The sequence below is a fragment of the Niallia taxi genome (assembly GCF_032818155.1).
In the GTDB taxonomy this organism is placed as follows: domain Bacteria; phylum Bacillota; class Bacilli; order Bacillales; family Cytobacillaceae; genus Niallia; species Niallia taxi_A.
Genome location: NZ_CP102589.1, coordinates 1,054,385 through 1,169,727 on the forward strand (window position 1 = coordinate 1,054,385; position 115,343 = coordinate 1,169,727).

102 protein-coding genes, 1 tRNA gene and 1 other RNA gene (2 of these 104 running past the window's edge) are annotated in these 115,343 nt (G+C 39.3%); 77 read left to right on the forward strand and 27 right to left on the reverse strand.

Features of this window, described 5'->3' with window-relative positions:
- The 10 genes from hisA to NQZ71_RS05175 all read left to right on the forward strand — a co-directional run.
- Window positions 1-320 carry the 3' end of a 1-(5-phosphoribosyl)-5-[(5-phosphoribosylamino)methylideneamino]imidazole-4-carboxamide isomerase gene (hisA, locus tag NQZ71_RS05130; protein WP_317011446.1) on the forward strand. It extends 412 nt beyond the left edge of the window, so the window shows 320 of its 732 coding nt (coding positions 413-732); its start codon lies off the left edge, out of view; the stop codon is at window positions 318-320.
- Window positions 320-1,078, forward strand: coding sequence for an imidazole glycerol phosphate synthase subunit HisF (gene hisF, locus NQZ71_RS05135; RefSeq protein WP_144453753.1), 759 nt, complete (start codon window positions 320-322; stop codon window positions 1,076-1,078). Before hisA ends, hisF begins: the two co-directional genes overlap by 1 nt.
- Window positions 1,075-1,710: a bifunctional phosphoribosyl-AMP cyclohydrolase/phosphoribosyl-ATP diphosphatase HisIE gene (gene hisIE, locus NQZ71_RS05140; RefSeq protein ID WP_275009096.1), complete on the forward strand. Its 636-nt coding sequence runs from the start codon at window positions 1,075-1,077 to the stop codon at window positions 1,708-1,710. The genes hisF and hisIE overlap by 4 nt, the downstream gene beginning before the upstream one ends.
- 238 nt (window positions 1,711-1,948) lie before the next feature.
- A complete protein-coding gene (locus NQZ71_RS05145) occupies window positions 1,949-3,454 on the forward strand; it encodes a tetratricopeptide repeat protein (protein ID WP_275009097.1) in 1,506 nt (501 codons plus the stop codon).
- Between the two features lie 200 nt (window positions 3,455-3,654).
- A complete protein-coding gene (trxB, locus tag NQZ71_RS05150) occupies window positions 3,655-4,605 on the forward strand; it encodes a thioredoxin-disulfide reductase (protein WP_127738148.1) in 951 nt (316 codons plus the stop codon).
- Between the two features lie 295 nt (window positions 4,606-4,900).
- Window positions 4,901-5,359, forward strand: coding sequence for an NUDIX hydrolase (locus NQZ71_RS05155; protein ID WP_127738147.1), 459 nt, complete (start codon window positions 4,901-4,903; stop codon window positions 5,357-5,359).
- Between the two features lie 15 nt (window positions 5,360-5,374).
- Window positions 5,375-6,271 (forward strand): RNase adapter RapZ, encoded by an 897-nt coding sequence (gene rapZ, locus NQZ71_RS05160; RefSeq protein WP_144453747.1) that lies wholly within the window; start codon window positions 5,375-5,377, stop codon window positions 6,269-6,271.
- Window positions 6,268-7,245, forward strand: coding sequence for a gluconeogenesis factor YvcK family protein (locus tag NQZ71_RS05165; protein WP_317011447.1), 978 nt, complete (start codon window positions 6,268-6,270; stop codon window positions 7,243-7,245). Before rapZ ends, NQZ71_RS05165 begins: the two co-directional genes overlap by 4 nt.
- A gap of 38 nt (window positions 7,246-7,283) precedes the next feature.
- The gene (gene whiA, locus NQZ71_RS05170; protein ID WP_144453743.1) at window positions 7,284-8,225 is read left to right on the forward strand and encodes a DNA-binding protein WhiA; all 942 of its coding nucleotides are present in this window, start codon (window positions 7,284-7,286) and stop codon (window positions 8,223-8,225) included.
- A 76-nt stretch (window positions 8,226-8,301) separates the two neighbouring features.
- On the forward strand, window positions 8,302-8,547 hold the full coding sequence (locus tag NQZ71_RS05175; protein WP_144453741.1) for an HPr family phosphocarrier protein: 246 nt from the start codon (window positions 8,302-8,304) through the stop codon (window positions 8,545-8,547).
- A gap of 36 nt (window positions 8,548-8,583) precedes the next feature.
- Here the strand turns inward: NQZ71_RS05175 and clpP are convergent, their stop codons facing one another.
- Window positions 8,584-9,189 carry an ATP-dependent Clp endopeptidase proteolytic subunit ClpP gene (clpP, locus tag NQZ71_RS05180; RefSeq protein WP_127738142.1) on the reverse strand — a complete coding sequence of 202 codons (606 nt, stop codon included), beginning with the start codon at window positions 9,187-9,189 and terminating at the stop codon, window positions 8,584-8,586.
- A gap of 305 nt (window positions 9,190-9,494) precedes the next feature.
- Between clpP and NQZ71_RS05185 the strand changes: the two genes are divergently transcribed.
- The 12 genes from NQZ71_RS05185 (at window position 9,495) to ssrA (ending at window position 21,865) form a co-directional block, all read left to right on the forward strand.
- Window positions 9,495-9,566, forward strand: a tRNA-Arg gene (locus NQZ71_RS05185).
- Window positions 9,567-10,053: 487 nt separating this feature from the next.
- Window positions 10,054-11,070, forward strand: a complete 1,017-nt coding sequence (locus tag NQZ71_RS05190; RefSeq protein WP_127738141.1) for a sugar-binding transcriptional regulator — start codon at window positions 10,054-10,056, stop codon at window positions 11,068-11,070.
- 52 nt (window positions 11,071-11,122) lie between these two features.
- On the forward strand, window positions 11,123-12,133 hold the full coding sequence (gene gap, locus NQZ71_RS05195; RefSeq protein ID WP_144453739.1) for a type I glyceraldehyde-3-phosphate dehydrogenase: 1,011 nt from the start codon (window positions 11,123-11,125) through the stop codon (window positions 12,131-12,133).
- Between the two features lie 130 nt (window positions 12,134-12,263).
- On the forward strand, window positions 12,264-13,448 hold the full coding sequence (locus NQZ71_RS05200; protein ID WP_144453737.1) for a phosphoglycerate kinase: 1,185 nt from the start codon (window positions 12,264-12,266) through the stop codon (window positions 13,446-13,448).
- A gap of 27 nt (window positions 13,449-13,475) precedes the next feature.
- Complete coding sequence (tpiA, locus tag NQZ71_RS05205) at window positions 13,476-14,234, forward strand: triose-phosphate isomerase (protein WP_275009183.1); 759 nt, start codon at window positions 13,476-13,478, stop codon at window positions 14,232-14,234.
- Window positions 14,231-15,763 (forward strand): 2,3-bisphosphoglycerate-independent phosphoglycerate mutase, encoded by a 1,533-nt coding sequence (gene gpmI, locus NQZ71_RS05210; protein WP_317011448.1) that lies wholly within the window; start codon window positions 14,231-14,233, stop codon window positions 15,761-15,763. The genes tpiA and gpmI overlap by 4 nt, the downstream gene beginning before the upstream one ends.
- A 27-nt stretch (window positions 15,764-15,790) precedes the next feature.
- Window positions 15,791-17,086, forward strand: coding sequence for a phosphopyruvate hydratase (eno, locus tag NQZ71_RS05215; RefSeq protein ID WP_144453734.1), 1,296 nt, complete (start codon window positions 15,791-15,793; stop codon window positions 17,084-17,086).
- A 145-nt stretch (window positions 17,087-17,231) separates the two neighbouring features.
- Window positions 17,232-17,468 carry a preprotein translocase subunit SecG gene (gene secG, locus NQZ71_RS05220; RefSeq protein ID WP_127738135.1) on the forward strand — a complete coding sequence of 79 codons (237 nt, stop codon included), beginning with the start codon at window positions 17,232-17,234 and terminating at the stop codon, window positions 17,466-17,468.
- A 188-nt stretch (window positions 17,469-17,656) separates the two neighbouring features.
- Window positions 17,657-18,400 carry an alpha/beta hydrolase gene (locus NQZ71_RS05225; RefSeq protein WP_144453732.1) on the forward strand — a complete coding sequence of 248 codons (744 nt, stop codon included), beginning with the start codon at window positions 17,657-17,659 and terminating at the stop codon, window positions 18,398-18,400.
- A gap of 60 nt (window positions 18,401-18,460) precedes the next feature.
- Window positions 18,461-20,770, forward strand: a complete 2,310-nt coding sequence (gene rnr / locus NQZ71_RS05230; RefSeq protein ID WP_375545231.1) for a ribonuclease R — start codon at window positions 18,461-18,463, stop codon at window positions 20,768-20,770.
- 112 nt (window positions 20,771-20,882) lie between these two features.
- Window positions 20,883-21,350, forward strand: coding sequence for an SsrA-binding protein SmpB (smpB, locus tag NQZ71_RS05235; protein ID WP_127738132.1), 468 nt, complete (start codon window positions 20,883-20,885; stop codon window positions 21,348-21,350).
- Between the two features lie 156 nt (window positions 21,351-21,506).
- Window positions 21,507-21,865, forward strand: a transfer-messenger RNA (tmRNA) gene (gene ssrA / locus NQZ71_RS05240).
- Window positions 21,866-21,955: 90 nt separating this feature from the next.
- Here ssrA and NQZ71_RS05245 read toward each other — a convergent pair.
- Entirely contained in the window at window positions 21,956-22,996 is a 1,041-nt protein-coding gene (locus NQZ71_RS05245; RefSeq protein ID WP_260054604.1) for a LacI family DNA-binding transcriptional regulator, read from the reverse strand.
- A gap of 351 nt (window positions 22,997-23,347) precedes the next feature.
- Between NQZ71_RS05245 and NQZ71_RS05250 the strand changes: the two genes are divergently transcribed.
- The 7 genes from NQZ71_RS05250 to NQZ71_RS05280 all read left to right on the forward strand — a co-directional run bounded on the left by NQZ71_RS05250 (window position 23,348) and on the right by NQZ71_RS05280 (window position 31,938).
- Window positions 23,348-24,784 carry an L-fucose/L-arabinose isomerase family protein gene (locus NQZ71_RS05250; RefSeq protein WP_275009184.1) on the forward strand — a complete coding sequence of 479 codons (1,437 nt, stop codon included), beginning with the start codon at window positions 23,348-23,350 and terminating at the stop codon, window positions 24,782-24,784.
- Between the two features lie 18 nt (window positions 24,785-24,802).
- The gene (locus NQZ71_RS05255; RefSeq protein WP_144453725.1) at window positions 24,803-25,633 is read left to right on the forward strand and encodes a transketolase; all 831 of its coding nucleotides are present in this window, start codon (window positions 24,803-24,805) and stop codon (window positions 25,631-25,633) included.
- On the forward strand, window positions 25,630-26,595 hold the full coding sequence (locus tag NQZ71_RS05260) for a transketolase family protein (protein WP_144453723.1): 966 nt from the start codon (window positions 25,630-25,632) through the stop codon (window positions 26,593-26,595). The genes NQZ71_RS05255 and NQZ71_RS05260 overlap by 4 nt, the downstream gene beginning before the upstream one ends.
- Before the next feature lie 12 nt (window positions 26,596-26,607).
- Window positions 26,608-28,089 carry a glycerol kinase GlpK gene (gene glpK, locus NQZ71_RS05265; RefSeq protein WP_317011449.1) on the forward strand — a complete coding sequence of 494 codons (1,482 nt, stop codon included), beginning with the start codon at window positions 26,608-26,610 and terminating at the stop codon, window positions 28,087-28,089.
- Window positions 28,090-28,247: 158 nt separating this feature from the next.
- Window positions 28,248-29,660: a PTS transporter subunit EIIC gene (locus NQZ71_RS05270; RefSeq protein WP_144453719.1), complete on the forward strand. Its 1,413-nt coding sequence runs from the start codon at window positions 28,248-28,250 to the stop codon at window positions 29,658-29,660.
- Window positions 29,661-29,734: 74 nt separating this feature from the next.
- Window positions 29,735-31,021, forward strand: coding sequence for a glycoside hydrolase family 140 protein (locus NQZ71_RS05275; protein WP_317011450.1), 1,287 nt, complete (start codon window positions 29,735-29,737; stop codon window positions 31,019-31,021).
- A 326-nt stretch (window positions 31,022-31,347) separates the two neighbouring features.
- Complete coding sequence (locus tag NQZ71_RS05280) at window positions 31,348-31,938, forward strand: lysozyme inhibitor LprI family protein (protein ID WP_144453715.1); 591 nt, start codon at window positions 31,348-31,350, stop codon at window positions 31,936-31,938.
- Window positions 31,939-31,992: 54 nt separating this feature from the next.
- Here the strand turns inward: NQZ71_RS05280 and NQZ71_RS05285 are convergent, their stop codons facing one another.
- The 4 genes from NQZ71_RS05285 to NQZ71_RS05300 all read right to left on the reverse strand — a co-directional run bounded on the left by NQZ71_RS05285 (window position 31,993) and on the right by NQZ71_RS05300 (window position 35,163).
- Window positions 31,993-32,211, reverse strand: a complete 219-nt coding sequence (locus NQZ71_RS05285; protein WP_144453713.1) for a hypothetical protein — start codon at window positions 32,209-32,211, stop codon at window positions 31,993-31,995.
- A gap of 191 nt (window positions 32,212-32,402) precedes the next feature.
- The gene (locus NQZ71_RS05290; protein WP_317011452.1) at window positions 32,403-33,479 is read right to left on the reverse strand and encodes a 7-cyano-7-deazaguanine synthase; all 1,077 of its coding nucleotides are present in this window, start codon (window positions 33,477-33,479) and stop codon (window positions 32,403-32,405) included.
- A 138-nt stretch (window positions 33,480-33,617) separates the two neighbouring features.
- Complete coding sequence (locus NQZ71_RS05295; RefSeq protein ID WP_144453709.1) at window positions 33,618-34,274, reverse strand: hypothetical protein; 657 nt, start codon at window positions 34,272-34,274, stop codon at window positions 33,618-33,620.
- A 148-nt stretch (window positions 34,275-34,422) separates the two neighbouring features.
- On the reverse strand, window positions 34,423-35,163 hold the full coding sequence (locus NQZ71_RS05300) for an SDR family oxidoreductase (RefSeq protein ID WP_317011728.1): 741 nt from the start codon (window positions 35,161-35,163) through the stop codon (window positions 34,423-34,425).
- A 135-nt stretch (window positions 35,164-35,298) separates the two neighbouring features.
- On the opposite strand from NQZ71_RS05300, the gene NQZ71_RS05305 reads away from it, so the two are divergent.
- From NQZ71_RS05305 to NQZ71_RS05320, 4 genes are all read left to right on the forward strand, one after another.
- A complete protein-coding gene (locus tag NQZ71_RS05305; RefSeq protein ID WP_317011453.1) occupies window positions 35,299-36,195 on the forward strand; it encodes an AraC family transcriptional regulator in 897 nt (298 codons plus the stop codon).
- 98 nt (window positions 36,196-36,293) lie between these two features.
- Window positions 36,294-37,277 carry a LacI family DNA-binding transcriptional regulator gene (locus tag NQZ71_RS05310; RefSeq protein WP_317011454.1) on the forward strand — a complete coding sequence of 328 codons (984 nt, stop codon included), beginning with the start codon at window positions 36,294-36,296 and terminating at the stop codon, window positions 37,275-37,277.
- A gap of 169 nt (window positions 37,278-37,446) precedes the next feature.
- Window positions 37,447-38,898 (forward strand): sucrose-specific PTS transporter subunit IIBC, encoded by a 1,452-nt coding sequence (locus NQZ71_RS05315; RefSeq protein WP_144454215.1) that lies wholly within the window; start codon window positions 37,447-37,449, stop codon window positions 38,896-38,898.
- A gap of 59 nt (window positions 38,899-38,957) precedes the next feature.
- Window positions 38,958-40,439: a glycoside hydrolase family 32 protein gene (locus tag NQZ71_RS05320; RefSeq protein ID WP_317011455.1), complete on the forward strand. Its 1,482-nt coding sequence runs from the start codon at window positions 38,958-38,960 to the stop codon at window positions 40,437-40,439.
- Between the two features lie 57 nt (window positions 40,440-40,496).
- Here NQZ71_RS05320 and NQZ71_RS05325 read toward each other — a convergent pair whose 3' ends face one another.
- Window positions 40,497-40,928: a GNAT family N-acetyltransferase gene (locus NQZ71_RS05325; RefSeq protein ID WP_317011456.1), complete on the reverse strand. Its 432-nt coding sequence runs from the start codon at window positions 40,926-40,928 to the stop codon at window positions 40,497-40,499.
- Window positions 40,929-41,050: 122 nt separating this feature from the next.
- Here NQZ71_RS05325 and NQZ71_RS05330 point away from each other — a divergent pair, with 122 nt between their 5' ends.
- Window positions 41,051-41,503: a MarR family winged helix-turn-helix transcriptional regulator gene (locus NQZ71_RS05330; protein ID WP_127738117.1), complete on the forward strand. Its 453-nt coding sequence runs from the start codon at window positions 41,051-41,053 to the stop codon at window positions 41,501-41,503.
- A gap of 193 nt (window positions 41,504-41,696) precedes the next feature.
- Here the strand turns inward: NQZ71_RS05330 and NQZ71_RS05335 are convergent, their stop codons facing one another.
- The 3 genes from NQZ71_RS05335 to NQZ71_RS05345 form a co-directional block, all read right to left on the reverse strand.
- The gene (locus NQZ71_RS05335; protein WP_144453698.1) at window positions 41,697-42,011 is read right to left on the reverse strand and encodes a hypothetical protein; all 315 of its coding nucleotides are present in this window, start codon (window positions 42,009-42,011) and stop codon (window positions 41,697-41,699) included.
- Between the two features lie 63 nt (window positions 42,012-42,074).
- Complete coding sequence (locus tag NQZ71_RS05340) at window positions 42,075-42,419, reverse strand: hypothetical protein (protein ID WP_144453697.1); 345 nt, start codon at window positions 42,417-42,419, stop codon at window positions 42,075-42,077.
- 131 nt (window positions 42,420-42,550) lie between these two features.
- Window positions 42,551-43,105: a helix-turn-helix domain-containing protein gene (locus NQZ71_RS05345; RefSeq protein ID WP_317011457.1), complete on the reverse strand. Its 555-nt coding sequence runs from the start codon at window positions 43,103-43,105 to the stop codon at window positions 42,551-42,553.
- 113 nt (window positions 43,106-43,218) lie between these two features.
- On the opposite strand from NQZ71_RS05345, the gene NQZ71_RS05350 reads away from it, so the two are divergent.
- Entirely contained in the window at window positions 43,219-43,800 is a 582-nt protein-coding gene (locus NQZ71_RS05350) for a LysE family transporter (protein WP_144453693.1), read from the forward strand.
- Between the two features lie 312 nt (window positions 43,801-44,112).
- On the opposite strand, the gene NQZ71_RS05355 is transcribed toward NQZ71_RS05350, so the two are convergent.
- The 3 genes from NQZ71_RS05355 to NQZ71_RS05365 form a co-directional block, all read right to left on the reverse strand.
- Window positions 44,113-45,090, reverse strand: a complete 978-nt coding sequence (locus NQZ71_RS05355; protein ID WP_260054592.1) for an NAD(P)-dependent alcohol dehydrogenase — start codon at window positions 45,088-45,090, stop codon at window positions 44,113-44,115.
- Window positions 45,091-45,209: 119 nt separating this feature from the next.
- A complete protein-coding gene (locus NQZ71_RS05360; protein WP_317011458.1) occupies window positions 45,210-45,938 on the reverse strand; it encodes an MOSC domain-containing protein in 729 nt (242 codons plus the stop codon).
- Between the two features lie 47 nt (window positions 45,939-45,985).
- Window positions 45,986-46,486, reverse strand: coding sequence for a GNAT family N-acetyltransferase (locus tag NQZ71_RS05365; RefSeq protein ID WP_394374124.1), 501 nt, complete (start codon window positions 46,484-46,486; stop codon window positions 45,986-45,988).
- A gap of 232 nt (window positions 46,487-46,718) precedes the next feature.
- Between NQZ71_RS05365 and NQZ71_RS05370 the strand changes: the two genes are divergently transcribed.
- From NQZ71_RS05370 to NQZ71_RS05405, 8 genes are all read left to right on the forward strand, one after another.
- On the forward strand, window positions 46,719-52,778 hold the full coding sequence (locus tag NQZ71_RS05370) for a tandem-95 repeat protein (protein ID WP_317011459.1): 6,060 nt from the start codon (window positions 46,719-46,721) through the stop codon (window positions 52,776-52,778).
- 100 nt (window positions 52,779-52,878) lie between these two features.
- On the forward strand, window positions 52,879-54,669 hold the full coding sequence (locus tag NQZ71_RS05375; RefSeq protein WP_317011460.1) for a cohesin domain-containing protein: 1,791 nt from the start codon (window positions 52,879-52,881) through the stop codon (window positions 54,667-54,669).
- A 54-nt stretch (window positions 54,670-54,723) separates the two neighbouring features.
- The gene (locus tag NQZ71_RS05380; RefSeq protein WP_260054589.1) at window positions 54,724-55,284 is read left to right on the forward strand and encodes a sortase; all 561 of its coding nucleotides are present in this window, start codon (window positions 54,724-54,726) and stop codon (window positions 55,282-55,284) included.
- Window positions 55,285-55,441: 157 nt separating this feature from the next.
- Window positions 55,442-56,761, forward strand: a complete 1,320-nt coding sequence (locus tag NQZ71_RS05385; protein ID WP_317011461.1) for a methyl-accepting chemotaxis protein — start codon at window positions 55,442-55,444, stop codon at window positions 56,759-56,761.
- A 372-nt stretch (window positions 56,762-57,133) separates the two neighbouring features.
- Window positions 57,134-58,636, forward strand: a complete 1,503-nt coding sequence (gene zwf / locus NQZ71_RS05390; RefSeq protein ID WP_144453680.1) for a glucose-6-phosphate dehydrogenase — start codon at window positions 57,134-57,136, stop codon at window positions 58,634-58,636.
- 132 nt (window positions 58,637-58,768) lie between these two features.
- Window positions 58,769-59,662: a phosphogluconate dehydrogenase (NAD(+)-dependent, decarboxylating) gene (gnd, locus tag NQZ71_RS05395; protein ID WP_144453678.1), complete on the forward strand. Its 894-nt coding sequence runs from the start codon at window positions 58,769-58,771 to the stop codon at window positions 59,660-59,662.
- 142 nt (window positions 59,663-59,804) lie between these two features.
- A complete protein-coding gene (locus NQZ71_RS05400) occupies window positions 59,805-60,791 on the forward strand; it encodes an LLM class flavin-dependent oxidoreductase (protein WP_144453676.1) in 987 nt (328 codons plus the stop codon).
- A 201-nt stretch (window positions 60,792-60,992) separates the two neighbouring features.
- Window positions 60,993-61,589: a nitroreductase family protein gene (locus NQZ71_RS05405; RefSeq protein WP_260054587.1), complete on the forward strand. Its 597-nt coding sequence runs from the start codon at window positions 60,993-60,995 to the stop codon at window positions 61,587-61,589.
- Between the two features lie 117 nt (window positions 61,590-61,706).
- On the opposite strand, the gene NQZ71_RS05410 is transcribed toward NQZ71_RS05405, so the two are convergent.
- Entirely contained in the window at window positions 61,707-62,828 is a 1,122-nt protein-coding gene (locus NQZ71_RS05410) for a histidine kinase N-terminal domain-containing protein (protein WP_144453672.1), read from the reverse strand.
- Between the two features lie 352 nt (window positions 62,829-63,180).
- On the opposite strand from NQZ71_RS05410, the gene licT reads away from it, so the two are divergent.
- Window positions 63,181-64,029, forward strand: a complete 849-nt coding sequence (gene licT, locus NQZ71_RS05415) for a BglG family transcription antiterminator LicT (RefSeq protein ID WP_144453671.1) — start codon at window positions 63,181-63,183, stop codon at window positions 64,027-64,029.
- A 40-nt stretch (window positions 64,030-64,069) separates the two neighbouring features.
- Here licT and NQZ71_RS05420 read toward each other — a convergent pair whose 3' ends face one another.
- Window positions 64,070-65,560, reverse strand: a complete 1,491-nt coding sequence (locus NQZ71_RS05420; RefSeq protein WP_260054586.1) for an MDR family MFS transporter — start codon at window positions 65,558-65,560, stop codon at window positions 64,070-64,072.
- A 128-nt stretch (window positions 65,561-65,688) separates the two neighbouring features.
- Between NQZ71_RS05420 and NQZ71_RS05425 the strand changes: the two genes are divergently transcribed.
- The 7 genes from NQZ71_RS05425 to NQZ71_RS05455 all read left to right on the forward strand — a co-directional run bounded on the left by NQZ71_RS05425 (window position 65,689) and on the right by NQZ71_RS05455 (window position 72,261).
- A complete protein-coding gene (locus tag NQZ71_RS05425) occupies window positions 65,689-66,333 on the forward strand; it encodes a TetR/AcrR family transcriptional regulator C-terminal domain-containing protein (protein WP_144453667.1) in 645 nt (214 codons plus the stop codon).
- 187 nt (window positions 66,334-66,520) lie between these two features.
- Window positions 66,521-66,832, forward strand: coding sequence for a PTS sugar transporter subunit IIB (locus tag NQZ71_RS05430; protein ID WP_127738098.1), 312 nt, complete (start codon window positions 66,521-66,523; stop codon window positions 66,830-66,832).
- Entirely contained in the window at window positions 66,832-67,164 is a 333-nt protein-coding gene (locus NQZ71_RS05435; protein WP_317011462.1) for a PTS sugar transporter subunit IIA, read from the forward strand. Before NQZ71_RS05430 ends, NQZ71_RS05435 begins: the two co-directional genes overlap by 1 nt.
- A gap of 32 nt (window positions 67,165-67,196) precedes the next feature.
- The gene (celB, locus tag NQZ71_RS05440; RefSeq protein ID WP_144453664.1) at window positions 67,197-68,492 is read left to right on the forward strand and encodes a PTS cellobiose transporter subunit IIC; all 1,296 of its coding nucleotides are present in this window, start codon (window positions 67,197-67,199) and stop codon (window positions 68,490-68,492) included.
- A gap of 140 nt (window positions 68,493-68,632) precedes the next feature.
- Window positions 68,633-70,036: a glycoside hydrolase family 1 protein gene (locus tag NQZ71_RS05445; protein ID WP_317011463.1), complete on the forward strand. Its 1,404-nt coding sequence runs from the start codon at window positions 68,633-68,635 to the stop codon at window positions 70,034-70,036.
- A 164-nt stretch (window positions 70,037-70,200) separates the two neighbouring features.
- Entirely contained in the window at window positions 70,201-71,166 is a 966-nt protein-coding gene (locus NQZ71_RS05450) for an acetylxylan esterase (protein ID WP_317011464.1), read from the forward strand.
- 87 nt (window positions 71,167-71,253) lie between these two features.
- Window positions 71,254-72,261: a LacI family DNA-binding transcriptional regulator gene (locus tag NQZ71_RS05455; protein ID WP_260054584.1), complete on the forward strand. Its 1,008-nt coding sequence runs from the start codon at window positions 71,254-71,256 to the stop codon at window positions 72,259-72,261.
- A gap of 37 nt (window positions 72,262-72,298) precedes the next feature.
- Here NQZ71_RS05455 and NQZ71_RS05460 read toward each other — a convergent pair whose 3' ends face one another.
- On the reverse strand, window positions 72,299-73,225 hold the full coding sequence (locus NQZ71_RS05460; protein WP_144453658.1) for an ROK family protein: 927 nt from the start codon (window positions 73,223-73,225) through the stop codon (window positions 72,299-72,301).
- A 35-nt stretch (window positions 73,226-73,260) separates the two neighbouring features.
- On the reverse strand, window positions 73,261-75,489 hold the full coding sequence (locus tag NQZ71_RS05465) for an alpha-galactosidase (RefSeq protein WP_317011465.1): 2,229 nt from the start codon (window positions 75,487-75,489) through the stop codon (window positions 73,261-73,263).
- 437 nt (window positions 75,490-75,926) lie between these two features.
- Here NQZ71_RS05465 and NQZ71_RS05470 point away from each other — a divergent pair, with 437 nt between their 5' ends.
- From NQZ71_RS05470 to NQZ71_RS05515, 10 genes are all read left to right on the forward strand, one after another.
- Window positions 75,927-76,868: a carbohydrate ABC transporter permease gene (locus tag NQZ71_RS05470; protein WP_260054583.1), complete on the forward strand. Its 942-nt coding sequence runs from the start codon at window positions 75,927-75,929 to the stop codon at window positions 76,866-76,868.
- 18 nt (window positions 76,869-76,886) lie between these two features.
- Window positions 76,887-77,774 (forward strand): carbohydrate ABC transporter permease, encoded by an 888-nt coding sequence (locus tag NQZ71_RS05475; protein WP_144453654.1) that lies wholly within the window; start codon window positions 76,887-76,889, stop codon window positions 77,772-77,774.
- Between the two features lie 80 nt (window positions 77,775-77,854).
- Window positions 77,855-79,129 carry an ABC transporter substrate-binding protein gene (locus tag NQZ71_RS05480; RefSeq protein WP_144453652.1) on the forward strand — a complete coding sequence of 425 codons (1,275 nt, stop codon included), beginning with the start codon at window positions 77,855-77,857 and terminating at the stop codon, window positions 79,127-79,129.
- 100 nt (window positions 79,130-79,229) lie between these two features.
- Window positions 79,230-79,856, forward strand: coding sequence for a hypothetical protein (locus NQZ71_RS05485; RefSeq protein ID WP_260054582.1), 627 nt, complete (start codon window positions 79,230-79,232; stop codon window positions 79,854-79,856).
- A gap of 192 nt (window positions 79,857-80,048) precedes the next feature.
- Complete coding sequence (locus NQZ71_RS05490; RefSeq protein ID WP_317011466.1) at window positions 80,049-81,800, forward strand: ABC transporter ATP-binding protein; 1,752 nt, start codon at window positions 80,049-80,051, stop codon at window positions 81,798-81,800.
- Window positions 81,800-83,581 (forward strand): ABC transporter ATP-binding protein, encoded by a 1,782-nt coding sequence (locus NQZ71_RS05495; protein WP_260054581.1) that lies wholly within the window; start codon window positions 81,800-81,802, stop codon window positions 83,579-83,581. Before NQZ71_RS05490 ends, NQZ71_RS05495 begins: the two co-directional genes overlap by 1 nt.
- Before the next feature lie 192 nt (window positions 83,582-83,773).
- The gene (locus NQZ71_RS05500) at window positions 83,774-84,748 is read left to right on the forward strand and encodes an aldo/keto reductase family protein (RefSeq protein ID WP_317011467.1); all 975 of its coding nucleotides are present in this window, start codon (window positions 83,774-83,776) and stop codon (window positions 84,746-84,748) included.
- Window positions 84,749-84,792: 44 nt separating this feature from the next.
- Complete coding sequence (locus NQZ71_RS05505; protein ID WP_317011468.1) at window positions 84,793-86,184, forward strand: glycoside hydrolase family 1 protein; 1,392 nt, start codon at window positions 84,793-84,795, stop codon at window positions 86,182-86,184.
- 286 nt (window positions 86,185-86,470) lie between these two features.
- Window positions 86,471-87,184 (forward strand): GntR family transcriptional regulator, encoded by a 714-nt coding sequence (locus NQZ71_RS05510; protein ID WP_144453642.1) that lies wholly within the window; start codon window positions 86,471-86,473, stop codon window positions 87,182-87,184.
- Window positions 87,185-87,306: 122 nt separating this feature from the next.
- On the forward strand, window positions 87,307-88,083 hold the full coding sequence (locus NQZ71_RS05515; protein WP_317011470.1) for a MerR family transcriptional regulator: 777 nt from the start codon (window positions 87,307-87,309) through the stop codon (window positions 88,081-88,083).
- 50 nt (window positions 88,084-88,133) lie between these two features.
- On the opposite strand, the gene NQZ71_RS05520 is transcribed toward NQZ71_RS05515, so the two are convergent.
- Entirely contained in the window at window positions 88,134-88,787 is a 654-nt protein-coding gene (locus NQZ71_RS05520) for a GntR family transcriptional regulator (RefSeq protein WP_144453638.1), read from the reverse strand.
- A gap of 158 nt (window positions 88,788-88,945) precedes the next feature.
- Between NQZ71_RS05520 and NQZ71_RS05525 the strand changes: the two genes are divergently transcribed.
- The 4 genes from NQZ71_RS05525 to NQZ71_RS05540 all read left to right on the forward strand — a co-directional run bounded on the left by NQZ71_RS05525 (window position 88,946) and on the right by NQZ71_RS05540 (window position 92,238).
- The gene (locus NQZ71_RS05525; RefSeq protein ID WP_144454211.1) at window positions 88,946-89,254 is read left to right on the forward strand and encodes a metal-sensitive transcriptional regulator; all 309 of its coding nucleotides are present in this window, start codon (window positions 88,946-88,948) and stop codon (window positions 89,252-89,254) included.
- A 12-nt stretch (window positions 89,255-89,266) separates the two neighbouring features.
- The gene (copZ, locus tag NQZ71_RS05530; RefSeq protein ID WP_127738079.1) at window positions 89,267-89,473 is read left to right on the forward strand and encodes a copper chaperone CopZ; all 207 of its coding nucleotides are present in this window, start codon (window positions 89,267-89,269) and stop codon (window positions 89,471-89,473) included.
- 104 nt (window positions 89,474-89,577) lie between these two features.
- Window positions 89,578-92,019: a heavy metal translocating P-type ATPase gene (locus NQZ71_RS05535; RefSeq protein ID WP_317011471.1), complete on the forward strand. Its 2,442-nt coding sequence runs from the start codon at window positions 89,578-89,580 to the stop codon at window positions 92,017-92,019.
- Window positions 92,020-92,106: 87 nt separating this feature from the next.
- Window positions 92,107-92,238, forward strand: coding sequence for a hypothetical protein (locus NQZ71_RS05540; RefSeq protein ID WP_263642186.1), 132 nt, complete (start codon window positions 92,107-92,109; stop codon window positions 92,236-92,238).
- A 49-nt stretch (window positions 92,239-92,287) separates the two neighbouring features.
- Here NQZ71_RS05540 and NQZ71_RS05545 read toward each other — a convergent pair whose 3' ends face one another.
- Window positions 92,288-93,142: an aldo/keto reductase gene (locus tag NQZ71_RS05545; RefSeq protein ID WP_144453634.1), complete on the reverse strand. Its 855-nt coding sequence runs from the start codon at window positions 93,140-93,142 to the stop codon at window positions 92,288-92,290.
- A 230-nt stretch (window positions 93,143-93,372) separates the two neighbouring features.
- Complete coding sequence (katA, locus tag NQZ71_RS05550; RefSeq protein ID WP_144453633.1) at window positions 93,373-94,827, reverse strand: catalase KatA; 1,455 nt, start codon at window positions 94,825-94,827, stop codon at window positions 93,373-93,375.
- Window positions 94,828-95,266: 439 nt separating this feature from the next.
- Here katA and NQZ71_RS05555 point away from each other — a divergent pair, with 439 nt between their 5' ends.
- The 4 genes from NQZ71_RS05555 to NQZ71_RS05570 all read left to right on the forward strand — a co-directional run bounded on the left by NQZ71_RS05555 (window position 95,267) and on the right by NQZ71_RS05570 (window position 99,150).
- Window positions 95,267-95,767: a shikimate kinase gene (locus tag NQZ71_RS05555; protein ID WP_144454210.1), complete on the forward strand. Its 501-nt coding sequence runs from the start codon at window positions 95,267-95,269 to the stop codon at window positions 95,765-95,767.
- A 37-nt stretch (window positions 95,768-95,804) separates the two neighbouring features.
- Complete coding sequence (aroD, locus tag NQZ71_RS05560) at window positions 95,805-96,569, forward strand: type I 3-dehydroquinate dehydratase (protein ID WP_317011472.1); 765 nt, start codon at window positions 95,805-95,807, stop codon at window positions 96,567-96,569.
- 62 nt (window positions 96,570-96,631) lie between these two features.
- On the forward strand, window positions 96,632-98,026 hold the full coding sequence (locus tag NQZ71_RS05565) for an aldehyde dehydrogenase (RefSeq protein ID WP_144453629.1): 1,395 nt from the start codon (window positions 96,632-96,634) through the stop codon (window positions 98,024-98,026).
- A gap of 50 nt (window positions 98,027-98,076) precedes the next feature.
- Window positions 98,077-99,150: a nitric oxide synthase oxygenase gene (locus NQZ71_RS05570; protein WP_317011473.1), complete on the forward strand. Its 1,074-nt coding sequence runs from the start codon at window positions 98,077-98,079 to the stop codon at window positions 99,148-99,150.
- Between the two features lie 9 nt (window positions 99,151-99,159).
- Here the strand turns inward: NQZ71_RS05570 and NQZ71_RS05575 are convergent, their stop codons facing one another.
- Entirely contained in the window at window positions 99,160-99,723 is a 564-nt protein-coding gene (locus NQZ71_RS05575; protein ID WP_275009226.1) for a hypothetical protein, read from the reverse strand.
- Window positions 99,724-99,925: 202 nt separating this feature from the next.
- Between NQZ71_RS05575 and cdaS the strand changes: the two genes are divergently transcribed.
- A complete protein-coding gene (gene cdaS / locus NQZ71_RS05580) occupies window positions 99,926-100,549 on the forward strand; it encodes a sporulation-specific diadenylate cyclase CdaS (protein ID WP_275009227.1) in 624 nt (207 codons plus the stop codon).
- Window positions 100,550-100,606: 57 nt separating this feature from the next.
- On the opposite strand, the gene NQZ71_RS05585 is transcribed toward cdaS, so the two are convergent.
- On the reverse strand, window positions 100,607-101,146 hold the full coding sequence (locus NQZ71_RS05585; protein ID WP_144453623.1) for a hypothetical protein: 540 nt from the start codon (window positions 101,144-101,146) through the stop codon (window positions 100,607-100,609).
- A gap of 168 nt (window positions 101,147-101,314) precedes the next feature.
- Here NQZ71_RS05585 and NQZ71_RS05590 point away from each other — a divergent pair, with 168 nt between their 5' ends.
- On the forward strand, window positions 101,315-102,082 hold the full coding sequence (locus NQZ71_RS05590) for an alpha/beta hydrolase (protein ID WP_317011474.1): 768 nt from the start codon (window positions 101,315-101,317) through the stop codon (window positions 102,080-102,082).
- A 34-nt stretch (window positions 102,083-102,116) separates the two neighbouring features.
- Here NQZ71_RS05590 and pyk read toward each other — a convergent pair whose 3' ends face one another.
- Window positions 102,117-103,184, reverse strand: a complete 1,068-nt coding sequence (gene pyk / locus NQZ71_RS05595) for a pyruvate kinase (RefSeq protein WP_317011475.1) — start codon at window positions 103,182-103,184, stop codon at window positions 102,117-102,119.
- 213 nt (window positions 103,185-103,397) lie between these two features.
- Between pyk and NQZ71_RS05600 the strand changes: the two genes are divergently transcribed.
- The 3 genes from NQZ71_RS05600 (at window position 103,398) to NQZ71_RS05610 (ending at window position 109,969) form a co-directional block, all read left to right on the forward strand.
- A complete protein-coding gene (locus tag NQZ71_RS05600; protein ID WP_127738067.1) occupies window positions 103,398-103,634 on the forward strand; it encodes a hypothetical protein in 237 nt (78 codons plus the stop codon).
- A gap of 343 nt (window positions 103,635-103,977) precedes the next feature.
- Window positions 103,978-109,380: a 5'-nucleotidase C-terminal domain-containing protein gene (locus NQZ71_RS05605; protein WP_317011477.1), complete on the forward strand. Its 5,403-nt coding sequence runs from the start codon at window positions 103,978-103,980 to the stop codon at window positions 109,378-109,380.
- A 7-nt stretch (window positions 109,381-109,387) separates the two neighbouring features.
- Window positions 109,388-109,969 carry a class D sortase gene (locus NQZ71_RS05610; RefSeq protein WP_144453616.1) on the forward strand — a complete coding sequence of 194 codons (582 nt, stop codon included), beginning with the start codon at window positions 109,388-109,390 and terminating at the stop codon, window positions 109,967-109,969.
- Between the two features lie 38 nt (window positions 109,970-110,007).
- Here the strand turns inward: NQZ71_RS05610 and NQZ71_RS05615 are convergent, their stop codons facing one another.
- From NQZ71_RS05615 to hxlA, 3 genes are all read right to left on the reverse strand, one after another.
- On the reverse strand, window positions 110,008-110,724 hold the full coding sequence (locus tag NQZ71_RS05615; protein WP_127738064.1) for a 3-ketoacyl-ACP reductase: 717 nt from the start codon (window positions 110,722-110,724) through the stop codon (window positions 110,008-110,010).
- A 128-nt stretch (window positions 110,725-110,852) separates the two neighbouring features.
- The gene (gene hxlB, locus NQZ71_RS05620) at window positions 110,853-111,410 is read right to left on the reverse strand and encodes a 6-phospho-3-hexuloisomerase (RefSeq protein WP_144453612.1); all 558 of its coding nucleotides are present in this window, start codon (window positions 111,408-111,410) and stop codon (window positions 110,853-110,855) included.
- A gap of 5 nt (window positions 111,411-111,415) precedes the next feature.
- Complete coding sequence (gene hxlA, locus NQZ71_RS05625; protein ID WP_127738062.1) at window positions 111,416-112,048, reverse strand: 3-hexulose-6-phosphate synthase; 633 nt, start codon at window positions 112,046-112,048, stop codon at window positions 111,416-111,418.
- A gap of 178 nt (window positions 112,049-112,226) precedes the next feature.
- Here hxlA and NQZ71_RS05630 point away from each other — a divergent pair, with 178 nt between their 5' ends.
- Complete coding sequence (locus NQZ71_RS05630; protein WP_144453610.1) at window positions 112,227-112,595, forward strand: winged helix-turn-helix transcriptional regulator; 369 nt, start codon at window positions 112,227-112,229, stop codon at window positions 112,593-112,595.
- Between the two features lie 41 nt (window positions 112,596-112,636).
- Here the strand turns inward: NQZ71_RS05630 and NQZ71_RS05635 are convergent, their stop codons facing one another.
- A complete protein-coding gene (locus NQZ71_RS05635; RefSeq protein WP_127738060.1) occupies window positions 112,637-113,032 on the reverse strand; it encodes a hotdog fold thioesterase in 396 nt (131 codons plus the stop codon).
- 126 nt (window positions 113,033-113,158) lie between these two features.
- On the opposite strand from NQZ71_RS05635, the gene NQZ71_RS05640 reads away from it, so the two are divergent.
- Window positions 113,159-113,656: a MarR family winged helix-turn-helix transcriptional regulator gene (locus NQZ71_RS05640; protein WP_317011478.1), complete on the forward strand. Its 498-nt coding sequence runs from the start codon at window positions 113,159-113,161 to the stop codon at window positions 113,654-113,656.
- Window positions 113,653-115,343 carry the 5' portion of an MMPL family transporter gene (locus tag NQZ71_RS05645; RefSeq protein ID WP_317011479.1) on the forward strand. It continues 1,438 nt past the right edge of the window, so 1,691 of the gene's 3,129 nt are visible here — the first part of the coding sequence; its start codon is at window positions 113,653-113,655; its stop codon lies beyond the right edge, outside the window. The genes NQZ71_RS05640 and NQZ71_RS05645 overlap by 4 nt, the downstream gene beginning before the upstream one ends.

Consider the following 115,343-nt stretch of genomic DNA (forward strand, 5'->3'; position numbering starts at 1 on the left):
CAACGCATGGCTGGATTGAGACATCTGCAACACAAGCAGTGGACCTAGGGAAAAGATTTGCTGATGCAGGTGCAGAAAACTTCATATTTACTGACATTGCGACAGATGGCATGCTTAGTGGTCCGAATGTGTCTGCGGTTAGAGAAATGGCTGCTGTAACGAAAAAGAATGTGATTGCCTCTGGCGGAGTCAGCAGTCTTGCAGACCTTGCTGCATTAAAACAGTACGCCGCTGATGGTGTTACTGGTGCAATAATCGGCAAGGCACTATATGAAGGACGTTTTACACTTCGAGAGGCATTAAATGAGGTGGGAAGATAATGTTGACGAAAAGAATCATTCCTTGCCTGGATGTTAAGGAAGGGCGGGTCGTTAAGGGTGTGCAGTTTGTCCAACTCCGAGATGCTGGCGATCCAGTCGAGCTTGCTCGTTTTTATGATGAGCAAGGCGCCGATGAGCTTGTTTTTCTTGATATTTCAGCATCCCATGAAGGGCGCAAAACAATGGTTGAAGTGGTGAAGGAAGTTGCTTCAGAGCTTGCCATTCCTTTCACTGTCGGCGGCGGAATTAATACATTGGAAGATATGAAAAGAATTCTCCGTGCTGGTGCTGATAAAGTATCCTTAAATACAGCAGCAGTCACAAATCCAAAATTAATCACCGAAGGAGCTAATTTTTTCGGGTCTCAATGTATTGTTGTTGCCATTGATGCCAAATTCGACCAAGAGCTTGGAACATGGAGAGTGTACACACACGGCGGCAGGACACCTGTCGACAAAGATGTTATCACATGGGCAAAAGAAGCAGTCGAGCTTGGTGCAGGTGAAATCCTGTTGACGAGCATGGATTCTGATGGAGAGAAAAAGGGATTTGACTTATCCTTAACAAAAGCAGTAAGTGAGGCTGTTACTGTTCCTGTCATTGCATCTGGCGGTGCTGGTAACGCAGAGGATTTCCTGGAGGTATTTGAAGAAGCAAATGCAGATGCAGCACTGGCTGCGAGCATTTTTCACTATAAAGAAACCTCTGTTAATGAAGTCAAAGGATATCTACATGAAAGAGGAGTGCTTGTAAGATGACATTAGATGAGCTTAAATTTGATGAAAAAGGACTAATCCCAGCAATCGTTCAAGATGCTGCTACAAAGGAAGTTCTTACATTGGCGTATATGAACGAGGAATCATTAGGAAAATCACTGGCTACTGGAGAAACATGGTTTTACAGCAGGTCAAGAAGTGAGCTGTGGCACAAAGGAGCAACAAGTGGAAACACACAGCAAATTGTTGAAATTAAATTTGACTGTGACAAGGATGCTCTTGTTGTCCTTGTATCACCGAATGGTCCTGCGTGTCATAATGGGACAGTTAGCTGTTTTGCTGAAAGTATTTATCAAAATAAAGATGCTGAGACTAAGGAACTTGCAAACTATCAAATTTTGAAAGACTTGGAAGCTGTCATTCAAGAAAGAGAGATCAATCGTCCTGAAGGTGCGTACACAACTTACCTGTTTGAAAAAGGGGTCGACAAAATCTTGAAGAAAGTCGGCGAGGAGGCAGCAGAAGTTATCATTGCAGCAAAGAATCGAGATACGGAAGAGCTGAAATGGGAAGCAGCCGATCTACTTTACCACCTTTTTGTATTGCTAAGGGAACAAGGACTTCCTTTTGCTGAAATACTTAAGGTTTTGGATAAACGCCATCAAGAAAAATAATGATACAGACTGTCTGACGGATTTTAGCGGCTTCGCTCTCCATTCCTGACGGCAGTTTTTTGTATGCTTTCATGAAATAAGGAAAATAAATTTGCAACAAAGAAAAACCATATTTTTTCAAAGCAGCGGGCATTTTCGTAAACTGCCTTCTCCGCATCCTTCGAAATATGGTATACTACATAAGTTGAAGCAATAGAAATTGCTCTGTATGAGTTTAAATAGATTGTTGGAGGATTACATGAATAAAGACTCAAATACTTTACAACCAATGGGTAAACTTATTACATTTAATCCTACAGGCGAATATTATTTTTCCAAAGGCATTAAGGCATATCATCAAAGAGATTATAATAAATCATTGAAATATTTGCAAAGAGCAATGCAGCTGGATCCCGGGGAACCGACGATACTTTGTCAACTTGCGATTGTCTATGCAGATATTGGAGAATATCAAAAATCCAATGAACTGCTTCATCTAATTATTGAAGAGCTAGATGAAGAAATGGTGGAATGTTATTATTTCCTTGCAAATAATTATGCGCATTTAGGATTTTTTAAAGATGCTTATTATCATGCTAAATTATATTTAAAGCTGGAACCAGAAGGTGAATTTCGGGAGGATACAGAGGATCTGCTTGAAGTGCTCACATTAGAATCAGACGACCTGGAAGAAGAGGAGCCTTATGAAGAGGAAGATCTGATTAACAGGCAAGAGCATGCTAGAGAGCTTCTTGAATCAGGTAATTTTAACAAAGCTGTTGAAATGCTGAAGAAAGTTATCTCTGATTATCCTGAGTACTGGTCTGCCTACAATAATTTGGCATTGGCTTACTTCTATCTTGGGGAAGTGAAAAAGGCGAACAGCATTCTTGAGGAAGTACTGGAGAAAAACGCTGGTAATCTTCATGCTCTTTGTAACAAGCTTGTTTTTGCTTATTATGAAGGAAGTATAGAAAGTATAACCGAGCAGACAGAAATCCTAAAAAAAATAAAGCCGATTTCTGTTGATCACCAATTTAAGCTTGGAACAACCTTTGCCCTTGTCGGAGAATATGAATCTGCTTATTTTCTTTTGCGAAAGCTACAAAAACAAGGATATACAGAGGATGCGACCTTCTACTATTGGCTGTCTGCCTCTGCCTATTTTGTTGGCAGGACAAAGTTTGCCAAGACTGTTTGGAAAAAAGTGCTTGAGCTGAATCCAGATAAAGAAGGACATGAACCATGGAAGGAAAAGGAAGATAAGGTCAATGGGTTTGAAGATCATATACCCTCCATCCTAAAGAGGTTTACTAGCAATCATCAAGAGGAGAGACTGTTTGCGGTATTTCTTACTTCTATTTCCAAAAACAAGGAAGCAATCCTGTCATCTTCACAAGTGATTGACACTCACAACTTCACTTCTTTGGAGAATCAATATCTCTCTTTTGTGAAGACAGGTGCAAGCATTAGCGATTCAACACTGTTAACGGCACATAGTACTGCCGAAATTATTTACAGTAAACATAATCCAATCGGAACGGTTGAGGCAGGGCTTTACTTAATGTGGTTTTCTGTTTTTATCCAGCTTCATAAAGCAGGAGTGAAAATGGGGAACAGCAGTGGATTAGCTGCGGCAATGGATTATGTGTGGAGCAAATACAGAAACGAAAAGACTTCACAAAAGGAAACGGCGAGTTTATACGGCCTTTCTACAGCAACACTGCAGAAATACATTAAAATCATCAATGAATATAATGAGTGATAATATAGGCTCCACCATTGAATGAGCAATGGTGGAAGTTTTTCTTTTATGAGCAAATATTTGGACTAAAACAGTGGGGTTTAATAGGATAGTATTAGATGGTAATACTACTTATAGTTAATTAGTGATTTGAACGCAGCGGTTTAGTAACACGAGCGTTTTTATAAATATAGAATGTTGAGAATAAAGGAGTGTTTGGTGTGGCAGAAGAGAAAATTTATGACGTGATTATTATTGGGGCAGGACCGGCAGGAATGACAGCAGCAGTGTATACATCCCGTGCTAACCTTTCTACGCTAATGATTGAAAGAGGGATTCCTGGTGGACAAATGGCGAATACAGAGGAAGTTGAGAATTTCCCTGGATTTGAAAGCATTTTAGGCCCAGATCTATCCAATAAAATGTTTAACCATGCAAAGAAATTCGGAGCAGAATATGCGTATGGAGACATTAAGGAAATTGTGGACGGCAATGAATTTAAGACAGTTAAAGCAGGCTCGAAGGAATACAAAACAAGATCAATTATTATTTCAACTGGTGCTGAGTACAAAAAAGTCGGTGTACCTGGTGAAAAAGAATTGGGCGGCCGTGGAGTTTCCTATTGTGCAGTTTGTGATGGCGCATTCTTTAAAGAAAAAAGACTGTTTGTTATCGGCGGAGGAGATTCAGCGGTAGAAGAGGGTGTGTACTTAACTCGTTTCGCTTCACAAGTAACAATTGTGCATCGCCGTGATGAACTAAGAGCCCAAAAAATCCTGCAAGACAGAGCGTTTGCAAACGATAAGGTTGATTTCATCTGGAATCATACAATAAAAGCCATTAATGAAAAGGACGGCAAGGTTGGAAGTGTGACGCTAGTTTCAACAGTTGATGATACAGAGCAAGTGTTAGATGCAGACGGCGTATTTATCTATATCGGTATGCTGCCACTATCAAAACCGTTTGAGAGCTTAGGAATTACAAACGAAAACGGTTATATTGAGACAAATGACCAAATGGAAACGAAAGTACCAGGCATCTTCGCAGCAGGAGACATCCGTGAGAAGACGCTTCGTCAAATCGTGACAGCTACAGGTGATGGCAGTATTGCAGCGCAAAGCGCTCAACACTATGTGGAAGAGCTTGTTGAATCATTGAAACAAAAAGCGTAATGAAAAAGCTTTCAAAGTGTTACTCGCTTTTAATTCTCCTGTAACAGTAGTGAAATATATTTCGGGTAACATAATAATAGAAATTGACCCCCTTTTAAGATATATATTTTGGTGCATAGGCGAATAGCCTATGCTTTTTTTTTGATAAAAATAAGGTAAGTCTTTTTGGGGAAATTTGTTGAATTTATTTGGAAAGGCATTTTATTGTGGGTGTTTCACAATAATAGTATAATATAAGGACTAAGCAATAGTTTCATTCTACATAGATTTAGACAAGAATGTTTGAGGTGATAAAGTGCAGCGTGTTACGAATTGCCTGTTGCTGAAGGATAATAAGGTGCTCCTGCTTCAAAAGCCAAGAAGAGGCTGGTGGGTGGCTCCAGGAGGAAAAATGGAGCCGGGAGAGTCTGTGAGAGACTCTTGCATTAGAGAATTCAGAGAAGAAACAGGTATATACTTGAGAAATCCAAATATTAAAGGCATTTTTACGTTCATCATTAAGGATGGCGACAAGATAACTTCAGAATGGATGATGTTTACCTTCTTCTCCACAAATGCGGATGGTGTCAATGTGGATGAGTCGGAAGAGGGAAAAATAGTCTGGCATGACATTGATAATGTCAAAAACTTGCCTATGGCAGAAGGCGATTATCACATCTTGGACTATATGATGCATGGTAATGGAATTATATATGGGACTTTCACATATACGCCTGATTTTGAACTAATTAGCTATCGGTTAGATCCAAGCTGAAAAATTTAAGGGGGAATGAGCATGGGTGCAAGTATGATGAACGAACCGCAAGTTGTCATTATTACAGGAATGTCTGGTGCAGGTAAAACAGTTGCCATTCAAAGCTTTGAAGACTTAGGGTTTTTCTGTGTAGACAACTTGCCGCCTACTCTTTTGCCGAAGTTTCTTGAACTAATGAAGGAATCGGAGAATAAGATGAATAAGGTTGCACTCGTGATGGATTTACGAGGCAGAGAGTTTTTTGAAAATCTATTCAGTGCATTGGATGATTTGGCCAATTCATGGGTAGTACCAAAAGTCCTTTTTCTGGATGCGGATGACAGTACTTTGGTCAGAAGGTATAAGGAAACAAGAAGATCACATCCACTTGCACCATCAGGTCTACCCCTTGAAGGCATTAAAATGGAGCGTGAACTGCTTGAGGAGCTTAAAGGCAGGGCACAAATCATTTACAATACGTCCAAAAGCTCGCCAAGAGACTTGCGTGAAAAAATATTAACGGAGTTTTCAGCTAACAAAGAGACGATTTTTACGGTGAATGTCATGAGTTTTGGTTTTAAGCACGGCATTCCCATTGATGCGGATTTAGTATTTGACGTTCGTTTCTTACCAAACCCTCATTACGTTGAGCATATGAGACCGAAGACAGGATTGGATGCTGATGTGTCCAGCTATGTATTAAAGTGGACAGAGACTGGCCAATTTCTTGAAAAAGTGATTGACCTCCTTACCTTTATGCTTCCGCAGTATAAAAGAGAAGGAAAGTCGCAGCTTGTTGTGGCGATCGGCTGCACAGGCGGCCAGCACCGTTCTGTTGCCTTGTCGGAATATATTGGACATCATTTCGAAGGTGACTATCATGTCGAAATAACTCATCGTGACATGGAGAGGAGAAAGGATCAACAAACATGAATGAAGTGGAGCATCCGAGAATTGTAATCATTGGCGGAGGAACGGGTCTGTCTGTGTTAGTAAGAGGATTAAAAAAATATCCTCTCGACATTACAGCAATTGTAACTGTTGCAGATGATGGTGGTAGTTCGGGCCGGCTGCGGAATGATCTAGATATTCCTGCGCCTGGTGATATCAGGAATGTGCTGGCAGCATTATCTGATGTTGAGCCGTTAGTGGAAGAAATGTTTCAGCATCGCTTTTCAAACAGCAAGGATCTTAATGGACATTCCTTAGGGAATTTAATTATAGCTGCAATGACATCAATAACAGGGAATTTCCCTTATGCTATTCAGGAAATGAGCAAGGTGCTTAATGTTCGCGGCAAGGTATTGCCTGCAACAAGCCATAGTGTTGTTCTTAATGCAATAATGGAGGATGGTTCAATCGTTACAGGAGAATCGCGCATTCCGGAAAGCGGCAAGAAAATAAAAGAAGTATTCCTAACACCAGAGAATGCTACGCCGCTGCCAGAAGCCATCCAGGCAATTCGTCAAGCAGACTTAATCGTAATTGGACCAGGAAGTCTGTATACGAGTATACTTCCAAATCTTGTCGTACCAGAAATAAGCAGGGAAATCATCACAGCTGCAGCTAAAAAGGTTTATATCTGTAATATTATGACGCAGGCTGGAGAAACACTTGATTTTTCTGCGAGTGATCATGTTAAGGCAATTTATGAACATATGCCTGAGCCTTTCTTGAATACTATATTGGTAAATAAAGAAAATATCCCCGGAAACGTTCTGGAACGGTATAATGAAGAGAAAGCAAAACCTGTCTTTTTTGACACAGAGAAATTAGAAAAGCTTGGACTGGAAGTCATACTTGGGGATATTATCAGCCTAGAAGAAAAGGTCATCCGCCATAATACGCTGGAAGTGGCTAAAATTCTTTATTCTATGCTTGACTCGAAAGTGGAATCAGAGCTTTAACAGGAAACAGGGTTTGCGTTTTAAATGGGGGTGAAGGTATGTCTTTCGCTTCAGAGACGAAAAAAGAACTGACGACGATTGAAGTTAAAGATTGCTGCGGCAGGGCAGAGCTGTCTGCCCTAATTCAGATGAATGGTACTTTATCCTTTTCTAATCAGAAACTGGTAGTAGACATTCAGACGGAAAATGCTGCGATAGCAAGAAGAATATATACACTCATCAAAAAGTATTATGACATACCTGTCGAGCTTTTAGTGAGAAAGAAGATGCGCCTCAAGAAAAACAATGTTTATATTGTAAGGCTGTCGGCAAAAGCGAAGGAGATTCTTGAAGATTTGAGTATTTTGACAGAGGGCTTTATGTTTACACATGAAATAGATGAAGGCCTTGTCAAAAAGAAATGCTGCAAGCGTTCCTATTTAAGAGGAGCGTTTCTTGCAGGCGGATCTGTCAACAACCCAGAAACATCCTCCTATCACTTGGAAATTACGTCGCTTTACAAAGAGCATATTGTTGCATTGAGCAATCTGATGAACACGTTCGATTTGAACAGTAAAGTGTTAGAAAGAAAAAAAGGATTTATCACGTACTTGAAGGAAGCCGAGAAAATAACAGAATTCCTCAATATTATTGGAGCTCACGGGGCATTGCTTCGATTTGAAGATATCCGGATTGTCAGAGATATGAGGAATTCCGTTAACAGACTTGTGAATTGTGAAACAGCAAACTTAAACAAAACGATTGGTGCTGCGCTGAGACAAGTCGAAAATATTCGCTTCATTGATAGAACAGTAGGGCTGCAGATACTCCCAGACAAGCTCAGGGAAATTGCAGAGCTCCGAGTTGCTTACCAGGATGTTACCTTGAAGGAACTTGGGGAAATGGTTTCCTCCGGGAATATTAGTAAATCCGGGATTAATCACAGACTGCGAAAAATAGATGAAATTGCTGATGCGCTTCGCAGAGGAGAACAAGTATAATAAACTATAGAAGGATAATATATCTTATCGGTTAAGACTATATTATCCTCCTTATATATTAGGAGGAGGGAATAAGATGGTAGAAAGGGATATTACAGTAACATTGAAATCAGGATTGCAGGCAAGACCGGCAGCGATATTTGTTCAAGAAGCAACAAATTATGTATCTGAAGTGTTTATTGAGAAGGAAGGGCGCAGAGTAAATGCGAAAAGTATCATGGGAATTATGGGCTTGGCGATTCACTCAGGGGCAGACATCAAGCTGATTATTGATGGAAGCGATGAATTGGAAGCGCTTAAAACACTGGAGAAATTATTATAAAAACACCTCGCGTTTGGGCGAGGTGTTTTTTTTCTATTACTTATCTTTTTTGTCTGTTAGTTCATTACGAGTGATGATATTGTCGATTAGACCATATTCCTTCGCTCTTTCAGCTGTCATGAAGTTATCGCGTTCAGTGTCTTTTGCGATAACGTCGATTGGTTGGCCAGTACGCTCTGCAAGGATACCATTCAGCTTATCACGCAAGAACAAGATACGTTTTGCAGCAATTTCAATTTCTGTAGCTTGACCTTGTGCACCACCAAGCGGCTGATGAATCATTACTTCAGCATTTGGAAGGGCATAACGTTTACCTTTTTCACCTGCTGCAAGCAAGAAAGCTCCCATGGAAGCTGCCATACCGATGCAGATTGTTTGTACATTTGGCTTAATGAACTGCATAGTATCATAAATAGCCATACCTGCTGTAATGCTTCCGCCAGGGCTGTTAATGTATAAGGAAACGTCCTTTTCAGGGTTCTCAGCATCAAGGAACAAAAGCTGTGAAACAATGGAGTTAGCAACATTATCGTCAATTGCACTGCCAAGCATAATGATGCGATCCTTCAATAGACGAGAATAAATGTCGTAAGCACGTTCTCCTCTGTTTGTCTGTTCAATAACTGTAGGGATTAAATTCATTGAAAAAATCCTCCTTTAAAATAAAGTTTGCTTCATAAGTATGTGTTTCTTCAGTAGTGAGTGAACTCATTACTGTATGTAATCCTAATGATACACGGATGGTCAATTAAGGTCAAACGTTTACGTTCAGATAAGGCAAAATATCCTTCGACAATGTCTACATCCTTTGTATCAACAACATTTTTGCACCTGTTTATTGAATAAGTTTTTATCCTTACCATAATACCCACTGTTACTTTTTTTAAACAATTATTCCTTGCATTACCATGAAACATATCATATAATCAAAACGTTCTTTAAAATTTGCCCTCGTGGTGTAATGGATAGCACGCAAGATTCCGGTTCTTGAAATAGGGGTTCGATTCCCTTCGAGGGCGCTATTAAAAAAGACAGTCGACAACTTTTGTCGACTGTCTTTTTTTGCTTTAAATACGAAGATGTTTATTTCTATATTAAAGGTTAAGTATTAGGCAAGCTGATTCGAAATCCAATTTCTGCTTTAGTGTTTTTTGCTGTCTCGCTAATCTTTCCGAAATCTTACTGATGGTAACGGAAATCTATATCCTTCTTTAATAGACAAAATGTTTTTTTATCGTCAAGCTAAGATAGGAATATCGTCCAATTGATGTTCCGCTTTTTTATATAGTATGAAAGCAATGAAAACGTGATTAAATTCACATATGGCAGTTCTTCAATTTTTCGTCAAATTTCTTGAAAAATGGACGTTTATAAGTTGAATTTGCTATGCGCTGGTGATAGAATGGGTTTTGTAGCAGGAATGATTTTTTTTGGAGAATGTGGGACATAATATGTCTATGCGGGACTTCAAATGACCACCACTGTAAGTGAAGGGGCACCAAATTAATGAATTCATTTATCGAGATTCAAAAAAGATTATTGCCTGATTTACTCGTAATTATGCAAAAAAGATACTACATTCTTCATCACATTAGCAACATGCAGCCTGTTGGCAGAAGAAGCCTTGCAGGAAGCCTGGGAATGACGGAACGAGTGCTCAGGAGCGAAGTGGAGCTCCTAAAGGATCAGAAGCTTATACATATCAGTACTATTGGCATGACACTCACTCCGATTGGCGAAGAAACTTTGGAAAGTCTTTCTAGTGTAATGAGGGAAGTAGCGGGTATTAACCAAATGGAGAAAGAATTAGAAAAGAAGCTGCAAATTAAAAGAGTAATAATTGTAGCGGGCGACAGTGACCATTCTCCATGGCTCAAAAAAGAACTGGGACTTGCAACAGCTAATTGTATGAAATCACTTTTAAAAGGCAATAATATCATCGCGGTTAATGGTGGAACCACTATGGCTGCAGTGGCAGAAATGCTTACGCCTAATATAGTGGACGGCGAATGGCTGTTTGTACCTGCACGTGGCGGCATTGGTGAAGATGTTAAAAACCAAGCAAACACAATTTGTTCCATGATGGCGGATCGTACAGCGAGCAAACATCGTGTCCTGTATGCACCAGATGAGGTGAGTAAGGAAATGTACAAAAGCATCGTTAAGGATGCCCGCATCAATGAAGTCTTGCAGCTGATTAAGTCTGCCAGCCTGCTTATTCATGGAATTGGTGATGCTATTACAATGGCAGAGCGCCGCAGTACAAGCGCAAGTGACCTAGAAAAAATCGTTCAGGCAGAAGCTGTCGGTGAAGCATTTGGCTATTATTTTAATGAAGATGGAGAGGTTGTCCACAAGGTTCAGACGATCGGCCTTAGACTTGAAAATCTTTCTACTGTTCCAAATGTAATCGCGGTTGCCGGAGGATCGTCAAAATCAAAGGCTATCTCAGCCTACTTAAAAAAAGCGCCACCTTCTACTATTCTGATAACAGATGAAGGTGCGGCAAAGAACTTGATATAACGGGAATTCCCTTTATATATAATTATCTCTACATTTAGAGGAGGAAATAATAATGACAGTAAAAGTTGGTATTAACGGATTTGGACGTATCGGACGTTTAGCATTCAGAAAAATCATGGAAAACCCAGAATTGGAAGTAGTGGCAATCAATGATTTAACTGATACTAAAATGCTGGCACATCTTTTAAAATATGATTCATCTCAAGGTACTTTCCAAGGTGAAATCGAAGTACACGAAGGTTACTTCCTAGTAAACGGTAAAAAAGTAGTAACTACTGCTGAAAGAAACCCAGCTGACCTTAAATGGGGCGAGCTTAATGTAGATACAGTTATCGAATCTACTGGTTTCTTCACAACTAAAGAAAGTGCTGAAGCTCATATCCAAGCTGGCGCTAAAAACGTTGTTATCTCTGCACCTGCAACTGGTGAAATGAAAACAATCGTTTACAACGTAAACCATGACATTCTTGATGGTACTGAAACAGTTATCTCTGGTGCTTCTTGTACTACAAACTGCCTAGCTCCAATGGCAAAAGCTCTTCAAGACAACTTCGGTATCGTTGAAGGTCTTATGACAACTATCCATGCTTACACTGGAGACCAAAATACACTTGACGCTCCACATCCAAAAGGTGATTTCCGCCGCGCTCGTGCTGCTGCAGAAAACATCATCCCTAACTCAACTGGTGCTGCTAAAGCTATCGGTCTAGTATTACCAGAACTTAACGGTAAATTGGATGGAGCTGCACAACGTGTACCTGTTAAAACTGGTTCATTAACTGAGCTTGTAACAGTTCTTGATAAAAAAGTAACAGTTGAAGAAGTTAACGCGGTTATGAAAGCAGCTGCTGACGAGTCTTACGGTTACACTGAAGACGAAATCGTTTCTTCTGACATCATCGGAATCAGCTACGGTTCATTATTCGATGCGACTCAAACTAAAGTAATTACAGTTGGAGACCAACAATTGGTTAAAACTGTTGCTTGGTATGACAACGAAATGTCTTACACTAACCAACTTGTAAGAACAGTTAAACACTTTGCACAATTAGCTACAAAATAATTTTTGTTAAGCTAAAGCCCTTAATCAAACAGCGGAAACAGCTTTGTTTCCGCTCTTTTAAAAATAGCTTGGAAATCTTAGTGGATACGGATTATAAGCTTAAAATAATGCAAGTGGAGGGTCTCATTTAATGAACAAGAAAACGATTCGCGATATCGATTTAAAAGGCAAAAAAGTATTTGTTCGTGTTGACTTCAACGTTCCAATGAAGGATCAACAAATCACGGATGAAACAAGAATTCAAGCAGCGCTACCAACTATTAATGAGTTAGTAGAAAAAGGTGCTATCGTAATTTTGGCAAGTCACTTAGGCCGTCCAAATGGTGAAGTGGTTGAAGAATTGCGTTTAACTCCAGTTGCTGCACGTCTTTCTGAGCTGCTTGGCAAAAACGTTGTGAAAACAGATGAGTCTTATGGTGAAGCTGTTAAAGCTGAAATCAGCAAGCTTTCTGAAGGCGATGTATTATTGCTTGAAAACGTTCGTTTCAATGCTGGCGAAGAGAAAAACGATTCAGAACTAGCAAAAGCTTATGCTGAACTAGCTGATGTATTCGTAAACGATGCATTTGGTGCAGCACACCGTGCGCATGCTTCAACTGAAGGAATTGCACACCATATCCCAGCTGTATCTGGTCTATTGATGGAAAAAGAGCTTGATGTATTAGGTAAAGCACTTTCTAATCCAGACCGTCCATTCACAGCTATCGTTGGTGGAGCAAAAGTAAAAGACAAAATCGGTGTTATCGAAAACCTTCTTGATAAAGTAGATAACTTGATCATCGGTGGCGGATTGGCTTATACATTCGTAAAAGCTCTTGGCCATGAAATCGGATTATCTCTTCTTGAAAAAGATAAAATCGAGCTTGCAAAATCCTACATGGATAAAGCAAAAGAAAAAGGTGTTAAATTCTACATGCCTGTAGATGTAACAATTGCAGATGACTTCTCTAACGATGCTAACACACAAACTGTTTCCATCGAAGAAATCCCTGCTGATTGGGAAGCATTGGATATCGGTCCAAAAACAAGAGAAATCTATGCAGATGTTATCAAAAACTCTAAATTGGTTATCTGGAATGGACCAATGGGCGTATTTGAATTAGATACATTCGCTAAAGGAACAAAAGCAGTAGCAACAGCTCTTGCTGAATCCCAAGATACATACTCTGTAATCGGTGGCGGAGATTCTGCAGCAGCAGTTGAGAAGTTTGACCTTGCAAGCAAAATGAGCCATATTTCAACAGGCGGCGGTGCTTCGTTGGAATTCATGGAAGGTAAAGAACTTCCAGGCGTAGTAGCTCTTAACGATAAATAATTAACGAAGCATGAAAGGATGTTAAACATGCGCAAACCTATTATCGCTGGAAACTGGAAAATGAACAAAACACTTCCAGAAGCAGTGGACTTTATCCAAGAAATTAAAGAATCAATTCCTTCTAGTGAACAGGTTGATGCTGTAGTTGTAGCTCCTGCTCTTTTCATCGGTCAATTAGTGGAATTGACTGACGGCACAGAAGTGAAAATCGGTGCACAAAACATGCACTTCGAAAAAAATGGTGCTTTCACTGGCGAAATCAGCCCTGTAGCATTAGAAAACATCGGTGCTAAGTATGTTGTCCTTGGACATTCAGAACGCCGTGAATTCTTCAATGAAACAGACGAAGGTGTTAACAAAAAAACGATCGCAGCATTTGAAAATAACTTAACTCCGATCGTTTGCTGTGGTGAGACGCTTGAGCAAAGAGAAAACGGCGAAACAAACGAATTCGTTGCTTCTCAAGTTTCAAAAGCTTTAGCTGGTCTTACAGATGACCAAGTAAAAGCAACAGTTGTAGCTTATGAGCCAATCTGGGCAATCGGAACAGGCAAATCTTCTACATCTGCAGATGCAAACGAAGTTTGCGCACATATCCGCAAAACTGTAAGCGAACAGTTTTCTCCAGAAGTGGCAGAAAGCATCCGCATTCAGTACGGCGGCAGTGTAAAACCAGAGAACATCAAAGAATATATGGCTCAGCCTGATATCGATGGTGCTCTTGTAGGTGGAGCTAGCTTAGAAGCACAAAGCTTCCTGCAATTATTGGAGGAAGGTAAGGCATGAGTAAATCTCCTGTAGCATTGATCATTTTGGATGGCTTTGCATTGAGAGACGAACGTATGGGAAATGCTGTTGCTCAAGCAAAAAAGCCAAACTTTGATAAATACTGGAACAAATACCCTCACACTACACTTGTTGCAAGTGGTGAAGCAGTTGGTCTTCCAGAAGGACAAATGGGTAACTCTGAAGTTGGTCATTTGAACATTGGAGCAGGACGAATTGTGTACCAAAGCTTAACAAGAGTAAATGTGGCAATCAGAGAAGGACAGTTCGCTAAGAACGAAACTTTCGTGAATGCTATCAAACATGTGAAGGAAAATGGCAAGAATCTTCATCTGTTCGGTCTTCTGTCAGATGGCGGTGTTCACAGCCATATTGAGCATATGTTTGCACTTCTTCGCCTTGCAAAAGAAGAAGGTGTGGAAAAAGTATATATCCACGGTATTCTTGACGGCCGAGACGTCGGTCAAAAGACTGCTGAAAAATACATTAAAGCAACACAAGAAAAAATTGAAGAATACGGTGTTGGTGAATTTGCAACAATCTCAGGCCGCTACTATTCTATGGATAGAGATAAGCGCTGGGATCGTGTGGAAAAATCATACCGTGCAATGGCTTATGGTGAAGGACCTAGCTACTCCAACCCATTAGATGTTGTGGATGATAACTACAGAAATGGTATCTTTGATGAATTCGTACTTCCGTCTGTTATTACAAAAGAAGACGGTAAGCCGGTTGCAACCATTCAAGACGAAGATGCAGTAATTTTCTATAACTTCCGTCCTGACCGTGCAATCCAAATCTCTAATGTATTCACTAATGAAGACTTCCGTTCATTCGATCGTGGAGAAAATCATCCGAAAGATTTATATTTCGTATGCTTGACTCATTTCAGTGAAACAGTAAAAGGGTATGTCGCATTCAAACCGACAAACTTGGATAACACAATAGGTGAAGTTATTTCTCAAAACGGAATGACTCAGCTCCGCATTGCGGAAACGGAAAAATATCCGCACGTAACGTTCTTCATGAGCGGTGGACGTGAAGCAGAATTTCCTGGTGAAAAGCGTATTTTGATCAACTCACCTAAAGTTGCAACATACGACCTGCAGCCAGAAATGAGCGCATATGAAGTGACAGATGCACTTCTTAAAGAGATTGAAGCAGATAATTTTGACGCTATCATCTTAAACTTTGCAAACCCTGATATGGTTGGGCACTCCGGAATGCTTGAACCAACAATCAAGGCTATCGAGACTGTTGATGAATGCTTAGGCAAAATCATCACATTGATCGAAGAAAAAGGCGGAAAAGCTATCATTACAGCAGACCATGGTAACTCAGATGAAGTGGTAACACTTGATGGGAAACCAATGACTGCACATACAACAAACCCTGTACCTGTCATTGTGACAGTACCTGGTGTCGAGCTTCAAGAAGGAAAGCTTGGAGATTTGGCTCCGACAATGCTAGAACTATTAGGACTTGAACAACCAGCAGAAATGACTGGTACATCTATCATTAAAAAATAATTGATCTATTAAAGGAGAGAATTTATTATGCCATACATTCAACATGTATATGCTCGCGAAGTATTAGACTCACGCGGTAACCCAACAGTAGAAGTAGAAGTATTAACAGAATCAGGTTTCTTCGGTCGTGCACTTGTTCCATCTGGTGCATCAACTGGTGAATACGAAGCAGTAGAATTGCGTGACGGCGACAAATCACGCTACCTTGGTAAAGGTGTTCTTAAAGCAGTAGAAAACGTAAACGAAGTTATCGCTGAAGCAATCATCGGTATGGACGTTACGGACCAAGCTGGAATCGACAGAACAATGATCGAGCTTGACGGAACTGAAAACAAAGGTAAATTGGGCGCTAACGCTATCCTTGGTGTATCTATGGCTGCAGCTCATGCTGCTTCTGAAGTTGTAGGTCTTCCATTGTACCGTTACCTTGGCGGATTCAACGCTAAGCAATTGCCAACTCCAATGATGAACATCATCAACGGTGGTTCTCATGCTGATAACAACGTGGACTTCCAAGAGTTCATGATCTTGCCAGTAGGAGCTCCAACATTCAAAGAAGCATTGCGTTATGGTGCTGAAGTGTTCCATGCACTTAAATCAGTTCTTTCTGCAAAAGGCTTAAACACTGCTGTAGGTGACGAAGGTGGATTCGCTCCAAACCTTGGTTCAAACCGTGAAGCTCTTGAAGTTATCATCGAAGCAATCAAAAAAGCTGGCTATGAGCCTGGTAAAGACATCTTGCTTGGAATGGACGTTGCTTCTTCTGAGTTCTACAACAAAGAAACTGGTAAATACGATCTTGCTGGAGAAGGCCGTACTGGCTTGACTTCTGAAGAGCTAGTAACTTTCTACGAAGAGCTAGTTAACGAATTCCCAATCATCTCTATTGAAGATGGTCTTGACGAAAACGACTGGGAAGGTCACAAATTGTTGACTGACCGCATCGGTTCTAAAGTACAATTAGTTGGTGACGATCTATTCGTTACAAACACTAAAAAATTGGCTGAAGGTATCGAAAAAGGAATTGCTAACTCAATCCTTATCAAAGTTAACCAAATCGGTACTTTGACTGAAACTTTCGAAGCTATCGAAATGGCAAAACGTGCAGGTTACACTGCAGTAGTATCTCACCGTTCTGGTGAAACAGAAGATGCAACAATCGCTGACATCGCTGTTGCTACAAACGCTGGCCAAATCAAAACTGGTTCACTTTCTCGTACAGACCGTATTGCTAAGTACAACCAACTTCTTCGCATCGAAGACGAGCTTGGCGACCTAGCTGTATACGATGGTCTTAAATCTTTCTACAACCTTAAAAAATAAGGTTTGAACATTAACACCTGACATTCATTTGTCAGGTGTTTTTTATTTGGATAAGTTATGTAAAACAATTGTAATGCTATTGTGGGACAACATAAAATATGGTACATTAAGAGTAATGTATGTTCGTTTTAATGGAGGTGTTTGTATGCTACACACAATTTTGTTAACATTATTGATCATTGTTGCCCTTGCTCTTATTGTAGTTGTGCTTTTGCAATCAGGGAAAAGTGCAGGTCTTTCCGGGGCCATTTCTGGTGGGGCAGAACAGCTTTTCGGTAAACAAAAAGCGCGTGGTTTAGATTTAATACTTCATAATACAACAATCGTGTTGGCTATCCTGTTTTTTGCCTTGACGATTGCAGTCAGCTATTTCGATATTTAATAGCTGTACGGTATAGATGAAAACCTGGCCGGAAGCGGTCAGGTTTTTTTTCTGTAATAGATGCTTTAATTCTTTTTACTGGATTCTTAGTCTTTTTTCTGCCTAAAATAGGGTGAGATTTGAAGAAATAAAGCAATACATAATTGATTTTGAAAAAATGGGAAAAGATAAAGCAAGGAGTGTTTTAAATGAAATTAGTGGAACAAAAGCCGTTGTTTTTTGAAGGAGACAATAAACGTGCTGTCTTACTATTGCATGGGTTTACAGGCAATACTTCAGATGTCAGACTGCTCGGACGCTACTTGAGTACAAAAGGATACAGCAGCTATATTCCGTTGTATAGAGGCCATGGGGTGCCTCCAGAGGACCTTGTTCAATTTGGACCTAAAGAGTGGTGGGAGGATGTTCAGGCAGGTTATCAATTTTTGAAGGATAAAGGCTATGAGGAAATAGCTGTCGGCGGACTTTCCCTCGGCGGGGTATTTTCCCTGAAATTAGGTTACACTGTACCAGTAAAGGGTATCGTAACGATGTGTGCGCCAATGTATATTAAAAGCGAAGACGTAATGTATGAGGGTGTTTTAGAATATGCCCGTAATTATAAAGCACGTGAAGGAAAATCAGAAGAGCTTATTGAAAAGGAAATGGCAGAGTTCGCTCCAATGAACACATTGAAGGAGCTGCAAGCATTAATTGCAAGTGTCCGCCAATCAGTAGACTTAATCTATTCTCCTGTATTTGTAATACAAGCAAGACATGACCATATGATTAATACAGATAGTGCTAATATAATTTATAATGAAGTTGAAAGTGACATGAAAGAAATAAAATGGTTTGAAAACTCTGGCCATGTCATTACACATGATAAAGAAAAGGACCAGGTTTTCGAGGACTTTTACCAGTTTATCGATCGTTTAGACTGGAGCCGTTAATTAAAGGAGGTTATTTGTTTGGATATAATTCACGAACATATAGAAAAGTTGCTGCATTATATGAAGGACGAGGCGTATAAGCCGCTGACAGTCCAAGAATTAGAGGAAGCATTTGGGATAGAGGATTCCTCTAACTTCAAAGACTTCGTCAAAGCATTAGTGCAGATGGAAGAAAAGGGATTGGTCGTTAGAACGAGAAGCAATCGTTACGGACTTCCTGAAAAAATGAATTTAGTAAAAGGGAAAATATCCGGTCATGCGAAGGGATTTGCCTTTGTAATCCCAGAGGAGCCTGGCTTAGATGATATTTTCATCCCGCCAAATGAAGTGAAAACAGCAATGAATGGTGATATCGTGCTTGCGCGTGTTACTTCAGAAAGCTCTGGGCAAAGACGAGAAGGTACGATTGTCCGTATCCTAGAAAGAGGGGTACAGCAAATTGTCGGTACATATTCCGAAAGCAAGCATTTTGGATTTGTTATTCCCGATGATAAAAAAATCGCCACAGATGTGTTCATTCCAAAAGGTAGCACTAAAGGTGCTGTAGAGGGGCATAAGGTGGTTGTAAACCTTACTGCATATCCTGAAGGCAGAAAAAATGCAGAAGGTGAAATTACAAAGATCCTAGGACATAAAAATGACCCAGGTGTAGATATACTATCTGTTATTCATAAGCATGGACTGCCGCTTGCTTTTCCTGATGAAGTTATGGAACAGGCTGATGGTGTTCCCGATGAGATTGATGAAAGTGAAATCAAAAACAGACGTGATTTAAGAGACCAGCAGATTGTCACAATCGACGGAGCAGATGCGAAGGACTTGGATGATGCTGTTACTGTTACAAGGCTTGAAAATGGCAATTATAAGCTTGGTGTCCATATTGCCGACGTTTCTTATTATGTGAAGGAAGAATCGCCAATTGATGTGGAAGCACAAGACAGGGGTACAAGCGTTTATTTAGTTGACCGAGTTATTCCGATGATTCCGCATCGACTATCAAACGGTATTTGCTCCTTGAACCCGAAAGTAAATCGGTTAACGCTGTCCTGTGAAATGGAAATCAGCTCTAGTGGTGAAGTAGTCAGCCATGAAATCTTCCAAAGTGTTATTAAAACAACGGAAAGAATGACATATGCTGATGTTAACTCTATCTTGAATGACAAGGATGAGGAGCTGCGGGAAAGATATGCAGAGCTTGTTCCTATGTTTGAGAGAATGGAGGAGCTTGCGCAAATTCTTCGTAATAAACGAATGGGCAGAGGAGCAATCGATTTTGATTTCAAAGAATCAAAGGTGATTGTCGAAGAAGACGGCAAGCCGAAGGATATCGTTCTGCGCGAACGCTCAGTGGCTGAACGCTTAATTGAAGAATTTATGCTTGTAGCTAATGAAACGGTTGCTGAGCATTTCCACTGGCTGCAAGTACCATTCATCTATCGTATTCACGAAGATCCGAAGGAAGAAAAGCTGCGCAGATTCTTTGAGTTTATTACAAACTTCGGTTATATCGTTAAAGGAACTGCAAATGAAGTTCATCCAAGAGCTCTTCAGGAAATCATTGAAGAGGTGCAAGGAACACCAGAGGAAATGGTCATATCAACTGTTATGCTTCGATCGATGCAGCAAGCGAAATATTATCCAGAAAGCCTTGGGCATTTTGGATTATCAACCGATTTCTATACGCATTTCACGTCGCCAATTAGACGTTATCCGGATTTAATTGTGCACAGACTTATTCGCACATATCTTGTGGAGGGTGATATTAGCGCACCTACTCAAGAAAAGTGGAACAGCAAGCTAACAAACATTGCCGAGCATTCCTCTAACATGGAAAGACGCTCTGTTGAGGCTGAACGTGAAACAGATGAGTTGAAAAAGGCAGAATACATGCTGGATAAAATCGGCGAGGAATATGATGGGATTATCAGCTCTGTCACTAACTTCGGAATGTTTGTCGAGCTGAACAACACAGTTGAGGGTCTTGTCCATGTCAGCTATATGACGGATGACTATTACCGCTATGATGAACGCCATTTTGCGATGATCGGTGAAAGAACAGGCAAGGTGTTCCGAATTGGTGATGAAATCACGGTGCGTGTTGTTAATGTTAACAAGGAAGAAAGAGCAATTGATTTCGAAATTGTTGGCATGAAGGGAACACGTCGCAGAGATCCGAACAAAGAAGGTAAAGTTTTCTCCACTGGCAGCACATCTCGCCCGGCGCGCAAAGGAAAATCTGGTGCAGGCAAAGATAGCAGAAAAGGCAGTGGCAATAGCAGCTCCAGCGGTGAAGGAAAACGCCAAGGGAAAAAAGAACGAAAGTTTTTTGAAAATGCCCCAAAGGCAAAAAGAAAGAAAAAAAGACGCTGATTGAAGGCTTAAGAAAGGGAAGCACTTATTGCTTCCCTTTGCCAAAGCTCATCAAAATTGTCCGAACGAAGATAATTTGGTACAATTAGCTTATAAAGGTAGGGGAATTCAAATGCCAAAAGGTGAAGGGAAAGTAGTCGCACAAAACAAAAAAGCGAATCATGATTATTTTATTGAGGAAACATATGAAGCAGGCATCGTGCTGCAAGGAACGGAGATTAAAGCAATTCGTGCCGGCAGGGTCAACTTGAAAGAATCATATGCTCGCGTTCATAACGGAGAAGTATTCTTGTATGGCATGCATATAAGCCCGTACGAGCAGGGGAACCGTTATAATCACGAACCGCTGAGAACACGAAAGCTGCTGCTTCACAAAAAGCAGATAAACCAGCTGATTGGTGACACAAAAGAAATCGGATATGCATTAGTTCCATTGAAGCTTTATATGAAAAACGGTTTTGCCAAGGTTTTAATCGGCCTCGGAAAGGGTAAGAAAAACTATGATAAGCGTGAAACATTAAAGCGCAAGGAAGCAAACCGCAGCATCGAACGTGCCTTAAGAGATAGGCAAAAAATGTAATCCAAGAACTTACAATTGAAATTTAGGATGTTTATGTTATAATAAATTATGTCGTTAAGACAAGCATAACTTAAAGCTCCTATTTTTGAGCTTCCTAACGTTAACGCTTTTGAGCGTGAATCCTGTGATGTAACAATTACAAGATTTTATCCTTATGGGGACGTTACGGATTCGACAGGGATAGTTCGAGCTTAGGTTGCGAGTCGAGGGGATCGGCCTCGTTAAAACGTCAAAGCCTATAACTGGCAAACAACAAAACAACTTCGCTTTAGCTGCTTAATAGCGCTTAGCGGTTCCTCCCTCCATTGCCCATGTGGTAGGGTAAGGGACTCACTTTAAGTGGGCTACGCCGGATTCCACCGTCTGAGGAAGAAGGAAGAGAACAACCAGACTAGCTCATCGGACGCCCGTCAGCAGGCAGAAGAATGAGCGAATCGCGAATATGTTGACTACACTCGTAGAAGCTTAAGTGCCGATGTTTCTGGACGTGGGTTCGACTCCCACCGTCTCCACCAAATACATATGTTTGGTGGTTTTTTACTACTTAGAGATATAAAAGCATCAATTCCAAAAAGGAATTGATGCTTTTTTTGTTTGCGGCAATTCTATTTATGCTGTTGCTGCCTTTTACAGCTAGATCTCCTCTTCACCAGTTCTGTATCTATAAATATCTTCATTTTATCTTCTTCTTGATAATCAATTTCTCTAATGAGTTTCTCCACTGCAAGAGAAGCAATTTTATCTTTTTTGACATGAATCGTTGTTAACTCTGGACTTACTATTTGAGACTCCATAATATTATCGAATCCAATTATAGATATATCTTCCGGTACTTGTAAATGAAGTTCGTTGAGTGCCTTAATCACACTGATTGCCATATAATCACACTCGCAAAAAATGGCGGTAGGTAGATTATCCTTTAGTTCCAGAATAGATTGTGTGAAATCGTGTTGAATGGAGAGGTCTGTCGGAGACATTTGGAAAGTATGTTCAGGCTTAATACGTAAGCCGTTTTCTTCCATGGCTTTTTGAAATCCTCTTCTTCGTGAATCGAAATTGTACATTCTAGAAATAGATTCTGCATACCCAATTTCGCTATGACCTAATTCAACTAGATGTTTCCCTGCTTGGTAGCCGCCAATCACATTATTCATAACGATGAAGTTGATATCTAATGTCTCAAAACAAGTATCCAAGACAACTAAATTCGGCTGTAAGTTAGCGACCGTCTTAATCTGCCCTTCTGTTAAGTTTGTTCCTAATAGCAAGATACCAGACGAGCTTTGTTGTTTTTCTAAATTCATTATTTCCTGTTCTAGTGAATCTATGTTTATGGAAGAAATAATTAAAGAGTATCCTTTTGATGAAAGAGATTGATCAATATTATTTATTAATTCCATAAAGAAAGACTGAGACTGGTATTGCTCAGTGATGATTCCAGTATGTGTACAAGCTATAAATCGGAATATTTTAGATGTAGAATTGGTTTTTGTTTTTGAAAAGGATTTAGGGTTATAGCCATTTTCCTCTGCAATCCGGATAATTTTTTGTCTAGTTTCTTGGCTGACACCAGGCTTTCCATTTAAAGCTAAAGAGACAGCTGATTTGGATACCTCTGCAATTTGGGCAATGTCATTTATCTTCATATGTATCCTCCGATCTATCTAAACTAAACTAGTTTTATAACTATTTATGTTTAGTTTAGATAAAAAGTTTAGTTGTGTCAAATTAGTTAACTAGTATAAAATAATGTGTATTCTATTAATATAATAAGGAACTCACATAAATATAACTAAATTAAACTAAAAATAAACGCTTACAAATAATAAATATTTTGATAAATTTATATAAACATATTGACTTCTTTTTAGTAACGGTGTTAATCTAATACCAAGAAATAACTTAGATTTAATCAAGAAAACAGTGGGTTAGTTGCGGTTTTGTGTTTAATGGTTGTTTAGTAAGTTTAGTAGTCAATGTTAATTTGGGGGAATAACATGGAAAAGTTTAAATTAGGTTTTGCTCCGACACGCAGATTTTTGTTTAGTAAAGAGGATGCTTACAAATATAAAGAGTTAATTAAGGAAAAAATGAAAAGCTTTCATTTAGGTATTGAAATCATTGATTTAGAAGGGATTAATGACGAGGGCTTACTATATAATCGTGCGGAAGAGCAAATGATTATTGATCGCTTTATTTCCGAAAAAGTAGATGCTGTCTTTTTTCCACATTGTAATTTCGGCACAGAGGATCTTGTCGCGAAAATCGCTAAAGCTGTAGGTAAACCAGTATTAATATGGGGACCACGAGATGAAGCTCCATTAGTAGATGGGACTCGGCTTAGAGATACTCAGTGTGGAATTTTTGCTACAGGTAAGGTGCTTCGCAGATTTAAAGTGCCATTTACCTACATAACAAACAGTTCTGTCGAATCAAGAGTGTTTGAAAGAGGCTTTAAAAATTTTATTGGTGCAGCAAATGTTGTAAAGCACTTTAAAAAGCTTAGAATCCTGCAAATCTCCACAAGACCGTCTGACTTCTGGTCTGTTATCTGTAATGAAGGCGAACTACTTGAGAAGTTTGGCATTCAAATATATCCAATTACGCTGGATCAAATTAAACAAAAAACATTAAAAATTGAGAAGGCTGGCAGTGAAGAACTAGATAAAGCAATTAAATACATCAAGGATACACTCGATTGGAGTGCGGTTAAAGAAGAGGATGTTCGTCGGATAGCGTCATTAAAGGTTGCGATGAAGCAGTTTGCAGAAGAAACAGGTAGTTCAGCAATTGCTATCCAATGCTGGTCTACATTGCAGGATATTATCGGAATCATGCCTTGTCTAGCGAACGCTATTTTAACAGATGAACAAATACCTGTCACTTGTGAAACAGATATCCACGGGGCAATTACATCCATCATGGTTCAAGCAGCAACATTTAATACATTACCAACATTCTTCGCAGATATTACGATTAGACATCCAGAGCACCCGAATGGAGAGCTATTATATCATTGTGGTAATTTCCCTGTTTCGTTAAGTGTGGAAGAGAAGCCCCAATTAAATAAGCACTTTTTATTTGAAGATCATGCACCTGGAACACATGAAGGGGAAATAAAAGGGGGAGAAATGACGATAGCTCGCTTTGATGGTGATAACGGAGAGTACTCCATTTTCTTAGGTAAGGCGAAAGGAATGGAAGGCCCATATACAAGAGGCTCTTATGTTTGGGTAGAGGTGAATGATTGGCCACTATGGGAAGAAACATTAGTAAAGGGTCCTTATATCCATCATTCTACGGGAATCCACGCGAATGTAATCCCAGTCATTTATGAGGCGTGTCAGTATATTCCAGGATTAACTCCAGACCCTGTTGATCCAACAGTAGAGGAAATTCGTGCATGGTTACGAGGCAGTGACATAAATGAATGACTTAATGGAGGGAAAACAATGTTAAATATTGTAGAACTGAAACGCAAAGCAACGGAAATAAGAATGTCTGTAATAGATATGGTGTACGAAGCAGGCACAGGACATACGGGTTCATCTCTATCTAATACAGATATTTTGACAGCGCTTTTTTATGGAGTAATGAAGGTTGACCCAACTAATCCGACATGGGAAGACCGTGACCGTTATATTCAAAGTAAAGGTCACGCTGTTGAATCATACTGGGCAGTTCTAGCTGATATGGGCTTCTTCCCAAAAGAAGAATTAAAGACATTTTCTAAATTTAATTCAAGATTAATAGGTCATCCAAATAATAAGGTTCCTGGTGTAGAAATGAATACGGGAGCGTTGGGCCATGGTTTATCCATCTCTGTTGGCATGGCATTAGCTGCTAAACTCGATAAAAAACCTTACCGGGTTTTCACTTTAATGGGAGATGGAGAATTAGCGGAAGGATCTGTGTGGGAAGCTGCAATGTCTGCTGCGCATTATCAGCTTGATAATCTAGTTGGAATTATTGATAGAAACAGATTGCAAATCACTGGAAGTACAGATGATGTGATGAGTAATGAACCTCTTGATAAGAAGTGGCAAAGCTTTGGCTGGGAAGTCGTTGAGGTGGATGGCAACGATGTAGCTGAGTTAGTAAGAGTATTTAAAGAAGCACCAATAGCAACTGGAAAGCCGACAATGATTCTAGCCAACACTATTAAGGGCAAGGGCATTTCACTGGCAGAAAATGTAGCAAGCTGGCATCACCATGTTCCGACTAAAGAGGAATATGACCTAGCAATGACGGAACTTTCTAAGCAATTGGAGGTATTAGCATGAACAATGTAGCGTTTGAGAAAAATACTGGCAATAAAATTGCGAACAGGACAGTTGTAAGTGATACATTGCTTGAGTTAGCTTCGGAAAACAAAGATATTCTAGTTTTAACAAGTGATTCTAGAGGGTCTGCATCAATGGTGCCGTTTGCGGATGCATTACCTGAACAACTAATAGAAGTCGGTATCGCCGAACAAAATTTAGTTGGTATTTCGGCGGGCTTGGCTGCCTATGGAAAAAAACCATTTGTTGCTTCTCCAGCTTGTTTTCTTAGCATGCGGAGCATTGAACAAATTAAAGTGGACATTGCCTATTCCAAAACGAATGTAAAATTAATTGGGATTAGTGGTGGTGTCAGCTATGGAGCCCTTGGCATGTCACATCATTCTGTTCAGGATTTAGCTGTAACTAGAGCGATTCCAGATTTACATGTAATGATGCCTGCTGATCGTCACGAAACAAAGAAAATGATTGAGGCATTAGTAGATTATGAAACGCCAGTTTATATGAGAATAGGCAGAAATCCAGTCGAAGATTCGTATTTAAATGCTGATTATGATTTCCAGATTGGAAAGGCAGTCATCATGCATGAAGGCGATGACTTAACGATTATTGCTACTGGGGAAACTGTACGTGTTGCCCTTGACACTGCCTATGCATTGAAAGCAGATGGTATTAGCTGTCGAGTAATTAATATGCACACAATAAAGCCATTAGATGAAGCTGCAATTATTCAAGCCGCTAAAGAAACAGGCCGTATTATTACGATTGAAGAGCATAGTATTTTTGGTGGCCTAGGTTCAGCTGTTTCAGAGGTTACATCACAATTCTGTCCAGTGCCAGTGAAAATTCTCGGAATTCCAGATGAACCAGCAATCGCAGGGAATACGAAGGAAGTTTTTCAACATTATGGATTAAGTGCTGAGAATGTAGCATGTATTGCCAAAGACATGCTTGGATGCTAGGGGGAGATTGCTATGCGTAATCATTATATCCTTGCGATAGATCAAAGTACTTCTGGAACAAAAGCACTGCTTATTAATCACCAAGGTCAGATTGTTGAAAAGCAAACAGCTGTTCATAAGCAAATTTATCCTCAATCGGGTTGGGTCGAGCATGACCCGGTTGAGATTTATGAAAATGTAAAGCAAGTAATCAATAAAATTGGCGCGGATAATCCGTCGATATCACAAAAAATGAATACCCTTACAATTACGAACCAACGGGAGACTATCGTTATTTGGGATAAACGAACAGGTGAGCCGGTATATAATGCAATTGTTTGGCAGTGTCGAAGAACGACTTCCATTTGTACTTCCTTGAAAGAAACGGGATATGAGGAGGTAGTTCATGCAAGTACTGGTCTTAAAATTGATCCGTACTTCTCCGCAACAAAGGCAAAATGGATTTTAGATAATGTCCCAGGAGTGAGAGAAAGAGCGGAAAAGGGAGACTTGTTACTCGGAACAATTGACAGCTGGTTAATATGGAAGCTGACAAATGGGAGGGTTCACGCAACAGATGTTACAAATGCCAGCAGGACCCTTTTGTTCAATATTTACACTTTAAGCTGGGATGAAGAGCTGCTGAAGATTTTTACTATCCCAAAGAACATGCTGCCTGAAGTTAAATATTCGGATGAAATCTTTGGAATCGTAGAGGATAGCGAGCTATTCATAAATAAGCTGCCAATATCAGGAGTAATCGGTGACTCGCAGGCAGCTTTATATGCCCAACAATGTTTTGATAAGAAAAGCGCTAAAGCAACCTTTGGTACAGGAACATCCGTAATGGTTTACACGAAGGAATGTGTGGAGGCGAAAGAAGGGTTAGTTACTTCTGTAGCTTGGGGCAGTAATGGTAAGGTGCATTATGCTATGGAAGGAATTATAAACACTACAGGCGATATTATCCGATGGATGAAGGATGATTTAACATTATTTGCAACCTTTGATGAGGCAGAACAGTTGGCATATATGCTTGATGATAATGAAGGGGTATATTTAGTGCCTGCATTTGTTGGCTTAGGCGCGCCATATTGGAAACCAGAAATTCGGGCTAGTATTACTGGGATGAGCAGAAGCACGAAAAAAGCTCATATTGTAAGAGCTGGCTTAGAAAGCATCGTTTATCAAGTAAAAGATGTTCTGCAGCTAATCGAAAAGGAAACGAATATTGCAGTAATAGAGTTACGAGTAGATGGTGGGGCAACAACGAATCAATTTTTAATGCAGTTTTTAGCCGATATTCTTGGTATTAAGGTTATGGTTTCGGCGATTTCTGAGTTATCGGCACTTGGTTCTGTTTATTTAGGTGGGCTTGGGTCGAGCTTTTGGACATCTGAAGAGATTTCAGCGTTACATACGGAGAAACATATGTTTGAACCGAAAATGAATAAAGAAGCAAGAGAGCAGTTTTACTTAGAATGGAAGAGAGCAGTTTACTCAGCGATAGGCTAATTTATTTTAGTTCTTGCAATCTTTGACAGCATATTATTGTATGCGCTTTAAATTCGGATAAGGAGGTGAGATTCTTCCGCAATCAATAGCGTGGGTAAGCGACCATGATAATTGTGCACTTATTCTAGTTGTAAGATATTTAGTGGGGGGGAAATAGGATGAGTTATGAAAAACTTGCCAAGAAAATCGTTCAAGAGGTGGGAGGCAAAGAGAATATTAATAGTGTCATCCACTGTGTAACACGCCTAAGGTTTAAGCTGAAGGATCAATCGATTGCAAATACGGAGGTATTAAAAGAACTAGAAGGAGTTATGACAGTTATAAAAAGTGGTGGTCAATACCAAGTAGTCATTGGAGAACATGTTAGCAGTGTCTTTGCTGAAGTAATAAAATTGATTGGGGGAGAAGCACCTCAAGCAGATGAAACTACAGAAGAATCAACGGAAAAGAATACGATATTCAGCAAGTTTGTATCCTTAATTTCTGGAATCTTTATGCCTGTTATGGGAGCAATGGCTGCTGCCGGGATACTAAAAGGCTTCTTAGTAGCATTAACAGTAGTTGGCTGGATAAATGAAGAAATGGGTGTATATAAGATTTTATATGCAGCATCTGATGCATTCTTCTACTTTATGCCAATTCTCTTAGGGTTTTCAGCAGGTAAAGTATTTAAAACAAATGCTTATATTACGGCTACAATCGGAGCGGCGCTTGTATATCCTACTATGATTGAAATTTATAGTGCAGGGGAGCAGTTAAGCTTTCTGCAGATTCCAGTTATCCTTATGAATTATACACAATCCGTTATCCCAATCATTCTAGCATCGTTTTTAACAGCTAAATTAGAGAAAGTTCTTTTGAAAATTATCCCTAAATCTTTACAATTGATTTTTGTTCCATTATTCATTACCGTTATAATTGTTCCGTTATCCTTTATTGTAATTGGTCCAATCTCTGTATATGCAAGTGAATTACTAGCTAAAGGTGCCATGTCTGTTTATTCATTAAGTCCGCTTATTGCAGGCTTGCTGCTAGCAGGTATTTGGCAAATTGCCGTCATGTTTGGTTTACACTGGGCATTTATTGCGATTTTCATTAATAATATTACAACATTAGGATATGATCCTATTAATGCATTACTATATTGTACTGTGTTTGCTCAAACGGGAGCAGCTTTAGCTGTTTCGTTGAGAACAAGAGAAACAAAAATGAAATCGTTATCAACGACAGCTACAATTTCAGGATTCCTCGGAATTACAGAGCCTGCCATATATGGTGTTAACTTACCACTGAAGAAGCCATTTATTTTTGCTTGTGTTGGCGGCGGTGTCGGCGGAGCGATTGCAGGATTCTTTAATGCGAAAATGTATGGAGGATTTGCATCAGGTGGTGTCTTTGGTATCCCAATGTTTATTAATCCAGATGGAATTAGCTGGGAGTTTTATGGATTTACCATTTCATTAGTTGCTGCATTGATTACTGCGTTTTTGTTAACATTTCTTTTCGGTCTATCTAATAAAGTGAGTTCAACAAAAACTACAACTACTGTAAAAGCGAGTACGAATGGTTAATTGAATATTTGAAAGGAAGAGAGAATAGCTGCTAGCACTATTTTCTCTTCCATATTAATCGGGAGGGAAAACAATTGATAGAGTTAAGAGTAGCGGAAAATAAACAATACCTTGAAACGGAAAAAGGTGAAAGGTTTTTTTACCTGGCAGATACTGTTTGGAGTGCTTTTACGAATGCTACGTTAGAGGAATGGAATGATTATCTTAACTATCGAAAAACACAAGGCTTTAATGTACTCCAAATTAATATCCTTCAACAATGGGATGCAAGTGACACAGATGTTAATATGAAGCCATTTGCATACAAGGAAGATGGCTCATTCGATTTTAATCAAAGAAATGATGCTTACTTTGAACGTGCAGAAAAAATGGTGGCAATGGCAGTGGAAAAAGGATTTGTACCGGCACTTGTCCTGCTGTGGTGTAACTATGTGCCTGAAACATGGGGTTCGGAGATCAGTAATATCAATAATATGCCTTTTGAATTGGTAGAGGATTATGTGAAATATGTTGACGGCAAATTTTCGAAATACAATCCCATTTATTTAGTAAGTGGCGATACGGATTTCCCAACAGAATTAGCAACTAGCTACTATTCACTTGCGTTAAATACAATCAAACAATTAAGCCCACAATGTTTAACAACATCACATATAAGAGGAAGATTAACCGAAATTCCTAATGAACTGCTGCACAGTGACAAGCTGGATTTCTATATGTTCCAATCTGGTCATAATATACAATTTCAAAATACGTCTTATACGCTTGCAGAAGAATTCAGTAATAAGCCTGTTAAACGGCCAGCTCTTAATTCAGAGCCATGTTATGAACAAATGGGCTATAGCAGAAATATATATGGCCGGTTTAGTAGATTTGATGTTAGAAAGGCTGCTTGGCAAAGTTTATTGTCAGGTGCAGAGGCAGGTGTTACCTATGGAGCTCATGGGATATGGAGCTGGCATAAGCAAGAAAAAAACTTTGGCCTAGTTGGAGAGGCGTTTGATAAGCCTTACGATTGGCGAGATGCGGTAAAGTTTGAAGGTGCTTGGGATTATGCTTTTGCCAAAAAGATCTTTCACTTATTTAATCTCAAAGACTTACAGCCATTAAAAATTGTCATGAAAAATACCGATGAGATTAGAGTAGCAAGCAGCAAGGATGCCAGTAGAATCGCCATTTACCTGCCTGTTAATACTACCTTAAAATTAGATACAACTCTCGAAGATTATGATTTTACGATCATTGATTTAGAGCATAGACGATTTGGAGAAGCAAGTGTAACCATTGAGGATAATATCACGACTATTGGCATGCATAGCTTTGATTCAGACGTTGTTATTATTGGGGAAAAAAGACGTTAAAGATTGGTCGATAATATGTTTGGCAAGATATTAAAACGAAAACAAAAAATCGAAAAGGAAGAGCTTTTTTTTCGCCCCTTGCAGGTCAAATGATAGAGTTAGAAAAAGTCCCTAATCTAGTATTCTCACAAAAACTAATGGGTGGATTATAATATTGCTAATAAACAAGCTGCCATAAATCACAGCTTGTTTATTGTCGTTTATATAGGAAAATCACTATTATTTTAGTTGCTGAACAATTGGATTGGTTGACAAATACTGTAATTATATTAATGTTATGGGGAAAAATAAAACATAATTTACTTTCGTAAAGGGAGGACTAGATTATGAAAATAAGGAAGCTAATGGTTCCAATTGCAGCTCTACTACTACTGGCTGCATGTAATAACTCAGCTACAGAATCAAGCACTTCAGCAAATAACGAACCAGAAAACAACAGTATTTCACAAAATGCGAATGAAGAGAATGCTACTACAGAGTCAGCAGAAGCAGCCAACACAAACAATACTAATACAACAGAAAGGGAAAAAGACTCAAGTGCTAATGATGACAAAGTGAGCCAGAAGGAAGAATATCTTACAAAACTAAATGCTAAGAAAAAAGAAATGGATGAACTAAGAAAAAATCCCGAGGATGATTCCACATATGCATTGAAAAAAGTGGAAGGAGAGAGATACAAGGCTTGGGATGATTTATTAAATGAGATTTATGGAGTCCTGCAGAAGCAGCTTTCCTCTGAAGAAATGGAGCAGCTAAAACAGGAGCAGCGCGAATGGATCGAAAACCGTGATAGTAAGGCAAAAGAGGCATCTCTTAAATATGAAGGCGGAACGATGGAGCAATTGGAATATGTAGCTGTGCTAGCAGATCTTACGGAAGAGAGATGCTTTGCATTGGTTGAGGGATATATGAAATAAAATGGAAAGTGCGAAATGAATAATTACCTTAAACGAAGAAAAAGGAAGGTTCGCTTACTGTACCTTCCTTTTTCTAATAAGTTTAGCTACTTTTTCACTAATAAACAAAAACGTGACACCAGATAAAAGGATGAACAAGGAACTTATTGTTCTTTTCTCAGATGTTTCTAAAATTACATTAATAAATAAAAGCAATGCCCAATATACAAAGGTAGAATAACATGCGATGTTTAAACTAGGTCTGTCGAAATTTTTGTCTTCTTTAAAAAACATATAACTTAACTCCTTAGGATAGAATCGACCTAAAAATTCAAAATCTAATATGGACATTATCAGCAGCATTGATTGATTAGCAAAAAGGGTAGTGCCTCTACCAATAGTGATTATTATTACGGCTTATTTGTTTCTTTAAAATGGTGAATATTTACTAAGAAAAACGTCAAACGCAATAATAAACTCATTAGCTATATGCTGCTCTTCCTCTGTGAATGGTTGATTTTTACCTGCTCATAGAGGGCTTGCATTAGGTCTAGTGTTTCTGTATAAATCTGTTGATCCTGTTCATTTATGATTTCGGCTATTTTTTGCCCGTAGTCATACTGATAAAATCCATCATATACTTCACATTCAGCAGCAGTTAATGCTATCTTTCTCTGAAGACAAGCTATACATATTCCACAAGGAGTATACATTGCCTTGTCTATCTTTCTTTTCATTCTTACACATTCATTTGTATTTTTTATTTGCTGTTTATATTCTTTTGGCAGTTCCTTAATGACTTCGGCACGGCTTTTTTGCAGCAATGGCGTCTCAATGCTCATATCGACTGATGCGCTTTTATAAAGGGCATTCATCATTTGATATGTTCTCGGATGGGCTGCTTTAAGTAAAAGAGATGGATTGTTAAGATAGTCCATGTTTATTTGTTTGCTTTGATAATAGAATACTTTTGAACCATCATTAAAATAGGACTTTGCAGCAGCAATCGCTATTACGAATAAAATAGCTGCAGGAGTGGTTTTTCTTTTAAAGAGTAGTTTTATAGGTGCATCAAGAATTTCGCTAGAATCAGCAACAGATTTCCGCAAAAACGCTGCTAATTTTTGTTGTTTCTGCTTTTCATTATCTTTGTTGATAATACGAATGTAATCAAACAAGGACTTGTCCTTATTTAATCCGGCAATTGATTCTATATCATCATAAAACAATGCCACGTCTTGGTTTGCAGGCAATGACAAAAAAACGTCGTCGTTATCTAGCGGATTGATTACTGTGAATTGAACAGGTACTGGTTTGTCAGTAATCCATTCAAAAAGCGCCTCTATTGCAGCCTTTTCCTGTTCCCAAAAAGATACATCAAAAACTGGAATTGATATGTCGAGGTCCTTTTTGTCTTTTTTTATATCAGACTCAAAGACAATAAGACTGCCCATTATAGTGATGAGGTCTATAAATTTACTGCTAGTATCGTTATAGTCAAAGTACATCCCATGAAGCACTTCTCTATGTAAATTAGTTAGAAGATCATTTTTTACATTCATACAAAAACTCCTGTTATCTTGTAGAAATGAAAATAGCAATTTACTAAATTATAGCACTTAATGGTTCTTTAGAGATAATTCTAATCCGGATAAGCATGACTTTTTCCATTAAAAAATCTAAAGAAATCATTTTTTGTATTATATTTCCCGCGAAGCACTTACCTTTGAAGTGAATTCACGAATTTGTTCTAGTCGGTCAAAGTTATCAGCAAAATTAGGGGCATTTACCCTCACTAAACCTTCGTTGAAATCCTTTTTAAAGTGGAATACACCGGATGGACGCATTGCGATAAGGTGGATTTGATTCCACTCAGGAAATCCAGCTTTGTGGTACAAGACGTCTGCTGTTTCGAGTGCGATAAACTCCTTGCACCACTTCTTTGTGTGCAGAATATGTTCCATAGCAGGACCATTGTTGTGAATCATAATATTTTTGAATTCTAAGAGATACTTCTGCTGTACATTAACGTATTCAACTATCTGAATGTTGCCGTTTTTTTCGTTGGAAGGGAAGAAGGAGCCAGGGGTCGGAAGCATTGTTTCTTGTCTCACTAACTGTGTTCTATAATCCTTAAAAGCTTGCTTGAAATGGTCGTAATGTTCTTCTTCCTCTGCTTTAAGAAGAATGAGTATATTCCACATTTGGTTTTTATTTACGGATGAAAAGGTTAGTTTCTTGCGATATATTCTATAAAAAGTGAACTTGTTATTATTTTGTTGGAAATAAGTAAGGAATTGACTGATAAACTGCTTATCCTCTTTTTTGTCTGTAATGTATGTTTCAGCGTAGTACATCTTAAGACGCTCCTTATTCACGTTGTTTTTAATAAACCTAACATAATTGATAATCATTTTCAATTAGAAAGGGGTGTTTTGGTCTCCATTAACTTTTCCGCTACAAAAAGAAAAGACAGGACCAAGTCCTATCCTTCCATGCCTACTATTAAACCATCCCGCCATTAACCCGAATCGTTTGTCCTGTAATCCAGCGAGACTCCTCACTCACTAAGAAGGCTAATGTATCGGCGATATCCTCTGTTTCGCCTAATCTTCCAAAGGCATTATTTCTTTTTAATCCTTCTAATTGTTCAGGACCTTTGCCTTCTAGAAATAATTCTGTTGTTGTCGGACCTGGAGCAAGGGTATTAATGGTGATATTCTTTTGGCCAAATTCCCTTGCTAGCTGTCTGCTGATTTGTTCAACTGCACCCTTAGTAGCGGCATAGAGGCTGTACCCAGGGAACATTACTCCTGCAACCGATGTGGAGAAATAGACAATGCGGCCGTTTGCTTCCATATGTTTGAAGGCTTGTTGACAGGCAAAATAGGTTCCTTTCACATTAATGGCAAAATGCTGGTCGAATTGTTCTTCTGTTACTGCGCTTATTGGAACGGTATGCATGATACCTGCATTATTTACAAGGATATCAACTTTACCGAAATGACTGATTGTCTGTTCGAATAACTTCTCTATTTCCTTTAATTTGCTTACATCTGCTTTGACAGCAATTGCGTGGCCGCCATTCTCAACAATATCTGCAACAACCTCGTCTGCAGCTTGAGGACTGTTGGCATAATTGACGACTACCTTTGCTCCTAATTCTGCCAGCCTTTTAGCACTTTGTGCGCCAATTCCTCTTGATGCGCCTGTAATAATGGCGACTTTATCCTGTAAGTTTGTCATCATTAATTCCTCCAAAACTATCTATTTTCTTCACATTATAAACAACCTAAAATCGAACAAGGTAGCAGATTCATCTGTTATTTTTGCCTATTTCTCCAAATAAACGTTAAAATGATAAAAAAGGCGGTGAATGACATGAAGGATAGGCAGCAGCAGCTTGTGAAATTAATTGAAAATCATACGAATACGGATGGAACTATTGAAACGGAGATTGATAAATTAAGTTTTATCCGGTCTTCATCCTTATCAGAGCCCCTCCATTCCTTGTTTGAACCATCTGTCTGTTTTATTGCTCAAGGCTCAAAAATCGTGATGGTTGGTGATGATATTTTTCATTATGACCCGAATCACTATCTTATCGCCTCTGTTCATTTGCCAATAACGGGAAAAATCATTAAAGCTACAGAGGACAAACCATATTTAGGTGTCAAGCTGCGCTTTACAACAGAAGAGATTCTCGATGTTATTAAGGTAAAGCAGGATCACTCCGCTCCTGCCCAAAGAGCCATTATGGTCAATGAAACAACGTCGAATATATTAGATGCCGTCATAAGACTGATTAGTTTACTTGATACACCAGAAGATATTCCTGCACTTGCACCGCTTTATAAAAGGGAAATTCTTTATCGAATTTGGCAAAATGAAGATGGTGAACAAATGAGGGAGTTCGCAGTGATGGGAAGTCAAGCGCAGGCAATCAAGGAGGTTATCCAAACAATTAATGAGGAGTTTGATCAGCCGCTGCGGATAGATGTACTCGCAAAAATGGCGAAGATGAGCGTTTCCTCCTTTCATCATTATTTTAAACAAGTAACGTCAATGAGCCCTTTGAAGTATCAAAAAAAGATAAGGTTGCAGGAGGCGAGAAAGCTATTAATGTCAGAGCCGGTTGAAGCAGCAGAGGCAGCATTCCAAGTCGGCTATGAAAGCCCTTCTCAATTCAGCAGGGAATACAGCAGAATGTTTGGTTATCCGCCCGTTAGTGATGTAAAAAGACTGAGAGATTCCTTAACGAACAGTGCAGAAAAATAAAAAGTGAGCATACTCTGATAAACAGCCCTAGTATCTTAACCGTGAGTGAGTTAGTAGGCTATAATATAGTTATAAATACATATATGAGGTTGGTAAAAATGATTCGGACCATTGCGGATATTGCTAAAATCGCTGGTGTCGCCAAAAGTACCGTTTCACGCTACCTAAACGGCGGCTCTGTTGGTGAGGCAACGAAAAAGAAGATTGAAAAGGCAATTCAAGATACTGGATATACGCCTAATCCATTTGCTCAAAGCTTAAAAGCAAAAAAGACGAATATTATCGGCACGATTGTTCCGAGATTAGATTCTTATGCTTCGTCACAGACGTTAATCGGAATTGATGAACAGTTGAAGGAATGGAATTATCAAATGCTGATATCCAATACAAGCCAGGATTTAGACAGAGAAATTGAGAGTATTTACAGCTTGGCAAAACAAAAGATGGCGGGCATTATTCTCCTTGCCACTGTGATTACAGACAGGCATCTGAAGGCCATTTCCGAAATTAATATTCCCGTCCTGCTGATTGGTCAGGAGCATGAAGAGATTCATAGTGTTATTCATGATGATTATCATGCTGGTTTGGCGATCGGACAATATGTGCTGGAGAAGGGACATCGGAAAATTGCCTTTCTTGGTGTTACAGAACAGGATATTGCTGTTGGTGTTAAACGGAAAACTGGTTTCCAAAAAGCATTGGAGGCAAGGGACGATATTGATGTCAGTTATTATGAGACAGAATTTAATATTCCTGCCGCTCAAGCCGCTGCGATGAATATTTTGGATGCCCGTGAGCATTCTATTATCGTTTGTGCCACAGACAATATTGCGATTGGTGTTTTAAAGTCAGCATACAAACAAGGGTTATCTATACCAAGAGATGTGTCAGTTACAGGATTTGGCGGTTATGATGTGACAGAAGCTATCCATCCCGGCATTACGACAGCGAAATTTCATTATAAGGAAGCAGGTAAAAAAGCAGCAATAAATATGGTTGAGCTAATTCAAGAGCGGCCAGTGGAAAAACTGACAACCATGAATTTTGAGATAATTAAACGAGAAAGCGTTGACACTGTCTAGCACGATGAATTATAATTCTAGTGAAACCGATTCCAATCTAAAAATTTGGTTTCATTAGAATCTATTTTTTTTTAACTTAAATTTGGAACCGGTTCCTTAAACGGTTTTTGTTTTTAAATATTTTTGGAACCGGTTCTACAACTTGATTTATAATAGGGAGGAACGAATGATGAACCATAAAAAAATCGCAGAAGAGATACTGACGGCAATTGGCGGTAAAGACAATGTATCTGCAGCAGCACACTGTGCAACACGGCTTCGATTAGTGCTGAATGATGAATCAGCAATCGATCAAGGAGCACTTGATAATATGGATGTGGTAAAAGGGACCTTTTCAACAGGAGGCCAATATCAAATTATTTTAGGCTCAGGAACTGTGAATGAGGTGTATAAGCATTTTGCCTCCATGACTGGCTTATCGGAAATGTCGACAAAGGATGTTAAAGAAGCAGGAGCAAAAAAGCTTAATCCAATTCAACAGTTTGTAAAAATGCTGTCAGATATCTTTGTGCCGATAATCCCTGCAATTGTTGCTGGCGGTTTATTAATGGGACTTAACAATGTTTTGACAGCACAGGATTTATTTATAGACGGAAAATCTTTAGTAGATGCGTATCCGAATATGGCAGATTTAGCTGCACTTATTAATACTTTTGCAAACGCTGCCTTTGTGTTTTTGCCAATCTTAATTGGTTTCTCCGCCACACAGCGGTTTGGGGGAAATCCATATCTTGGTGCAGCACTGGGAATGCTTATGGTTCACCCGGATTTACTGAATGGCTACAATTATGCAGATGCAATGCTGAAAAATGAAGTTCCTGTTTGGCACATATTTGGCTTGGACATTGAGAAGGTGGCCTATCAAGGAACTGTGCTGCCTGTGCTTGCTGCCTCGTTTATTTTGGCTAAGATTGAAACATTTCTCAGAAGAATCGTACCTTCCGCATTAGATAATTTGCTGACACCGCTCTTATCTATTTTTATAACTGGTTTATTGACATTTACTATAGTTGGCCCACTTACAAGGTCAGCAGGGAATCTATTAACAGATGGAATTGTTTGGATGTATGACACAACCGGAGTAATCGGCGGATTAATTTTCGGCCTTTTGTATGCACCAATTGTTATTACAGGAATGCATCACAGCTTTATCGCAGTGGAAACACAATTGCTTGCAGACATTGCCAAAACAGGAGGCTCCTTCTTATTTGCTATCGCAACAATGTCCAATATAGCGCAAGGTGCAGCAACACTTGCTGTATTGAAAATAACAAAGGATGCAAAGGTGAAAGGAACGGCGTCTGCAGCAGGTATTTCTGCATTGCTTGGCATTACAGAGCCAGCGATGTTCGGTGTTAATCTAAAACTGAGATATCCATTTATCGGGGCTATCGTAGGTTCTGCTGTTGGCTCTGGTTTTGTCACATTGTTTAAAGTAAAAGCTGTTGCATTAGGTGCTGCCGGATTGCCTGGGATCATTTCAATTCGTCCAGATACGATTGTGCCATATATTATCGGAATGGCAGTCGCATTTGCAGTTGCCTTCACTGTAACAATTGTATTAGCGAAAAGAGCAGCTAAAAAGGAAGCAAACATAAGAAAAGAAGGCATAGTGGCATAAAATATCGATAAATAAAGGGGAGAAGTTTTTCTCCTTTGTTTTTTAGGGAGTGAATCATCATGGAATGGAACAGAGAACAGAGGTATAGAAGATGGGAGGATGCATTGGAGGCAGAACAGATGCAGCTTGTAGCAATGGTTAATCAATGCTCATGGAGACAATCCTTTCATATTCAGCCTGTTACAGGGCTGCTTAATGATCCGAATGGCTTTGCCTATTATAATGGCGAATACCATTTGTTTTACCAATGGTTTCCCCTTGGTCCTGTCCATGGTTTAAAGAATTGGTATCATACAAAATCAAAGGATCTCATTCACTGGGAAAATGTCGGTGTGGCGATTGAGCCAACAAATGAATTTGACAGCCATGGTGTATACTCTGGCAGCGGAATGGAGCATGATGGACAATTATACTTTATGTATACGGGCAACAGCCGAAATGAGAGCTGGATAAGAACGCCTTATCAATGTCTTGCTGTCATGAATGAGAAGGGGCAAATCCAAAAGCACGAAAAACCAGTAATAGCTAATGTACCTGACGGCTATACAGATCATTACCGTGATCCTAAAGTTTGGAAGCATGGGTCTGACTTTTTCGCAGTTATTGGAGCACAGCGTTCAAATGAAACAGGAACAATTATACTCTATCGTTCTAGTGATTTGACAGAATGGAACTTGGAAGGCGAATTAGAGATAGGCTTTAAGGATTTCGGTTATATGTGGGAATGTCCAGATTATTTTGAAGTGGATGGACATGGCATACTTCTGTTTTGTCCACAAGGTATTAATTCAGAAGGAGACAGCTATCAAAATATTTATCAATCAGGCTATGTGCTTGGAGATAAGCTGAATATACAAGAAAGAACCCTTGTTCATACCGGTTTTCAAGAGATGGACAGAGGATTTGATTTTTATGCACCACAAACAATGGAGGCCCCTGATGGCAGAAGAATACTAATCGGATGGATGGGGCTGCCTGAAATAGAATACCCAACAGATAAGAATGGCTGGGCTCATTGCTTGACACTTCCCCGTGAATTGACTGTAAGGAATGGAAAGTTACGGCAATCACCGGTGCAGGAGCTGGAGAGACTTAGAGGGAACAAAGCAGAAGCTCATTTATTGATAGAGAACGAGACTAGGCAGGTGGAAAAATTTGCTGGAGAGGTCTATGAATTATCAGTAGAATTTTCAAACTTCACAGCAGAACAATTTGGTGTTGAGCTGCGAGCAGGGGATGAGAACAAAACCATCCTTAAATACGATACACTTGCAAAAAAGGTGATTTTAGACAGGAGTGAATCGGGAGAGCTTGCTGGGATACAGTATGGGACTGTTCGACAATACTCAATGGCGTCAGAAACCATTCATTTCCGGATATTTGTTGATGTTTCCTCTGTTGAAGTGTTTGTCAACGACGGAGAGGAAGTGTTCACAGCAAGAATTTTCCCAGATGCATACAGCCAAGCCATTCGATTTTTCGCACAAAATGGGAAGTCAGAAGTGAAGGCTGTTAAATATGAACTTAATTCTGATTGCTGATTTTTATAAGCTGCCCCGTAAATGTTAGACACCATTCTAACTTTTACGGGGTGGTTTTTATATACTTTTTGTCATCAGCACATGAGGTATGCCATCCTCCATAAATACATCAGAAGAAGTCTCATAGCCGAGCTTTTGGTAGAAGCCCTCTGCATGTGTTTGGCCATGCAACTTCACCTTTATGTCTTTTCGGTCTGCGGCAAGCTCTTCAAGCTTTGTAATAATAACCTTACCAAGACCGAATTTACGGTATTCCTGTGAAATACAAATTCTTTCTAGTTTGCCATAGCCCTCAACAGATCTCACTCGTCCAGTACCGACAGCCTCGCCGTTATAATAGACAAGGATATGATCACATTTGCCATCAAGCTTATCAAATTCATCGTACTCGTCTTCTAACGGAACACCCTGCTCCTCAACAAACACCTTCCGTCTTATATGTAACGCCTGCTCTAGTTCATCCAATGTTGTGATTTTTTTTGCTTCCACTTACTATTTCATTCCTTTCTGGATTTATAATGAGAAACAAGTCATAATTTAATTATCATTATAAACAGTTTATAGGAAAAGTTTATTGTTGTAAATACAACAATAATTGGAGGTTTATTTTAATGAAGGAAATTCTGCGCGAAGTAGGCATGATTGCTAGAGCACTTGACTCTATCAGCAATATCGAATTTAAAGAATATGATTTAACAAAGGGACAATATTTGTACCTTGTCAGAATATATGAGAATCCAGGAATCATTCAAGAAAAGCTCGCAGAAATGATTAAGGTCGACCGGACGACTGCAGCTAGAGCAATTAAAAAGCTTGAAATCAATGGTTTTATCGAAAAAAGGCAGGATGAAACAAATAAAAAAATCAAGAAGCTGTTTCCGACTGAAAAGGGAGAAAATGTTTATCCTTTATTAAAAAGGGAGAGCGACTACTCAGACAAATCTGCACTCGCCGGACTTACCGAACAGGAAACAGAGCTTCTTTATGATTTATTGAAAAAGGTTAGGGAGAATATTGAGGTGGATTGGGAGTATGTGAAAAAAGGGAAAAAACGAGAGTATTAACTAAACTTATATGATCAATGCCATCTTTGTGATTCCTTTTTTTACCGTAATTTTGCCATTCTTTCCATTGATGAATTTTATATGAAATATAAAAAAACCATCCCAAAATTAAGAGAATGCGTCAAAGATGAAAGCAAATAAAAAAGAATTAACGATTATATAAATAAGTTAATTCTTTTTTATTAACTATTCGTCATCGTTTTCTTGACTGAGGACCTGGCAGTCTTCCTACAGTCTGATTGCTGCTGTTTGTGTCTTTCATAAGTCTTTCTAAATTTCTGATTGCTTCATCAAATTCTGATCTTGTTATTTGTTTCGTTGCCAATAAGGAGCATAGCATGGCATAAGCAATCGGATTTGTATTAACTTCGACGTTAACATAAACGTCTACATCGGAGTTTCCGCTTTCCCCAATCTGTGCGGCGTTTGCATCAAGCTCTGTGTTACCGTTATTGCGAAACTCATAATTCGTGTTTTCTCTACCTCTTGGCTGGCGGTTCGGATACATGAATTTCCCCTCCTTTACTGCGAAAGAACGAGAATGGGCTTATCCATTCTCGTCTCACAATGATTAATCCTCGTCTTGATCTTGATTGTTATCTTGATCGTTATCCTGATCTTGATCAGAATCAGCATTCGCTTTTGAGCGAGAGCGAACTCGAGCCTTAGAATCAGATGTAACATCAATACAAAGATCAATTTTTGCATTTCCTGAACCGTCTACTTTTGCAACGTTCGTGTTCTTGTCGATGTTTTTTAAATCATTGTCATTGTCAACATCTGTGTTTGATTTTAGACGATTGTCACTTTCAAAATCGACATTTGCTTTAGAACGGCTGTCGCTGTCGCCAGAGCGAGATTTAGAAGTGTTACGCTGATCGTTGTCCCCATCACCTGGATGCCATACTTTACTCATTAGAAATCCTCCTTTCGTTATTCAATTACTATCTTATTCAAGAATAGAAAATTGACATGGTTGACTGTAGTAGGACAAGTATGGATTTTAGAAAAAATAAAAAAACACCTCCAATAAAGGAAGGTGTCTTGTTACTCAGGATAATAAATAGTCATGCTAAGCCTTGTAAGCCTTTCGCCGGGATTATGGTACGTATGCGGTTTGTCTGCTTTAAATTTTATCGAATCCCCAGCGTTTACTGCATAGTTTATGTCATTAACCTGCAAACAAAGCTCTCCGTCAAAAACAGTGATAAACTCAACTGTACCTTCCTGATGTGCTTCTGCACTTAAGAATCCGCCTTTTTCCATTTCTACTGTATAAATCTCAAAGCGCTTATCCTCTTCAAAAGGAAAATAAGGATAAACATTATATTTTCCGTTGTCCTCTGCTAAGGCTTTGATTTCGTTTCTTTTAACGATTTTCGCCTCTGGCTGCTGGTGTTGAATGAGTGAAGTGAAGGAGATTTTTAAGCCATTCGCTATTTTCCAAATCGTATTGAGAGTAGGACTCGAATCGCCTCTTTCTATTTGGCCAATCATCGTTTTGCTTACTCCAGTCAATTCTGCTGTTTTTTCTAAGCTTAACTTTTTCTTATCCCTTATCATTTTTAAGTTTTTTGCTAAGATAAGCTGAATTTCTTCCATAAAAAACACTCCTATCATATATACAATATAGCGACCATATTGTACAATAAGTTGTAAATCGTTATATTGTCCGTTATGGACATTATAGCATACATATGAAGGAGGAGAGCAGTATGCCGTTGTTATCGTTTTTGCTGTATGTGACTGTAACCAGTTTTACACCAGGTCCTAATAATATTATGGCAATGGCCTTTGCTAATAAATACGGGCTGAGAAAAACAGTTGGATTTTGCATTGGTGTTAGTGCTGGCTTTTTTATTATTATGCTTTTATGCAGCTACTTTAACTTAATTCTAAATAGCTTTATGCCCAAGATTGAGTTTGGAATGACAATCCTTGGTGCAGTTTATATGTTATATCTTGCCTATAAAATCGCCTTTAGCAAGGATGGGGGACAAGAGAAAGAAGAGGATAAGAATAATAGCTTTTTGGCAGGGATGCTTTTGCAATTTATTAATCCAAAGGGGATTTTGTACGGAATAACGGTTATTGCCACGTTTATTCTGCCATACCATGATTCACAGCTTAGTCTGTTATTATTTGCGATTTTTCTAGCTTTTATTGGGTTTTTGAGCACATTCAGCTGGAGTTTGTTTGGCAGTATTTTTCAGAAGTTTTTGTCCAAATATAAAAGCCAGTTTAATATTGTAATGGCATTGCTGCTCGTTTATAGTGCTATTTCCATCCTTATTTAAAGTAAAAGTGGGTGGGACATAACAAACACGAAAAATATTTTAGCTAACCTTGAGACAATGAAGCATGAAATTATAAAATAGAGTATGGCTTTAAAAATTAGTTTGTTTCATTGCGCGCTCGTCCTCGTGCTTTCCGCAAGTGAAGATGAGCCTCCTCATCTTCACTTGCGGGGTCTCAACTTTTCCTTTATTTCTAGCAGGAGTCAAGTGGTCTCCGCTCCATTGTTTTTAACAAAGAAACCAAGCTATTAATCAATTAAATAGTTCATTTTTCAATTAGACTTACATACTTATGTCCCAGCCTCTAATCATTCAGTCATCTGCCACTTTAATGATAACTTTGCCTTGTGCATGGCCTTCTTGCAAATAGCGATATGCTTCTGCTGCTTCACTTATAAGAAATTCCTTATCAATAAGAGGCTTGAGCTTATTCTGTTCAATAAGGTTCTTTAGGAAATGCAAATCAGACTGATTTGCTCTTTGCAGCATATTGCCAAATTTTTTACCGCTTGATAAAGACAGGAAAGGACCAAGCAGCATAGCATCACGCATTTGCTTTCCTTTTCCGCCAACCATAACATAACGTCCTTTTTCCGTTAATAACTGTTTATAGGCATGAATGGTTTGATAACCATTCACTGCCAGTATCAGATCATATTTTTGGGAGTTTTTTGTGATATCTTCTTCTACGTAGTCAATCGCATAATCAGCACCTAATGATTTTATTTTTTCAAGGTTTCTTGTACTGCACACACCAGTTACCTCTGCACCTAGTGCTTTGGCGATTTGAATCGCAAAGGTGCCTACACCGCCAGATGCTCCGTATATCAATACCTTTTGTCCAGGCAGTACTTTTCCATTATTTCGCAATGCCTGTAATGCAGTCGTGCCTGCCATTGGAACAGCTGCTGCTTCTGCAAAGGATAGTTTTTCCGGCTTTATGGCTAGAGCTTTTTCAGGTACAGCAGCATACTCAGCAAAACCACCCCAGCTACTTTGAGAAAGATCCCCAAACACCTCATCACCTGGTTTAAATTGGGTAACCCCGTTTCCGACGGCCTCCACAACACCTGCAATATCGCCACCTGGTATCTGATATTTTGGCTTAAACAATCCAAAGGCAAAGCGTGCTAGGAATGGTTTGCCACTAAGTAAGACAAGATTTCCATAGTTAAGGGATGCAGCATAAATTTTCACTAGCACTTGCCCTTCCTTAGGCAATGGCCTACTTATTTCGGAAAATGTCAGTGTTTCCGGTGTGCCGTATTTGTTAGAAACAATTGCCTTCATCCTTTCCCCTCCTTATAAAAGATAATAATGTCAATTAAGGATATGTATAAGAAAGAATTGTAAGACATAAAAACACTGCATCCAGTCAACAGGATGCAGTATTTTATAAAAATATAGCCTCAATCAAACAGATGAACCTCATCTCCTGAATGAATTTTTCCTGTTTTAATAACAGAGGCATAAACGCCAAAATTATTTTGTCTTTGTTTAAAAACAGTTTTTAATAAAGAAGGAGACCGTTCTGCATTGTCAGGGTCAACTGTAACAATCATGCATCTTTCACAATGCCTGTTCAACTGCAATTCTACCTCTGTTCCAATTTTTATACGCTTGCCAAACCAGCTTTCTTCTATAAAAGGAGTCTTGTCCTTTAAAGAAAGGATAAGGTTTGGACGGAAGCGACGATGGTCAACAGCGGCCTCGCCCCAAAGCTCTTTAAGCTTTTCAAGTGATGCGTCTGTCACGAGCTGGATATGCTCTTCTTCAATTGCTCCCAAAGGAACATTTTCTGGTGTATAGGATAGCAGGGAGATTTTTCTTTTCGATTTTTCCTCTAATTCCAAGGCTAAAGCTGCATCTCCCCAATTCATTACTTTTCCTTCAGGTGTTGTAATTTCAACGCTAGGATATTCAGACATTGCTTCTTCTCCTGCGAACCTTGCCGAATAACGAACCATCTCTGGGAATTGAGTGATCGTCAAATATTTACCTTTTCTTGTGTCATCTGCAAAAGCATGGCTTCTGTCACCATACAGACCATATTCCATAACATTTGTTTCTGCTACGCTTTCTCCGCGAAAAGATTTTACTGGGTGACGAACAATTTCTTCAATATGACCTATTAGCATGAACGAAAACCTCCATTTTATAGTATCTTGAAGCACTGTCTAGCTCATTATTCTCCGAGTGGATTTGCTGGTCCTGGCAGGTGTAATTGATAAAATGCTAAATCTAACCATCTACCGAATTTATAGCCGGCTTTTTCAATAGTACCAGAATGGACAAAGCCAAATTTCTTATGTAGGGCAATGCTTTTCTCATTAGAAGCATCTATACCCCCAATCAGTGTAGCATACTCTCTTTCTGAAGCAATGGCGATAAGCTCCTTCAATAGTATTGCCGCAATACCCTTTCTGCGGTAATTACCGTCGACATAGATAGAATGTTCAATAGAATATTTATAGGCGGGCCAAGCACGGAAGGGGCCGAAAGTAGCAAAACCGACTGCTTTATTATCTAGTTCATAGACGATTACCGGGTATCCGTCCTTTAGCTTCTGTTCGTACCATAGCTTTCTGTTCTCTAATGTATCTGGCTTATATGTATATACAGCGGTAGTGTTAAGAATTGCATCATTATAAATAGACAGGATATGGGCGAGATCCCTTTCCTCCATAGGTCTTATCACTGTTTTTTGTCCTCCTTCAATTTGCTAGATATTATTCTTTTTCATCTACTATAACAAATATTTTAAATCCTTAAAAATTTATATTTACTGAATGATGGTCAATTAAGTATGATGAGTATATAGAACTAGTGACGAAAGAACTAACCTTGTTGTTAGAGCCCTTCTTTTGGGACTGTGGTCTATGAAGATAGGTAACTCATAAACAACTGGGGGAAAATATGTGAAAAAGAAAAAATATCCTTTTATTCCTTTAAGTAAAAAAGGGATTGTTTCTATTTTTAGTGCTGCATTGTTATTTTCAGCACCATTAGCAGGGCCTTCTATCACGATGGCTGAAGGAAATGGGACAAATAAAGTTATTTTTGATGAGAATCTTGAATGGATGAAGTCAAAAACTGCAATGACTGGAAAAACATTGACGATAGATTTCAGCGAGCAGTTAGCAGCAATGGGAGCAGATGTGTTGCTGGAAGCAGCATCAGATAAACAATCTGTACAAGCTGCTTTTAACAAGAAGGTCTTGACGCTCACAATAAAGGATTTCGGTGAAACGACAATAAGCGTTACCGCTAAAAACAGTAAGCAGACTGTAACTAACACCTTTACCGTTAATATCACGAAAAAAGGCGATATTAATGGTGATGGCACAATTACACCTGCAGACTCTCTTTATATCTATCAAGTTATCAGCGGCAAGGTTAAGATTTCAACTGAACAGCAGAAGTTACTTGATATAAATGGCGACGGAAAAATTACTAATTTGGATGCGACTCTTTTAATGAGCAGTTATGTTGGCAAAAACGTTCCTGCGACTATTGAAGATAATTCCTTCGTCCAATTAACGGAAATTAATGACTCACCTGTAGGAGCAGATGATACATATACACTAAATGAAGATGAGCAGCTTAAGGTAAATACAGCATTGGGCGTGCTGGCAAATGATATTGATCCAGAAAACAAGGAATTAACGGCAACAGTGATAACCAATCCTGAAAATGGAAAATTGACATTTAATGAGGATGGGTCGTTTCAATATGTGCCAAGTGCAAATTTTGTCGGAATAGATCAATTCTCGTATAAAGCAAGTGATGGAAGCAGCACAACAGCAGCGAAAACAGTCACAATTAATGTATTGCCTGTAAATGATGCGCCTGTATCAAAGGATGGTGTGTTAAATACACAAGAGGATACTGTTGGTATTGGGACACTGTTAGGGGAAGATGTTGATGGTGATACATTGACATATACGATTGTTGAAAATGGTAAAAAAGGCAAAGTGACGATTCTTGACCAGAAAACAGGAGTTTTCTCTTATAAGCCAAATGCAAATGAAAATGGAGAAGACTTCTTCACTTATAAAGTAAGTGATGGCAAGTTAACCTCTACTGCTAAGGTGTCTGTGTTTATTAAGGCAGTGAATGATGCTCCAATAGCAAAAAATGACGCTTATTCTACTAAGGAAGATGAAACATTAACAGTTGGTAAGGAAAAGAGTGTATTGCTGAATGATGAGGATGTGGATAAGGATTCTCTGAAAGCTGTCCTTGTAAAAGGAACTGCTCACGGCACACTTGATTTCAAAGCAGATGGAACATTTACGTACATTCCAGCTAAAGATTTTAATGGAAGTGATTCTTTTGTATATAAAGCTACCGATGGTGTTTTAGAATCAGCAGAGCAAACAGTTGTACTCTCGGTAGGAGCAGTGAATGATCTACCTACAGCGAAAGACAGCTTGCTGAATGTAACAGAAGACGAAGCAGCTAGTGACATGGTTGAAGCAAGCGACGCAGACAAAGACAAACTGACATTTGCGATTGCCGAAAACGGCCAAAAAGGAAAGGCAGCTCTGACAGATGCGGAAACAGGCAAGTTCACATACACACCTGACAAAAACGCCAACGGAGAAGACAAGGTTGTCTTCACAGTGACAGATGGTCAACGAGAACCTGTAAAAGCAACAGTCTCGATTTCGATTAAAGCAGTTAACGACGCTCCAACGGCAGCAAGTGACAGCTTCACGACAAAGGAAGATGAAAAGCTAGAGGTTGGTACAGCGAAAAGCATTCTTGTAAATGATGCGGATGTTGATAATGACGCTCTTGAAGCCATTTTAGTGAAAACGACAGCACATGGGAAGCTAGAGTTGAATAAAGACGGCACCTTTACGTATACGCCAGACAAGGACTATAACGGTAGTGATTCATTCACATATAAAGCAACAGACGATAAATTAGAATCAGCTGTTCAAACTGTTGAAATTGAAGTGGAGGCTGTGAATGATCTACCTACAGCGAAGGACAGCTCGCTGAATGTAACAGAAGATGAAGCAGCTAGTGGCATGGTTGAAGCAAGCGACTCAGACAAAGACAAACTGACATTTGCGATTGCCGAAAACGGCCAAAAAGGAAAAGCAGTTCTGACAGATGCGGAAACAGGCAAGTTCACTTACACACCTGACAAAAACGCAAACGGAGAAGACAAGGTAGTCTTCACAGTCACAGATGGTCAAGGAGAACCTGTAAAAGTGACAGTCTCGATTTCGATTAAAGCAGTAAATGATGCGCCAACGGCTGCAAGTGACAGCTTCACGACGAAGGAAGAGGAAAAGCTGACGATTGAAGCTGCAAAAAGCATCCTTAACAATGATACCGATGTAGATAATGATGCTCTTGAAGCCATCCTAGTGAAAGCTACAGCACACGGAAAGCTGGAATTAAATAAAGACGGCACCTTTACTTATACGCCAGACAAGGACTATAACGGTCAAGATTCATTCACATATAAAGCAACAGATGGAAGGTTAGAATCAGCTGTTCAAACTGTTGAAATAGAAGTAAAACCAGTAAATGATCTACCTACAGCGAAAGACAGCTTGCTGAATGTAACAGAAGACGAAGCTGTAGACAGTATGGTTGAAGTAAGCGACGCAGACAAAGACAAACTGACATTTGCGATTGCCGAAAACGGCCAAAAAGGAAAAGCAGCTCTAACAGATGCGGAAACAGGCAAGTTCACATACACACCTGACAAAAACGCCAACGGAGAAGACAAGGTTGTCTTCACAGTGACAGATGGTCAAGGAGAACCTGTAAAAGCAACAGTCTCGATTTCGATTAAAGCAGTTAACGACGCTCCAACGGCAGCAAGTGACAGCTTCACGACAAAGGAAGATGAAAAGCTAGAGATTGGTACAGCGAAAAGCATTCTTGTAAATGATGCGGATGTTGATAATGACGCTCTTGAAGCCATTTTAGTGAAAACGACAGCACATGGGAAGCTAGAATTGAATAAAGACGGTACCTTTACGTATACGCCAGACAAGGATTATAACGGTACTGATTCATTCACATACAAAGCAACAGATGGAAATTTAGAATCGGCAGAACAGACCGTTAAGATTGAAGTAAAACCAGTAAATGATCTACCTACAGCGAAAGACAGCTCGCTGAATGTAACAGAAGACGAAGCAGCTAGTGGCATGGTTGAAGCAAGCGACGCAGACAAAGACAAACTGACATTTGCGATTGCCGAAAACGGCCAAAAAGGAAAAGCCGTTCTGATAGATGCGGAAACAGGCAAATTCACATACACACCTGACAAAAACGCAAACGGAGAAGACAAGGTAGTCTTCACAGTCACAGACGGTCAAGGAGAACCTGTAAAAGTGACAGTCTCGATTTCGATTAAAGCAGTAAACGATGCGCCAACAGCGGCTAGTGACAGCTTCACGACGAAGGAAGATGAAAAGCTGGAGATTGAAGCTGCAAAAAGTATTCTTAACAATGATGCGGATGTAGATAATGACGCTCTTGAAGCCATCCTAGTGAAAGCTACAGCACACGGGAAGCTGGAGTTGAATAAAGACGGTACCTTTACGTATACGCCAGACAAGGATTATAACGGTACTGATTCATTCACATACAAAGCAACAGATGGAAAATTAGAATCGGCAGAACAGACCGTTAAGATTGAAGTAAAACCAGTGAATGATAGTCCAACTGCGAAGGACAGCTCGCTGAATGTAACAGAAGATGAAGCAGCTAACGGTGTGGTTGAAGCAAGTGACGCAGACAAGGATAAACTGACATTTGCAATTGCGGAAAACGGCCAAAAAGGAAAAGCAGTTCTGACAGATGCGGAAACAGGCGAATTCACATACACACCTGACAAAAACGCCAACGGAGAAGACAAGATAGTCTTTACAGTGACAGACGGTCAAGGAGAACCTGTGAAAGCCACAGTCTCCATTTCTATAAAAGCAGTAAATGATGCTCCAACAGCGGCTAGTGACAGCTTCACGACAAATGAAGATGAAAAGCTGACGATTGGTTCAGAGAAGAGCATTCTTGTAAATGATGCGGATGTTGATAATGACGCTCTTGAAGCCATTTTAGTGAAAACGACAGCACATGGGAAGCTAGAATTGAATAAAGACGGTACCTTTACGTATACGCCAGACAAAGATTATAACGGTACGGATTCCTTCACATACAAAGCAACAGATGGAAAATTAGAATCTGCTGAACAAACGGTTGAAATTGAAGTGAAGGCAGTTAATGATACTCCGACAGCAGATGCTAGTTCAATAGAGTTAGAGGAAGATAGCAGCTTTAATGGCAAGTTAACAGGGTCTGATCCAGAAGGCGACAGCCTGACATTCTCTCTTGTTGAAAACGGCAGCAAAGGAACAGCAGTCATTACAAATGAACAGACTGGTGCTTTCAGCTATACACCGAGCAAGGATGCAAATGGTGCAGATTCGTTTACATTCAAGGTGAATGATGGCAACTCTGATTCCGAAAAAGCAACGGTAGAAGTGACAATTAAGGCTGTAAATGATGCGCCGACAGCAAGTGATGTGAAAATGGAAGGTACTGCAAGAGTTGGTGAAACGCTGACTGGGACATACAGCTATCATGATGTCGAAAACGATGCAGAAGAGCAATCAACATTCCAATGGTATAGTGGCGACAAAGAAGACGGCAGTGATAAAACGAAAATAGATGGTGCGACATCTAATGAATACAAAATAACGAATGCTGATTTGAAGAAGTATTTATTCTTTGAAGTGAAGCTTGCTGCAGCAACAGGTGAGCAATCATCTGAAAGCTACTTAAGCAATGCAAGTGAAAAGGTAAAGCTTGCTGACAGTGTTGCGCCGACAATTGTATCCACAACACCGGCAAATTCTGCAAGTGATGTTGGGGTATCTGATGATCTAGTCATTACGATGAGTGAAAATGTTTTAGCTGAATTAGGAAAAATCGAAATTAAAAATAGTGACGGCAGCACATTTGCAGAATACGAGGCGAATGACACGCAGCATGTCGTGATTGATGGAGCAACAATTACAATTAAGCATCCTAATTTTGCAGAAGGAAAAGAGTATTCAGTTGTTGTTGGTTCAAATGCATTTGTAGATGAATCTGAAAATGTATATGAAAATAGCAATAATGAGTGGAAATTCGAAACGGAAGCGGCCCCAGGTCTGACAGCTTATGCTGATTCAAGCACTCCTTTAGAAGAAGAAGCAATGAAGCAAATGTTTGGAGCATTTGTATATGTGGATATCGCAGGAGATAGCTTTAAGGACGGCTTAACGGCAGATGACATTATCCTGAACAATGCTCCTGCAGGAGTAACCGTCATGGATCAATATATAATGGGGAACAACCTTACACTAGTGCTGGGTTATGATGGAACAGATTTTGATACGAAGTTCAGTAATTTTACAGTAACGATAAAAGGTACAGCTTTGGAAAAAGGCAATGATCTGACATCTAACAGCTTGGAGTTTGTACCAAGTACCGATGCACCAACACCAATCATTACAGAATATTTGCACGGTGGAGATGGTAGGTCTGCCGTTGAAATATTCAGTCCTGCTCCAACATCAGAGCAATATAAGCTGAAAGTATATTCTACACATAATGGTGTAAAGAGTTCTTCTGAAATAGCATTATACTTGCAAAGTAATCCTAATTTAACTATTGGCAGAATTTTTTACGATTATTTTGATGTTGTTCCATTTTGGTACTATAACCAAGAAACTGTTTTAGATGAAGGAACCAATATAGTAAACGCATTGCAGATTATAGCTCCAAACGGATCAGTTGTTGATACACTAGGAGATCCATCGTCAAGCACTCCGATTGTAACTGGAAGTGTAACAATGGTTAGAAATACAGATATCAAAGACGGTATTGACCGCTATGTTCCTAGTCAATGGAGTACATATACAAGTGATATCTACAATCATTTCGGTAAAAGAGATTAAAACATGGTCTGAAAAACAGGTGAAAGATGTTCCTTGTAGGACACTTTTCACCTGATAGTGATAAATACGCGTTAACTTTTAAATTAAGGGAGATTACAGGATGAACCGAAAGAAAATAAAAGCTTTATTGCTTGTCCTACTTATTGCGATGCTGACAGTGCCTGTACAGGCATTTGCAGCTACTTCCAAAAGCGTTACGGTGAAAATCGGTGATGTTCACGGGGAAGCGGGTCAAGTGATAACAGTACCTGTGTCCGTTTCAGCACCAGTGACAGATATTGCTGCATATGGCTTGGAGCTGAACTATGACAATACTTCTTTGGAAGTAAAGGAGATACATCAGGTTGACGATAATCAAGAGTTTCAAAGCAACTTCAGTAACAAGGATGGGTATTTGCGAGCAGCATGGGCAGATGCTACTGGAGGGGATGATGCATTAAAAAATGCAGCTACTTTATTTACGGTTGATTTCTTAATAAAGGAAAATCCAGTATACGGAAAAAAAAGCATTAATGTTCCGATATATGATGCAGCAGCATTGAGTTTTACTGATTCCAATAATAATAACGTAAGTGCTACAGTAGAAAACGGCAGCTTTACAATCAATAAATCTAGCAACTCTAAGCTAAGCAGCTTACTAGCTAGTGATGGGACATGGAATGAAACCTTCTCACCAGAAGGAAAATTCTATACTGTTGCTGTAAAAAGCACAGTTAATTCATTGAATTTTGTTCCGACAGCACAGAATGAATATGCTCATATTACTATTAATGACAAAAAAGTAACGAGCGGAACATTATCTCATGGCTTTTCGTTAAAAGAAGGCAGCAACAGCTTCACTATCAAAGTAACAGCACAAGATGGATCTGCTTCGACTTATACGGTGAAAGTTAATAAGGAAAAAGAAGCAGTGGAAGAAAAACCAGACACAAATACTGAAATTGTCACAGTAGATATTCAATCAGGCAATGATGCAGTGGTTGCTAAAACACCTATTTATCGCACTACAGATGAATTTGGTATCAAATCAGATAAAGTGACATTGACAAAAGATGTTGTGAAGGAATTGCTGGCAAGTGCTGAGCTGCAAGACTCAAACACAGCTAAAATCATCATTCCAGATACACAGGATGAGATTTCTGAAACGTATTTCTCCATTCCAAAGGATGCTCTAAAGCTATTGAGCGAAGGGAATATCAATATACAATTAGTAATGAACAATGCTCAAATCGTTTTGCCAAAAGAGTCTCTTAAAGACGTAAAGGATGATTTATATTTCCGCTTCGTTCCTGTAAAAACAGAAACAGAAAAGAATGAAGTGAAAAACAGAGCACTTAACAGCATTACAAGCTTTTCTGAATATGAGAATGTCCAAGTATTAGGAAGACCGATGGAAATTCAAACGAATATGGAAAACTCGAAGGTGAAGCTTATTTTGCCAGTAGAATCTGATGTGATTGATACGATTAAAGCAAAAAATAGTGGTATTGAGAACCTGCCAATCTTTATTGAGCATGATGACGGCACGAAGGAAGTTATCGATGCCTCGTTTACGAATTATCATATGGATGGCTTCACTGGATTAGCTTTTGAAATAAATAAGTTTAGTACCTTCACGCCACTGTATCTGTCAGGTGCTGTTACTAACAATACAGACCAAGAAGCAGTTAGCGGCAAGGATGCGAAGGACAGCAAGGGTACGGAAGCATCTTCAAGCGCAGACACAACAGTAAGCACAGATGAGCAGGGAACTGGAACAAATCTGAAGAAACTGCCGAAAACAGGCGACGATTCTTATATTGATATGATCTTAAATATCTCTATCGTTGCAATTGCAGCAATTTTAGTTTTTCTGTTTGTCAGCAAAAAGAGAAGGCTGAAAAAGCAATAATAAGAATGAGGAGAGGGACTTTGTCTCTCTCCTCATATTCTTTAGGAGTATGCTATGAAAAAAACAGTAATCGTTCTGCTTGTTCTCCTTTTACTTGGATTATTGGCTATTAGAGGGGTTCGTTTCTATGAAGACTATAAAAATGAGCAAAAAAGAGCAGAGCTGTCAGAGCGCTATGAAAAAGCAGTTACCGGTGAAATAGATACGAAAAACAATCAGCAAGAAACTGCTGTAGTAGGGAAAATCACCATACCTAGTCTCAAAATCAACTACATCATCCTTGATGGAGCATCAGATGAAAATCTTGATATTTCAATAACGAAGGTGACAGGTCCTGATATGAACGAAACAGGAAATCTCGTTCTCGCTGGTCATAACATGCGAAATGGCAGTTTATTTGGCAAATTAAAAAAGGCGACAAAAAAGGACGCGATTTTTTTAACCGATGAGAAGGGGAACAAGGGAGAATACAGCATTACGAAAATGTATACAGTGGAGGATACGAACCTCACTCCACTAGAACAAAACACAAATGGTACAAAGCTAACGTTGATAACATGTACAGATAATAATGAATACAGACTGATTGTTGTTGCAGAAAAGACAGCAGATTAAAAATGGTAATAGTAATGATAACGAGAGACTTTTTAGAAGTCTCTTTTTTAGGACTTTTTATTTAGGGATTTATAACTAGTTTAAGGGAAATTTAAGTTTTTCCCTATATAGTTAGCAACATAACAAAACGACAATAAAAAGATTAGGGGAAATTACTTTGAAAAAAATCTCAACAAAAATCATTATATTATCATTATTTAATTCTATATTTGTAGCAGCGGTCAATGTCTTTGCATCGCTCTTCATGAGCAGCAGCCAAGGTAGTGGAAGTGGAGAAAATCAAGCGCAGAGCGGTCTGTTGGGCCATCTCCCGCCAAAGCAAGTCCTTATAGGTCTTGGTGTTTCCATTGTCCTTGGTGTTATCCTGGCATACTTCCTAGGAAGATTAATATCAAAGCCAATTGTTCAATTAACAGAAATCGCCCAGAAAACATCAGAGCTTGAACTAACGGAAGACGATAGTATTTTCGGTAAGACACTTGTATCAAAGGACGAAACAGGGGAAATGGCTAGAGCACTTCTGGAAACGAGAAACTCATTGAAATCAATGGCAACACAGCTGAAGTATGTCTCTTCAACAGTTGCAGCACACTCAAGCAGCCTTACGAAAAACACAGAGGAAAATGCCAGAAATATTGATCAAGTGGTCGCAACAATAGAAGAAATTGCAATAGGAAATAATGGTCAAGCCCAAACAATCAGTGAGGTAAACACTACTTTATTAGAGGTTGTCGAACTGATGGAAAATATAACGAGAGATGCTTCTGCAGGTGCTGACAAAGCGGCAGCTTCCATTGATTCCATTGTAGAGGGGCAGAACACGGTAGAATTGCAAGGAGATAAAATGGATGAAAACATTTCGGTATCAGCAGAAGCAACATCCTCCATCAATGAATTGAGCATGATGATTGGTCAAGTTGGAAACTTTGTAGCCGTCATTACAAATATTGCGGAGCAAACAAATCTGCTGGCGCTGAATGCGGCAATTGAAGCGGCAAGAGCAGGAGAAGCAGGCAGAGGGTTTGGGGTAGTAGCCGATGAAATTAGAAAATTAGCGGAGGAATCATCAAGAGCTGCAAAGGAAATCACTGGCATCATTCATGATACGACAGAAAAAACGAACCAAGCAGTTTCACGTATCAACAAAGCACATAATCTAATTGACGAACAAAAGGATGCTTTAAAGATAACAGAGGAAGCATTCAGTAAAATTAAACATACGTATGACGGAATTGTGCATAACTTTAAGCAGACTGCAGCTCACATGAATGCAATTAACGGAAAATCACGGATCATTTCCGAGCAAATTCAGCAAATGACAGAAACGGCAGAGGATTTCGCGGCAAATACGGAGGAAATATCTGCTTCAGGCCAAGAACAGCTTGCGTCAACAGAAAACATTGCAGCTTCTTCCAAAGAACTGCATGTGCTGGCAGAGGAATTGGATACAGAAGTGAATAAGTTTAAAGTAAAGTGAGAAAACCAATAGTAATAGAAGAGCGGCTGTTAATAGCCGTTCTTTTTTTTCTTCTTAAGCAGTTATTTACAAAAAATAACCAATAGTAAAAAAGTTACTTCAATAAGCATTTCCAATCAGCAAAATGATTATGATAGTTTGCCATATGCCTGATTAATTATATCTGGAAATTAAATGTAAGGTTCCTTTTGTTATCAAGCATTATATTACCAAGAATGAGCAGCTGCCTATTTGGGGAAAATACTTCGCGAAGCGAAGTTGTTGTAATTGACATGAAATTATAACAGGATTATTATTGTTATGATAAATAACTAAGGTAATAAAAAGTAACTCGTTAACCATTTTATGGTTTTAGATATGGAGGTTTAAGTGATGGAATCAATGACATTTGTGTTATTTGGTGCTACAGGAGATCTTGCGAAAAGAAAAATATATCCTGCTCTTTATAATTTATATTTAGATAAGAAAATGCCGCAGGCCATCTCCGTTTTTGGTTTAGGAAGAAAAGAGTTCACAGACGCTACTTTCCAGGAGCATGTGAGAAAATCAATTGAAACTTTTTCGAGAAGAAAAGCGGAGAATGACGAGCAGTTGGAGGCGTTTATTGCAAGCTTTCGTTACAGCATTCTTGATGCAACAAAAATAGAGGATTACGAAACCCTTTTGAAAAAGGTGGAAAAGCGGGAAGCTGAATTGAACATACCTCAAAATCGCATGTTCTATCTGTCAGTTGGTCCAGAGTTTTTTGATCTCATCGCCTTAAATCTGAAGGAAAGCGGTTTGGGTACAACAGCAGGTTGGAAAAAGCTGCTTATTGAGAAGCCGTTTGGTCATGATTTAGCTTCAGCCAGAGAGCTTAACGAGAGATTGAGCAAAGCATTTACAGAGGAAGAAATTTACCGCATTGACCATTACTTAGGAAAACCAATGGTCCAAAATCTAGAAGCATTAGAGTTTGCCAATCCTGTATTGCAAGCATTATGGAATAATAAGCATATTGCTAATGTGCAAATTACAGCAAGCGAAATGGTCGGAGTAGAAGAAAGAGCCGGCTATTATGATCATGTTGGTGCACTTCGTGACATGGTCCAAAATCATTTGCTGCAAATGCTGATGATGACTGCAATGCAAACACCTGAAAAAGTAGGTCAAGACCAAATACGTGAACAAAAACGAAAAGTGATGGAAGCACTTCGTCCAGTTAACGGGCAAGATATTCACGAAAATATTGTTAGAGGACAATACAGCAGTGGCGAAGTAAACGGCCAAGCTTCAGTTGGGTATCGTGATGAGCCAAATATTAAAGAGAATTCAAGCACAGACACATTTATAGCAGCAAGACTTTGGATTGACAATGATTTGTGGGAAGGTGTCCCATTCTATATTAGAACAGGGAAAAAGATGAAAGAAAAATCTACTCGGATTGTCATCGAATTCAAAGATACACTTAAAGATCTTTATGAAGAGAAAAAGGATCAGATTGTGCCTAATCTCTTAATAATAGAAATCAGTCCGAATGAAAACATTAAATTGCTGTTAAACAGTAAAAGTCCATTTGAAAATGGAAAAATAGAACAAGTGGAAATTGATCTTACACATGCCCAAAAGGATGTTCCAGAAGCATATGAGCGTTTAATATTCGATGCTTTCAAAGGTGATTCTACGTTCTTTGCTCATTGGAATGAAGTGGAATTGTCTTGGGAATGGGTGCAACCAGTATTAGATGCATTTGAACAAGGCGATGCTCCATTGCATTTCTACCCAGCTGGCTCTAACGGACCTGAAGCGTCAGATGAGCTGCTTGCAGCAAATGGGTTTAAGTGGTGGCTTGATAGTAAACCGGCAGAAAAAGACAGCTTAGTTTCCATCGGATAACACATATCAGCAGTGATTTAGAACATGCTATAAACAGCGTCATAATAAAATCGTTCGTTTAGTTTCCATCATTAACAAAAGGAATATGGATAAAAATAAATGTTTTTCTCAGTTAATCAGGAGGGGTTTAAGATGAAAGTTGGTTTAATTGGTTTAGGGAAAATGGGTTTAAACTTAGGAAAGAATTTATTGGATAATAAACATCAAGTGTCTGCATTTGATTTAAATCCTGCTGCTGTTTCTGAAATGAAGGAATATGGAGCAGATGGAACTACAAGCTTAACAGAGCTTGTGCAATCATTGGAAACACCAAGAGTACTTTGGATTATGGTGCCTCATAATGTCGTGGATTCTGTTATTGGCGAGATGGCACCATTACTTGCTAAGGGCGATATTATAATCGAAGCAGGTAATTCCCATTATAAAGAATCAATCCGCAGATATAATGAGCTGCAGGAATTCGGTGTCCACTTTATGGATGTTGGAACGTCTGGAGGAATGGCTGGTGCACGAAATGGTGCATGCTACATGATTGGCGGTGACCAGGCTGCATGGGATGTTGTAGAACCAATTTTCCGTGATACAGCTGTTGAAAATGGCTACTTTTATGCAGGTGCAGCAGGCAGCGGTCACTTCTTGAAAATGGTTCATAACGGAATAGAGTATGGTATGATGGCAGCAATCGGTGAAGGATTTGAGGTTCTCGAGAAAAGTGAATTCGATTACGATTATGAAAAGGTCGCAAAAGTTTGGAACAATGGCTCTGTTATCCGTTCATGGCTGATGGAGCTAACAGAGAATGCCTTCTCTAAAGATGCTAATTTAGATGATATTAAAGGAATTATGCATTCATCAGGTGAAGGAAAATGGACAGTGGAAACAGCTCTGGACTTGCAGGCTGCAACACCAGTTATCGCCATGAGTTTATTGATGCGCTATCGCTCTCTTGAAAATGATACATTTACAGGCAAAGTTGTAGCGGCACTCCGCAATGAGTTCGGCGGTCATGCTGTTGAAAAGAAATAAAGTGTAAGGAAATTACCCTTAAGCGCATGCTTGAGGGTTTTTTCTTTTATAGAGACTTGGTAAAGCAGGTTTTAAGTATATCTCTGTAAATGGGTTTATAATAATAAAAGCAAATAAAGTAGGATTGGGGGAAAAGGGAAGATTGAAATTAAGTGTATTGGATCAATCCGTCATTAGCAGTGGTGCGACAGCTTATACTGCTTTAAAAAATACAGCCGCATTGGCACAAATAACAGAACAATTAGGGTATGAAAGATTTTGGGTTGCAGAACATCATAATGCAAACGGAATTGCAGGAACGTCTCCAGAGGTGCTGATATCACATATCGCAGCAAAGACGAAGCATATTAAAGTTGGCTCCGGCGGGGTGCTTTTACCACAATACAGTCCTTATAAAGTAGCGGAAAATTTTAAAGTGCTAGAAGCTTTATATCCTAATCGTATTGATTTAGGGATTGGCAGGTCTCCTGGAGGATCACCTGAAACAAGGCTTGCCTTGACAGACGGTATTCGGAAAAGCTTAAACGAATTCCCTCGGCAGGTACAGGATTTACAGAAATATATCATCGGTAATGACAAAGGGAAAAATGCTGTAACAGCATATCCTGTCCATGAAAGCTTGCCTGAAATGTGGATGCTTGGCGTATCACATAGAGGCGCGAGACTTGCCGCAGAGCTAGGCATTGCGTTCACTTTTGGCCATTTTATTGCACCGCTAAATGGGAAAAGGGCGATGGAATATTATTATAAGCATTTTCAGCCCTCTGTTTTTGCGAATAAGCCGAAAGCTAATATCTGCATCTTTGTAATATGTGCGGAAACAACCGAAAAGGCTGAGTTTTTGGCTACAAGCCTTGATTTATGGCTGTTAGCCCTCGGAAAAGGAGAAGCAAATGCAGAAATTTTAAGCCCTGATCAAGCCAGCCGCAAAGTACTGACACAAGAAGATAAAAAAGCTATTAAAGAAAATAGACGGAGAATGGTTATTGGCACAAAGGAGCTAATCAGGGAAGAGCTTCTTCGCCTTAGCAAGCTTTATGGCACAGATGAATTTATGGTTTTAACGAATGTTTATGATTTTGAAGATAAGGTAAAATCATATCAACTATTGGCGGAAATAGATTTTTAATGAAGAAAGAAAAACCTGAAAGAAAATATTTTTCAGGTTTTTCTTTTATTGGAGATAAAAAAGTTGACATTATTTTCAAGCATGTTATATAATAATCTCGAATTAAAGATATGTCGATTTGAGATACTTAGTAGCCTGTTAAATAATTATTGTCGTTAATCCTATTTTAGATAACGAAAAAACACTTGTAGGGAATAAAAAATGAGTACTTTTTTTGAAGCAATTAAAAACCGCCGTTCACACTATGCAATCAACAAAGAACAAGTAGTATCTGATGAAAAAATTCAAGAAATTATCAACGAGGCAGTGCTTCACACTCCATCTTCATTCAATTCTCAAAGTACGAGAGTTGTTGTCCTTCTAAATGACAAGCATGACAAAGTATGGGATATTACAGCAGCAGAATTGAAAAAGATTGTTCCAGCAGAGAACTTTGCATCAACAGAAGAAAAGCTTAACAGCTTTAAAGCTGGATATGGAACAGTATTATTCTTTGAAGACCAAGAGGTTGTAGAAGGATTGCAAAAAGCATTTGAATTGTATGCAGATAACTTCCCAGTTTGGGCAAACCAAACAAATGCTATGCACCAATTAGTAATTTGGACTGCTCTTGAAGAAGTAGGCTTCGGTGCATCATTACAGCATTACAATCCATTAATTGACGAAGCAGTTGCAGTTGAATGGGACATTCCATCAACATGGAAGCTAATTGCTCAAATGCCATTCGGTAAACCTACAGCACAACCAGGAGAAAAAGAATTTAAACCATTAGAAGATCGTGTGAGATTCTACAAATAATAAAAGAAGAAGTGGCTGGGACATAAGTATGTGAACCAGCGTAAAGACCGAACTACTTAATCAACGATCAACCATTGATTAAATAGTTCGGTTTTTTGTTTTGTCCCAGCCTCTTTTTTAGTCCCAACTAGAAATAGGGTGATGAATAAAAAATGAAGTCCATTCCTCGTCGGATTTACAGTAAATGGTACCGCCGATTTTGTCGATAATTTGCTTGCACACAAATAAACCAATGCCTGTCCCAAGCTCTTTTGTCGTATAAAAAGGTTCAAAGATTGTTTTTGTGTTTTCTTCCTCAATCATTGGCCCGTTATTGGAAATAACAAAGACTATTTCGTCTGTGCTTTTTCTAGAGCTTATCTTTAAATCTCTGCCATTAGGCATTTGCTTTAAAGCGTCTATAGAATTCATAATCAGATTTAAGAGAACCTGTTTTAGTTCATCCTTAAACGTATAGAGGAAAAGAGGCTTCTCTGTTTCAATAGTAAGGTTAATTTTATTATCGACTGTGCTTGCATAGCAAAGCTGCTTAAGATTTTCAAAAAGCAAATCAATCGCGACGTTTTCTTTGCCCTTTTTTACAATCTCTGTTTTAGAAGTATGAAGAAACTGGGTAATCCTGAAATTCAATTCGTTCAGTTCATGCTGAATAATGTCCAAGTATTTCAAATCAGGATACTCGTCACGCAAAATTTTATTAAACCCAATTATAGCGGTTAATGGATTTCTGAATTCATGCACAAAACTGGAGGAGATTTGTCCGAGTACTGCCAGCTTGTCCATATGGTTGTCATTGATATACTTTGTTTTCGTATGCAATTCCCGATTCTTTAATTGCGTGTATCTTTTAACGGCATGATAACAGAAAGAATCAAAAAGGGTGTTCAGACTGTTTACAAAAGATTCTAGCTCCTGTGTGGGAAGATTCGCTTGAAAACAATATTTAATGAGGATACTTCTGCCTGCATTCACATTGTAGATAAAGTCACCGATATTAATATCGGCCTCAAGCCGCTCTTTGCCGACTTTATAAGCAAACTCCTGTAGCTCTGTATTGGAATATTCGCCTTCTAGCACCTTTATAAGAAGACCATACATGGTCACTGCATTGTTTTTGATTTCCTCCTTATGTGGATCATTAGATTCGATGACGGATATATCGATCCATTCATCAATGAATGAAGACTGGTGTTCCATCAGGAATAACATAAGTTTATTTTGTTGGTCGTTTATAAGCAAAACAAACCCTCACTTTGCATTTTTTTTCAGTTATGGTTGATATGTATGTAACTTATTCGACAAAGTGATTTAAAAACCTTTTTGAATTCATCTTTTGAAATTTTAAATATTGGCAGTTTTGAATGAGAGTTTTTCTGGAATAGTAAAGACACACAGTTTTTTTATAGGAATATTGATGCATAATATTCTTGCAATAGAAAACGTTATCATCTATAATAGGTTTAGTAAGGATTGTTACTGTTCGGCAGGCAAAACCTGAATCAACTAAACTTATGGAGCAAAAATGTTCTATCTATGAGTTTATTTGGTTCGGGTTTTTTTATGATAAAAATTCGAAGGAAAAGTGATTAGGATGAAAATTATAAAAGTGTTTAATAATAATGTCGCTTTGACTAAAGACCTTAACTCCATAGAGATGGTAGTGATGGGCAAGGGGCTCGCATTCCAGAAAAAGGTCGGAGACGAAATTGACGAAGAGAAGGTCCAAAAGACGTTTGTATCTCCTTCGGAAAACTTCGCGGCCAAGCTTTCCGAGCTATTGAATGAGATTCCTTATGAGATTATGTCACTGTCAAAAGATATTATTGAGCTTGCAGAGAAGGAATTGCGCACAGAGCTGAATGATTCCCTATATTTATCTCTATCGGATCATATTCACTTTGCCATTACGAGAATAAAAAATGATATACCAATCAAAAATGCGCTGATGTGGGAAGTAAAGAAGTTCTATAAGGCTGAATATCAGGTTGCCCGCCTTGCTTTAGGTTTGATTAAGGAAAGAACAGGTGTTGAACTTCCAGAAGATGAGGTTGCATCGATTGCTCTGCATATTTTCAATGCAAGACAAGATCATACAGGCATGGAAGAAACAGTAACAATGACAAATATCGTTAAAGATGTGACGAATATTGTTAAGTATCATTATGGCATTGACTTTAATGAAGAATCAGTCAATTACAGCCGGTTTATCACACATCTACGTTATTTTGCTTATCGTATGCTTCGTGGTGAAATAAATGATGATCAAAACGATGCTCTTTATAACCAGGTGAAGAGACAATATGGCGAAGCTTATAAATGTACAATAAAGGTTGCCGACTACTTGGAAAAAGAATATTCTATGAAGATGACAAAGGATGAGCTTGCCTACTTTATGATTCATATCCACCGCGTTTCAATAAGAGAGAAACGGATGAAATAACCCAGCAAAAAACCACTGTTTAAGAAACAGTGGTTTTTTGTCAGCCTTGCTGATTTAATTTCGAATCGGTAATTTTTTCATTTGTCATACTCAAGATGAACACGAATGACAGCAGAAGTGGAATGAATGTCCACAGGAATGTTGTGCTGATGGAATCTGACAGCACGTCGGTAATTTGTTTCAGAATATCTGCAGGGATATGAGCCCGCGCTTCTGGTGACAGGATGCTTCCGCTTTCTGCTCCGCCTTCTGGCATCGTTGCTGGAAGATTATCTGTAAAGCTGTTTCGCTGGATTACTCCAAACACTGTTATTCCCAATGTCATACCAAGGGAACGAAGAAAGTTACTTGTTGAGCTGGCAATTCCGCGCTGCTGTGGCAATGCTTTTTGCAGAGATGCCATCCCCAGAACAGAGAAGGAAGGGCCAACACCAAGCCCAATCACCATCATATAAATCGTGATAGACCATCTTGGTGTGCTTGCATCAAGTGTGCTTAACAGGAAGGTTCCGATTGCCATAATAATTCCGGAAGTCATCATTATAGACTTATAGCTGAATTTATTTGCGAATGCTCCTCCAAGTGCTGCTGCAACACTTGATGTAACCATCATCGGCAGCAAAAGCAATCCTGAATTGGTAGCAGTCCCGCCAGTCACTCCTTGGATATAAAGCGGAATGTAAATAGTTGACACCATGAACACACCGCCGTAAAACATGCCCGTCAAGACGGTTGTTGTGTATAGTCGCTCTTTGAACAAGTTAAATGGCAGAATAGGGTCTTTTGCCCGTTTTTCCACAAGCAGAAAAACGATGAAGCAAACAACAGACAGAATAAATAAGGAGATAATCTGCCATGACTGCCATGGATAAGTTTCTCCTCCTAATTCTAATCCGAACATTAACGAAATAGAAAAACCTAACAAAAATACAAACCCAAACCAATCGATGATTTGTTTTGTATGTGTTTTTGATTCTTTGTAAAAAATAATAATTAATGCTAGTGCGATGATTCCAATTGGAATATTAATAAAGAAAATCCAGCGCCAATCAAATTGTTCTGTAATGAAAGATCCTAATAATGGACCTGCAATACTCGATAAACCGAAGACAGCACCGAAAATACCACTCATTTTCCCGCGGACTTCACGAGGGACTACATCCCAGATGATCGTGAATGCGATTGGCATTAAGGCGCTTCCGCCGATACCTTGAATAGCTCTGAAAATACAAAGCTGTATCATTGTATTTGCCATACCGCAAAGAATAGAACCAGCTAAAAATAGTAAAATTCCAAAAACAAAAAATTTCTTTCTGCCATACATATCCGATAATTTACCGAATATCGGCATACCTGCCATCTCTGCCACTAAATACGCGGAAGTAACCCAAACATATTTATCCATACCGCCTAAGTCGCCGATAATGGAGCCCATGCTTGTTGCTACAATTGTGTTGTCTAGAGATGCAACAAATATCCCAAGCATTAAGGCAATCATAACAGGAACTAATCTTGTCTGTTTAGAAGACATACATTATAACCCTCATTTCTTAATTTAACAGTGTTAAATAACCAATATGCAGTTTAACACGGTTAAATACGTTAGTAAAGAATTATAGCCACAAATAATATACAATATAAGTGTAAAGAGGTGACTTCATGCAGAAGAAAAATGTCAGCAAAGAAGCAATAATAAATGCGGCGCTTGAAATACTCCGCGAACAAGGTTTATCACATGTGACGATGAGAAACGTAGCAGCAAGGCTGAAAATAAAAGCTCCTGCTCTGTATTGGTATATAAAAAACAAACAGGAATTATTGGAGCTGCTCGGAGAATACATAGCATGCCAATTTACATTCCCGAAAGAATGCAGCAGCTGGGAGGAAGAAGTAGAGTTATTTTCCCTTGAGCTAAGGAGAGTATTACTGTCAGTCCCTGATGGAGCTGAGATTATGATGGTTACATTACCTGTTACAAAACAAAGATTGCTGCTAATTAACAGGACATTTGCGATTTTTCATCGGTCAGGCTTACGAGAAGACAAAATATTTCAGGCAGTTAACTTTATCAATACTTATGTGACTTCCTATGTACTAGACGAGCAAAAGCAACAAAGAATGCTTGAAGAAATTGGCTTTGAAGCAGTACAAGACAAATTCTCCGAAGCAATTGCAGCCCTATCAAAAGCAGAAGCCCCTTATATATACCACCATTTTCTTTCACCAAATGAAGGCCTAAAATCAAGTAATGACTTCCTTTCCGGCTTAAAGGTAATTATAAAAGGACTGCAGCAGTTACATTAAGAGAGAAAAAGATGCCAACAAAGCATCTTTTTTTTTGTTTCATTTTCAAAGATTGAAAATGACTTTATTTTATAATTTAAATGTATAGACAAATAAGAACAAATGATTATAATAATAAATGTAAGCGGTTTTTGAAAACGATTTAATAAAATTTAAACATATAAAAAGGTAAAGGAGCATGAACGATATGAAAAAGATATTACTAGCTTGCAGTGCAGGAATGTCTACTAGTTTACTAGTTACCAAGATGGAAGAACATGCAAAAACAATCGGCGTAGAAGCGAAAATATGGGCTGTCGGCCAGGATAAAGCAAAGCAAGATATGGCAGAAGCAGACGTTGTACTAATTGGTCCACAAATGAGCTTTTTGAAGGGAGAACTTCAAAAGGCGGCAGATCAATACGGAATTAAAGTGGATGTTATCGATATGATGGCATATGGTTTGGCAGATGGTCAAAAAGCCTATGAACAAGCAGTTGCTTTAATGGGTGATAAATAATGGGAAAGATTGATGTTAATACATTAACAGCAGAACAAATCAACTTTATGCTTATTCTTCACAGTGGCAATGCGAGAAGCAAAATTATTGAGGCGCTTCGGGAGTACCGTGCAGGTAAACCGGAGGCGGCAGATGAACTGCTTGTACAAGCAGAGGCAGATTTAAGTGTTGCCCATGAGATCCATTTTAAATTGGTTCAGCAAGAGGCATCAGGCAACAAGGTAGAATTCGCGCTTCTTCTTATGCATGCAGAGGACCATTTAATGTCAACGCTTTCCATGAAGGAGCTTGTGAAAGAGCTGCTTGAAATCTTTAAAGAAAAGAACCTATAAAATAGCTGTATATCCAAAAGGGGGAGAATCCTGTGTTTGAAAAATTAAGCCAATTTTTGGTGCCAATAGCAGGGAAACTGAACAACAACCGTTATTTGACTGTCCTGCGTGACGCCTTTATGCTGTCATTTCCATTAACGATTTTCGGCTCTATCTTTGTCGTACTGACAAATCTGCCATTCCTAAAGAAATTTATGAGTGCAGAGTCAATTGCATCATTCCAATCATTGTTTGGGATAGCCAATTCGGCAACAATGGGCATCATGTCTATCTTTGTTGTATTCGGTATCGGTTATTATCTGTCTAAAAGCTATAATGTGGAGGCTGTATTTGGCGGTGCAATCGCACTTGTTTCTTTCTTATTACTAACGCCATTTGTTGTTCAGCCAGAGACAGGTGAAGCTATTTCAGGTGTCATTCCTGTCGATCGTCTTGGGGCAAAAGGGATGTTCCTTGGCATGATCACTGCCTTTATCGCAGGGGAAATTTACCGCACGATTGTGCAAAAGAATATCACGATCAAAATGCCGCCAGGAGTTCCGCCGGCAGTAGCAAAATCATTCGCAGCATTAATTCCAGCTGTACTTACATTGACTTTCTTCCTGCTTGTGAACGTTATTGTAACAGCAGCATTTGATACAAACTTGCATGATGTTATTTATAAAGCAATTCAAGCACCATTAGTAGGCTTGGGCAGTGGCATCATTCCGACACTTATTGCAGTATTCTTTATCCAAATTCTATGGTTCTTTGGTCTTCATGGTCAAATTATCATCAACTCTGTTATGGACCCAATTTGGAATACACTGCAAGTAGAAAACTTAACAGCATATACGAGCGGACAAGAAATACCACATATTATCTCAAAACCGTTCATGGAGATTTATACTGTCGGCATGGGTGGAACAGGTATGACACTTGCTGTCGTGTTCGCAATCCTGCTGTTCATGAAGAGTAAGCAAATGAAGCAAGTAGCGAAGCTTGGCCTTGGCCCTGGTATCTTTAACGTCAATGAGCCAATCATCTTTGGTTTGCCAATTGTTATGAACCCATTAATTATTGTACCTTGGATTATTTCACCAATGATTGTAACGCTAGTAACTTATTTCGCAATGTCAACAGGAATTGTACCACCTCCTACTGGTGTTACCGTTCCATGGACGGTGCCATTCTTCATCAACGGTATTATGGCTACTAACTCCTTCGCTGGAGGATTAATGCAGCTTGTGAATATGGCAATCGTATTTGCAATTTGGTTCCCATTCCTGAAAGTTATTGACCGTGTCAATGTGAAGAAGGAAGAAGAAGAAATGAAAAAAGCATCTTAATAAAAGCAGCTAAATGATACATGAATGGAAGGGAGGAAGCAGAGTATTGGCTTTAGCGTCAGCAAAAGCTCAATATGCCTGCTTTTTCCTATAACAAAGGAATTCATCTTAGAGTATGTCTTTGAAAGGGGAAAGAAAAAATGTCAGTAAATAATGAAGTGAAATATAATTTTCCAGAAAATTTTTGGTGGGGATCTGCCGCATCAGCAACTCAAACGGAAGGTGCAGCAAATGTTGATGGAAAAGGACAAAATATTTGGGATTACTGGTACGAACAGCAGCCAGAGCGCTTTTTTGATGGAGTTGGTCCACAAGATACATCGCAATTTTATGTGAAATATAAAGAAGATATTAAGCTGATGAAGGAAATTGGTCATAACTCCTTCCGCATGTCTATTTCGTGGTCAAGATTGTTTCCTGAGGGCAAAGGAGAGATTAACCCGAAAGCAGTGGAATTCTACAATAATGTTATTAATGAATTCATTGAAAATGGAGTAGAGCCATTTGTTGGACTGTTCCACTTCGATATGCCGATGGAGCTGCAAAAAATCGGTGGATGGGCCAACAGAGAAGTCGTTGATGCGTATGTAAACTATACAAGCATATGCTTTGAGCTGTTTGGTGACCGTGTGAAGAAATGGTTTACACATAATGAACCAATCGTACCAGTGGAAGGCGGCTATCTGTACGATTTCCATTATCCGAATGAGGTTGATTTCAAGAAGGCTGTCCAAGTCGGATACCATACAATCCTTGCAAGTGCAAAAGCGATTCAAGCATATAAAAACCAAGGACAGGATGGGAAAATTGGAATCGTCCTTAATTTGACGCCATCTTATCCACGCAGTCAAAATCCTGCCGATGTAAAAGCTTCCGTGTTGGCAGATGCCTTCTTTAACAGATCATTTTTAGATCCTTCTGTTAAAGGAGAATTTCCGCAGGAGCTTGTTGCAATCCTGAAAGAGGAGGGCTTCATGCCGGAAATTGCGGATGGAGATTTGGAAATCATCCGTAATAATACAGTTGATATTCTTGGTGTTAACTATTATCAGCCAAGAAGGGTGAAGGCGAAAGAGCATCTTCCTAATCCAGAGGCTCCATTTATGCCAGATCGCTATTTTGATAACTACGTGATGCCTGGCAGAAAAATGAATCCGCACCGTGGCTGGGAAATTTACGAAAAAGGCATATATGATATTTTAATCAATTTAAAAGATAACTATGGAAATATTGAATGCTTCATTTCTGAAAATGGAATGGGAGTTGAAGGCGAAGAAAAATTCCGTGACGAATCAGGCATCATTCAAGATGATTACCGAATTGAGTTTATTTCAGACCATCTTAAATGGGTTCATCAAGCAATTGCGGAAGGCTCTAATGTAAAAGGCTATCATTTATGGACGTTCATGGATAACTGGTCTTGGACAAATGCGTACAAAAATAGATATGGCTTCGTATCTGTAAATCTTAATAAAGACGGTGAACGCACAGTTAAAAAGAGCGGACAATGGTTTAAAGAAGTTGCAGAGAATAACGGATTTTAAAAGAGAGAAAAAAGTGATTTCAATCGAAATCACTTTTTTTTTTGCAATCTAGGAAGCTCTCTTTCTATTATTGACGGTTAACTTCGCAGAGGTTTATAATTAAGTTATCGTTTAAGTAATACAAAATGTTAGCGCATACATAAACTAAGCGGAGGAATGCTGATATGAAATTTGATATGCCTTTGTCTGATTTACAGCAATATAAAGGAATCAACCCGAAGCCAGATGATTTTGATGCCTATTGGGCAGCGGGGCTAAAAGAATTACAAGCGCAATCGTTGGATTATGAGCTAATCCCAGCTTCTTTTCAAAGTAAGGCTGCTGAATGCTTTCATTTATATTTTACAGGCGTCGGTGGAGCAAGAATACATGGCCAGTTAGTACGACCAAAAGGGCAAACAAGACCTGGACCGGGGCTGTTATGGTTTCACGGCTATCATGTGAACAGCGGCGACTGGATGGACAAAATAGGCTATGCAGCAGAAGGCTACACGATTTTGGCCATGGACTGCCGCGGCCAGGGTGGTCTGTCAGAGGATAATCTCCAAGTAAAAGGAACAACATTAAAAGGCCATATTATTAGGGGGATAGAAGAGGCTCCAGAAAAGCTCTATTACAGAAATGTATATTTAGATACAGTTCAAGCTGCAAGAATTCTCTGCTCGATGGAGAATGTAGACGAAAATAGAGTAGGAGCTTATGGTGCATCACAAGGTGGGGCGCTGGCGATCGCTTGTGCCAGTTTAGAGCCGCGAATTAAGAAAACAGCTGCTGTTTATCCATTTCTATCAGACTTTAAAAGAGCATGGGAGCTCGATATTACCAATTCAGCTTATGAAGAAATTCATTATTACTTTAAGTTTATTGATCCAAACCATGAACATGAGGAAGAGGTTTTCCAAAAGCTAGGCTATATAGATATACAGCATTTGGCAGACAGGATAAAAGCAAATGTATTGTGGGCAGTTGGTATGGAGGATGCTATTTGTCCGCCTTCTACCCAATTTGCTGCCTACAATAAAATTCAATCAGACAAAAATATGCTGATTTATTATGAATATGGACATGAATATATAAGGACATTAGGCGACAAAGTCCATGATTTTTTTGCAGACCTGCTTGAAGAGTAAATATGGATGCTTTTTTAAAAGTGGCCGTTATAGTATAGTAATCCCATGAGCTAAGAAACAGAATTATTTCATATCGGAGGAATTTTTGTGAGAAGCAATGTTACGATGCGTGACATCGCCAATAAACTTGGTGTCAGCAGTGTGACTGTCTCCAAAGCGCTTAATGATAAAGATGGGGTCAGTGAAGAATTAAAAGAGAAAATAAAATTATTGGCTGAAGAAATGGGCTATCGCTTCAATACACATGCAAAGTCGATTAAGGATGGCCTTTCTTATAATCTTGGGATCGTTATCCCAGAGAGGTTTACAGGTACAACGCAATCCTTTTATCTGCAGTTTTATCAAATGCTGACAAAAATCCTTGATGGCTACCACTACTCAGGAATTCTGTACATTTTAGGGCAGGAGGATGAAGACCAGCTCATTTTGCCGCGAATTTATAATGAGAAAAAGGTGGATGGCTTCATTATTTTAGGACAGATTGGCAATGAATATGTGAAAGAAATTCAGAAAATTGACAGTCCTGTTATTTTCTTAGATTTTTATACAGACCAGAACGAAATTGACTCTGTTTTAACAGATAACTTTTTTGGCGGCTATGAAATTACTAATTATCTGGTGGAAAATGGCCATAAAAAAATTGCCTATGTCGGCAACATCTATGCGACGAGCAGTATACAGGACAGGTTTCTAGGATACTACAAATCACTTTTGGAGCATCGAATCGAGCTGAGGCAGGACTATATTATTTATGACCGTGATGAACGAGGCAAATATATAGACATCGTTTTTCCTGATGATATGCCAACAGCATTTGTTTGTAATAATGACGAGATTGCATACAACCTCATTAACAATCTTCAGAAAAATGGCTACCAAGTACCGGAGGATTGCTCAGTAGTTGGGTTTGATAATTCTATTTTTGCAGCCTTAACAGAGCCGCTGCTGACGACTGTTGAGGTGAATATTAAGGAAATGTCCAAGGCTGCTGTGAAGATAATTATGGAAAAGCTTCATAATCCTAATGAAAAATACGGCAGAACACTTATTAACGGGAAAATCGTTCATCGGAATTCCGTGAAGAAGCTCAGCTGAAAAAACGAAAGCACCAGTTATTCACTGGTGCTTTTCCCTATGCCTCCACAGATTCGGCTTTCTGGCACTGCAGATAATGGTACAGTGCGCCGATGAGATTGGCATCATTCTTGTATTGGCATTGTTCAATAACTGGTCTAACCTTTGCAGCCATCACAGATTCCAGAAGGATATCGAGTTTTTTGTAGATTTGTTCAATTAAATCCTCCCGATTGCTGATGGCTCCGCCAATAATGATTTTTTCCGGATCATACACATACTGGATATTATAAATGCCTTGTGCAAGACGGAGATAAAATGCATCAATTTCCTCTAAGCAAATAGTATCTCCTTCCTCGGCAGCCTGAAAGATTTTTTTTCCGTTCAGCTCCTTCGGATCAATGCCTTTTCTTTTGGCGACTTTTTTAACTAAAGCGCCTGTTGCAGCAAGCTGGCTCCATGTTTGAAAGGCAGGCTTGCCGTCTTCCTCTACTACTTGCATCACCATATAGCCAATTTCACCGCCATGAAGATTGGCTCCTTTATGAATGCGACGATCCTTGATGACAGCTCCGCCGATTCCTGTGCCAATGATAGTAAACAGCACATTTTCATTTGTTTTGGCAGCACCCTTCCACACCTCACCTAAAGCAGCACAATTTGCGTCATTTTCCAGCTCAACAGGGAGATTTGTCGCAGTACCGAAAATCTCCTTGAAGTTTGGTCCATGAATGAAGGGCAGTGCACTTGAACCGCCAATAATACCTGTTTCACTTTCCACTCCGCCTGGGCAGCTGAAGGCAATTCCTGCAACTTGATGTTTTATTTTGTTTTCCAATACGGTTTGTACAATGCTTTCTTGGAATATAGTAAACTCGCTTTCGGAAACGGGCAGCTCACCCTTCTCGATAAAATCGCCATTTTCTGTCATGACAGCGAACTTTATCATGCTGCCTCCTACGTCAAACACCATATAATTCTTCATGTGTTGACCTCCTTTTATTGTAAGAATTCAAATTTTTAAGCTTCTGTCAGGATAAACAGCCGAGATGAATAATCTCCTGCTCTTTCCCGTTGCCAATATTCCGAGGCACGGTCTGTATAATCCTCTGAAAGCAGTATGCCTATATTCATCAGTTCATCGCCGTAATGCTTTGTGTCTTTGCCTTCAATTGCATATAGTTTATCGGGATCTAAGCCTGTCAGCTTGATGCGGTTATAGCGCTCATTCGGCTTTGCGAGAACTTTATAATATCCAACTAGCGCTTTTTTCTTATCACGAGCTACAACCATCCAGGATACTTCATTTGAGTCAAATGGTGACAACAAGCGATAGAATGTCCCTTTCTGGATGAAGTCCCTATGCTCCTTCATGAAGGCAGTCTGCAGCATTACTTTTTCCTGCTCTTCCTTTGTGAGCTTTGTAATATCGAGCTCATATCCGAATGTTCCAAAGTAAGCGACATTTGCTCGTGTTTCCATCGGTGTTATCCTTTCCACCTGATGGTTAGGCACTGTGGAAACATGGCTGCCGATAGAGGAAAGCGGGTAAACAAGACTTGTTCCGTACTGAATTTTCAAGCGCTCAACTGCGTCTGTATTATCGCTTGCCCATGCTTGCGGAGCATAATACAGCATGCCAGGATCAAAACGGGCACCTCCGCCAGCGCATGATTCAAACAGCATTTCCGGATATTTTGCCAACAGCTTCTCGTATAAGCTGTAAACACCAAGTATATAACGGTGACTCAACTCTCCTTGTTGATCGATTGGAAGGCTTGAAGAATAGGTTTCTGTCATGTATCTGTTCATATCCCACTTAATATAGCTGATGTTAGAATCCTCGATGATATTATCCATGAGCTGAAAAATATGCTCGACGACTTCCTTTCTGCTGAAATCGAGAATGAACTGATTTCGCCCGTGTGAAGGCATTCGATTTGGTGTAGCGATTATCCAGTCAGGGTGCTCCTTAAAAAGGGCTGTATCCTTACATACCATTTCAGGTTCAAACCATAAACCAAATTTCATGCCAATCTTGTTGATTTTTTCTGCCAACCCTTTAATACCATTTGGAAGCTTTCCTTCATTAGCAAACCAGTCGCCGAGAGAAGAGGTGTCATCATTCCTGTTCCCAAACCAGCCATCATCGAGGACAAACAGCTCAATACCAAGGTTTTGTGCTGTCTCTGCAATGGAGAGGATTTTTTCCTCATCGAAATTAAAATAGGTCGCTTCCCAATTGTTAATAAGAATGGGTCTCGCTCTGTCGCGCCAATAGCCTCTTGCCAGCCGCTCCCGATATAATTCATGAAATGTTTGACTCATTCCATTCAAGCCCTCATGAGTATATACCATAATGCATTCTGGTGTTTGAAACACCTCACCAGGCTTGAGCTTCCAACTAAATTGAAACGGGTTAATTCCCATCATTACACGAGAGACGCCATATGTATCTACCTCTGCTTGTGCAAGAAAATTGCCGCTGTATACAAGGCTGAAGCCATACACCTCTCCAGTTTGTTCTGTGCCGTTATAACGCCTTAATGCTAAAAAGGGGTTATGGGCATGACTGCTTGCACCCCTTGAGCTGTATACAGATTGGATGCCCTTTGTTAAAGGCTGGACCTCCATATGTGCTTCCCTTGCCCATGCACCTGCAAGATGAATCATTTCAAATTGATCATCAGGTAAATCCACAGATGCACTCATGGCATTATCCAAAAAGAACGCAGAGTCAGATTCATTGATAAATCTGGCATTTCTGCAGATGACATTACGGTCACAAAAAATGGTGTAGCTGAGTACAAGCGTTGCACGCAGAACTTCATCTGTTAATGTTATTTCCAGTGTATTTGCTTCTTCCGCTTGCTCTGTATATACGGCAGGGAGATTATCTAGTACAGGCTTGCCCTTTAACAGCTTGTAGTCTTTGTACTGGAAATTTGTTATGGTGCTGCCAATTTTGTCGGTAATCATATGGGCTGGCTGGCGATAATCTGTAGTTCCAAAGCTTGGGTATTCCTGCTTAATATGCTCAAGGGAAGACGTATGGTCATGCTCAAACAGATTGCAGGATGGTCTTATTTCTCTTTCAATTAAGTGCGTAAACGAATCACGATGTGTCAGTTTTTTGCCGTAATAAAGATGTTCCAGCTGGTTTGATTTCTCTAAGACTCTAAAAATATAGCTGACGTTATTGTTGCATAAATGGAATTCCTTTGTTTCTTGATTTACATAGATTGTCATCAGTAAGTACACCTCACTTCATTATATGAAAACCCTTACAAGATTATATATTTGATTTTAACAATTATAAATAAGGATGACAATAAGTATTTAAATTAAATTAAGTAATCGATAATCTTCAAAAATGCGAATGTAACTTAATGAATATGAGTATATTTTATTCAGTAATTATAGATTTATATAGATTGGGTAATATTGAGTGCATTTATTTAGTACGAGGGTTATCTAGACTATTTTAAGTAATTTTATATTTTGTTACTTAAAATAAATTAAAAAAATTAAGTAAAATACTTTAAAAAATTATTGAAAAATTCAAGTACAGCAGTTAATATGAAATTGTAGTTGAAAAGGCTTACATAACTTTATTTGTAAGTTAAAACAGAAGTAATATACATGATGGATTTAAATAAGCAGCAATCAAATGTGTGGAAGGGAGAGTGAAGGAAGCAGGTTACATAGCAGTAAATGATTTTATTAAATGGAAGGTGACGCAAATGAATAAATCGAGGACTTTATTGTTTTACTTATTTATTTTGCCTTGGCTGATTGGCTTTGTTGTCTTTACTGCAGGCCCAATGGTGTACTCTTTATATATGTCCTTCACAGACTATTCAGGGCTGGGGGCAGCAAATTGGGTTGGATTGGAAAATTATAAAAAGCTGTTCACAGAAGATCCACTGTTTTGGCAGTCATTATGGAACACCTTCTTTTATACGATTGTCGGAGTTCCTCTTGGTCTCGTTGTCGGGTACATGCTTGCTGTGTTGCTGAACACAAAGGTAAGATTTATGGGCTTGTTCCGAACAATCTTTTACTTACCTTCGCTTGTACCGACAGTTGCCAGCTCACTTCTTTGGATTTTAATTTTTCAGCCGGATTTTGGGATTGCCAATAGTATTCTTTCCTTCTTTCATTTGCCGACATCAAATTGGCTATTAAGTGAAGGCATGGTTAAGCCTACTTTGATTATTATGAGCCTTTGGGGAGCAGGTGGCGGAATGGTTATCTATCTTGCAGGACTCCAGAGTGTTCCAGCGTCCCTTTATGAAGCAGCTGAACTGGATGGTGCGGGGAAGTTCCATAAGTTCTGGAATATCACCATTCCGATGACTTCAAATGTTATTTTCTTCAACCTCATTATGGGACTAATCGGTTCCTTTCAGATTTTCACACAGGCATATGTTGTCAGCAGCGGCAATGGCGGACCGAATTATAAGTCGTTGTTTTATGTATTTTACTTATACCAGGATGCCTTTAAATTCTTTAAGATGGGCTATGCATCAGCACTTGCCTGGATCTTGTTCATCATCATACTTGTTTTCACACTGATTCAGTTTAAAGTGTTTGGGAAAAAAGTGTATTACGAATACGATGAGTAAGGAGAGGAGGAGTCAACTATGGAAGTAACACCTGTTAAGACGGCAGCTTCTGTTAAGGCAAAAAAACCTCGCAGTTTAAAGAAAGGCAGAAGATTAGAAAAGGGATTTACTTACTTTTTGCTGATTGCTCTTTCCATTCTGTTTTTATTTCCTTTTCTATGGCTGATTGGAACATCTGTTAAGCCTGAAAATGAAGCGATGGCATTCCCGCCTACTTTACTGCCGAAGAATTGGGATTTGGCTAACTATAAGGAAGTCTTTACGCTTGTGGACTTTGGGCAGTATTATTTGAACTCTGTGATTGTTACGGTTTGTGTAGTGATTGGCACAGTCGTTTCTTCTACTCTTGTTGCATATGGGTTTGCGCGAATTAAAGGAAAAGGAAGGAATTTCTGGTTTGTGCTTTTGCTTGGCACCATGATGCTGCCGCCTCAAGTCACAATGATTCCTGTCTATATGATCTTTTCTAAACTGGGGTGGGTTAACACCTTCCTGCCGTTAATTGTTCCTTCCTTCTTTGGTAGCGCTTACTTCATCTTTTTATTAAGACAATTCTTCAAAACAATACCGAAGGAGCTGGAGGAAAGTGCCTATTTAGATGGCTGTGGAGCATTCGGTATCTTTTGGAGAATTATTATTCCTTTATCAGTTCCTTCTATTATTACAGTGGCTTTGTTGAGTTTTATGTGGACATGGAATGATTTTCTTAATCCATTAATCTACTTAAATGATGATTCCAAATATACGCTCGCATTAGGAATTCTGCAGTTTAAGGGTGCTTTGTTAATTCAGTGGGGTCCGATGATGGCAGCAAGTGTTTTTATCATCTTGCCTCTAATCATTATCTTTTTTGTTGGCCAAAAGTACTTCGTCCAAGGAATTGCTACAACAGGCGGAAAGGGTTAATTGCGTTGGTTTCACTTAGATGAATGGCTTTGCCGTTTATCTGTTTATCCATACACAAACATTACCTGGGGGGTAAAAGCATGAGGAAGAAAAAAGGGTTAGGTGGTTTGCTGTTCACTATTGTATTGGCACTATCTTTGATTTTGACAGGCTGTTCTGGTTCGGATTCTGAATCCGCAAGCGGTGAGTCAGGAGATGTGACGCTGCGCATTCTTGTTTGGAACAATAATCCAGAAGGAACGAAGCTCGAAGGTGATATTTTCAAGGAGTTTGAAAAGGAGAATCCTGGAATTAAAGTGAAGCAAGTATATGCACCATATGATAAGTTCAATGATAAATTCTTGACGATGTCTGCTGGTGGAGATCAGCCAGATTTAGTATGGCTGCAGCCGTCTGCATTCGGTCAATTTGTCAGCAAGGGCGTATTGATGGATTTGTCTGATAAAGAAATCAAGGAAGATGAATATATGCCAAATGTGCTTTCACTTGGGCAAGTGGATGGAAAGCAATATGCGCTTATTCGTGATGCTTCTGCCTTTATGCTTGGATACAACAAGGATATGTTCGATGCTGCAGGTGTTGAATATCCAAAGGATGACTGGACATGGGCTGACTTCCTTGCAGCAGCACAAAAGCTGACAGTAGAGAAAAACGGCAAAACAGTCCAATTCGGAATGGAAAACTTTTATACAAATGAACTGCTTGTAGAAAATGGCGGAGGATTTGTCAGTCAGGATGGCAAAGAAGTAATTATTGACTCACCTGAATCAATTGAAGCTATTAAATTTGGAGCAGACTTGATTAATAAATATCATGTACAGCCAACTACTGCTCAAAGTCAAGGGCTATCGAATATGTTCCTTGCAGGTCAAGCAGCAATGAAAATGATGGGTCCATGGGATTGGTCTGATACAGCGAAGAATGCAACCTTCAAATGGGATGTTGTGCCACTGCCTGCAGGAAAAGCAGGAAACGTAGCTGCAGCATCTTATCTTCCAATTGGAATTGGAAGCGGAACAAAGCATCCTGAAGAGGCTTATAAACTTCTGCAATTCCTGTCTACTGGAAAGGGTCAAGACCTGCAAGTAGATACTATTTCAGCAGTTCCTGTAGTAAAAAGGAATGAAGATAAAATTGAAACAATGGCAAATGCACCTGAAAATGCAAAAGCATTGTCTACAATTCTTGCAGAAGGAAGAACCGTTATGAATGCTCCTTATATCCCGGAATATGCAGAGATAGTGAGCAAAATCCAGCCTGTTATTGACAATATCAATCTTAATGGCAGCAAGGATGCAGAAAAACAGTTAAAAGAAGTAGCAGATCAAATTCGCAAGGAATTTGGCTTGAAATAGCAATCAATAGGCTGTCTGAAAAATGCATGGACTATATGGTTTTTTACCATTTGGTCGGCCTGGATTCAGGCAGCCTTTTTTTATTAGGGGGTCATTTACTATGAATAAAAGCCGTTTTATAGACAGTAAATTCTTTTCCTTTATGGACATTTCATACCGTCTTGTCAGGGCAAGTCTATTATTCTGGCTGTATTTAGGAAAGGGATTTTTTATTGGCGGGCTTGTTTATTCAGCCTGTACGCTGATTGAGGTTATTGGTGAAATTTTCGCAGGGAATGGCACATCTGTGCGCAAGCTGTTTCAAGAAATCAGCCCTAAATATACGAAGAAAAAAAGGCTGTCCGCCATCATTATTTTTATCTTTATTTATATCGGAACTTTTATCATCCTGCCTTTTCCTGCAACAATTAATCCTTATGTCACATCTGTCATTAAATTTGTGTGCATTTATGCCTTTATGCTGGCCATTATCTTTTTTACGTATATGGTTTGGAATTTAGTGCATCTTGATTTACCGGCAAAAAGGACAGCAATGGTCAGTCTGTTTCTCATAGCTAAGCAGATTTTTCGGTCGTTCCTGATGCTCGCAGCCATTATCGTTGTTTTTCAGTTAATCAAGCTTAACTTCCTTTTTTTCGTATTTTTTGCACCTGCCATTTACGGCGCATGTGTCAGATTTATTTTTACGTTCAAAACCAAGAAACAGAAAGAAGAGGCAGCGGTATAAAGCTGCATTATTTCTGGGGCAATCGGTCTATTAAAAAAATGATAGATTTTATGAACAGGACATACATAGAAAGGAACTAATGCTAATAAGATTATTCGGTAGCATTATCTTAGATAGTCGAAAAGTATATGGAAGGAGAGTAAAGTGACGAAAGTAAGCAAAAGAATACAGCAATGGAAGGGAGTCGGCTAGATGCATAGTCTGCGATGGATATGGGGGTTCTTACATACTTATCGTACAAAAATAGCAATTGGCCTGTTTTGTGCAGTTATTGTATCTGCTTTAAATGTGCTTAATCCGTATTTGGCTGGGAGGATGGTTGATGATGTCATGTACGGCAAGCAGATGAATCTGCTTTGGCCGATACTGGGAATTATGATTGCAGGTACATTTTTGCGAACAATTATCCGCTATACGTATCAAATGATTTTTGAAAATGTCTCCCAGAATGTCATTTACAACATTAGAGAGCAGCTATATGACCGTTTGCACAGGCTGGATTTCAGCTTTTATGATCGCACAAAAACAGGAGATATTATGGCAAGGATGACAGGAGATATGGAGGCTGTCAGACATTTTACAGCATGGACGATCTACATGATTTTTGAAAACGCAACCATCATGCTGTTTGCGATTGGTTTCATGTTTTATATTCATCCTCCATTGGCGCTGACATTATTAATTGTAACACCAATCATTGGTTTTTTCGCTTTCCGCCTTACAAAGGATGTGCGGCCAACCTTTACAGAAATCCGTAACCAATTTGCGAAATTGAACTCTGTCGTTCAGGAAAACATTAGTGGAAACCGTGTTGTTAAAGCATTTGCAAAAGAGGATTATGAAATCGCTAAGTTTTCGATTGCAAATGAAGGCTTTAAAGAAAAAAATTTAAAGTCGTCAAAGATTTGGGAAAAGTATTTACCGATTTTGGACTCTCTTGCAGGTGTACTGACAGTGCTGATGATTTTTGCAGGAGGAGTTATGGTTATAAATGGTTCACTCACAATTGGAGAACTAGTTATGTTTAATTCCTTCATATGGGCACTTAGCAACCCGATGAAAATGGCCGGATGGCTTTTAAATGATGTGCAGCGTTTTATTGCATCAGCAGAAAAAGTTGAGGATCTTCTTAAGACAGTCCCGAAGATTGCCAGCCACAATAATGTCGTGCCGATAGGTGAGTATAAGGGGATTGTGGAGTTTGACAAAGTTTCCTTCAGCTATGGAGAAGAGCCTGTGTTAAAGGATATTAGCTTTAAAGTGAAGCCGGGCCAGACGCTGGCGATTATTGGTCCAACAGGTGCGGGGAAATCAACTTTAGTCAATTTGCTTAGCCGGTTTTATGACACCACAAGCGGAGAGGTAAGAATTGATGGAAGAAATGTGAAGGACTGGGAGCTGCAGGAGCTTCGTAAAGGAATGGCGATGGTCATGCAGGATATCTTCCTGTTTTCGGATACAATCGAGGGTAATATAGCATATGGTAATCCTCATACCTCCATTGATTCCATTAAGTTTGCTGCAGAAATGGCGGATGCTCATGATTTTATTAGTGATTTACCAGAAGGCTATGAAACGATTGTTGGGGAAAGAGGTGTCGGGCTTTCTGGAGGGCAAAGGCAGCGGATTGCCCTTGCAAGAGCTATATTGAAAGACCCGTCGATTTTGATTTTGGATGATACGACCTCAAGCCTTGATATGGAAACAGAGAATCGTATTCAAAAGACACTGAAATCTATTCAAAAGAACAAAACATCCTTTATTATTGCCCACAGAATTTCGTCTGTTAAGGATGCAGACCAAATTCTGGTGATGAATAATGGAGCGATAATCGAGCGGGGCACACATGAGGACCTGCTGCGAAAGAAAGGTTATTACTTTAATGTTTATAAGAATCAATATGGAAACTTTGAAGAAAAGCACAGGGATGAGGATGTGATTTAATGGCACGAAATAAGTTCGATGTTGATGAGGATTTAGAGACGCCATTTAGTTTTATTCATCTTAAGCGCTTGTTTGGTTATGTTAAGCCGTACAAGAAAAAAATCATGCTGACGATACTCATCATGCTTGTCGCAAGCGGAGCAAATCTGATTGGACCTTATCTTATTAAACAAGCGATTGACAAGGAAATACCAGCAGGCAATGTTGGTGGGCTTTTACTGCTTGCAGGCATCTATTTGGGTGCTCTCATTATAACGGGGATTTGTATGAAATACCGGATTAGAATGATGGCTGAAATTGGTCAAAATGTCATAAAGACAATTCGAAAGGACCTTTTTACACATATTCAATCATTGTCCTTTTCCTTTTATGACAACCGCCCACACGGAAAAATTTTAGTGCGGGTCGTTAATTATGTGAACTCACTTAGTGATTTGCTGTCAAATGGGCTTATCAACTTGATTACAGATATATTCAGCTTAACTGTCATCATTGGATTCATGTTTGCCATAGATGTTCGTTTGGCGATTTATGCCATGATTGGATTCCCGCTTTTAGCGATTGTTATCTTTTTTATTAAAAATGCCCAGCGTAAGGCATGGCAGGACTTAAGTAATAAACAGTCTAATATGAATGCATATATACATGAAAGCATCAATGGCATGAAGGTAACACAAGCATTTGCGAGGGAAGAAGAAAACAAGAAAATTTTTGAGGATGTGTCAAAGGGCTATAAAAAATCATGGATAAAAGCAGTCTATATCCAGTTTCTTCTTTGGCCGTCCATTGAAAATATTTCTGTTCTGACCGTTTCCTTTATATATGTGGCCGGAATCTCAATGATTGGGCAAGGCGTGACAGTTGGGGCTTTAGTAGCCTTTGTCGGTTATATATGGATGTTTTGGACACCGATTTCCAATATCGGCAACTTCTATAATGCGATTATAAATGCGATGGCCTATCTGGAGCGAATTTTTGAAATGATGGATGAAAAGCCGACAGTGCTCGATAACCCGCGGGGAAAAGCACTGCACGATATTAAAGGAAAGGTAGAATTTGACCATGTTGAGTTTGGTTATGAGGCTGGCGAAAAAGTATTAAAAAATATTCATTTCACTGCAGAACCAGGAGAAACAATAGCTCTTGTTGGTGCAACTGGATCTGGCAAAACGTCAATTGTTAACTTGATCAGCCGTTTTTATGACTTGAACGGCGGCAAAATAAAAATGGATGGGGTTGATATAAAGACAGTAACGATTCCCTCACTTAGAAGACAGATGGGCATTATGCTCCAAGATCCGTTTATCTTTTCGGGAACAATAATGGATAATATTCGTTATGGCCGCCTTGATGCAAGTGATGAGGAAGTGGTGGAAGCAGCAAAAGCAGTTCAGGCCCATTCCTTTATTATGACATTGCAGGATGGCTATGAAACAGAAGTGAATGAACGAGGAACAAGGCTTTCAGCAGGACAAAGACAGCTCATTTCCTTCGCAAGAGCACTCTTGGCAGATCCAAGAATTTTGGTTTTAGATGAAGCGACATCATCGATCGATACAGAAACAGAGCTGGCCCTTCAAAAAGGCTTAAGTACGCTGCTTGCAGGAAGGACGTCCTTTATCATCGCACACCGTCTGTCCACCATTCAAAGCGCCTCAAGGATTTTGTTTATTGAAAAAGGCGAAATTGCTGAGGAGGGGTCCCATGATGAGCTAATGACAAGGAAAGGCCAATATTGGAATCTATATACATCTCAGCATTCATCATTGGAAGTAAGTTGACGATATTTGTCGTTAAAAGTATAATCTAATTTTTATAAAGTATAGACATTTAAACACTAGCCTTTATAATATAATTGTAAGCGTTTCTAATTAGTGGTTAAAACTTGTGAGAAGCTGCTGAAAATGAATTCAGCAGTTTCTCTACTGGCTGTGCGCATGACTAAAAAAATCTAATAGGTTGGGTGATTAGAAATGAAGTACAGAAGACTAGGAAACTCTGGTTTGAAAGTAAGCGAAATCGGATTGGGCAGCTGGCTCACATATGGAAGTGCAGTCGAAAAGGAGAAATCTATTTCCTGTATCCATAGGGCATATGATCTTGGCATCAACTTCTTTGATACAGCAAATGCTTATAATAAAGGCGCTGCTGAAACTGTCCTGAAAGAAGCACTGCAAGATTATACCCGTTCCAGTTATGTGCTTGCAACAAAGGTCTTCTTTCCGATGGGAGATGGACCAAATGACAGAGGGCTGTCCAGAAAGCATATTATTGAACAATGCGAAGCAAGTCTGAAGAGATTAGGTGTAGACTATATCGATTTGTACCAATTTCATCGCTATGATCATGAAACGCCTGTAGAAGAAAGCTTAAGAGCATTAGATGATTTAATTGCACAAGGAAAAATTCTCTATGGCGGTGTCAGTGAATGGTCGGCTGCTCAGCTGACGGATGCTGTACATATTGCTAAAGAGAAAAATTTAAGGCCGCTTATCTCTAATCAGCCAATCTATAATATGATGGTCCGCTATATAGAAAAGGAAGTAATCCCTGTAAGTGAAAAAGAAGGAATTGGCCAGGTTGTGTTTTCACCTCTTGCCCAAGGAATATTAACAGGGAAATACAAACCAAATGAGCAAATTCCTGCCAAAAGTCGTGCTGCAAATGATGACACAAATAAATGGATTACTAGTTATTTAAATGATGAAGTGCTAACAAGGGTTCAAAGGCTGTCTGAAATTGCCAGTGGATTGGAAGTGGAGCTCTCACAGCTTGCATTAGCTTGGGTGCTTCGTCAGCCGAATGTCAGCTCCGCGATTATTGGGGCAAGCAGGCCAGAACAAGTCGAAGAAAATGTGAAAGCATCTGGATTGGAAATCCCGGCTTCTGCATTAGAAGAAGTGGAAGCAGTGCTGAAGGAAATAAATGATTTTGTGCCAATTTGGTAGATTAACAGTGATTAACCAAAAATAAACATAGAGGAGAGATTAATATGACGAAAACAGCTGTTATTCCAGAAGGTTTTTTATGGGGTGGTGCAGTGACAAGCTTCCAGACAGAAGGTGCATGGGACGAGGGCGGCAAAGGCCCTTCGATTGTTGATGCAAGACCTGTTAAGGAAGGGCAGTCTGATTGGAAGACAGCAGTTGACTTCTACCATCGCTATAAGGAAGATATTGCTCTCTTTAAGGAAATGGGCTTTAATGCATATCGTACAAGCATTTCCTGGTCAAGGATTTTCCCTGATGGCGAAGGGGAGCCGAATGAGGAGGGCTTGCAGTTTTATGATGATTTATTTGATGAAATGCTTGCTAACGGCATCCAGCCTGTCATCACTCTGTATCATTTTGATCTACCGCTTCAGCTTGCCAAAAAATACAACGGATTTGCATCACGGAAGGTTGTTGACTTGTTTGACAAATATGCACGCACAGTTTTTGCCCGTTATGGGGAAAAGGTCAAATATTGGCTTACATTTAATGAACAAAATCTCGTTTTAACAAATCTACAATATTGGGGTGTCTCTACTGACGAAGCGGACAATGAAGAGGCATTGCGATATCAAGTAACACATAATTCCTTTATCGCACATGCGAAAGCAGTCAAAGCACTGCATGAACTTGTGCCAGGTGGACAAATGGCAGGAATGGTCACATATATGACAACATATCCGAACAGCTGTCTTCCAGAAGACGTAATTGCTAACATGAAAGCAAAGGAACTGCTTGTTGATTTCTATCTTGATGTGTTTGCAAACGGTGAATATCCAAGCTATGTGACAAGCAATTTGCAACGCAAAGGAATCATGCCGCATTTCGAAGAAGGCGATGCAGAGCTTCTTAAAGAAAATACCGTCGATTATATTAGCATCAGCTATTATCAAAGCCAGACTGTCAGCAGTGAAAAGGTCAAAGAAGATGCAATTATTTCCGGCATTACACCTAATCCTAATCTAAAGGCTAATGAATGGGGCTGGGCAATCGATCCAATCGGGCTAAGAGTTAGTCTTAAGGATATGTATGCTAGATACCGACTGCCTATTTTTATCACAGAAAATGGAATTGGTGTAAGAGAAGAGCTGAACGAAAATAATACAGTAGAAGATGATTACCGCATCGACTACTTAAGAAATCATATTAACCAGGTTAAGCTTGCAATGGAAGAAGGCGTAGAAGTATTTGGTTACTTAACATGGGGATCAACAGATTTAATCAGCTCAGGCGGACAATTTGAAAAGCGCTATGGCTTTATCTATGTTAATAGAGGGGAGTCAGATTTAAGAGACCTAAAACGCTATAAAAAGAAAAGCTTTAACTGGTACAAACAAGTCATCGCAACAAACGGCGAAAATCTTGAAGAATCAAAAACCGTCACATTACCATAACAAAGTTGACGAATGGCTGGGAGAATAGTTGGACAGTAATAAGGAAGGATAAATTTTACTGTAATTCAGCTAGTACTATCTAAAAAGTGAAGCTATACTCCGAAGCGGCTCGCACCGGAGTGCAGCATTCTCCATTCTATACAATAAAAACTAATTCTAAATAAGTTTGTCTACAGTCTAAGATGGCCATTTACTGGCCATCTTTTTAAAAAAACACTGGGATAGCTAACATTTTCATACCAATAAATTTATAATATAACTATCTATTTTTTAAGGTGGTTCCATCATGAACAAGTACGAAGCAATCTCAGCAGAAATGAAAAAGAGAATTAAAGAGTCTCACTATGCATTCGATCAGCCAATTCCAGATGAAATAACACTCTCAAAGGAATTCTCCTGCAGCAGGATGACAATGAAAAGAGCACTTGACACATTGGTCTTGGAAGGCCTCCTATACCGGAAAAGAGGACACGGTACATTCATTGTTAAATCAGCCATACAGGACAGCAGAGTTAATGTATTGAGCAATGAAGTAACAGGCCTGTCCAGACTGATGGAAGGGCAGCAAGTATCAAGCAAGGTGATTAAGTTTGAAGTAGGCTTTCCGTCAGAAGATGTTGCGGAACATCTCGCTATCGACTCGAAAACACCAGTTTACTACTTAATCCGTTTAAGGCTTGTCAACGATGAGCCATACGTAATGGAAATAACCTATATGCCGACAACCATTATTACTGGTATTAATGATGAAGTATTGGACGGATCTATTTATGAGCATATCACGAAAAGACTGGGTCTCACAATTGCTGGCTCACATCGGAAAATAAGAGCATGTAAATCAAATGAACTGGACCAAGCCCATTTAGTCTGTTTGGCAGACGACCCGATTCTGGAAGTGGAGCATGTTGGATTTTTAAATAATGGCGTTCCATTTGAATATTCCTTTTCGAGACACCGCTATGATAAGTTTGAGGTAACAACAGTAAACATAAAACGCTAAATGAACATTTTTTTGCTACAAAGGCTCTGGATGCTTCCGAGCTTTTTTTGTTTTTTTGATATAACCTATTTACATTAACGCTGCGTAAACGTTTAAGATGAACATGTCAGGAGGGAAAAACAGTGGAATACACGATTCGAAAATTAAGCCAAACGGCTGGAGTTAGTACAAGAACATTAAGGTATTACGATGAAATCGGTCTGCTTAAGCCGGCAAGGGTCAATTCATCTGGCTATCGATTATATGGAAGCAAAGAGGTGGAATTGCTGCAGCAAATATTGTTTTATCGTGAACTGGACGTTAGTCTCGAGGAAATAAAAAAAATTATTTCCGCGCCCTCCTTTGATGTGAAAGGGGCATTAGAGGAGCATCGGGCAAAACTCCTGGCAAAACGAAACCGTTTAGACATGCTGATTGAGAATGTCGATAAAACGATAGAAAATACGGAAGGGAGAACAACGATGAGCGCTAAGGAAAGATTTGAAGGCTTTAAGAAAAACATGGTAGAGGAAAACGAAAGACAATACGGGGAAGAGCTACGCCAAAAGTATGGTAAGGAGACAATTGACAAGTCTAATCAGAAAATGCTGAAGATGACAGAAGCGGACTATAATGAAGCAGAAAGGCTTGGGCAGGATGTGCTAGAAAATTTGAAGGAAGCAATGAAAACAGGCGATCCAGGGAGTACCGCTGCTCAAAAAACAGCAGAACTCCATAAGCTTTGGCTCGAATACTATTGGAATTCTTACAGCAAGGAAGCACACGCAGGTCTCGCTAGAATGTACGTTGACGATGAGCGGTTTGCTGCCTATTACGATAAAGTGGAACAAGGTGCCGCTGTTTTCTTAAGAGACTATTCTTCGCTATACAGGCATGGAGTTATAGCGTTAAGTGATTAAATCCAAGAAAAAAAGACCAGAGTGATGATAAAGCCGTCCATCTGGTCTTTTTATGTTTCCTCTTTTGTTAAATAAGAAGCCAAGCTCAACCAATTTTCTTCAACAAGCTTAATAAGCTCCTGATGGTTCCCATTGCGGATGCTATCAATAATTTCATTATGCTGGCGGATGGAGGAGAGTCCATCAAGCTTATTGAATTTAAGCAGCTCCAATCTCCGTATTTTCGGCAGGAGACGCTCCAAGGACATCTCGATTTCCGGATTATTGGAGGCATGCAGTAGCACGGCGTGAAATTGATCGTCTTTTTTGATTGCTTCATACTTATTCTCGTCTAAAATTGCTTTTTCAAATGCTTGATTAATGCTGACAAGCTCATCACAGTGCGCTTCTGTTAAGAAGGGCATGGCCAGCCTTGCTGCAAGTGCATTTAATGATGCCACGACCGTAAAAGCATGCTTCGCCTGCTCAATGTCAATGAGACTCACCTTCGTTTCTGAACCAGGAGAAGATATGACTAATCCCTCATCCTCCAATCTTTTCAATGCTTCTCTTACTGGTGTCCTGCTTACCCCAAATTGTTCAGCAAGGAGCTTGTCACTGATCTTTTCACCAGGGGCAAGTTCAAGGTGGATAACGGCTTGCTTTAGCTGTTGATATACTTGATCTCTTAACGAAATTCGGCTGATTTGAGAAATGTTTTTCATAGCAATAATATATCATATTCTTTGAGTTAGAACATAATAGGACTGGGTACTTAGTGGAAATCAGTGCAAATCTGTTTACAAATATACCTCACGGGGGTATTATATAAATATATAGAGGATAGGGAGGGCTTTTATTGGAGTCAGAGACTAATAAGTCCATGCAAGAGGAAGCTTGCCATACACATATGCGTAAAAGTCATCATTCAGATACAGTCAAAAAGAATTTGACGACAAGGCTAAACAGGATTGAAGGACAAATCCGCGGAATTAAAGGATTAATTGATAAGGACACTTACTGTGATGATGTAATTACACAAATTGCTGCCACTCAATCAGCATTAAACAGTGTCGCAAAAATACTGCTTGAGGGACATCTTAAAACCTGTATAGTTGATCGTATTCAAGAAGGGGATACAGAAGCTGTGGACGAGGTATTAGTCACCATTCAAAAGTTAATGAAAAAATAGGAGGAAGCAATCATGGAAAAAACTACATTAAAAGTTGCTGGAATGTCATGTGGTCATTGTGTTAAAGCTGTTGAAGGAAGCGTTGGAGAATTAAAAGGCGTTTCTGCTGTTAAAGTGAATTTGGAGCAAGGACAAGTGGATGTTGAATTTAACGATAAAGAGGTTAGCTTGGCGACGATTAAGGAAACAATCGATGACCAAGGCTATGACGTACAATAAGGCATTTTTAACTGATCGTTTCTTTAGTATATAGATGTGCTTTTTAGAAGCACATTTTATTTTCCTTTAAAATATACCCCATATAGGTATAAGGAGTGAGTGGAATGAGTAAGGAAGCATTAACAGCAGAAAAATCGAAAACATTAAAGGAGCAGCAATATCAAATCACTGGGATGACATGTGCTGCTTGTGCTAATCGAATAGAAAAGGGCTTGGCAAGGCTTGCTGGTGTTGAAGAGGCAAATGTGAATTTAGCGCTAGAAAAAGCAATTGTCCGATTTAATGCAGAAACAATTACTGCAAATGATATTCAAAAGAAGGTTGAAAACCTCGGCTATGGCGTTGTTGAGGAAAAAGCAGTGCTTGCTATCAGTGGTATGACATGTGCTGCTTGTGCTACAAGAATTGAAAAAGGCTTAAATAAGCTGGAAGGAGTCCGTGAGGCAGCGGTAAACCTTGCCTTAGAAAAGGGGACTATCTCTTACAATCCCGCCGTAACAGGCACTGCTGACATGATAGCAAAAATTAAGAAGCTGGGATACAGTGCAAATCTGCAAACAGACGAAAATGAAAAGGAAGTTCTTGATTATCGAGAGCAAGAACGAAAAAAACAGCAGCTTAAATTCACGATTTCCCTGCTGCTGTCATTACCATTACTATGGGCAATGGCTGGTCACTTTCAATTTACCTCGTTTTTGTATGTACCAGAGGCGTTTATGAATCCATGGGTACAATTGTTGCTCGCGACACCTGTTCAATTTATTATTGGTTTTCAATTTTATGAAGGAGCTTATAAAGCATTAAAGAATTTTAGTGCTAATATGGATGTCCTTGTAGCATTAGGAACATCTGCTGCCTATTTTTACAGTGTGTATTTAACTTTAAATAGTTTAGGTGGGCACGGTCATATAGATGGACTATATTTTGAAACAAGCTCTGTATTGATAACGCTAATTCTTTTGGGAAAACTATTCGAAGCAAGAGCAAAAGGAAAATCGTCAGAGGCTATTAAAAAGCTGATGGGACTTCAGCCGAAAACAGCAATCGTTGAAAGAGAAAATAACGAGGCTGAAATTTCCCTTGAAGAAGTGGTAATCGGCGATATCATTCATGTTAAGCCAGGTGAACGGATTCCAGTAGACGGGGAAATAATATCTGGTCAAACAGCAGTAGATGAATCCATGCTGACAGGAGAGAGCATTCCAATAGACAAAAACCTTGGAGATGCGGTGTTTGGCGCTACGATAAATAAGCAAGGATTCATTAAAATACGAGCAGGAAAGGTCGGCAAGGATACAGCATTGGCGCAAATCATTAAGGCTGTGGAAACGGCTCAAGGCTCAAAAGCCCCAATACAGCGACTTGCGGATAGAATCTCAGGCATTTTCGTGCCGATCGTTGTTGGTATTGCTGTATTGACGTTTATAACATGGTATTTTTTCATCAGTCCTGGAGATTTTGCTGCAAGTCTTGAAAAGCTAATAGCGGTGTTGGTTATTGCGTGTCCGTGTGCACTAGGGCTTGCAACACCTACCTCTATAATGGCTGGATCTGGAAGAGCAGCAGAGTTCGGTATTTTATTTAAAGGTGGAGAGCATCTGGAAAACACCCACCGGATTGATACAATCCTTTTAGACAAAACAGGAACAATCACGAATGGTAAGCCTGTATTGACAGATGTTTTACCTGTAATCGACCGAAACACATTCCTAGCTTACGTTGCTTCTGCTGAGAAGCAGTCCGAACATCCACTTGCTGCAGCAATCGTGGAAGGCTCAACAGCTGAAAATATACAGCTTGAATCAGCAGAGCAATTTGAAGCAATTCCTGGCTACGGAATAAAAGCAATCGTCAGAGGCCAAACAGTTCTTGTCGGAACAAGAAGGTTGATGGAGCTCTATCAAATTGAAACAGGCTATCACCTGCAGGATATGGAGGATTTGGAGAAGCAGGGAAAAACAGCGATGCTTGTAAGTGTTGCTGACAAATATGCAGGGATTATTGCTGTTGCAGATACGATTAAAGATACATCTAAGCAAGCAATGAAACGGCTGCATGAGCTTGGACTCGAAACAGTAATGATTACTGGAGATAATTTGGCAACAGCCAAGGCTATTGCGGATCAAGCCGGTATAGACCGAGTAATTGCTGAAGTTCTTCCAGAACAAAAAGCAGAGGAAGTCAAAAAGCTTCAGCAGCAAGGCAAAAAAGTCGCAATGGTGGGAGACGGTATCAATGATGCTCCTGCACTTGCATTAGCTGACATTGGCATGGCAATAGGCACAGGCACAGATGTTGCAATGGAGGCAGCTGATGTTACTTTAATCAGAGGTGATTTAAATAGCATTGCAGACAGTATTCTTATGAGCAGGAAAACAATCCGTAATATAAAGCAAAATTTATTTTGGGCATTTGCCTACAATGTTCTTGGCATCCCGATTGCAGCAGCAGGACTGCTGGCACCTTGGCTTGCAGGTGCTGCAATGGCCTTCAGTTCTGTATCCGTTGTTCTTAATGCATTGCGTTTACAGAAGATGAAACTGTAGTGAATTTGCTTGTATTTGTTCATAATATGGCCTGCTTTATCTCATACTAACACTGCACGACAAATTATTAGTATGGGAGGAAAAAACATGGCGAAGGACAAAAAGACAGAAACTAACAACCAATGGGCTTCTGCTAATGCAGAGGTTACAGGCAAAAAACAAGAAAAAACAGCAACAGATAACCAATGGACGTCAGCTAACAAAAAATCAATAGAATAGCAAAAAAAAGAATGCAAAGGCTTTTTTAGCCATTGCATTCTTTTTTTGATTATTGCTGCTGTAATGCAGTTAATCTTTCGATATCATCTGGATCACCGAAAATACGGGAACCTGTATCAAGCTGATCAATTGCTTGCATATCTTCATCTGTCAAAGCAAAGTCGAACAGGTTTGCATTTTCTATGATGCGATGTTCATGAATAGACTTTGGAATAATAATTGTATCTCTTTGAAGATGCCATCTCAACATTACTTGAGCAGTAGTTTTACCGTATTTTTCACCGATAGTCTGCAATGTTGGATTTTCAAAAAGATTCTCTCTTCCTTGAGCCATTGGTGCCCAAGCTTCATGAGCAATACCATGCTGTTCCATATATTCACGTAATTCTTTTTGGTGGAATAAAGGATGTGTTTCAATCTGATTCAGCATTGGTGTGATTCTTGCCGTTTCCTTCAGCTTTTCTAAATGGTGGATTTGGAAGTTGCATACACCGATAGCCTTCACAAGACCTTCTTCATATAAATCCTCCATTGCCCGCCATGTTTCTGCATAGTTTGGAGCAGCCCAGTGAATCAAGTATAAATCAAGATAATCAAGCTGCATTTCCTTCAAGGAACGATGCAAGGCCTGTTTTGTCTCTTCGTAGCCAAAGTCGCTCACCCAAACTTTCGTTGTGATGAATAACTCCTCACGAGGTACATCAACAGCCTTAAGAGCATTGCCAACAAAGCTTTCGTTTTCATAGCGAGTTGCTGTGTCAATGGAACGATAACCGTTTTTTATGGCAGCCTTTACGGCATTTTCACACTCAGCCGGATCCTTAACAAGAAAGACACCTAAGCCTAAATAAGGAATTTCAACACCATTGCGAAGTTTCTTTGTACTACCTAATGTTAATGACAATCTTCTCAGCTCCTCTAAGGTTTTATATTTCTTCCAGAAAGGGATTAAAGCCCTTTCATATGTAGACATACTTAAAGAGTAAAGCTTGTACCATTTTTTTTCAATGAATATGTATTAAGTTGACCTTGAAATAATGTAAATGGCTTAGAAAAGGGACTATTACGCTTAACTATTGCTTAGACAGCTAAAAAGCCCTCAACAAAAAATGTTAAGGGCGAAAGCTTGAATTATTATTTAACTTCTTCAGGAACAGCTAAACCAAGTCCTTCTGCAATGCGAGTTCCGTATTCTGGATCTGCTTTGTAGAAATGGCCGATTTGGCGAAGCTTGATTTCTTCTAATGCAACTGGCTTCATTGCACCAACGATGTTTTCTACCAATCTAGCACGCTCTTCTTCAGACAATAAACGGTATAGGTCACCAGCTTGTGTGTAGTGATCATTGTGATCATATGCAACACTGTCAGCTACACCTGAAACTGCGAACGCAGAGGTTTTGTCTTCTGGAGATTCTTTTGGACCGCTGAAGCTGTTTGGCTCGTAATAAACAGAGCCTCCACCATTACCGTCAAAGCGCATTTGTCCATCACGTTGATAGTTGTTAACAGGGCTTTGTGGACGGTTGATTGGCAGTGCATTGTGGTTAACACCAACACGGTAACGATGTGCATCAGCATATGCAAACAGACGGCCTTGAAGCATTTTGTCTGGAGATGCTTCCACACCAGGTACGAATGTTCCAGGTGAGAATGTTGCTTGCTCCACTTCAGCAAAGTAGTTCTCAGGGTTGCGGTTAAGCACCATACGGCCAACCTCGATTAATGGATAGTCTTTTTGAGACCATACTTTTGTTACATCAAATGGATCGAAGCGGTATGTGTTAGCATCTTCGACAGGCATAATTTGAACATACAATGTCCATGCAGGGAAGTCACCAGCTTCAATTGCATTAAATAAGTCTTCTGTATGATAATCTGGATTTTCACCAGCTAATTTTGCTGCAGTATCAACAGCCAGGTTTTTCACGCCTTGTTCTGTCTTAAAGTGATATTTCACCCAAACTGCTTCGCCTTCTTTATTTACCCATTTAAATGTGTGGCTTCCGAAACCATGCATATGGCGAAGTGTTGCAGGGATACCACGGTCAGACATTAAGATTGATACTTGGTGCAGAGATTCAGGAGAATGAGACCAGAAATCCCAAACCGCTGTTGGGTTTTTCAAATGTGTTTTTGGATCCCTTTTTTGTGTATGGATAAAGTCAGGGAACTTGATTGCATCGCGAATAAAGAATACAGGAGTATTATTACCAACGATATCGTAGTTACCTTCCTCTGTATAAAACTTAACAGCGAAACCGCGCGGGTCACGAACTGTATCAGCAGAACCTAGCTCACCTGCAACTGTTGAGAAACGAATGAACATTGGAGTTCTTTTGCCTACTTCATCAAGGAAGTTTGCTTTTGTATATTTAGACAAGTCATTTGTTACTTCGAAGTAGCCGTGTGCTCCAGCGCCTTTTGCATGAACAACACGCTCAGGGACACGTTCTCTGTTAAAATGAGCTAATTTTTCAAGTAAATGTACATCTTGAATTAGAGTAGGACCACGATCTCCAGCAGTCATAGAGTTTTGGTTGTCTCCTACTGGAGAGCCCCAACTAGTTGTTAATTTGTTGTTTGACATGCAATCACCTCATAATTTATTTGTTCTTTATCTTATGTACTTTATAATATCATCTATAATTAAAAAATCAATACTATTTTATAATTATTATAAATAACTTTTTTAAATGGTTAATAGAATAAAAGGCCATATCCTTTATAAAAGAGTAGAGGAAAGGCTTCCATGAGAGTATCACGAAATAATTTCTTGATAGTAAAGGAGAAAATTACATATTGAATGAGAAATAGGCTGTTTATTTAATACTCTTCCAACAACCATCCTATGCATGATAGTGGTAGAATATTCGCAAGATTAAACTAGGATTAGCCATATAATTATTTTATAATGAGTAGTAGAATTGGACGGAACATCTAAAACTGTCACGATTAATATAGGGGGCTTCACCTTGGAAAACAAACGAGTACCATTAAGGGAAAAGAGCATCGTGTTTATTGGCTTTATGGGCGTTGGTAAAACGAGTATTGGAAAGCTAGTTGCTAAAAGGCTATATCGCGATTTTCTAGATGTGGATCATGTAATTGAGGAAGAGTACGGCATGCCTGTTTCAAAGATTTTTGAGCAGGTTGGAGAAAAGGCTTTTCGACAGAAGGAAAAGGAAGTAGTAACAGAGCTGAGTGCAAGAAAGCTTCTTGTGCTGTCACTTGGCGGAGGCTCCTTTTTACAGGAGGAAATAAAAAATGCTTGCCTTGAAAATTGTATTGTCATTCATTTAGATCTCTCTTGGGAATCATGGAAGGATAGAATCAGCTTAATTATTGACAGCAGACCTGTTTTGAAGGGGAAATCGCTTGAGGATATGGAAGAGCTGTATAATAAAAGACAAGAAATTTATGCAGACCATCATTCAAAGGTTGATACAGATAGCAAAGATATGGAAGAGGTTGCAGATTATATTGTGGATTCCTTAAAATATGCATGGGATTTATACGAGCCAAGATAAGTAATAGAGGTCACAACAGAAAAATAGGGGTGCTTAAATGGTTCAGCCATTAATAATAAGAGATATCGCAATAGGAGAGGGAATTCCGAAAATATGTGCTTCCTTAATTGGAGAGACAGCAAGCCAGTTGAAGGAAGAAGCACATGTTTTGATTACGGAAAGCGTCGATGTGATCGAATGGCGTGTCGATTTTTTTGAAAAAGCTTATGATAAAAGTGAAGTGCTTCAAACATTGGCAAATATCAGAAGCTGGATTGGCAATATTCCTCTTGTCTTCACATTTAGAAGCAAGAAGGAAGGCGGAGAGAAAGAGCTTGAAAGGGAAGCGTATATCGCCCTTAATAAGGCAGCAGCAAAGTCAGGCTACGCTGATATTATTGATGTGGAGCTTTTTAATAGAGAAGCAGATGTGAAAGAGCTTGTTGAGTTTGCACATGCCCATAAGGCTGCTGTTATTGTGTCTAATCATGATTTTAATAAAACACCGGCAAAGGAAGAAATTATTTCTCGGCTCCGTAAAGCGCAGGAACTTGGCGGAGACCTTCCGAAAATCGCGCTCATGCCACAAAGTATGGCGGATGTGATTACATTGTTGGATGCAGTCCAAACGATGAAGGAGCAATATGCAGACAGACCAATTATTGCCATGTCAATGGGAGGACAAGGCTCTATTAGCCGCATTGCCGGTGAAGCCTTTGGCTCTGCGCTGACATTTGGTGCGGCAAAAAAAGCCTCTGCTCCTGGGCAAATACCCATTAAAAACTTGAAAACAGTATTAACGATATTACATGAAAGCTTATGAAAAACAAAAGGAGATCCAAGCAGGATTCTCCTTTTTACTATACAAAAAAAGGAGCAAAGCAGATGGAAAAAGACATGCAGCTGAACGAGGTAGAGCAGATGCTGACAGATTGCAGGCTGTTCTTTGAGACAAATCAAACTTTAGATTATCAATTTCGAGTGGTGCAGCTGAAAAAACTGCGTAAGGCAATTCAAGAGAATGAGGAAAACCTCATGGATGCATTGCAAACTGATTTAGGGAAGCATCCTTTTGAGTCATACGCAACGGAAATTGGATTTATCTTGCAAAGCATTACATATACGCTTAAAAATCTCTCTAAATGGATGAAGGTAAAAAAGGTACGGTCGCCTTTGGCGCTATATCCTGCTAAAAGCTTTATCCGCCATGAGCCTTACGGAACAGTTTTGATAATTGGACCCTTTAACTATCCGCTCCAGCTTTTGATTGAACCATTAATCGGTGCAATCGCCGCTGGAAACTGTGCTGTTATAAAGCCTTCTGAGCTTGTGCCGGCAACATCAAAAGCAGTAGCGTCAATGATTTCAGCTACATTTGAACCAGCATTTGTGCGCGCGGTAGAGGGAGGAGTTGAAACGAATAAGGCGCTTCTTCAAGGAAGGTTTGACAATATCTTTTTTACAGGAAGCCCTGCTGTAGGAAAGCTTGTTATGAAGGCAGCCGCAGAAAATCTAATCCCTGTTACCCTAGAATTAGGAGGGAAAAGTCCAGCATTTGTCGATGAATCAGCAGATATTCAACTTGCAGCCAGCAGAATTATCTGGGGAAAAACAGTCAATGCTGGCCAAACATGTGTGGCACCAGATTATGTTGTCGTACATGAAAGCATAAAAGAAAAGCTGATTGAAGAAATGAAAGCAGCAATAGGCCGTTTTTATGGAGAATCAGTCGAAAAAAGCGCGTATTTTGGAAAAATCGTAAATGATAGGCATTTTGCAAGACTTGTAAAGATTATCGAAGCAGAGGAAGGAAATATTCTGTATGGCGGGAAAAGCAAGAAAGAACTGCGCTTTTTGGAGCCTGCTTTAATTCAGGCAGATTGGGATGCACCTTCCATGGAGGATGAGATTTTCGGTCCAATTCTTCCGATTATTGGATATACCGACAAACAGGATGTAGTAAAAAGGGTGACTAAAATGACTAAGCCCTTAGCGATGTATATTTTTACAGCTTCAAAGGAAATGGAAGAATACTGGCTTAAATCTATTTCATCAGGCGGTGTTAGCATCAATGATACCCTTACTCATTTGGCTAATCCAGCGCTTCCATTTGGCGGCATTGGCACTTCTGGGATGGGCTCTTATCATGGAATTTACAGCTTTGCTGCTTTTTCTCATAAAAGGAGTGTACTGAAAAGGGGGAAAGGGTTAAAAATTACAGAGCTTTTTCCTCCGTATACAGACAAGAAGCTTGCGCTTGTTCGTAGATTTCTGAAATGATTTATTTACTATGAAAGATAAGAAAAATGACTAGTAAAGGGGGATTTCATTTGGAAGACAATCTATTAGCAGATGCATCCACGTTCATTCAGTTATGCTATACAGATTGGGATAAAGCAGACCAAGTAGAATCTAGATTGGCCGAAATTAAGGAACAAATTGCAAGGTCTGGAACGTATGAGCATACATATGAGGAGCTGGCTTATGGAGCGATGCTAGCATGGAGAAACAGCAATCGCTGTATCGGCAGATTGTTTTGGAAAAATCTCCATGTCATCGACAAAAGGACTGTTGCAACAGAAGAGGAAATAGGGAAATCCTTATTAGAGCATATTGAATATGCGACAAACGGCGGTAAGATAAGACCGACAATAACAGTTTTTCCGCAAGAGAGTGACGAAAAATCTGTCCAAATTCTAAACCATCAATTGCTTCGCTATGCTGGCTATAAAACAGACTTCGGTATCCTTGGAGATCCTGATTCTCTGTCGTTTACTGAATATTGTCAGACGTTAGGATGGAAGGGGAAAGGTACGAACTTTGATATCCTGCCGCTTGTTTTGCAATTTAATCAAAATGATCCAGTGCTTATAAATATACCGGAGGAATTGATTATGGAGGTGCCGATTCGTCATCCTGACTATGAATGGTTTAAGGATTTGGAGCTGAAATGGTATGCTGTTCCAATCATCTCGAGTATGAGGCTAGAAATTGGCGGGGTCTCCTATACAGCAGCTCAGTTTAACGGTTGGTATATGGGAACTGAAATCGGGGCAAGAAATCTTGCGGACGAGAATCGTTATAACATGCTTCCTGCAATTGGAGAAGCCTTGGGGCTCCAAACAAACAAATCATCTTCGTTATGGAAGGACAAAGCGCTTGTTGAACTCAATATTGCTGTATTGGAATCCTTCCGAAATGCTGGTGTAACAATCGTTGATCACCATACGGCAGCACAACAGTTCAAAATTTTTGAAGGGAAGGAGCAGGAAGCAGGCAGGGAAGTAACAGGGAATTGGGCATGGCTAATTCCACCGTTGTCTCCTGCAGCAACCCATATCTTTCATCAGCGATATAACAATGATATTAAGAAGCCGAATTTTTTTAACCGTAAAAGCAATTAATGTATTTTGTCAGTCTTCTCCTTTAAATTCAGTCACACCGAATGTCTGGTTATAATCATAGCCATTAAAATAAATGTCTAAATCGTGGAAATAACGGTGGAGGCTGCGCATTGCATCCCGATTATCAGCTGCTGCCACAAGCTTGGCAGCTTCCTTAATATGTTCCAAATCAGAAGTAATGTTACTGTCATCAATTACAATATTCTCTGCTTGGGACAAAATGCTTTCAGCAGCTTCCTGCTGTTCTGCATAATCAGTTGTTTCTAGTCTGCCCCACCCTAATGTATCATTATAGAAGTCATGCCATTTCGAGATAAAATCATGCCCGCTTGAACCATCTGCTAAAGTGACAACGCTTTTGTCAACTGGTTCATTCACAGCCTCTGTACTCATTTCCTCAGAATCAGAAACAGATTTTGTAGCTGCAGCACTGACTGCAGACTTGTCATTGTCTGTTTTTAAAGATTTATCCTTTTCCAAGAATATAAGGGTAGCGAAAACAACAGAGGCAGTAAGCCCTCCGACCCCGACGATTATTCCAATAAGCCAGTATATCATTTTCTTCCATTGCAATATTCTCAACCCCTCTAAAGTGGTGTCATTTATGTCTAAGTTTACCATTCGCTAATAGGTTGGAAATTCCTTCATAAAAAGGAAAAAATCCTTATGGTTGCGTTAATTGTCATTTCCATTACTAAGCAGGTAATTGCTGTATAGAAAAGGTTTGGCTTGGAAATAGTAAAGAAAAAGGAGAGCTAAGAAAAGGAGTGTTAGCTTGTCTGTTGAAGAAGGGAATATGCCAATCTTTATCAAAAATCAGCTGAAGGCAGATTTGCAATTACTTATGGCAAATCTCCATGGCTTATATGAGTCTATCGCTGAAAAAGATTGCTGTGTTTTAAATGATTTTGAGAAAATGAACAAGCAGTTCAAAGGCATTCATAGCTTTGCAGCATCTTATTACTTACAATCCTACCTTGAGCCATTTACAGACTATATGGAAATGCTCACGGTTTCTGCCCAGCATTTTTCGGAAAAGCGGCACGGTGCTCTGATTGCCATTAAAAGACAGGATAGCCTTGAGACATTAGTTCACTCTGGTGTTCCGCTGCATGCCCAATTGTCATCTAACCTGCTTGAAGCAATTTTTTATCCAGGAAATCCGCTCCATGATGGGGGAGTTCTTATTGATAAAGATATGGTTGTTTCCGCTGCTAATATTTTTCCAACCTCTAAGTTTTATAATGGCAAGGAAAAGCTTGGCACAAGACACAGAGCGGCTATCGGCATAACGGAACAATCAGATGCTTTAGTCATCGTTGTTTCAGAGGAAACAGGGAGAATATCCTTTTCCATTGATGGACAGCTTTTTCCAGTTCAAACAAGTGCCCTTATGTAACCTACTAATACAGTGTATATGGAAAGCTTGAATAACAGAATTCAAGCTTTTTTGTTGTTATAGATCTGTTTTCATCAGTAAAAGCAGAACTATAAAGAATAAAACTAGTGTAATGGAAAATAAGATGAGATTGCTCCTTTTCGTTAACTTAATAGGAGTTCTTCCTTCAAGCGGAACAGTACGCTTACCAATGTAGGTGAATGTTCGTGCATAAATCCAATACAGACTGTAAGAATCCCAATAGTCCCAGCCGTTTCGAAAGCGGATAAACCCAAGATGCTCTAAAATAATTTCCAAACTGAAGGTCCATGAAATAAACACAAAATAGAAACGAAAAGTATCCTTAGTCGGTTCGAAACGAATTAAGAAAGCAATAAAAAGACCAAAATTAATAACCACTGCTGGCAGAATAAACAACACTGGAAGTGCATAACGATAAAACCCATTGTAATAAAAGAACAGACAGAGCAGGATGGAAAGGGCAAAATGAATAAGCAAGATTGTTTGGTAAAATCGGAACCTTCTTCGCAGTACGACAATGTTTCCTGCCAAGCCTAATAAAATAGCCGCAATTAGTATATACCAATTAATATTCACGCTTCACTCTCCTTCATAAACATGAAGATCCCCTATAGTTTTTGCAAAAGAAGGAGAAATATGTCTATAAAGTGTTCCTGCCAAGCAGATTGTTATTCAAGAAGAGAAAAAACGAATATAATTTAATTGTATGAAAGCGTTTTAAAAATAAAGGGGGAGCAAGTCAAAATGGCATTAATTAAATGTGATTTTTTTTCTGAAAGCTTGCAATTGAGTACTTCTATGACAGTAATTCTGCCACAGCAAACAAACTCGCAAATTGGGATGAAGAACAATGTTAGTGGAGAAAAGCATCAAACACTTTATCTGCTGCATGGACTAAGTGATGATCATACAATTTGGACAAGGAGAACATCCATTGAAAGATATGCTGCTCCCTTAGGTTTAGCGGTTGTTATGCCCCAGGTTGACAGGAGCTTCTATACAAATATGGCATATGGCAACAAATATTGGACCTTCCTGACAGAGGAATTGCCTAATGTCGCAAGATCCTTTTTCCCATTATCGTCAAAAAGGGAGGATAACTTTGTTGCAGGGCTTTCAATGGGGGGATATGGAGCATTTAAATGGGCTTTGAATAAGCCAGATGATTTTATTGCGGCAGCGAGTCTGTCTGGAGCAATGGATGTGGAAACACTTAAGGATAGATCAGAAGGAGATCTCTTCAAACTCATATTTGGGAATGAGAGTATTTTAGGGACAGAGCATGACTTATTTTCTCTTATAAATAAAGTGGAAAATCGTCAGGTGAAGCCTTCTCTTTACCAATGCTGTGGAACAGAGGATTTCCTTTTTGAGGATAATAAGCGATTTAAACAGGCTTGTGAACAGACTGCCATTGATTATACGTATGAGTTTAGCCAAGGCGTACATGAATGGGGTTACTGGGACAGGAAAATTCAAGATATACTTGAATGGCTTCCAATAAAAAGGTAATAGTAGGTGCTGGAGGAAGTGTCACCAGCACTTACTAGGATGATAATTCTGTTTGGATGGCTGCAACTATGCTGCTGAGGTCAAGTGGAACAGTTTCTTTAAAGCGTTCAGAAACAGAAGCAGTTTTTGTGAGTACGTCAATGCTTTCAAGAGGGTGTTTTCCCACTGCGCTTTCCGCTGACAGCATAACAGCATTTGTACCGTCTTGAACCGCTTGAAAAACATCGGTTACTTCTGCTCTTGTAGGTACGGCATTTTCTGTCATTGATTGGAGCATTTGGGTAGCAGTCACTACAAATTTTTCTCTGTTTGCACATTCAGCAAGCATCGCTTTTTGCAGCATAGGAATCCAGTAATAAGGCAGTTCTACCCCTAAGTCGCCCCTTGCAAGCATAATCGCATCCGCCTCTTCACAAATATCAGTAAATGCTGTGACTGCCTCCAAAGTTTCAATCTTCGCCATCAGCTTTGGCGGTGTATCGGTGAAATGGCTGATATATTCTTTAATATGCTGTAAATGGACAGCCTGCCGAATAAAGGAGCATGCAATAATATCAACATGATGCTTCACAAGAAATTCAATATCACTTTTATCCTTTTCTGTTATGGCAGGTAAGGATAATGAGGTACCAGGCACATTAACGCCTTTTCTAGAAGCAATCATTCCGCCTGCTTTTACAATGGTTTTTGCAGTTCTTTCGTCTGTCTCGACAACACTCAGTTCTACCTCACCATCATTAATAAGCACCCTGCTGCCAACCTTTATATCATTGATAAGTCCTTTATAGTCAACACTTGCATGAGATTCGTCTCCAACAATCTCTTCTATAGTTAGCGAGAAACTGTTTCCCTCTTTTAATACAGCTTTGTTTGCTTTTATTTTTCCTAAGCGGATCTTTGGTCCTTGCAGATCTCCTAATATGCGGACATTGCTTCCTGTAGTCATGCATATTTCTCGAACCATTTCTATAACAGCGAGATGGTCTGCTTGGGTACCGTGCGACATATTCAAGCGGACAATCGTCATTCCCTTTTCAATAAGCCCTTGGAGAATTTCTTGATTATTACTTGCAGGCCCGATAGTACATACTTTATCTATCATGAAGCTGTCTCCTTTATAAAGTTATTACAGATAGTATAACCTGCTGGAAAATTCTAATCCCTTTGTCCAAAAAGTTTATTTCCCAGGTAGTTTGCTTGCTAAATTGGTAAGTGTGAAAAGTGTTTTTTTACAACAGTGTAAGAAAATCAAAAAAATGGGCGAAACTGCATGATATAATGATACTTACTATTGCTTTTAAAAGGAGGAGAAGGCTTGGCTAATAAAACGCACGGTTTATTGAATGGCTGGACGCTTCTAGCAGATAAATCCTATAAGCTGTTCGCAAATCAAAATTCCTATGTCCTGCTGGATGAAGAAAATGATGTAGCGATGCAATTTACTGTTACAGACCAAGAGTTTGAAGTGCACTCATCTAATTGGAACTTACATTTTAAGATGATTCCAGCATTTAAGACAGTCAAAATTTTGAATATACCCACTGAAGATTAACTTACAGCTGTATAGAAGTGTTAAGCTAGCCGGAAATAAAATTAGGCTAGTTTTTTTATTGTTTGAATAAATGGAAGGTATCATTATATTAATAAAAAAACCTCCTTTTTTATTATGTATTTATTAATAGCTTGACAAACAAATAATGACAAAAAATGCAAAAACTATTTTCGTGATGTATAGGTGTTTTTTAGGTTATACCATGCTAGATTACTAGGAATAATTAATCATTTTAATCAAAATTATACAAATTATCTAATATTTTTACAGAATTCTAGTGAGAATTTTACAATACTACGATATCTTTAATTGGTAAGACAATTTTCGACCAAGGAGGATATAAATGAAGGGGAAACGTAGTCTTAGAATTTTGTCAATATTGCTAATTTTCACTTTGATTCTACCCAGCTTCTTAGGAAATTTTACCCCAAGTGTTTTTGCTGCTAGCCAAACGGCTGATGACTTATTTATTTCTGAATACATAGAAGGCAGCTCAAACAATAAAGCGCTCGAAATCTTCAATGGAACAGGCAGTGATGTAGATCTTGCCAACTACAGTCTGGTACTTTACGCAAATGGCAAGACAGACCCTAATACAACATTAAAACTTGAAGGAAAGCTTGCAGATGGAGATGTGTATGTTATTGCACATAGCTCTGCCAGCGCCGCAGTAAAGGAAAAGGCTGATATTTTGCATGGTGTTGTCAACTTTAATGGCGACGATGTAGTGGAGCTGAAGAAAAATGATGCAGTTATCGACGTGTTCGGCACTGTCGGTGTGCAGGAGAAATGGGGAAATGGTGCTGCTGAAAACCATACTCTAATCCGTAAAAGCTCTATTACGAAAGGGAGCGTTGGAAGTCAATTTGATCCAGCAGTAGAATGGGATATCTTTGATATTGACTATTTTGCTGACCTTGGCAAGCACACTTTTGGAGATGCTGATAATGAAAGTGAAGCTCCAGGTGAAGATGAAGAGGAAACTCCTGTTCCTGCTGATGTTATGTCCATTTCAGATGCACGCACAAAAACAGGACATGCTGTAACAGTGGAAGGTATTGTAACTGCTGATAATGACAGCATCGGCGGTGGCAAGCTGTCAACTTACATCCAGGATGAGTCTGCAGGCATTAATTTGTTTGCAAGCAATGCTGGCACTTTCCCTGCTTTAAAAGAGGGACAAAAAGTTAAAGTAACAGGAAAAGTAACAGAATATAATAAATTGCTAGAAATAGTACCTAATGCTGATGGAATTGAAATCGTTTCAGAAGGAAACGCTGTACCAGCGCCAATTGAATTCTCATTGGAAAATATGAATGATGCTAGCCTTGCTGAGCAAAAGGAAGGCCAGTTAGTTAAGTTTAAAGGATACGTACAATCCATTCCTTCGACTCCAGCTGGAGGAGGCTATAATGTTTCCGTTATTGATGAGAACTTTAATGGAACAACATTAAGGGTGATGGAAGGAACACAAGCTATATCTGCTATCGAAGCAGGAAAATGGTATGAGTTTACAGGTGTATTAAGCCAGTATAATACCTATCAGGTATTGCCAAGAAAGGCATCTGATGTGCAATTGCTTGCTAGTCAGCCTGAAGCTCCAACCTCTGCAGGAGAATATGAATCTACTGTTAGCAGTGTAGTAGATGGAGATACTATTCACCTTTCAACACCAGTACTTGGTGCAACAAAAGTGCGTTACGTTAATATTGATACACCAGAAACTTACCACACTCCAAAAAATGAAGCTGATGAAAGCCAATTGGAGCATGGTCAAGCAGCGAAAACTTATTTGAATACACTGCTGCAGCCAGGAGATAAAGTAATCGTTAAAGTCGGAGACGAGGCAACAGATGATTATGGAAGACTGCTTGCTCAAATTATCCGCAAAAGCGACAACTTAAATACAAACCTAGAAATGGTGAAACAAGGATATGCGACTACTTATTTCATTTGGCCGGTAGGCGATGAAGCTGAGTATAATCAATATCAATCTGCTGCTAAAGAAGCAATTGATAATGAAAAGGGCATTTGGAACCCGGAAAATACGTTAGCAGAATTGCCTTTTGAATTTAGAGCAAGAGAGCAAGGTAAAGGATTGTTAAGATATGTCGGAAATTCTGACAGTAAGGAATATGTGGAGCCTGCTAAATTTGCAGAAGTTCCTGTCGAAAACCGAATCTTCTTTGCAAGTGCAGAAGAAGCAGAAAAAAATGGCTATAAAGCTAAAAACCCAAGTAATAATGAAAATATTAAACTACAGCTTTTAAGTGTTAATGATCTCCATGGCAAAATTAGCGAGGAATATGCAGATGGATCAAACAAAATTGGCAGAATAGATTATTTAGCTACGTATCTACGTGAGAGAGAAGCTGAAAACCCAAATACACTGCTTGTACATGCTGGTGATATGGTAGGTGGAAGTCCACCTGTGTCTGCATTGCTGCAAGATGAGCCAACAGTTGAAATTATGGAATCAATAGGGTTTGACGTTGGGACTGTCGGTAACCATGAGTTTGACGAAGGTGTAGACGAAATGCTTCGCCTCATTAATGGTGGAGAGCATCCTAATGGAACTGAAAACTATGATGGTATTAATTTCCCAATGGTTGCGGCAAATGTGGAATACAAGGATACTGGCAAGCTAGTGCTAGACCCTTACACTATTAAAGAAGTAGAAGGTGTTAAAGTCGGCTTTATCGGTGTTGCAACTACAGCTACACCAAATATGATTATCAGTAAGGGTAATGAAAACCTTCGTTTCACAGATGAAACAGCAGCAATCAACAAATATGTACCTGAGCTTCAAAGCCAAGGCGTGGAAGCAATCATCGTCCTTGCACACGTACCTGGTAATCAATCAGGCGAAGGTGCAACAGGCGATATCGCTAATATCGCTAATAACGTAAACGATGCAGTCGATGTTATTTTTGCTGCACATAATCATGTGAAGATCGACGCAGTTGTCGACAATAAGCTGATTGTTCAAGCAGGTGAGTATGGCAAAGCATTCGCAGATGTTGAACTGGAAATCGATCCAGTGTCAGGCGATATTGTGAAAAAATCTGCTGATATCGTTGATGTAGTGCAGGAGGGTGTTACACCAGATGCAGAGGTTGCTGCAATTCTGAACAAGTATTCGGAGCAAGTTGGTCCGAAGCTTAATGAAGTGATTGGCAACGCTGCTACATCAATGGAAGGCGGCTATGCAACAAAAGGAGCTGTTGGCGATAGTGCGCTAGGAAACTTGATTGCAGATGGCATGCTAACGGCAATGGACAGTGATTTTGCATTGATGAATGGCGGCGGAATTCGTGATGATTTAAATGCAGGTGATATTACTTGGAACGAGCTGTTCAATATTCAGCCATTTGGCAATACATTAGTCAAGCTAGATATAAGCGGTGCTGACTTAAGAGAGATTTTGAACAGTCAATTCAGCAGCTATGGTCCTGATGTCAGTATTGGTGGCTTCTCCTATACATGGGACAGCAAACAAGGCTCATTCGGTAAAGTGGTTGATATCTTCTTGCCTAATGGAGATAAAATCGATCCAGCTGGTAGCTATACAATTACAGTAAATAACTATATGTACCCACATAGCAGTGATAAATACTTGCTTGCAAAGCTTGGTGAAAACCCTGTTCAAGGTGGAGAAGACTTGCAAGCAACTGTCGACTATGTGAAAAGCTTTAATGGACCGATTTCCTATAATACAGGAAGAATTTCAGAAGTGAATGCTACTGATGGTCCAAAAGGCAATATTACAGCACAGCTTTTAGGTGTAAATGACCTTCACGGTAAAATAGATGTGACAGGCACAGTAGATGGTGTTAATTATGGTTATGCATCTTACTTAGCAACATATTTAAAGCAGCATGAAGCAGAAAATGAAAACACATTACTTGTACATGCAGGTGATATGATTGGCGGAAGCTCACCAGTTTCTGCACTGCTGCAAGACGAACCGACAGTTGAGATAATGGAAGCATTAGGCTTTGATGTTGGTACTGTTGGAAACCATGAGTTTGACGAAGGTGTGGACGAGATGCTTCGCATGATAGGTGGCGGCGAGCATCCGAACGGCACTGCAGGCTATGACGGCATGAACTTCCCAACAGTTGCAGCAAATGTGGAATATAAGGATACAGGCAAACTAGTGCTTGATCCATATACAATTAAAGATGTGGGTGGCGTGAAAGTCGGTTTTATCGGTGTGGCAAATATTGATACACCAAGTCAAATTATTGCAAAAGGAAATGAAAATGTTCGTTTCACAGATGAATCAGAAGCGATTAATAAATATGTACCTGAGCTTCAAAAGCAAGGAATTGAAGCAATTGTAGTTGTTTCTCATGTTCCTGGTAACCAGGATGCAAACAGTGGAGAAATCACAGGAACTATCGCTGATATAGCGAACAAAGTGGATGATGCAGTTGATGTTATCTTTGCTGCCCATAATCATGTGAAGATAAACGGTTTAGTTGATAATAAGCTGATTGTTCAAGCATGGGAATATGGCAAAGCATTTTCTGATATTGATTTGGAAATCGATCCAGTTTCAAAGGATATCGTAAAAAAATCTGCGGAAATAGTAGATGTGAAACAAGACGGAGTTACACCAGACGCTGAAGTGCAAGCAATTCTTGATAAATATCAAGACATAGTTGGTCCTAAGCTGAAGGAGGTTGTTGGAGTAGCGGCAACAGATATCCTAGGAGGTTATGCTTCTAAAGGTGAAGTTGGTGACAATGCTCTTGGAAACTTAATTGCTGACGGCATGGTTGCAGCAATGGACAGTGATTTCGCATTAATGAACGGCGGTGGAATTCGCGATGACTTGCTACAAGGTGATATCACTTGGGAGGAATTGTTTAATATCCAGCCATTCGGTAATACGCTAGTGAAATTAGAGCTAACAGGTGCTGAATTAAAGGATGTGCTTAATACCCAATTCAGTTCATACGGACCAGATGTCAGTATTTCAGGCTTTAAGTACACATGGGATTCATCACTTGGTGAATTTGGAGAAGTAGTTGATTTAATGCTGCCTGACGGCTCAAAATTAGACTTGTCTAAAACATATACAGTTGTTGTAAATAACTATATGTACCCGCATACTACGGACAAATACCGTTTAAATGAATTCGGTGAAAATCCTGTTCAAGGACCAGATGACCTGCAAGCGACAGTTGATTTTGTTAAATCATTTACAAACCCGATTTCTTATACGGCAGAAAAGCGGATTTCTGAAATAACAGATGAAGATACAGAAGTACCAGGTGAAAATCCAGAAACACCAGGTGAAAATCCAGAAACACCAGGTGAAAATCCAGAAACACCAGGTGAAAATCCAGAAACACCAGGTGAAAATCCAGAAACACCAGGTGAAAATCCAGAAACACCAGGTGAAAATCCAGAAACACCAGGTGAAGATACAGAAACACCAGGTGAAGATACAGAAACACCGGGTGAAGACACAGAAACACCAGGAGAAGATACAGAAACGCCAGGTGAAGATACAGAAACACCAGGAGAAGATACAGAAACGCCAGGTGAAGATACGGAAACACCGGGTGAAGATACAGAAACACCAGGAGAAGATACAGAAACACCAGATAAAGATACAAATCCAACACCTGTGCTGCCAAATACAGCAACAATGGACTATAATTATCTTTTGATTGGGTGTATGATGCTAGTAGTAGGAAGTATTGTACTATTTGTAAAAAGAAGAAAGGCGTAAGCTGATAATGAAAAAATTGAAATGGTTTGCCCTCCTGCTCATAGCAGGAGGAGCGGTTTTTCTCGGATTGGGAGCTTGGAATATAGCTGAAACAAAGGTAAAAACAGAGCAATCATTATCAAAGGCAGAAGCTGTGGTTAAGGAGAAAAAGGACGATTGGGTGGACGAGGAGCAGGACAATCGGTTCGTACCTCCTACAGGGGAATCCGTCGGCATTTTGGAAATACCAAAAATCGAAGGCACTTTGCCAATTGTAGAAGGAACAGATCCTGATGATCTTGAGAAAGGTGTCGGCCACTTTAAGGGCAGCTATTATCCGAACGAAAATGGCCAAATTGTCTTATCAGGACATCGTGACACGGTGTTCAGAAGGGCTGGCGAATTAGAGCTCGGTGATGAGCTGAGAGTTGTGCTTCCATATGGCAGCTTCTCCTATGAAATTACCTCAACAAAAATTGTCGAGGCAGATGATCAGACTATTATCACCTTGGATAATACAAATGAGGAGCTCGTCTTGACCACTTGCTATCCTTTCAGCTATGTCGGCAATGCGCCGCAGCGCTACATTATTTATGCGAAAAAAGTGTGAAAAGAAAAACGCAAACTCATGTGAGTTTGCGTTTTTTCTTATGGATTAGTTGACCACATTCCAGAGGTTTTAATAAATACACGAGAGTTAAGCTTTAATTGTGCAACCATGTATTCAGCCAAATCTTCCGGCTGCATTACTTTTTCCGGATTTCCGTCTGTCAGATTTGTTTCAATAGCAAGATCTGTAGCTACCGTGCTTGGTGTTAATGCAGTTACACGGATATTATGTTTGCGAACCTCCATCATTAACGATTCAGTCAAACCTAATACGGCGAATTTAGATGCACTGTACGCACTTGTTACAGGTGCACCTTTTTGTCCTGCTGTTGAGGAAATATTGATAATATCTCCAGCTTTTCTTTCAATCATTCCTGGTAATACTGCTCTTGTCACATAGTAAGTACCCATCAGATTAACCTTAATGATGTTTTCCCATTCATCAGCAGAAAGATCAAGGAAGCCTCCAAACTTTGCAATACCAGCATTATTAATTAATATATCTATTTGCTTTAATTCAAGACTGATACTTTCAACAGCAGCAATAACTGACTTATTGTCAGACACATCAGCTGTTGCGATTGAAACAGAAACACCGTATTGCTTCACTTCAGCTGCAACCTTCTCTAAATTCTCCTTTGTTACACCGATTAATCCTAAATTAACGCCTTCTTGTGCAAGAGCAATAGCTGTTGCACGGCCGATACCTCTGCCAGCACCTGTAATTAATGCTGTTTTTCCTTTAAGTGATTGCATATTTCTTCTCCTTTATTCCGTAATATCAGCAAAGTAAAGCTGCCTAAATAAAGCCAAAGCCAATATACTATATAATGGAACCATTATACAATCAATTGGCTTTGGCATATAAGGCAGACCTTTATTTTTTATTCCAAATTTGCATGCTTCCCATACATTGTATTGGAATCTAAATTTTTTACTTCCATGTATTTTAAGATAACACTATCCAGTGTAAGCAGCATAAGCTGTTCAAATAATGAGCCCATCGGCTGAATTGTTTGGAAATCACTGTTTGTTTTATCCTTAGGTGATCCAGGCAGCTTGATTGCTGAATCTGCAAGCCTTCCGATTGTAGATTCAGGGAAAATAGTGACAGCAATTACTTTGCCGCCAATACTTTTTGCCTTTTCTGCAATGGAGATAAGCCCTTTTGTTTCACCAGAACCAGTGCCGATAATCAATAAGTCTTCCTTTTCAAGGTTGGCTGTTACCGTTTCTCCGACAACATATGCATCAATTCCCATATGCATCATTCGCATTGCAAATGATTTTAGCATAAAACCAGAACGGCCGGCCCCTGCAACAAAGACTTTTTTCGCTGACAGAATGGCTTCAACAAGGTTTTCAGTCTGCTCGTTTGAAATAAGCAAAGAGCCTTCCTTTAACTCAGTTAAGACCGTCTCCAAGTATTCCGTTGTGTTCATGGTAATTATCCTTGAACGATTAATTCTTTGAACTTAGCAGCAGTTTCACTTAAGTTATCTTGGCCAGTAATTCCGCCACCAACAATAACTAAATCAGGCTGTGCAGCAATAACCTCTGGAAGTGTATCTAGCTTAATTCCACCTGCTACAGCAGTTTTTGCGTTTTTCACAACGCTTTTGATTGCTTTTAAATCTTCGAAAGAATTTTTGCCGACTGCTTGTAAATCATAGCCAGTGTGAACGCAAATATAGTCTACACCGAACTCATCTAATTCAATTGCACGTGCTTTAATATCTTTCACTGCAATCATGTCTACAAGAATTTGTTTGTTTTGCTTTTTCGCTTCTGCGACAGCACCCTTAATGGATTCATCCTCAGCAACTGCAAGAATTGTTACAATATCTGCACCTGCAGCAGCAGCTTGGCTTACTTCATAGCCAGCAGCGTCCATAATTTTTAAGTCAGCAAGAACTGTTACGTTCGGGAATGCTTCCTTTAATTCTTTAACAGCACGAAGGCCTTCATTGATAACGACAGGTGTTCCAATTTCAACCACATCAACATGTTCTGCTACTTGAGATACTACTTCAATTGCTTGCGGGATATTAACTAAATCTAATGCCAATTGTAATTTCATTATATACACTCCTTTTTTTTAGGGCTTTTTATTATTTACCCAATAAAGCCGACTTGATTCCTATTTCTTGTACAATGTCGATTATACGGCTTATAATTTTAATAAGTAAGTACGCACTTTTTTTTTATATAGTGTCTAAAAGTATACTAAGTGTGGAAAAAGGAATGGAGGAGTGTCTATGAGCCGCTTGGAGGACAAAGTCTTCAATTGTGAGAAAGAGCTGACATTAGGTATTATTGGCGGAAAATGGAAGATGCTGATTTTATGGCATCTTGGCAAAGAGGGAACAAAAAGATTTGGTGAATTGAAGGCGTTGATGCCAGGAATCACACAAAGAATGCTCGTGAACCAGCTTCGGGAGCTAGAGGAAGATCTTATCGTCAAGAGAGTCGTTTATCCAGTTGTACCGCCTAAGGTCGAATATTCTCTTACAAAAGAAGGGGAAAGCTTAATGCCTATCCTCGACAGCATGTACAATTGGGGCAAAAATTATATCGAAACCGTTCTGGACAGTCCGCCTGAAATCAGGGAAATAAATACAAATTAATTGATATAAAAAAAGAGTGCATCTATTTGATGCACTCTTCGTTATTTACGCTTTGTCACTACAGCAATCGTACAGCGGGAAATGCAAATGAGTTTGCCTTCCTCATCCTCTAACTTTATTTCATAGACCATGCTGCTTTTTCCTTGATGTGTCACAGTGGCGATTGCTGTTACAATGCCGTCTTTTTTTGAACGGATATGATTTGCGTTAATTTCCTGACCGAAAACAGCTTGTGTTTCTAAATCGACAAGGCTCGCTGCACCTAAGCTTGCGACCGTTTCTGCTAATGCGACAGATGCGCCCCCATGCAAGTACCCAAAAGGCTGTCTTGTTCTTTCATCAACAGGCATTGTTGCAATACATGTGCCATCTTCCCTTACTTCTGTTATTTCAATTCCCAATCTTTCCATAAGTGTGTTTTCATTAGTGAATTTCATATGTATTAGCCACCTTCATTTTGAGGTTATTATAGCATAGTCTTAATAGATTGAGAAAAAATAGGAGAAACGAAAGAAACTGATTGACATAAAAACAAAGAGAAAGTTAAAATGTTTAATAGTTAAGTGATTGAACTATTATTGGAGGTGAACGTAATCAGCAGCAAAAAAATTAAAGACGTTGTCGATAGATATGTAGATATCAATTTCTCCGTCAACCGGAAATTGGATAATCTCATCAGAATGGAAATTGGGGATGTTCTCACATGTGAACAGCATTATACAATGCGCCATATTAACCAAGTGAAGGTTTGTACATCATCTGAACTGGCAGCAGTTTTCGGTGTCAATAAAAGCGCCATCACATCTATCATCAACAGACTTTTTGAAAAAGAGTGGATTGAACGCACAAGGGATGAAAAAGACCGAAGAGTTATCTATTTAACATTAACGGACAAAGGCAATGCCATTTTTACGAAAATGGAAGAGCGGATTCATCGCTTAGTGGAGAGTCTTATCAATAAATTTGATGATCAGGAAATTTCAAGCTTTTTAGCAACGTTTGAAAAGCTGGACAAATTAATAGAAGAAAATAAAGATACGAAAACGGAGGTTGAAGAGTGAATAGCATTCTCAAAGGAAAATGGATTGTTCTTGTTCTGTGGATTGTTGCCATAGTTGGTCTGTTTATGATTGCTCCTAATATGGGAGACCTAGTCAGAGAAAAAGGCCAGGTAAGTGTACCAGATACTTTCTCCTCTTCTAAGGCAAGCGAGATTATGGATGAAATCCAAAGTCAGGAGAATCAAGGCGATCAATCGTCAGTCGCCCTTGTTTTTCATAGCAGCAAGAAGCTAACTGCAGAGGAAAAAACAGAAGCTGAAAAGGCAGTACAGAAGCTGGATGCAGATAAAGAGAAGCTCGGCATTACAGAAATACTTTCCTCCTTCACAGATGAAAGCCTTAAGGACCAGCTCGTTTCCGATGACGGCAAAACAATCCTTGTCTCGTTGAAGGTAAGCTGGAATGACAGAGAAGCGGAAGAGGTCAGTGAAGCTTTATATGCCGAATTAGACGATTTTAAAGTGGACCATTATTATACGAGCAATTGGATGATTGATCAGGATTTAACAACAAGCTCTGAGGAAGGTTTAAAAAAGACGGAGGGTATAACAGTCGTGTTTATCCTTGCTGTTCTGTTAATCGTGTTCCGTTCTGTCATAGCACCGTTTATCCCGCTTGTGACAGTAGGCTTGAGCTACTTAGCGTCACAATCAATTGTATCCATTCTTGTAGATAAATTCGATTTCCCTATTTCCAACTACTCGCAAATATTCCTTGTTGCCGTGCTGTTTGGAATAGGAACAGATTATTGCATTTTATTATTGAGCAGATTTAAAGAAGAAATGATGCATCGCGAAAGTGTTGCTGAAGCTATTGTTGAAACATACCGCAATGCTGGCAGAACAGTGTTCTTCAGTGGTGTAGCAGTTATGGTCGGCTTTGCTGCAATCGGATTTTCACAATTTAAGCTGTATCAATCTGCGTCTGCTGTTGCTGTTGGGGTCGCATTATTATTAGTTGCCTTATTCACTGTAGTTCCAGCAATCATGGTACTGCTTGGAACAAAAATCTTTTGGCCTTCAAAAGGCAGTGCAGAGCACGGGGACAGCAAAATTTGGGCAATTGCCGGCCGATTCTCCTTAAAACGACCGCTTATTGCCCTTGTTATTGTTGCGGCAATCACCGTTCCTTTCCTTGTTACATATGACGGAACATTGTCCTTTAACTCATTGGATGAAATCGGCGATGATGCACCATCAATCAAAGCATTCAATGCAATTGCAGACAGCTTTGGTCCAGGTGAATCAATGACAACAACCATTACAATAAAAAATGATGAAGAAATGGACTCTATTGAGTATTTAGGTTTAGCAGAAAACATCAGTAAAGAATTAGAGAAGGTAAACCTCGTTAAAAATGTTCGTTCTGTCACAAGACCAACTGGAGAACCAATTGAAGATCTGTATATTTCCAAGCAGGCAGAATCCTTGGAAGAAGGTCTCGGTGAAGGAAAAGACGGCATTGATCAAATAAGCGAAGGCTTGCACGAAGCAGGAGATCAGCTGTCTAAATCAGGACCGCAGCTAAGCGGTGCAACTAGCGGCATTAATGATTTGATTAAGGGTACAGATGAAATTAAAACAAATTTAGGTACAATACAGACTAACTTCGCTAAAATTGAGGATGGCATTCGTCAAGGCACTGCTGGGTCTGATGATATTAAGGCAGGGCTGGAGGCAGCGAAGAC

Coding starts and splice junctions, on each gene's coding strand:
- hisF (WP_144453753.1), top strand. CDS start 320: ATGTTGACGAAAAGAATCATTCCTTGCCTGGATGTTAAGGAAGGGCGG.
- aroD (WP_317011472.1), top strand. CDS start 95,805: ATGGTTCAGCCATTAATAATAAGAGATATCGCAATAGGAGAGGGAATT.
- NQZ71_RS05175 (WP_144453741.1), top strand. CDS start 8,302: ATGGTAGAAAGGGATATTACAGTAACATTGAAATCAGGATTGCAGGCA.
- NQZ71_RS05345 (WP_317011457.1), bottom strand. CDS start 43,105: ATGGAAGAAATTCAGCTTATCTTAGCAAAAAACTTAAAAATGATAAGG.
- NQZ71_RS05145 (WP_275009097.1), top strand. CDS start 1,949: ATGAATAAAGACTCAAATACTTTACAACCAATGGGTAAACTTATTACA.
- eno (WP_144453734.1), top strand. CDS start 15,791: ATGCCATACATTCAACATGTATATGCTCGCGAAGTATTAGACTCACGC.
- NQZ71_RS05295 (WP_144453709.1), bottom strand. CDS start 34,274: ATGTACTACGCTGAAACATACATTACAGACAAAAAAGAGGATAAGCAG.
- NQZ71_RS05480 (WP_144453652.1), top strand. CDS start 77,855: ATGAGGAAGAAAAAAGGGTTAGGTGGTTTGCTGTTCACTATTGTATTG.
- NQZ71_RS05630 (WP_144453610.1), top strand. CDS start 112,227: ATGAGCCGCTTGGAGGACAAAGTCTTCAATTGTGAGAAAGAGCTGACA.
- NQZ71_RS05525 (WP_144454211.1), top strand. CDS start 88,946: ATGCAAGAGGAAGCTTGCCATACACATATGCGTAAAAGTCATCATTCA.
- NQZ71_RS05565 (WP_144453629.1), top strand. CDS start 96,632: ATGGAAAAAGACATGCAGCTGAACGAGGTAGAGCAGATGCTGACAGAT.
- rapZ (WP_144453747.1), top strand. CDS start 5,375: ATGAGCATGGGTGCAAGTATGATGAACGAACCGCAAGTTGTCATTATT.
- secG (WP_127738135.1), top strand. CDS start 17,232: ATGCTACACACAATTTTGTTAACATTATTGATCATTGTTGCCCTTGCT.
- pyk (WP_317011475.1), bottom strand. CDS start 103,184: ATGATAGATAAAGTATGTACTATCGGGCCTGCAAGTAATAATCAAGAA.
- NQZ71_RS05310 (WP_317011454.1), top strand. CDS start 36,294: ATGATTCGGACCATTGCGGATATTGCTAAAATCGCTGGTGTCGCCAAA.
- hxlA (WP_127738062.1), bottom strand. CDS start 112,048: ATGAAATTACAATTGGCATTAGATTTAGTTAATATCCCGCAAGCAATT.
- NQZ71_RS05270 (WP_144453719.1), top strand. CDS start 28,248: ATGAGTTATGAAAAACTTGCCAAGAAAATCGTTCAAGAGGTGGGAGGC.
- NQZ71_RS05520 (WP_144453638.1), bottom strand. CDS start 88,787: ATGAAAAACATTTCTCAAATCAGCCGAATTTCGTTAAGAGATCAAGTA.
- NQZ71_RS05360 (WP_317011458.1), bottom strand. CDS start 45,938: ATGCTAATAGGTCATATTGAAGAAATTGTTCGTCACCCAGTAAAATCT.
- tpiA (WP_275009183.1), top strand. CDS start 13,476: ATGCGCAAACCTATTATCGCTGGAAACTGGAAAATGAACAAAACACTT.
- NQZ71_RS05500 (WP_317011467.1), top strand. CDS start 83,774: ATGAAGTACAGAAGACTAGGAAACTCTGGTTTGAAAGTAAGCGAAATC.
- NQZ71_RS05555 (WP_144454210.1), top strand. CDS start 95,267: ATGGGCGTTGGTAAAACGAGTATTGGAAAGCTAGTTGCTAAAAGGCTA.
- NQZ71_RS05305 (WP_317011453.1), top strand. CDS start 35,299: ATGAAGGATAGGCAGCAGCAGCTTGTGAAATTAATTGAAAATCATACG.
- NQZ71_RS05245 (WP_260054604.1), bottom strand. CDS start 22,996: ATGAAGATAAATGACATTGCCCAAATTGCAGAGGTATCCAAATCAGCT.
- NQZ71_RS05375 (WP_317011460.1), top strand. CDS start 52,879: ATGAACCGAAAGAAAATAAAAGCTTTATTGCTTGTCCTACTTATTGCG.
- NQZ71_RS05190 (WP_127738141.1), top strand. CDS start 10,054: ATGAATTCATTTATCGAGATTCAAAAAAGATTATTGCCTGATTTACTC.
- NQZ71_RS05290 (WP_317011452.1), bottom strand. CDS start 33,479: ATGAATGTAAAAAATGATCTTCTAACTAATTTACATAGAGAAGTGCTT.
- NQZ71_RS05460 (WP_144453658.1), bottom strand. CDS start 73,225: ATGAAGAATTATATGGTGTTTGACGTAGGAGGCAGCATGATAAAGTTC.
- NQZ71_RS05250 (WP_275009184.1), top strand. CDS start 23,348: ATGGAAAAGTTTAAATTAGGTTTTGCTCCGACACGCAGATTTTTGTTT.
- zwf (WP_144453680.1), top strand. CDS start 57,134: ATGGAATCAATGACATTTGTGTTATTTGGTGCTACAGGAGATCTTGCG.
- katA (WP_144453633.1), bottom strand. CDS start 94,827: ATGTCAAACAACAAATTAACAACTAGTTGGGGCTCTCCAGTAGGAGAC.
- NQZ71_RS05505 (WP_317011468.1), top strand. CDS start 84,793: ATGACGAAAACAGCTGTTATTCCAGAAGGTTTTTTATGGGGTGGTGCA.
- NQZ71_RS05465 (WP_317011465.1), bottom strand. CDS start 75,489: ATGACAATCTATGTAAATCAAGAAACAAAGGAATTCCATTTATGCAAC.
- NQZ71_RS05165 (WP_317011447.1), top strand. CDS start 6,268: ATGAATGAAGTGGAGCATCCGAGAATTGTAATCATTGGCGGAGGAACG.
- clpP (WP_127738142.1), bottom strand. CDS start 9,189: ATGAATTTAATCCCTACAGTTATTGAACAGACAAACAGAGGAGAACGT.
- gnd (WP_144453678.1), top strand. CDS start 58,769: ATGAAAGTTGGTTTAATTGGTTTAGGGAAAATGGGTTTAAACTTAGGA.
- hxlB (WP_144453612.1), bottom strand. CDS start 111,410: ATGAACACAACGGAATACTTGGAGACGGTCTTAACTGAGTTAAAGGAA.
- smpB (WP_127738132.1), top strand. CDS start 20,883: ATGCCAAAAGGTGAAGGGAAAGTAGTCGCACAAAACAAAAAAGCGAAT.
- NQZ71_RS05610 (WP_144453616.1), top strand. CDS start 109,388: ATGAAAAAATTGAAATGGTTTGCCCTCCTGCTCATAGCAGGAGGAGCG.
- NQZ71_RS05365 (WP_394374124.1), bottom strand. CDS start 46,486: ATGGAGGAAAGGGATCTCGCCCATATCCTGTCTATTTATAATGATGCA.
- NQZ71_RS05490 (WP_317011466.1), top strand. CDS start 80,049: ATGCATAGTCTGCGATGGATATGGGGGTTCTTACATACTTATCGTACA.
- NQZ71_RS05485 (WP_260054582.1), top strand. CDS start 79,230: ATGAATAAAAGCCGTTTTATAGACAGTAAATTCTTTTCCTTTATGGAC.
- NQZ71_RS05590 (WP_317011474.1), top strand. CDS start 101,315: ATGGCATTAATTAAATGTGATTTTTTTTCTGAAAGCTTGCAATTGAGT.
- NQZ71_RS05430 (WP_127738098.1), top strand. CDS start 66,521: ATGAAAAAGATATTACTAGCTTGCAGTGCAGGAATGTCTACTAGTTTA.
- NQZ71_RS05450 (WP_317011464.1), top strand. CDS start 70,201: ATGAAATTTGATATGCCTTTGTCTGATTTACAGCAATATAAAGGAATC.
- NQZ71_RS05260 (WP_144453723.1), top strand. CDS start 25,630: ATGAACAATGTAGCGTTTGAGAAAAATACTGGCAATAAAATTGCGAAC.
- copZ (WP_127738079.1), top strand. CDS start 89,267: ATGGAAAAAACTACATTAAAAGTTGCTGGAATGTCATGTGGTCATTGT.
- NQZ71_RS05300 (WP_317011728.1), bottom strand. CDS start 35,163: ATGACAAACTTACAGGATAAAGTCGCCATTATTACAGGCGCATCAAGA.
- NQZ71_RS05540 (WP_263642186.1), top strand. CDS start 92,107: ATGGCGAAGGACAAAAAGACAGAAACTAACAACCAATGGGCTTCTGCT.
- NQZ71_RS05445 (WP_317011463.1), top strand. CDS start 68,633: ATGTCAGTAAATAATGAAGTGAAATATAATTTTCCAGAAAATTTTTGG.
- NQZ71_RS05435 (WP_317011462.1), top strand. CDS start 66,832: ATGGGAAAGATTGATGTTAATACATTAACAGCAGAACAAATCAACTTT.
- NQZ71_RS05225 (WP_144453732.1), top strand. CDS start 17,657: ATGAAATTAGTGGAACAAAAGCCGTTGTTTTTTGAAGGAGACAATAAA.
- hisIE (WP_275009096.1), top strand. CDS start 1,075: ATGACATTAGATGAGCTTAAATTTGATGAAAAAGGACTAATCCCAGCA.
- NQZ71_RS05355 (WP_260054592.1), bottom strand. CDS start 45,090: ATGAAGGCAATTGTTTCTAACAAATACGGCACACCGGAAACACTGACA.
- NQZ71_RS05535 (WP_317011471.1), top strand. CDS start 89,578: ATGAGTAAGGAAGCATTAACAGCAGAAAAATCGAAAACATTAAAGGAG.
- NQZ71_RS05285 (WP_144453713.1), bottom strand. CDS start 32,211: ATGTTTTTTAAAGAAGACAAAAATTTCGACAGACCTAGTTTAAACATC.
- licT (WP_144453671.1), top strand. CDS start 63,181: ATGAAAATTATAAAAGTGTTTAATAATAATGTCGCTTTGACTAAAGAC.
- NQZ71_RS05425 (WP_144453667.1), top strand. CDS start 65,689: ATGCAGAAGAAAAATGTCAGCAAAGAAGCAATAATAAATGCGGCGCTT.
- NQZ71_RS05320 (WP_317011455.1), top strand. CDS start 38,958: ATGGAATGGAACAGAGAACAGAGGTATAGAAGATGGGAGGATGCATTG.
- rnr (WP_375545231.1), top strand. CDS start 18,461: ATGAAGGACGAGGCGTATAAGCCGCTGACAGTCCAAGAATTAGAGGAA.
- NQZ71_RS05350 (WP_144453693.1), top strand. CDS start 43,219: ATGCCGTTGTTATCGTTTTTGCTGTATGTGACTGTAACCAGTTTTACA.
- glpK (WP_317011449.1), top strand. CDS start 26,608: ATGCGTAATCATTATATCCTTGCGATAGATCAAAGTACTTCTGGAACA.
- NQZ71_RS05335 (WP_144453698.1), bottom strand. CDS start 42,011: ATGTATCCGAACCGCCAGCCAAGAGGTAGAGAAAACACGAATTATGAG.
- whiA (WP_144453743.1), top strand. CDS start 7,284: ATGTCTTTCGCTTCAGAGACGAAAAAAGAACTGACGACGATTGAAGTT.
- gap (WP_144453739.1), top strand. CDS start 11,123: ATGACAGTAAAAGTTGGTATTAACGGATTTGGACGTATCGGACGTTTA.
- NQZ71_RS05340 (WP_144453697.1), bottom strand. CDS start 42,419: ATGAGTAAAGTATGGCATCCAGGTGATGGGGACAACGATCAGCGTAAC.
- NQZ71_RS05315 (WP_144454215.1), top strand. CDS start 37,447: ATGAACCATAAAAAAATCGCAGAAGAGATACTGACGGCAATTGGCGGT.
- NQZ71_RS05495 (WP_260054581.1), top strand. CDS start 81,800: ATGGCACGAAATAAGTTCGATGTTGATGAGGATTTAGAGACGCCATTT.
- NQZ71_RS05420 (WP_260054586.1), bottom strand. CDS start 65,560: ATGTCTTCTAAACAGACAAGATTAGTTCCTGTTATGATTGCCTTAATG.
- NQZ71_RS05510 (WP_144453642.1), top strand. CDS start 86,471: ATGAACAAGTACGAAGCAATCTCAGCAGAAATGAAAAAGAGAATTAAA.
- NQZ71_RS05475 (WP_144453654.1), top strand. CDS start 76,887: ATGGAAGTAACACCTGTTAAGACGGCAGCTTCTGTTAAGGCAAAAAAA.
- NQZ71_RS05615 (WP_127738064.1), bottom strand. CDS start 110,724: ATGCAATCACTTAAAGGAAAAACAGCATTAATTACAGGTGCTGGCAGA.
- NQZ71_RS05200 (WP_144453737.1), top strand. CDS start 12,264: ATGAACAAGAAAACGATTCGCGATATCGATTTAAAAGGCAAAAAAGTA.
- NQZ71_RS05380 (WP_260054589.1), top strand. CDS start 54,724: ATGAAAAAAACAGTAATCGTTCTGCTTGTTCTCCTTTTACTTGGATTA.
- NQZ71_RS05255 (WP_144453725.1), top strand. CDS start 24,803: ATGTTAAATATTGTAGAACTGAAACGCAAAGCAACGGAAATAAGAATG.
- NQZ71_RS05405 (WP_260054587.1), top strand. CDS start 60,993: ATGAGTACTTTTTTTGAAGCAATTAAAAACCGCCGTTCACACTATGCA.
- NQZ71_RS05605 (WP_317011477.1), top strand. CDS start 103,978: ATGAAGGGGAAACGTAGTCTTAGAATTTTGTCAATATTGCTAATTTTC.
- NQZ71_RS05280 (WP_144453715.1), top strand. CDS start 31,348: ATGAAAATAAGGAAGCTAATGGTTCCAATTGCAGCTCTACTACTACTG.
- NQZ71_RS05330 (WP_127738117.1), top strand. CDS start 41,051: ATGAAGGAAATTCTGCGCGAAGTAGGCATGATTGCTAGAGCACTTGAC.
- NQZ71_RS05635 (WP_127738060.1), bottom strand. CDS start 113,032: ATGAAATTCACTAATGAAAACACACTTATGGAAAGATTGGGAATTGAA.
- gpmI (WP_317011448.1), top strand. CDS start 14,231: ATGAGTAAATCTCCTGTAGCATTGATCATTTTGGATGGCTTTGCATTG.